Raw genomic sequence first — 115,343 nt, 5'->3', positions numbered from 1 at the left:
TATGGCGCACAAAGTAGACGAATACTGCGAAGTCAGGAAAGTGAATGACTGCGCTGAAATCTATTTCCGTCTAATCGATACTCTGTGACATATCCCTGTCGCGCTGGAGAAAGATAAATTATGAAAATAACTGTGCAGAATTCCTATATGGAAAAAATCGATGCGATCTCTCGACGGCAATTTCGTCTGGTCGCACTTCTGATGGCGGCCTTTCTAGGTTATTACTTTCTGATGTTGCTTGGTGCTGCCTACTTCTCTACCGTCTTTTCCATCCGTATTTGGGGGAACATCAACATCGGCATGCTATTTACTGTGTCCCAGTATTTCATGGCTGGGGTAATCGCATGGATCTACGTGACAAGCATGCAAGCCATTGATGCAGAGCTTAATAACATCAACTCATAAGAGGGTGCCATGAAAATTCCTTCACATTCCACAGAAAAGGTTCTACGGGTGCGCAGCTCTTTATCCTTAGTAGCAGTCTGTATGGCGGCCCTGCACAGCGATGGTGCTTATGCGGCCGGACTGGTCGCTACTCAATACAAGAATCTTACGCTAATTGTGTTTGCCAGCATCATTGCGCTGACATTGATGGTGACATATTTTGCCGCACGGCGTGGGCAAACAATCCGCGATTTTTACACGGGTGGTGGTATATCGGGATTTAAGAATGGTTTCGCAATTGCAGGCGATTATCTTTCCGCTGCAGCGTTCCTTGGCGCATCGGGCCTGATTGCCTTATATGGATACGACGGTATGCTGTACCTGGCCGGCTTTTTCGTTGCCTTTGTGCCGGTAATGCTACTCATCGCTGAGCCTTGCCGAAATCTGGGGCGTTACACACTTGGCGATATCTTGGCTTATCGTAATTCTTTTCGTTCTTCCAAGCTTGTCGCCGCGGTGTCAGGTATCTTCGTTTCAATTTTCTATATGGTTCCGCAAATTGTCGGCGGAGCTGTTCTGATCAAGGCACTCGTCGGCATTGAGTATGAGATTTCGGTCGCAACAGTTGGCACATTAATGTTGATCTATGTATTCTTTGGGGGCATGCGGGCGACCACCTCGGTTCAGATTATCAAGGCAATCTTGCTCCTAAGCGCATGTTTCATCCTGGTCCTACTGAGTTGGGCGCCGTTCGGATTTTCAGCTTATAAGATGCTTGGAGCGCTCTCGATTAATCCCCAGTTCCTTGCCTATATGAGTTCGTTGGTTGGCGGTGGTAGTGGTGTTGACGTCGTGCAGCGGTTCTTTGAACCGGGCCTTTATCTAACTAACCCGCTTGAACTGATGTCCTTAGGCTTTGCGCTGATCCTGGGGACCGCCGCCATGCCTCATATCCTGATGCGGTTTTTTACCGTCCCAGATGCAAAAACAGCGCGTTCTTCAGTGCTTTGGGGTATGTTGCTCATCGGCGCCTGCCATCTGATGATTTTTGCCATAGGTTTTGCTGCTGCGCATTTTGTTGGCGGCCAGAAAATCTCTCTCTTAGATAAAGGTGGCAACTTGGCTGCGCCAATCCTGGCGCAATATTTGGGCGGTGGGGCGGATTCTTTTGCCGGTAACCTCATGTTGGCTTTTGTCGCCGCCATCTCGTTTGCAACCATTGTTGCGGTCGTGGCTGGTCTGACGTTGGCTGCCGCCTCATCGCTGGCGCACGACATCTATGTGGGTGCCATTAGAAACGGAAATGTTAGTCCCAAGGGGCAGATGATTGCTGCCAAAATAGCCTCCGTAGCGATGGGCATCATTGCAACGTCGCTCGGTCTGATGGCCAAGGGGCAAAATGTGGCGCAGTTGGTTGGGTTGGCATTCGCCGTTGCTGCATCGGCTAATTTCCCCGCATTGTTACTGACATTATATTGGCGCCGATGTAATACCGTGGGAGTTGTGTGTGGCGTGATTGGAGGAACGGCTACTGCGATTATTCTGGTCTTGGTGTCTCCGAACATGCAATACCCCCTTACGCAAATCGAGTCAGCTCAAGCGAAAGTTGCTAAGCTGGTCGCGGCATCTCATCAGAAAAACTATCCCGATCTGACAGCACAAATTGCGTCCGCTCAGGCGGAGGTGGTAAGACTGCGCGAGGGAAGTCAGAAGAGCTTCGTGGGGTTGGAACGTCCACTCATTCCGTTGAAGAATCCGGGCATCATTTCGATCCCCGTCGGATTTGTGTTGGTGGTACTGGGTTCGCTATTGTCAGGAAGGCGTTCAGACGAAGAGATCTGGAACAAGATGCGAATCAGGCGTCTAACGGGAATCGGACGCGAGGCTGCTAGCGAACATTGATAGATACGTTGTTCGGGACGAAGGCCCGTGCCGCTTGAACTGGAGCTGAATTAAGCGATGGAAGCGACTGAATAGTGGCCTCCATCGTTGCTTTCCTCTTCATTCAAGCAGACAAGGTTGTGCTTGGTCTGGAGAACGTAGTTTTGAGCATGGCGAGAAACGCCTTCATCTGTTCATCTGACATTCGAGCCGTGGTAATTCTCAAACCGGCAGGAGCGGATACACAGAAGTCCGCGCCAGGTCGTACTAGCCAGCCGTGTGCCAGTAGTTGCTGCGCAAATGAAGCTTCATTTTGTATCGGTAGCCACAAATTAAACCCAGCGGTACCTGTCACATGAACACCGTAGGATTTCAATGCTTGTGAGACTAGTTGATAGCGACGAGTATAGATTTTCCCATTCTCATCAATGCGTCGTATGATCTTTGGATTGGTAAGCAGGGCATGTACCAAACGCTGCAAGAAATTACTTACCCAGCCCATACTCAAGCTTTGCGAAATCTCTAGCTTTTGAAGAGTCGTTGCGTCACCCGCTGTTACCGCCACCCGATAGTCTGGGCCCAGGAATTTAGAGAAAGTCCGTACTACTACCCACTTCGTAGCGACCTTGCTGTGCCAGTTATGGTACGAAGAGAAATTGAGCAAACTAGAATGATCGTCATCGATAAACAGAACGTTGTCCGTTTTATCGGCAATGGCTTTAAGCTGGCGCGCCCGTGCCTTTGTGGTATTGACCCCTGTGGGATTTTGTCCCCGGTTACTAAAGATGACCGCGCGGCATCCGTTGTCGATCGCGCTACTCAGACTTTCGGGAAGAATGCCTTCTTCGTCCATCGCCAAACCAACTGGGCGCATACCCATCGCTCTGACCAAAGATAAGGTGGTCATATAGCCAGGGTCTTCCACCGCGACTTTGTCGCCGACTCTGAGATTGCTTCTCAAAATGCGTTCAATGGCATCCAGAGCGCCGGCGGAGACGAAGATGGCGTCGGTATGGATACCATCGGCAGAGAAATTAGCTTTGCCCCAGTCTAGTAGCCCTTGAAAATTTCTCTCTTCACCATATAGCCGGGGGGTTAATGGGAGGGATGCAAGTATCTTGCGTATCTCCTTTTCCTCTGGCAGCAAGGATGGGTCTGGGTTTCCATCGTGCAGGCGGACGATGTCCGCAGACAGGTCCGCATGTGCGGGCGCAATCTCGCCCTGTCGGGGGCCGGCGACAATTGAGCCGCGTCGTCCATCTGCCACCACCAAGCCACATTCCTGCAGCAGACGGTAGGCCACTGCCGCAGTGTTCTTGTTGATGCCCAGCTCCTCTGCCAGGATACGTAACGGTGGCAATTGCTCGCCCGGTTTCAATTTGCCTTGCAAAATGGACTCTTCAAACGCTTCAAAGATATTTGCTGCCTTTTTCTCTTTGATCTGTAATTGTCTGAGGTTATACATGGTTTTGTCCTATCCGCTTGGGCACTAGGCATTATAGTGCGACTCGACTATTCCTTCAGGACAAAGAAAATTCCTGCTCGCGCCAGCGCTGACGAGAAACAGGCTTGACAGTTCCGCACGATCCCCTATTATGTTTGTACTGGGTCAAAAATAATAATGACCTGGTTCAAACATATATTCGAGCTATCTTTCTTGGCTCGATAACACAAGGATAAACAATGAACTCACCCATCTCCAATGACATCCACTTGAAAATTGGTGGACTGATCTTTCCCAATATGGACCAATGCGACTTTACCGGTCCATTTGAAGCACTCTCGCGCATTCCGAATTCGACCTTTTATACAATCTGGAAAGATAAAGATCCAGTGGCGGATATGCGAGGCCTGCGCATCGTTCCAGACACGACAATAGAAGAAGTCCCGCAATTGGATGTCTTGCTGGTGCCAGGAGGATATGGGCAAGAAGCGTTGATGAGCGACGACATAGTGCTGTCTTTCCTACGTAGGCAGGCTAATGGCGCGCGGTACGTTTACTCGGTTTGTACTGGTGCCTTGCTGTGCGGAGCTGCGGGCTTGCTGGAGGGGAAGCGTGCCACTTGTCATTGGACGGCGCTAGAAGTATTGCCATTCTTCGGGGCAACGCCAAGTACGGAACGTGTCGTAATTGATGGCAATATGATTACGGCCGGTGGTGTCACTTCCGGTATTGACGGCTCGCTGATTGTTGCTTCCCTTCTCCGAGGAGATACTGTTGCGCAAGAACTTCAGCTTTACATGTCCTACGATCCGCAGCCACCTTTCAACGCTGGATCTCCAGCAACCGCCCCTGCCCATGTTCTTCAAGCCGTGACCGCTCGAGCCAAAGAAATGCTTGATAGACGTCTGGCGACAGCCGAGCGATATTGGGCGAGGACTACCTCTATTACGAGTGCGTGATAGCTGTCTAGCAGTTGCGCTTGTAATAGTCCGACATTTGCCTCTGAGGCAGGAGCGAGAAGGTTGCCAAGAATTTAGGCAATTACCTTCCGGCGTCAATAGATAGGGGTGATCCTTTAGTAAGTGGGATCATCCCGTCTTTGAGCGGTCGGAAGACCCACTAAAAATCCTCTCAGTAGATCATCCTAAAAGGAACTCTAAATTAGCGAATTCATGGAGGAAGAGTTCAAGCGTCGGACACCAGTCGCAGCTACACCGCTTTGGTGCGTAGTTACGGGCTGACGGAGGAGTTCGTCACACTACATTGCCCGTAGCAGAATGGCATGGTTGAACGTGTCATCCGAACCCTGAAGGAGCAGTGTGCACACCGGTATCGCTTCGGAAAATTGCAATACGCCAGTTTCATCATTGGCGGCTGGATCGACTTCAATAACCACCGCCCGCCGTAGCAGGCGTTGGGTATGAAGGCACCAGCTGAGGCGTTTTCCTTAGCCGCGTAAAGTGAGCAGATTTCGCTGGGTCACTTCACATGGTCAATAGCAATGCGATTGTCTGATTCATCACGTTCGAACTGCATCACTATTTGCGCAGGCGCGGTGACGCTTTCACGCATTCACTAAAACTACGGAGACCCCTCTATGGGCCAACTGTCCTTCAATAAGAAACTTTGGCTACCACTTATTCTCAGCCTCATCGCGCTTCTAGCAATATCCATCTTCAGTTCGGTTATGGTCCGCAGTATCCGTCTGGAAGAACGTCACGCGGGTCTATTCAATATCGGCCAGGCTGCCTTATCCCTAGTCAAGAGCTACGGCGCGCTGGCCGACAGCGGTGCTCTAACCAAGGACGAAGCACAAAAGCGTGCCAAGGAGGCCATCAAGAATCTACGCTACGGTAGTGACGGCTATTTCTTTATTGCCACCTCCAATCAAGTCATCGTGATGCAGCCGGTCAAGCCTGAGCTGGAAGGCAAGAATCTGACCGACTTCAAGGATCCTGCCGGCAACTATCTGTTCGTGGAAATTACCAAGGCCGCCCGCCAGCCAGAAGGCGGTTTCGTGAATTACATGTGGCCCAAGGTTGGTAAGGCTGATCCGGTGTCCAAGGCAGTGTTTGCGATCGCCTACAGGCCTTGGGATTGGAGCTTGGGAACTGGTGCCTACATGGACGATATCAACGACGCATTTATGCATACCTTGCGGCAAATGGTGATCCTCTTTACAGTGGTGGCAGTGGCGCTGGTAGTTCTGGTGGTGGCGTTAAACCGGGCCATATCGCGCACCATTGGCGGCGATCCGGCCAAGGCTGCTGAGGTAGCCAACCGGATCGCCCAGGGTGATCTCACCCCCAACATCGAAACGATGCCTGGCGACCACAGCAGCCTGCTCTACGCGGTGCGCAGCATGCGCAACTCACTGCTGGCCACCATCACCAACATCAAGACCTCGGCCGACACCATCGCCACCGCCTCGCAGGAAATCGCCAGTGGCAACCTGGACTTGTCGAGCCGCACCGAACTGCAGGCCGGTTCCATCGAGGAAACCGCCTCGGCGATGGAAGAGCTTACCGCCACCGTCAGGCAGAACGCCGACAATGCTCGTCAGGCCAAGCAGTTGGCTGAGTCGGCCTCGGAGGTCGCCGTCCAGGGCGGAAGCGTGGTGGGCCAGGTGGTGCAGACCATGAAAGGCATCACCGATAGCTCGCGAAAGATTGCCGACATCATCGGCGTGATCGATGGCATCGCCTTCCAGACCAACATCTTGGCCTTGAATGCGGCAGTGGAGGCGGCCCGTGCCGGAGAACAGGGACGCGGCTTTGCCGTGGTCGCCTCCGAGGTGCGCTCGCTAGCGCAGCGCTCGGCCTCGGCCGCCAAGGAGATCAAGACGCTCATCAACGCCTCCGTGTCGAAGGTCGATACCGGCAGTAAGCTGGTAGAACAGGCCGGCGCCACCATGACCGAGGTGGTCGCCAGCGTCAGGCGCGTCACCGGCATCGTCGGCGAAATCAGTTCGGCCAGCCAGGAGCAGAGCGCCGGCATTGTCGCAATTGGTCACGCCATCGCGCAAATGGACGAAGGTACGCAGCAGAACGCTGCACTGGTCGAGCAGGCCGCTGCTGCGGCCCAATCCTTACAGGATCAAGCGTCTAATCTAGCCGGACTGGTTAGCCACTTCCATGTTGATAGCAGCCAGGCCGTCGTGTTACCGATCCCTACTGTTGCGCACCTTGTGCTAACGCCGGTATCCCGTCCAACTGGTGCGACTCACTTGGATCGCAATCGCCATCCTGCTTGAGCAGGTCAATGCGACTTGCTGTGCTGCATTAGCAACCTTTCAATGCAGGATCTCCAGAAAGCGCACCGGCTCATGTTCTTCAAGTCGTTACTGCTCGGGAAAAGGAGATGCTTGATAGACATCTGGCGACCGCCGAGCGATACCGGGCAAGGACTACCTCTGTTGTTAGCGCATGAAAACTGCCTTGGCATTTGAGTGCGAAATAGATAGGAGAAATTTCTGTCTTAGTCAGGAGCGAGAAGGTTGAGTAAAGTTTAGGATTCATCTTCCGGGTAAAAGATGGGCGATCCCTTAAGATAAGGATCGCCCATCTTTGGGCGGCCTTTTTAGAGTGTTCTCTCAGTATTGTTGCTCAGATTTTTTGTCATTAAGTGCCGAAACCTTTTCTAAAACGAATCAGCGCAAATTCTGCACCTATGTTTATTCGAAGGTTATAACTCGCGCATGGAGGATAGATATTTGGCCACAACAACAACGCCTGCCTGGCTAGGCGTTACAACCACCATCAACGCTAAGTCCGGTACCAGTAATGTGTTTTGCCGCCGGGCTGGCGATAAATGCAACTGCTTCGGCTACGTCCTTGTCTGTACCGTAATGGCCGAGCGCGATGTGAGATCTCATCGCTTCAGCGCCAGGGCCATCTGCTGGGTTCATGTCTGTGTCCGTTGGGCCAGGGTGCACTAAGTTGACCGTAATGCCGCGAGGGCCAAGCTCGCGCGCTAGGCCTCTTGTGAATGACAGTAACGCGGATTTAGACATCGAATATACCGTCACCGCTTCGAATGCTACTCGTTCAGCCAGGCATGAGCCGATAGAGATGATGCGACCGCCTTCTTTTAGATAAGGAATTGCCGCTTGGGAAGCTAGTACCACCGAGCGGATGTTGACGTCAATAATTTGGTCGATATGTTCAAGACTCATCGATTCAAGCGGTGCGATGAAGGCAACACCGGCATTATTGATCAAGATGTCCAGCCCGCCTAATTTCGCATTCGCTTCGCCTACTGAGCGCTTTACGTCCATGGCACTCATGCTATCGGCCTGGATTGGAAAAGCCCGGCGCCCCAACGCCTCAATTTTTCTTGCAAGGCTGGTTGCGGCGTCTACCGACTTGACATAGGTGAAAGCAACGTCTGCCCCTCTTTCGGCTAGATCAAATGCGATCGCCGCACCGATCCCTCGGGCAGCTCCAGTCACAAGAACACGTTTACCCGTAAATTCATTCATGTCATACCTTCCATCAATTGATTGATAACGCGGCCTCCATTGAGAAGCCGATTTCCCCGATAAGGCATGCCACCCCACCAGTTGATGGAGACGACTATATGAGGAAGTACAATATTCAGTGAGTGGCGAAAGAGACTAATTTTGATTAAATAATGCCATTCAAACGGTAATATGTAGGCCCTCAAGACGTTGGAAGAAGATATGCAAAAGATTGCGATACTGGCCCTTCAAAGTGTGGTCCCATTCGATCTTGGTGTCGCTTGCGATGTGTTTTCACGAGTCAAGTTAGCCAACGGAGAGAGCGCGTATAAAGTGCTCGTTTGTGCATCAGAAACGCGTATTCAGGCCGGAGCTTTCGAGATACATGCTCCACATAGTTTTGATGAGGTAGTCACGGCCGATATTGTGGTTGTGCCGGGCATAGAAGATATTCACTGTCCCATACCTGATTCAGTAATCAACGTACTTAAAGTGGCCAGCAACGCGGGTGCGCTTATAGCATCAATTTGCACCGGTACTTTTGTGTTGGCAGCCGCAGGTTTACTGGATGGAAGAGCAGCTACGACACATTGGGCCGTCGCCGAAGAGCTGGCGCGTCGTTACCCTAATGTCTCTGTTGATCCGAGTGTTTTATTCGTTGACGATGGTGACGTGGTTACATCTGCCGGCGCGTCCGCGGGCCTTGATATGTGCCTACATCTTGTCCAGCGTCTGCATGGGCAAGAAATCGCTTCCCATTCAGCTCGTCTTGCCGTTGCACCACTTCACCGGGACGGCGGTCAGGCTCAATTTATTGAGCATCAGATGCCCTCCGCTGAGTGTAGTCTGGGGAAGCTATTCGAATGGATGCTTGAAAATCTGGATAGACCACTCAATGTCTCTATCCTAGCTGCACGAGCTCGTATGAGTACACGAACCTTTGCGCGGCGATTTCGTGAGCAAACTGGGACAACACCTATACAGTGGTTGCTTAGGTTCCGTATCCGTCGTGCTCAGCAGCTTTTGGAAACGAGCGCGGCATCTATTGAATACATTTCAGCGGCTTCCGGCTTCGAATCGCCAGTCACATTCAGAACTCGCTTCCAAAGTCTTATTGGCCTGACTCCGACGGCCTATCGGCGTCGATTTGGGTCAGCAGAGGTGTGTAATATCTAGTATTTTCTTCGCCGGAGAGCGATTGAGTGTCACATGAAATAATCGCTCTTTTATCAATTGATTTTTTAATTGAATTTCATGGAGAGGAGGGGCCTCTGGTCCATTGGAAAGCCATTTCAGATGTTTGCGGTAGTTGTGTCAATTCTGCTTTCGTGACTCTTCTTGTCTTTTTCAAGAAACCCCCGAGAACGGGAGACCTATGCAATCTTTTCGCTCCGAGGGTATGTAATTTTTGATAATTAACCGTCGGCGTGGATCGTAATAGGTAGTAGCAGAAATATTAGCAATGTCGCGACCGCCATAAGGCGAAAAGTGGCTTTTCGAAAATTGCGGATCATGTCACACCGTGTTCGAAAACTATGGAACCCGGCTCGAAATAGACAGTTCCGCCTTACGTGCCTCTGCTTTAAAGGCCGTCGTTAGACCCCATTAGCCCAATGCCGATACGGAATTTGGACTAGTTTTCAGTGCCATTCGTCTGACGTTCTGTGGTGGATAGCCGTATATGCGAATAAATGCACGACGCATACGTTCTGGATCGATAAAACCTACATGCCGCGCAATAGCTTCTATCGGCTCGGCGCTCTTCTCGACCCTCGCTTTGGCCGCTTCCACCCTCAGGCGTTCTACTGCCTTAGCAGGTGTCTGCCCTGTTTCTGCTAGAAATGATCGTCCAAATTGACGAGGGCTGAGGCAGGCAATCGATGCCAGAAGCTCCGTTGTCAAGCTCTCATTCAGATGCTCACGAATATACGAAAGAACGTGGCGAATCCTGTCTGATTCTGGCTCCATATCGGCTATCGCCGAGAACTGCGACTGGTTGCCGGGGCGCCGGTGGTAGACGACCATCATTCTGGAAACATATTGGGCGAGGTCATTTCCCCAGTCATCCTGGATCATCGCTAACGCTAAATCGATGCCAGCTGTGATGCCAGCGGACGTCCACATCCGGTCGTCTTTTACAAAGATACGATCGCCTTCGACTCTGATCTTTGGAAAGTGGCGTTGTAGTCGCATCGCATATTTCCAATGCGTTGTCGCGGTTCGTCCATCTAATAGTCCAGTCTGTGCAAGCATAAATGCCCCGGTGCAGACACTTGCAACGCGGCTAGTTTCTCTGCCTAACATCTCAAGTAGCTGTTCCGGTATGCAAGGCAGATCAAATGGGTCTATTGAAATCTCGCCGCCCGTAATAAAGACCGTGTGATAGGGCATGGAGCGTATGGATTGAGTGACGACCGTGAGTCCTGACGAGCTCGTGACGGTGCCTCCATCCGTAGATATGACATGGCACCGATAGGCTTCTCCAATGCCACTTTTGGCCGCGATCTCAAAAGCCGACAAAGGTCCGCTCAAATCTTGAATCTGAAATCCTGGGAAGACAAAAAATGCGATATCACGCGGAGTGAGTCGCCCGATAGCAGTCTTCAGTGTCGTGGCCATATCCATTACGGCTAGGATTCCGGCTCGCGCCAGAATAAATCAACAAAAGCGTCATAGTCCATCAAAACCGAATGGCTAGAAGGACGAATATCCCTCAAAAAACGACATTATAAGATTTGAGCCTTCAAGAAGGGCGCGGCTAGTTGATTTTCTGGAAGAGCTTTGTCGCATAGCACAATTCGTGGCTAGAAATGAGGGAAGTAAGTCCTTTGTGCATCCTCAACAGTTGGAGAAAATCTAACTGCTAGTTCAGCAGTGAACAGCTCCAGCTCTTTCACTGGTCATTGCGACACCTACTTCGGACTGCGGTAAGGCCATGCGTCTCTTCGACGCCAGCCCTAATCGCTCGCCATCTTTTCAATTCAAAAAACCACTATTTAACACTCCATCATGGCTAAGCTTTACCTCTCAAAAAACAGGATTGCCGCCGCGGTCCTGGCTGTTTCCATCGTTGCTGCCGGAACACTACTGGGTACTGACCGCAGCAATGCCACCACACCGTCATCGTCTCAAACACTACCGGAAGTCGACGTTGCAGTGGCTGAAAATAGCACGATAGTTGATTGGCAAAACTATTCCGGCAGGCTCGCGGCCGTAGACAAGGTCGAAGTCAGACCGATGGTCTCTGGACCGATTGTTAACGTGAACATTCGTGACGGCGCGCTTGTGAAGAAGGGGGACATACTCTTTGTCATTGATCCGCGCCCCTATCGTGCGGAATTTGCCCGCGCTACAGGCTATCTGGCTGCGGCGCAAGCGCGCGCCGACTACACACGTCGCGAGTGGGAGCGAGCTAAGCGCCTCATTGTTGAAAATGCGATTGCCAAGCGGGATTATGAAGAGAAGCAGAATGCGGAGAATGAAGCAAACGCGAACCTATTTGTTGCTCAAGCTGGTTTACAACTCGCGAAGATCAACCTGGAATACACAAACGTCAAAGCACCAGTGGCGGGCCGGATTTCTCGGGCGGAAATTACCGTTGGCAATATCGTGACAGCAGGAGCCAATTCGGCTCCGCTGACAAGTATCGTTTCCCAAGCACCAATCTACGGCGAATTTGATGTCGATGAACAAACATTTCTTCAGTATATCGGCCAGGTTAAGACCAACCAAAAATTACCGGTAGAGCTGGGACTTGCAAATGAAAAAGGATATTCACGACAAGGCGTTATCCACTCCGTAGACAATCAGCTCAACACATCCTCTGGAACAATTCGTGTTCGCGCACAATTTGATAACAAGGATGGTGCGCTTACTCCAGGTCTATATGCTCGGTTCAGGGTGGCAGGTAGTACCCCCCACTCGGCACTTTTGATCGATGAAAAGTCGATCAACACTGATCAAGACAAGAAGTTTGTGCTGGTACTCGACAGGAATGATCAGGTCCAGTACCGCGAGGTCACTCTGGGTAATCTGCATGGAGAGCAGCGTGTCATCGAAGGAGGTTTATCGGCTGGTGAGCGCGTGATTGTAAGCGGCATGCAACGCGTTAAACCTGGTGACAAGGCTCGCGGAAAAATAGAGCAAAAAAAAATCGATCAGAAGGTGACGAATAGAGCCGATAGTGCGTGAGGGTCGGCGTACCCTGAACCTGTACAGAGAAGCATGAATGCGCATGTCACTTTTCTAGAAAAATCCCATGAACGTATCAAAATTTTTTATTGACCGGCCTATTTTTGCCGGTGTTCTTTCGGTCCTGATACTCCTTGCAGGTCTAATTTCTCTATTCAAACTCCCCATTTCTGAATACCCAGATGTTGTACCGCCGTCTGTCATTGTACATGCGCAATACCCGGGAGCTAATCCAAAAGTGATCGCCGAAGCAGTCGCGGCGCCGCTTGAGGAAAGAATCAACGGCGTCGAGAACATGCTCTACATGCAGTCTCAGGCGAACAGTGAAGGTGATCTGACGCTCACAGTCACTTTTCAGTTGGGCATGGATCCTGATCTAGCCACCCAGCTCGTTCAAAATCGCGTGAATCAGGCCTTGCCAAGGTTACCTGAGGATGTGCAGCGGTTAGGAGTAACGACTATCAAGAGTTCGCCCACGGTCACTCTGTTCATGCACCTCTATTCGGCGAACGATCGATATGACATCGTCTATTTGAGGAACTACGCTCTAATCAATATTAGAGATAAGCTTGCGCGGATCAAGGGCGTGGGGGACGTACAGCTTTGGGGCAGCGGCGATTACGCGATGCGGGTCTGGTTGGATCCTCAGAAAGTGGCGCAGCGAAACTTAACTGCGGCGGAAATTATTGCAGCGATTCGTGAACAGAATGTACAGGTGGCCGCGGGCGCCGTTGGAGCGTCGCCATCCGCACCAGGTGTCGCCCTTGAGCTATCCATCAATGCACGTGGCCGCCTCGAAACCGAAAAGGATTTTGGTGAAATTATCGTCAAGACGGAGGCGAGTGGAGCTGTCGTACGCTTGGCCGATGTGGCCAGAATTGAGCTCGCCGCTGCCGAATACGGGAGGCGGTCCACGCTCGATAATAAGCCCGCCATCGCGCTATCTATCAATGAAGCGCCTGGCGCGAATTCCCTCCAAATTTCGGAGGACGTCCGAACTGCAATGAAGGAGCTGAGCAAGGATTTCCCCCAGGGTGTCGAATTCCAGATTGCCTATGATCCGACGCGATTTGTTCGATCTAGCATTCGTGCCGTAATTCATACCTTGCTAGAGGCCATTGCACTGGTCGTTATCGTTGTCATAGTCTTCTTGCAAACTTGGCGGACGTCGATCATTCCGCTCATTGCCGTTCCCGTATCGATCGTCGGTACGCTTTCACTGTTGCATGTGTTCGGCTTTTCCATCAATGCGCTTTCACTATTCGGCTTGGTATTGGCAATTGGTATCGTTGTCGACGATGCAATTGTTGTGGTGGAAAACGTAGAGCGAAATATAGAAAAGGGGATGAGCCCGCGGGAGGCGACATATCGAGCGATGCAGGAAGTCAGCGGTCCCATCATTGCTATTGCCCTGACCTTGGTGGCGGTTTTTGTGCCGCTCGCTTTTATGACGGGGCTCACAGGGCAATTCTATAAACAATTTGCGATGACCATTGCAATCTCTACGGTCATTTCGGCAATCAACTCTCTCACGCTGTCGCCAGCCTTATCGGCATTGCTATTGCAAGGACATGGAGCTAAAGATGATTGGTTGACACGGATAATGAATCGATACTTCGGTTCGTTCTTCCGGGCATTTAACAAGCTTTTCCATCGTGCGTCGGAACGCTATGCGGGCGGGGTCGCAGGTGTCGTCAAGCATAAAGGCAGGATGCTAATTTTATATGCGGTGCTTCTGGGAATGACTGTACTGATTGGGAAAATTGTGCCAGGAGGTTTTGTTCCGGCGCAAGACAAGGAATACATCATTACTTTCGCAAAGCTTCCGGAAGGTGCCTCGTTGGATAGAACGGCCGAGATTATTCATCAGATGAGCGAGATTGTTTTGAAAGAACCTGGAGCGGCTCATGCCGTGGCTTTCCCGGGTCTCTCAGTCAATGGCTTTACAAACAATTCCAGTAGCGGCATCGTTTTTGTACCGTTGAAGCCATTTGAAGATAGAAACGACAAATCTCTTACCGCAACTGCAATCGCAGCCTCTCTAAATAAGAAATTTAGTTCAATCAAAGGTGCATTTATTGCAGTGTTTCCGCCACCTCCGGTTTTGGGAATTGGGACTCTCGGAGGCTTCAAGATGCAATTGGAAGATCAGGGTGCAGTGGGATATGAGGCTCTAAATAAAGCCAAAGAGGCCTTCATAAAAAAAGCAGCGTCGACGCCGGAATTGGGTCCCGTGTTTTCGAACTATCAGATCAATGTTCCTCAGTTGGATGTTGATATCGATCGCGTCAAGGTCAAGCAATTAGGGCTCTCGGTGACCGATGTATTTAATACAATGCAGGTCTATCTGGGATCACTTTACGTCAATGACTTCAACCGGTTTGGACGGGTATATCAAGTACGGGTGCAGGCCGATGCACCCTATCGACAAGACGCTGATAGCATTCTGCAGCTTAAAACACGCAACAAAAATGGAGAAATGGTGCCTCTCTCATCTGTGGTGAGAGTCTCGCCGACCTATGGACCAACGAGCGTAGTTCGTTATAACGGCTACACCGCAGCAGACATCAATGGTGGCCCGGCACCGGGCGTTTCCTCCGACGAGGCGCAAGCTGCAGCGGAGCGTGTCGCAAAAGAAGTATTGCCAAAGGGTGTGAAATTCGAATGGACGGATTTGACATATCAGAAAATCCTGGCGGGAAATTCTGGCCTATGGATTTTCCCCATTAGTGTCCTACTTGTGTTTCTTGCGCTGGCGGCTCTGTACGAAAGCCTGACATTACCGTTGGCTGTGATCCTAATTGTTCCGATGAGTGTTCTCTCTGCGCTGGCGGGCGTATGGCTGACGGGCGGAGATAACAATATTTTCACGCAGATTGGATTGATGGTGCTGGTGGGCCTTGCGTCAAAAAATGCCATTTTAATCGTCGAATTTGCGCGTGAGCTTGAGCACGATGGGCGAACCCCGATTGAAGCAGCAATTGAGGCGAGTCGACTGCGCTTGCGTCCTATCTTGATGACGTCATTCGCCTTCATTATGGGAGTTGTTCCCTTGGTTCTCTCTACCGGAGCGGGTTCTGAGATGCGACAGGCAATGGGTATCGCTGTATTTTTTGGCATGCTCGGCGTGACACTTTTTGGTCTGATGCTTACTCCAGTGTTCTATGTGTTGTTGCGTACATTGGCCGGTGGGAAAATTCATGTGGCCAATAAGGATGCCCCGCCGGCTCACGAGGCCCCCGTCTTTGAAATCGGCACGAAGGAGATGTGATGAATTACGAAACCAACACGTCCACCCGGGAACTGCACCGCGTCAATCGCATGATCGCCGCGCTCTCTCTACTTTCTGCGCTAACGGCTTGTTCTACCGCGCCTGTATATACCAGACCTCAGCTACCTGCTCATGCCCATTTCAAGGAGCAGTCGCCGCTGGATAAAGATGTTTCAGCTAATTGGAAGATAGCGGAGCCCGGCGAGAATCTTCATCGCGGACAATGGTGGAAAATTTTTGCAGATCCAGGATTGGATGCACTGGAAAAGGAGGCAATCGGAGCCAATCAGAGCTTGAAAGCCGCTGCTGCGCGAATCCAGCAATCTAGAGCATTAACGCAAGGCGCGCGTGCAGAGAGATTTCCGTCATTGGAAGGTGGCGTTGGACCGACCAGGCAGCGTGTCTCACCTGCATCGCAATCTTTACCAAGCGACAGCGAGATCCAACCTCAGACTCTATGGCGGGCCCAAGTTACTGCGTCATATGAACTTGACTTGTTTGGACGCGTCTCTTCTAGAATTGATGCGGCCGAGGCTGACCAGGAGCAAAACGATGCCCTTTTCAGATCTATCCAGCTGGCTTTACAGGCGGACGTTGCACAACAGTATTTCCGCCTCCGCGAACTGGATAGACAAGCCGATCTTTATCGCCAGACATCCGTATTGCGGGAAGATACCTTACGCCTTATCGAGCATAGGTTTAACGAAGGAGAAACTGATGAATTTGACGTTGCCAGGGCGCGTAATGAGGCTGCCTCGGCACGTGCTAGTGCAGTCGGAGTGGCCCGCGCGCGCGCGATAGCAGAACACGCTCTAGCAACGCTGTTGGGAAAAATCCCTGCCGATTTTTCGCTTCCGGAGACTCCTTTAGAGTCGGTTTCTGTTCAGATTCCGGCCGGAATTTCGTCAACGTTACTGGAGCGGCGTCCTGATGTAGCCGCTGCTGAACGCGCAATAGCGGCGGCGAATGCGCGCATTGGAGTTGCGAAGTCAGCCTATTTCCCGAAAATCGATATAACGGGAGCATTTGGTTATGAGTCAGCTAAGTTAAAGGATCTATTTAACTGGTCGAGTCGGACTTTCCTGCTTGGACCGTTGGTCGGAACAGCGTTGACTGTTCCAATTTTCGATGGCGGACAACGAAACGCCAATTTGAAGGGAGCGCAGGCGAGGTTGGATGAAGCTGCAGCTAACTATCAGCAGCAAGTTCTAGTTGCATTCCGTGAGGTAGAGGATAACCTCGCTACGCTGCGTTTACTCCGGTCTCAGACTGCGGAACAGCAGGTGGCATTAGAGGCATCGGCGAAAGCTGAAAAGCTTGCGCGCTTACGATATCGCGAAGGGCAGAGCAATCTGATTGATCTCATCGATGTCCAGCGCCAGGTGTTGCAATCACAGCTACTTGTTAGTGACCTCGTAGGCGCGCGCGCGATTGCGACCGTGAATTTGATCAGGGCCCTAGGCGGTGGATGGGAGAGAAACGACAATGATGACCTAACTTCTGCTGCGGTCACCGAAAGGAAAAATCAATAATCATAAGAGCGACTTTCCCGCTTTAACGGGGCGGGAAAGTCGTCGATCTAGAGGGCCGTAATGGAGAGAGGGAGAGAGCGATATCAGTGGGCAGGGCAGCTCTAGGGAGGAGGCGTATGAATTGGACACATATTACTGGCTGTTTAATCCAATTATCTGCGTATGGGACTTCCGGTCTTACTTATTCAGTCCGGTTAGGATCATAGCCATATTCAACACCACGACTACAGCGATCGACGATAAAAATATCTTTCGTGCCCATTGTACGTCATTGGTTGTGTGAAATCCTTGGAAACACAAGTTCAACCAATATAATCCGATAGCTAAAGATGGAACTAAATAGATTGCGCTTGCATAGCCGAGTAGCGTGAGAATGGGAATGGTAGCGGTGAAAGCGGCGACGTATCCAGCCATTTGCCGTTTGGCAGCGGGCCAACCCTTGACAGCCGGATAAACTGGAATTGACGCTGCTCGATAATCTGCAGCGCGAAATATTGCAATGGCGTAGGAATGCGGCATCTGCCACAAAGCAAACATTAGTAGAAGTGTGACGGCAGCAGCGTCAAACTGACCGCTGGATGAACAATAGCCTACGACAGGAGGCATCGCACCGGACAGGCTGCCAACCAATGTTCCATGAATGGACTTTCGTTTCAGAAGGGATGTGTAGAAACCGACGTACGCTAGATATCCAAGAAGGATCAGTGCTACTGGGAGATATTGCTCTGTGGCTGCGTAGAGCATCGAAATTCCAGAGATTCCTAAGATTAGAACAATCGCCTTGGCCACGGTAACCGGTATTTCAGACCTCACGAGTGGACGATCCCGAGTGCGAGCCATCAATGCATCAATATCTCGATCGAAGATGTTGTTCGCTGCGCATGCCGATGAGATCGTAAGTGCTACGCTCATCGAAACTAGCATGCCTTTGGTCCATTGAATACTTCCCACAGACCCTAGAAAATATCCCCCTGTCACTGAGAAAAGATTTCCGGCAACGATGCCGGGTTTGAGTAACTTCAAATACGGTCGATACATGACGGCGGCTTGGAATTCAGCATTGCAGGACGACGATTCTCCGGAATGGGCCAAATGAGCGGCCATAGGTCGGCGGCGTGGCGATGTTCAGGATGGCTTGATGACGGCTAAGATTGTTATACCGACGATGGAGATGAGTATCATTGGGAGCAGCGGCGACGATGTCGATACTTTGCCGTTTGCGATGCGACGCAGTCGCCCAGATTGGATGCCATGGGCAGCAGATAAGGCCACAACGAGAAAAAGCTTCGCGTGCAGCCATGGGGCGTTGAACCAGTGCCCCGTCAACGCCAGTCCAAGTCCAAACGTCCAGACAAAAATCATTGCGGGAGTGGTCACCGCATGGTCCCAACGTCTTAGCGCAGCTGCAACGCCAACCGCCCCACTACTATTTCGGCGTATCGACCAGAGAAACGCTGATACGGCCATGACGCCACCGCAGAAGAGTATCGCAGACAGAACGTGTACTGCCTTGGTCCATGGATAAAGTGAGGATAGGTTCATAGGTTTGCAGTGGAACGAAGTTGCTTAATTTTGCGAGAGATAATGGACGCATTCAAAAAACCTCCGGCCGGCAGGATAGCCAATACCATCATCTTGACCGTCTCTCCAGCACGCCAGTCGGACCCTGATGCTGTTTGTATAACCGTCCAAAGATAGATGCAAAACGCAATTCCATGAATGGGTCCCATGACTTTCACTCCTAGTGACCAGCCTCCCCAGTGTTTCAGTGGTACAGCGATTATCAATAAAAAAAGCAGCGTGAACGCCTCAATTCGAGAAATCAGCTCAAGTCGATGCAACTGCCTCAGGTCGTCTGATGCCGACTGAGTTATGTGGACGGTGTCTGACATCGATTTTCTCCAGATGGATCGCGAATATAACTTCAGATTGAAGGGCATTGTGAGGACGAAATCGGACTTAAATAGCTCATTTTTTGCCATTTATCTTTATAAAGGTCCGTTTTCTGGCTCACATGAACAGAATTTTCGAGAACTTTTTTGGGCGGAAGGGGCGAGCCTAAATGGTGATATCGAAAATCTGTACGTGTTTGCAAGCTGGAACGAGATAAATCCCTCGTAAGTATCGAAAATGAATTTTCCTCGGAAGAGGCGAAGACGATTTTCTAATTGCCTCAGTCTGCCCTGAAGATTTACCTCTTCGCTTAAAGGCCCTTTGATACCAAAGGGTGCAGAGAGACAATATAGGGAGGGGCCGCTAGCAGGGGGGAAATTTCATCCAATATGGTTGAGAACGGTTCGGCATTTACGTGCTTATCGCGAGAAGCAATGTCGTCGAAAGTCTGGATCAACCATATTACGTTCGCATCGTCTACTGAGCGTAGCAGCGCGTAGATTCGCGTTCCACTGTCTAGGCTAGCAGCCTTGACCAGTGGTTCAAGCTTTTTGATAAGCGCTTCTGCTTGGCCAGGTTTTGCCTTTAATTGCTCTATCGCCGCGAAGCCTGCGATACCTCTATCACCACCATAGGACCAGACCTTTTCACCTGGCGTCCTCAGACGGCCCAAGAGTACAGCGGGTTGCGGGGTTGGACCGTCTGCAGCGTGTAGTTCTGGGACGTCAGAAAATAGCCCAAGCACTCGCCCTTCCCACAAATCGAGATATTCGGCACGACGTTCGGAACTCACGTGAGCGACCGACCAGGCGTAGAATGGAGGCATCACGTCGAAGCCGGCGTAAGCGAGGACGCCATTTTGAATCGACTCCAAGCGCTCGGAGTGTCGGCTCGGCACTGCGCCCTGAGCGGGCTCAGGGGCTCCAAGCGTGGTACCGATTAAAGCGCGCTTTCCCGAGAGGCCACCACGCCCGTAGGCACCGATATCCCGGTGGTCATTGCTATACACACGGTCGTAGGCGAACACCCGATCGAACCATCCTTTGAGAATTGCCGGAGCATTAAACCAGTAAAGCGGGAACAAGAATACGACAGCATCGGCCCAAGCCAGTTTGTCGAGTTCCTCTAGAATATCGGGGGCGTAGCTCCCATCAAGTGACGCGATTCGCTGCCGAGATTGGTAGTCTGTGCCTGAGCCAGGGCCTCCATTGGGTCGCGCAGAGAGAAAGTCAGCGTCATCGGCGATTGCTTTGAATTTCGCAGCGTGCAGGTCGGACACCTTGATGTTATATCCTTGCCGAGAGAGCGCTTTAAGAGAACGGTCCAGCATTGCCTTGGCAAAGGAGTTGGAGTCGTGATGTGCGTAGACGATAAGGATGTTCTTTGACATAAAACTAATATTGCTGTGATTAATGAAGGTGAGATCTTCCCAGCATGTGCTCTAGCACGAGCAGATGGGGACCTCAAACAAATTGGCCGCCTTGCTCGTCGAAAGGGTGGGCCTGTATCTGACGGGACGGAGACGTTGGTCGGTAAGTTCCGAATTCGAGATCTGAAGGCTTAGAGTTGCGAAGCCCCTCCGTCAACGACCAGTTCGGTTCCGACGACGTAAGATGATTCGTCACTTGCCAAGTAGAGCGCAGCGTAAGCGATATCTTTAGCCTTTCCCATATAGCCAACTGGGATGGTTTTTGAAAATTCACTTTTGAATTTTCGGATATCGGCATCCGACATCCCCCATTTGTCGAGGAGAGGTGTTTCTATGCCTCCAGGCGCAATCGCATTAAATCGAATTTTTCGGTCAAGGAATTCGTAGGACCAACTTCTGGCGAGTGATCGTACGGCAGCTTTTGCCGCTGCGGTTAGCGAAATGCCATGATTTCCGGTCTGGTCGACGAACGATGTATTGAGAATGAAGGAGGCCCCTTCTCGCAGGTCAGGTAGTACGGCCTTCAGCGTAAACACCAAGCCTTTGACGTTAACATCCATAATCTGGCCATAGAGTTCTTCATCGATGTCGTTGAGCGGGGATGGGAACGCCCATCCAGCGTTAGCAAAGACGACGTCCAGTCCGCCGAATTCTTCTCTAATTTTTGCGGCGATTATTCGCATGTCCTTGAGCGACCTCACGTCACCCTTCAGGACGAGTGCATTTTCCCCAAGCTCGGCTTGGACACTTTCAAATACGGTCTCGTTACGTCCCGTCACCGCGACTTTTGCTCCCTCTTCAATGAATAGCTTGGCAGTAGCAAGGCCGATGCCGCTGGTGCCGCCTGTGATCAGAGCCGATTTCTTTTGAAGCCGCATCTTCAATATCCTCTTTCAGCGTAGCTGTCAGTTAAACGAGAGATTTTGCGTGCAATCCCAGTTTCTCTAGCTACATTGTTAGGACATTATGTGCTCGGAGAGAACGGCGGGAAGGACATATAACCCTCAAAAAACGTCACGCACCATTCGGCTACGTGTAAGCGCTTTTTTATGTCTTAGATACGTGGGACTCCACATCTCTAGTCCGTATTCCAGCTGAAGTGGCTTGGAGCGAAAAATGGATGGCATTAAAACTATGTGTGAATAGCCAAAATGATCGAGTTAATTCACCGCGCTGATATGCCTTCCAAGAATTAGGATGGGTGCTCAAGGCGTATTTGGTGAGCGGAAGCGACGTCGGTATTCCGTCGGCGTGAGACCAACGACTTTTCTAAATCGGGATCGGAAAGTCACCGCGGAACCGAATCCGGACAGCAATGCTGTCTGATCAATTGATGTCTCACTCTCCTCGAGTATTTCACGAGCTCTATCAACCCTGGCATTGAGAAGCCATTGCAGTGGGGTAGTCCCGATCTGCTCTTGAAATCGCCTTGCGAACGTACGGGGACTCAGCTTCGCCTGTTCCGCAAGGCTATCGATGGTGTGCATTTCTCGCAAATTCTCTTTTATCCATTCCAGCAAGGGCAACAAGCTAGTTCGAGAACTGGGAAGTTCCTGACGGATGAATTGCGCTTGGCCCCCGTCTCGACACATTGGTGCAACAGTGAGGCGTGCGGTATTTGCCGCAACGGATTGTCCGAAGTCGCATCGGACAAGATGGAGGCACATATCGAGCCCTGCTGATGCTCCAGCGGAGGTCACAACGCTACCATCGTCGACGAAAAGAACATTTGGTTGAACGTCAATGGTGGGATAACACCTAGCCAATTCGCTTGCAAAGCGCCAATGGGTAGTGGCGCGCCGCCCATCCAGAAGTCCACTGGCTGCCAAGATGAATGCGCCGGTACAAATGGAGGCTATTCGTATTCCCCGACTATGTGCACGTCGGAGAGCGGAGCTCACCGCATCAGGGATCGCACGGAAGGGATCTTCACTTCCAGGGACGATGATGGTGTCTGCCTGTTGAAGGCGCTCAAGCCCATACCGTAACTGCATATCAAAGCCTGGAGAGCGGATTTTTCGCGTGGGTCCGCAGACCTTCACCTCATAGGCCCGGCTTCCGTCGCTTTGTTGGGTCATGACAAAAACTTGGTAAGCAATCCCGAGGTCCAAAGGCACCACGTCGTTCAAAGTCAATATTGCAATCTTTCGCATAGAAATGTGCTCCGTTGATGCAATGGAACCGATATCGGTTCGTGGCGGAATTGAATCGATATTTGTCATTACTGCCACTCACTTGCAATGTGATTGAGGGGCTATGCTTTCGTCAACTTCAACAAAAGGAGAAAGCAATGTCTGAGCATCTGGATAAAGGTAATGGAGATCGGAAGTTGGAAATTGGCATGGTTATCTTTCCAGGGTTCACTTTACAAGACCTTGCGGGTCCACAAACTGCTTTTGGTCTTCACGCGAATACGCACATCATCTGGAAGAACATGGATGCAGTCCCTACGGACATGGGGGTGACTATGAATCCGACAATTGCGATGAGGGACGTGCCTGAAAATCTCGATGTGTTGTTTATCGCAGGAGGAGGGGGAACGCCGGAGATTATGAAAGATCAGGAGTTTCTTGACTTCGTCGCTCATGCTGGCAAGACGGCCACCTACATTACGGCCGTATGCACGGGATCTGTGCTTCTCGCGATGGCTGGTCTTCTAGATGGTTACCGGGCAGCTACTTATTGGCCCTTTTACGAACCCCTTATTGCGCTAGGCGTGGAGCCAAGCTACGAGCGTGTATGCGTTGATAGAAATCGTATTACAGGCGGTGGGGTGACGGCAGGTATTGATTTTGCACTACAACTTATTGCCGAAATAAAGGGGAAGGAGGCGGCCGAGTTTACCCAGCTCGTGCTCGAATACGATCCACAGCCAACCCTGACTTCAGGTCACCCTCGTAGCGCTCGGCCGGAAATCGTCGCTCAAATCCAAGGTCTTTGGGGACGGACGGATGAGGCAGTTCGTGTTGCAAAAGCGCATATGGCGACCAGAGTGAATTCTTCGCGAGTGACTTCTGTCTAGGTCTCAAATAGTCGTCTTCCCGTTACTCACGGTCACGTTCCCTGGAATGCTGGCCAGCACGACGGGCTACCTGTCTCAGGGAGGTATGGGAGGACGCTTCGATCCAATGAACCTCGGCATGGCAGTTTGGAACGCGCAGGAGGACTGCGAATCACGCCCTTAATGAAGCGGCCACGCCCGCCGATCTCTGACTGGACTCTCGACGATCTCCGCCGAAAATCTCCGCCGCAGTCCTAGGACAGGTCGGCGATCGTCGCCCCGGTATGCCGACAAGCATGCTCACGATCACGATGTTTTGAAGCGGCTTTGGATGACCAGGCTGGAGGAAGCGTTGGCGCAACTTATGCAGGACAGAATTCTGACGCAGCGGGCTTCAGAAAAACTGGTCGCGTGAGGGGAGGTGGGCCTCTCCAAGATATTCCGGAAATGGCTCATTCAGACGACCGCGCAGCCTGGTATCAAGCATGGCGGCTAGTTAGGTTGGTCACAATATCGATATGCTCAATGATGGGAATTTTGCCGTCCTTGCTGGCCTGTTAGGCGGTGCCGTGGCATGATTCCGCGCCAGATCAGATTTGCTTTGAATTACGGCTGCGCAAGGCCCTGATGTCCGCGACGACACTGCCTGCCTTGCTCAGATATTGACTTTGAGTGTCAGGTAAAACGATCTCGGCTGTGTCGGAATGACGACCGGAAAGCCGAAATACTGATAGGACTCGTAGCTTCGCCGGCCCGTCAGGTTGTACCCGGAAAGCTGAAGAGTGTACTGACCAAAGTCATAGGCGGCCTGGGCATCCACTGTCGCCATGCCTGGCACGGAGACGGTATTGGGCAAGGTCAGCTGACGCCGACCGAGTGCCGTGATACCGGCTCCGAATGACAATCCCTCGGCGGCGCCATCCAGTACGCGATAGCGGAAGGCTAGGCGTCCGCTATGCCTTGGTACGCGGGCCAGTGTGTCCCCAACCGGGATCGTGTTGTCTTGCGTGACCACCGCTTGGGTATAGGCGTAGTTCGCCAGCAAGGACAACGCTCGCACCGGTTCCCAGGTCATGTCGGCCTCGAATCCGCGTGCGCGTTGCTGCCCCGTCTGAATCGACACGAGGGGATTTCCGGGATCGGCTGTAGCGACGTTGTCGCGCGTTTGTTCGAACACGGCCAGCGTACCCGACAGCTTGCGCGCTTTATCGTCAAGCTTGATACCAAGCTCGATGTTCCTGGATGTTTCGGGCTTGGGTATCGTTGAGCCAATGAAACCGAATGGTGCGCGGAAGGCAGTCGCATAACCCGCATACAGTGCCAGTCCTTGTAGCAGGTCGTAATTGACGCCTACCCGCGGCGAAACATGGTGGTAAGTTTTGTCGGTCCCCTGTTCTGCCTCCTGAAACTCAAGCTGGGTCAGCCGCAGTGCACCAGTGAAGTGCCAGCGACCATAGTGAGCCTGGTCCTGCACGTAAGTTGCGAGCGTGCGGTAGCGATCCGTCTGCGTCGAGTTGATGGGGGTCTTGTCGCCAAAGGCAAGGTTGTATTGAGGGTTGGAAAGATCAATCGAGCCGACGCTCGTCCCATCAAAGCCCATCCCCGAATAGAACTTCGTCAGGTCGTATGCAACCCCAGCGACCCATTCGTGACGGCCGCCCAGCATGTTCATTGGCGCGATCAAATGCGCGTCGAGAGCGGTTTCGCGCGTTCTGGTGCTCATGGTGAGCGGGAAGATCGGATAGGTGGTGGGCGTAGAAGCATCGGGCGCTGCCAGTGCCGGATAGACGAAGCTTCCGTATTCGCCAACGTTACTGGTGTAGAACTGTGCGGAGGCCTCCAGGCGAACACCGTCATCAAACTTGTGGCGCAACTCGATCTTTCCGAGACGATTGTTGATATCAGTCATGGGCTGGCCATTGGGCGCACCTGGAAAGGCATTGCGATAAAGCTGTCCCGCCAGCGCCTGTTGAGCCGGCAGGCCTGAGTACTCAAGCTGCTGGGTACGGTTGTACTGGCCAGAAAAAAGAATCTCGGTCTGCGCGTCGGGCTTGAACAGGATGCTGGGCTGGAAAAATACGCGTTTCCCGTGGACCTTGTCGATCCAGCTTGTATTGTCCTGGTATTCCCCTGCGAGACGTATTGCCAGCTTGTCGCTCAGTGTTACGTTGTAGTCACCATAGGGGTTGGTGGTTGAGTAGCTGCCCGCTCGAATACCAAGAAAGCCGCCATTTCTGCCAATCTCAGGACGCGTCGAATCTATGTTGATGAGTCCGCCCAGGGGAGAGCCCAGGCCACCGCCATACAGGGTCGAACTTGGTCCTTTCAACACCTCGATTCGTTCGACGCCGACCAGCCCTGCTGGATTGAATGCTTGTTGGTTTCCGCCGAAGATGGACAGACCATCCAGATAGGTCTCCGCAGGAAATCCTCGAATGATGGGAGCGATGAACAATACTTCCTCCGGCTTGGTCGGCACCACCCCGGAAACGTTGACGAGTGCATCAGAGAGGCTGTGGACGTCCTGGTCGTCAAGGAGGGATCGTTTCAATACGGAGACAGACTGCGGTGTCTGAAGCAATGGTGTATCCGTACGTGTCGCCGAGCTGGACCGTGAAGCAGCGTAGCCCGGACTCTCCTCTGTAACGACAACCTCAGGAAGCACCGAAGACACGGGCTGCTTGTCCGAAATGCTTTCGGAAGCGACCGCATTGGTGATGGGAGTCGAGGTGGCGTTGCTGGATTGCGCCATGACGACTGTTGCAAATGGATAGACCAATGCGATGGCGGCTGCGAGGGAAGTCTTTTTCATCGTTTAAAGTAGATTTCGGGCTATCGGACCAACTGATCTGCTATTTGTAGTGTCAGAGCCTGGGTGCTGGTTATCATGCAGATCGAATCGATAAACTTGGAATCACAATAAGGCAACCACCAGGACAAGTAAGAAGTCTTGTGCAGGCACAGCGCCGTAGCGGCGTTTTATTTTTTGACGGCGCAATATTCGGATATAGCATGGGGAGCTCTAATAGCGACTCAGTAACATCTCCGGCTAAGCCACATGCTGGGCTGGCGCATGCTATTCTGCGGCCAAGGCCGGACGGTCAAGTGCAGTTCATTGGTTTGGCACTCCACCGTCCGGGCGCCAGTTAGGAATAAGGCGTGCGAGCGCGTTACAACCAAAGGTGACGGGGATTGCCACCGCCAGTCCCGACGCGGTCATGATCAGAGCCTCCCCAACGGATATCTTCAGCAGAATCACATGCCGAAATGCAATGGACATACTCACCGGAAGGACGGCGAATTCGTGCGTGACAAAGTCACCCTAAGACCACAATCTAGGAAGGCCTAAAGGATCGATTTCTTCCATGAAGATTTAAGTCTTCATGCGGCGAGCTATGCGCACCAAGCTTAGAGGCGATAAGGCCCCAATTATGCGCGCGGGACTGCGCATAGTGCGTGCGACAAATTGTCACATTCTCTATACGTTTCATCTTGGGTTACTGATGCCACTTGTTAGAGCGTCATTTTTATCTGGAATGGCGAATATGGCGTAATTTGAGGGAAAAACGTCGTTTCCAATTTCGAAGACCCTACGTACTATCGGCGACGAAATGATTCAATGGTGGGCTTTGCGTCATCGGAAATAGAGTCAGATCCAAACTTTGCGCTGAGTATGCGAGAGTCTATTAAAGGAAGAGAAAATGTCTAAGAAAGTGCTTGAAATTTCGCCGGATCACCCGATGTTTGCTGCGCACCATGCTGGATACGAAAGCTACGGATACTCTCCTGCAGTTCGGGCAGGCAATTTTCTCTTTATTGCTGGTGAGGTCGGCTTTCGTCCCGATGGTTCCATTCCTGAGGATGTCGCCGAGCAAGCCGAAGTGGCGCTGCAGCGGACAAAGGAAATTTTGCGCTTAGAAGGATTGACGATGGCGGATCTTGTGGAAGTGGTTAGCTACCACGTCAATCTAAAAGACAATATTGATGCGTTTTTACCCGTCAAGGCCAAATACACCGATCGTCCTTACCCGGCATGGTCGATTATCGGCGTTGAGTCGTTGGCGCTTCCGGAACTCAAGATCGAAATTCGAAGTGTCGCCGTTTTTCCGGATGAGAAATAGCTACGTAGCGGATTCTTGGATCGCCTTGGCTGGACAGATCTGGATTGTCTGATCCGTTATGGTCGACGGGGCAGATAGGGCTTCGGCGTTTTTGGCAAATGACGGGGTGTGGTCAGTCGTCCGAATTTTTCGGAATAGTTGACTCGATTTCTTTGAATTGCCGATCAACAGGGTTGGCGCTTGAAAGTTCGATGATAGAAACCTAGAGCCTGCTCTGCACTATTAGCCGTTCAGCTCGTTTAACGTGCGATTATATTTAATCGACTTTAAAGAACGTGCATTCAGGATCTCACCTGAGCGTTAGAGCGGGTTCACGCCCGCTGGATTCACTAAGCCAAAAGGACGTCGTTTCCCAATGAATAAAAAAAGTAGAGCTAAAGCTGACGCCCAATTTAATGCAGAAATAAAGCGGATTTTAGAAAAATTAAAGAAACGCGGCCGTGCCAAAGAAGCTCGGTCTCCCAGTCTTCCGGAAAAATTTCATGTTTCCAACTACGAAGAAATAAAAAACTGGGATTTTCTAGATTGGTTTCATGCGCTTGCCTTCAGGCGTTCTCTATTGATGGAATGGAAGGAGCGATGTGAGAATCAGCGTGAGGAAGACGATATTGAATCGTTCAGATTCTTGCGCGAGCGGACGACACAGCTACTGGAAGATCCGTTGAAATTTTATCGGGAACCTTCCCCATTTATCGATAACGCAATGAGGGAGATTTCTCTTCTTGATCTTACTGATTTGATCAACCATAAGACTTCTATTTATGCGACCCCAGGTGTTGACTCCGCAGAAGACTATGTCAATGATCAGATCGAGAAGATGGAGGGGATCTATCACCTGCCAGATCTGAAGGATGATGATGTCAGAAAGGTATTCAAGGCAAAGCTAGTCCAGCGGGGAAATGGCTGTCTGGGCGATGAAATCTCCGATGTGCTTGCGAGTCTGCCTGCAAGTGATTTTGTTGATTCCTTTCACAGTTGGCCGAAGTACACGATCGCTATTAATTTGGAAGCCCCGGATTCGCTGATTCTAACTCAGGTTAAAGAATGGTTAAGGAAAACGCGCAACCGTACTGAAACACCATTTTTCGTCAATCCAATACAACGGAAAGAACTCGATAAGTGGGTTAAATACCTTGTTCTGCCCTATATCGACTTGCGTCTTTTTTCTTGGGCGCATGGATTTGAATTGAGCATGCCGGAGATGCACCGCTATTTGGTGGGGGCGTCGCACAAATGGCCAACCGAAGAGGCCCTTCGTAAGAATACCAAGATCACGATGGAAGAAATACTGGCCCCGCGGTATATCCGATCTCTGCTGTATTCAACTTCGCCCTCTTCTGTTGAAGACCAAGATGACAACGCGGCTGGTAAGAAATCGACGGATTAATTAGCGATTTATAACGAAATTTTAATATTCCGGGAAAAGGTTATTTGATAGTGAATGATTAAATATTTTAGTGCGAGTGACGATGTATTAAAAATGTAGGAATAAGGAAGTGAATTGTAAACTCACGTTGATTTTGCATTAGCTCCGAAAATCTCGGTCCCTCTCCTTTCGCCCTCATATTGATTTTAACTTTTAGTCATTGGTAAATTTTGCATGACTAACGTATGTAATTAGCTCGACTTATCGGTCTATTAAAATGTCTTCAACTTCTCCCATCGATGTGAAATTTGATCCGGAGGCTATGCGTCTCCTTATGGAAATTCCTCGCTCAATTGTTGAGGGGGCCGTGCCTTTGCCAGAAGTGCACGGTATCAATCATCTGATGCTAGTTAAACACGCAGATCATATTGCGAAGGCGCTCAAGGCGGTTCTTTTGGGTCTTACGCCTATTAATGATCCAGATGCACTCGATCAAATCCGTGACGAGGTGAACGATTTTGAGAAATGGGCAGAGTCAAAAATTGATTTGCTCGATGCAGAAAAAACTAATGGATGTTAATTTTGAACGAAGAGCAACGCCAATATTTTTCGGAATATTTATTTACGTTTAAGTCTCGTGCTGGTAGCGGACAACGACCGTCTTGATTTCGGATGCAGCAGGATAAAATGCCGTCGCTGCGACAATATGCCACATTTCTGCACGTGTTCTATCTTTCATAATTCTGATCTTCTTCAAGATGAAATTGTTCAGGGCGCAGATGACTCATATTGTCTTCAATAAACTTAGATTACTTCTTCCGCTCCTTGCGGCTTGCCTCTTCTTTGTGGCATGCAGCCCCAGAGGACAATTGAGCCCATCATCAATCGATTTGAAAGGTGAGAAGGTGGCTAATGACTTTCAGTTGCGTGATCCGGACGGGAAGACTCGTACCATGGCGGATTTCAGAGGTAAGGTTGTGATGCTCTTCTTTGGCTACACACAGTGCCCTGACGTATGTCCTACCGCTTTGGCCCGCGCTGTTGCTGTCAAGAACAAGCTGGCGGGTGATGCGACGGAATTGCAGGTGATTTTCGTCACCGTTGATCCTGAGCGAGATACGCCGGAGATAATGAAGAGCTACACGACGGCCTTTGATCCCAGTTTCATAGGTTTGTCTGGTGACATGGAGATGACGCGCAAGACTGCCGATGCCTTCCGCGTCTTTTATCAGAAAGTACCGACAAAGAGCAGTTACACGATGGATCATACGGCCGTCACCTACCTGCTGGATCCAAAGGGTGAAATGCGTGTGGCTATTAAGCCGGATGCGTCAGCGGACGAGATAGCGCATGACGTTCATTTCCTGCTTAATGACGCTACTTAAGGAAAAATTTATGAAAGACCTTTTCGTAATGTTTCTTCTCTTGATGGCTTCTGCGTCAGTCCGCGCGGAAGTCACCATTGATAATCCATGGGTACGTGCCACCGTCCCCCAGCAGAAATTTACGGGCGCCTTTATGCAAATCACCTCTTCCACACCGGCGCGTCTTGTGGCTGCTCAATCGCCAGTAGCCGAACATTTGGAAATCCATGAGATGAAAATGGAATCCGGCGTCATGAAAATGCGAGAGGTTCCCGGCCTGTCAATCCTTCCTGGGAAGGTGGTTCAGCTGAGTCCTGGTGGCTACCATGTGATGTTTATGGGGCTTAAACATCAGGTCAAGGATGGTGATATGGTTCCCATCAAGCTGATCTTCGAGCGACCAGACCGACAAAATGAGGTGGTAGAGATAAAGGCCATCGCTAGGCCGTTAAATGCTGGTTCCGAAAAGTCTGAATAGGCAGCGGAAAAATCGGCGCTATTTCGGAAGATGAAAGGCAACAAGATAGCTAATGAATGATGCTTTCTGAATTGGGTCTCTACGAGGTGATAGCTCTTCGCGAAGCCAATGTGAAACACATCCTCATGTTTAAAAGGCTCTTCGATCGAAGAGCCTTTTTCTGGGTCTGCACCGGCTAGCATTTTTAATGCAACCACATTTACCCCTGCGAGATCGCATTTCACTCGTGAAAATTGAGAACTCTCTGGTATTTTCTTTAACTTCGAGGCGAAATGGTATATACGAAGGTTGAATTTTAAAGATTAGGTAGATAAGAGCGATCGAGGACATTGATGGCCAGTTTCTCCGAGCTGAGAATGTCAACGTTGCCGAACTTGTTGACCAGCATGGCCGAAATACGCACTTAGGCGACTAACAGTTGGTTTTCTTCTTCCAAAAGTCCAGATAAAAATTCCGCCCATTTGGTCAATGCTGCCAGGCGTTCATCATAATAGGTGTATTGATCATAAATACCCTCGACCCCACTCAGTTTATGGTTTAGACACATCTCCGAGATATCACGAGGTACACCAAGCTTGCGCATGTGGCTCTTCATCGTGCTTCTGAGGTCGTGAGGAGTGAACCTCCGGATGGCCGGTTTGTGGGTTTCGATCCAAAAGTCAATTGCTTCTCGCAGCGCATCCTTGGACAAATGGGCATCGCCACCATGTTTTTTTATACGAGAATCCGAACGAGCGGGAAGCACGTAGCCGGAATTTCCCCCGAGTTCAAACATCGTCTTAAACCAATCTACTACGACATCGGCCAAAGGAATGTCCATTGCCGGCCCCGTCTTGCTCTCTGGAATGTGCCAGCGTTTTTCTTCCAAGTAGACATCCTCGCGCTTCGCCATAAATAATTCAGCAGACCGAACCCCAGTAGCTGCCAGAATCCGTATCGCCACGCGGTTGTCGGGTTTCATTTTGGCATTCAGCAATACTTTCAATTCGTCGTTGGTGAGCATCAAGCGCGCCTTTACCTTGGGCCGTTTCCCGATAATTGCTTCAAGCTGAATACCGTTGCATGGGCTGACGATGAGAATGCGCTTGCCTGCCGCATGTTTGAACAATGCGCGCAGCACACACCAAAGATTAAAGAGCTCAACCCAGCCAGTTTTTACGCGTTCGATTTGAGCCACGATGTCAGTAGGCTCGACGGTCGCGACCGACATGGCGCCCATGCCGTTTTCAACTCTTTTCAGATTTCGCTCGTAGCTTCGCTGAGTACTATCCGCGAGAGTTGGGATGACAAGGCGCCGATAATCGGCAATCAGCTCACGCATAGTCCAGTCTTTGACAACTCTGACCTTGCGCACTTCGTCTGCTGGATTGAGCCCTTCTATCAAAGATAGACGCTTTTTCGAGGCCAGTGAACGTGCCGCTGAGAGGGTTAGATCAGGATAACGGCCTAGCGTGACTTCTTGCCGGCGACCCCGATGCCGAAAGCGTAGTATCCAGCTGGCAATGCCGCTGCCAGATAAAGTGAATGTAAGCCCCTCCCCATCGGACTTTGCGACTGATTTTCCATCCCTTAACCACTTTCGCAACTGCAAGTCGCTAAGCCTATTTGTGGAGTCCGCGTTTGCCACTTTTCGCCTCACTAAGGTTAAGAATGGGTAGCTCAGTGGGTAGCCGCAAACTCGGCGAAATGCCAGAGCAGGGCTGTTCGTAGCACCCACCTAGCTACCCAAGTGGGGTATATTGGCATAAACGTAGATAAAGTGTCAAAAACGAAAACCCAGTATGGATAAGGTTTTGTAGCTGATTGTATATCCAAGAATAGCCTTGGATATACATACATCAGAATAATGGATCGATATCCGGAATGTGTTCACTCACACTGAATATTCGAAGTGGTCGAAAGGAATAAGGACGAAATGAGCTTGAGCACTCAGTCGGGAGGGCTTCCCGAAGTCGAAAGGGCGTGGATGGTAATCCAACAGCACTCCCATCTACGCTCTATTCGAAGTAACGCTGAAAGATTAGTAAAAAGCTGGCAAAAGCATTGAGTGACCGGCCTGAAACAACTGGTCCAGACTTAAAGTTAGTCTAAGCGGCAAGCCGCAGTGGTGCAGGGGTTGTTGCCGGCAGTGTAGCCTGCAGTGCCGGCGGCCGGTATTTCAGTGAGCTATGCGGCCGAACGGTATTGTACTGATGACGCCATCGCTCGATGATGACCTGAGCTTCTCGAAGGGTGTAAAAGATTTCTCCGTTGAGCAGTTCGTCGCGGAATTTGCCGTTGAAGGACTCGCAGTATCCATTCTCCCAAGGGCTTCCTGGCTCGATATACAGCGTCTTTGACCCGACCGATGCAAGCCAGCGCCGAAGGTTCTTGGCGACCATTTCCGGCCCATTGTCAGAGCGTAGATAGGCCGGCACACCGTAGGTCACCATGGCTTCAGCCAGGATATCGATGACGTCATTACTGCGAATTTGCCTGGCCACGTGCAGCGCGAGGCAGCGGCGGGTGAACTCATCGATGAGCACCAGGATTTTCAGAACACGTCCATCATGCGTTCTCTCCATGACGAAGTCCCAGCTCCAGACGTGATTGGCATATTCCGGCCGCATTCGGATGCAGCTACCGTCGGCCAGCCACAGCCTTCCTCTCTTTGGTTGTTTCACTGGCACCTTCAAGCCTTCTAGTTTCCAGATACGCTCCACCCGAGAGCGACTCAGCTCCCAGCCTTGAGCTTCTAACATGGCGTGGATGCGTCGATAGCCGTAACGCCCATACTGGCTAGCTAGTTCGATGATGGCCCCAGTCAGCGGCGCCTCATCGGCGCGGGGCTGGGCAGCATAGCGAACCGAGGAACGGGAGAGATGGAGCGCCCGGCAGATACGCCGTTCAGCGTGACCCAAGCTCATTCTGACATGGGCCACGGCCTGGCGGCGACGTGCCGGGCTCAGAAGTTTCCCCGGCTGACCTCGCGCAGTATCTGGTTATCGATGACAGCGTCCGAAAGCGCTCGGCGCAGCCGTGCATTCTCTTGCTCCAGTTCTTTCAATCGCTTGGCCTGGTCAATCTTCAGGCCACCATACTCCTTACGCCAACGGAAGTAGGTTTGCTCCGTTACGCCAAGTTGGCGGCTGATTTCAGCCACCGTTTTTCCTTGAGCAGACATGACTTCTGCCTCGCGCAACTTGTGAATGATGTCTTCGGATGTGAATCGCTTCTTGGGCATGGTCTGACTCTCCTTTTCAATAGCATATGAAATTTCAAGTCGGACCAGTTTTTTCAGGTCAGGTCACAGTTGCCAAACTATAATTAGGACTTTTAACACGTGGCGCCTAGTTTGCAGTAGCTTTGGAAGACGAGATAGAGCGTATTAGTCATGTAATAGAGATTCTTATTTTAAATAATTAAAGTGATGGCAATGATAGCCAGATGTTCTTAAATAAATCCCCGCTCTTCTTTTATGAAGATTGGGGATTTTTTAATGGTACTGGTGATTGAGGAGGGGGCCGTAGGAGGGTGCTCTATCGTAATATGAAGAAGTTTCTGATATTCGTCGGCCGAGTTTCCAATTTTCATCAAAATGAGGCCAACCCTTGAATTGGCCCACCGCTGCGAAAACCGTTTGGACGAATGGGTTTTAGATTATTAGGCTGGAGATGAGTTGAACTCGTTAAGATGAATAAGCATGAACGATGAATTTTGTGCCTTGATCTTGAGAGATTAGATATGACAGTTTTTTCTGCGGGTCCTGACTTGAGCTCTGCCCCAGAAGGGGATCCTCGGCGTCAGGCAATTGCCTCTCTAAGAGGTTACGCCTATCAGTTGCGAGTTAGTGCATTGGCTTGGATTGGCTTAAAAGCTGGAGAAGAGCTACATCTTGAAGTTGCTGAGGATTATGCGATTGCAACAGAAGACGCGCTAAAAGGTGTGCAGGTTAAAGATACGGCGAATTCTGGGACATTGACGATTAATAACTCTGATGTCACCGATGCGCTAGATGCGTATGTCGATTTGGTCGAGCGCAATACCAACCGCCGGGTGAGCTTCCATTTTCTAACGACCGCAAGTCTGGGGAAAGAGCGTGATCTCGCCGATCGGGTGAACGGACAAGGAGTGTTGGAATATTGGCGCCAGGCGGCTGCCGGAGCAGACGTCGCTCCACTCAGGAGGGCGCTATTGAGCGCATCGTCATCAGACAAGGTGCGTCAATTTATTCGAACTCGCACTGACGAACAGCTTAGAGGTGAGCTATTAAGGCAAATTCATTGGGATTGTCAGCAGGAGGACCTGGCAGGAATTACCGAACAGCTCGATGCCTCAATAATTGAATTTGCTTCAGAGCGATTTGGATTGTCGCCGACCGATTGTAAGGGCCTGACGGATAGGATGCTATGTGAAGTTCTGGATGCCATCGTTAAGCCACAGTCCAGGCGACGTTTACGCACTGCAGATCTGTTAAAGCTTTGTGAATCGCATACTCAGACTTCGGTGCCGAATGCGCTGTTAGTTCGTTTTCTGTCTGGGCAACTACCTGCGACGGCCAACAGTAATGTCTTGCAGCCAACATCTCTTCTCGAGCCTGTTGAAAATCTGCCATTCCCATCCCTCATCGTGCCGAGGCAGTCGCTCATCACATCTGCACTGGGCTTATTGCGCCAGCATCAATTTTTAGTCCTTGCAGGCGGGAGCGGCCTCGGTAAAACAATCGCTGCCCGCATGGTCGCCTCTCGATACGAAGGGCGTTGGCTTATTTTTGATCTGCGGGATATGCCTGCCGTCGAGATATGTCGGCGCATTGATACGGTGATAGGGCAGATTGTGTCTCGTGGCTTTGAAGGGATTATCGTTGATGATCTGAATGAGCTGGAGACACCTACTGTCACGCTGAAAATGGCTCGACTCCTGCTCGCTATCAAAAGGCAGGATGGTGCATGTATTGTTACATGCTATAGGCAGCCCTCTAAGGCAGTTGCAGATCGTCTTGGTATCGACGTTTTGCCATCGGTCCCAGTAGAAAATCTTAGTTTTGAAGAAGTAGCAGAATTAGTGCTTAAAGCAGGAGGCTCAGAGCGAGCTGCGTTTTTAGCGTATCTCTATGGTGGAAATGGGCATCCCCAACTGGTGCGCGCATTCATGGCCTATGCCAAGAGCATTGGATGGGCGGAGCTGGAGAGTAGCCAAGCCGTCACAAATATCGAAAACATCCAAGCGGATCTGAAATCTGATCAGCGTCAATTGCGCAGATCGCTGATTGATCGATTCGATGAGAATACTCGGACGCTCTTATATCGACTCAGCCTGCTGATCGGTCGATTTGATCGAGCATTGGCTCTGCAAATAGGTGGGATAGATCCAGCCATCCGCCTTGCTGGAGAAAGTTTGGATCAGCTCGTAGGACCATGGATTGACGACGTGGGAGCGGAGCGCCTGCGAATATCACCACTTGTGGAACGTGCGGGCGAAGAGGTATTGGATAGCCAGGAACAGCAAGCTATTCATTGCCGCGCTGCCGAGGTACTGGCCGGCAATGAAGCGATCCAAGCTGAGAAAGCAAATGCTATTTATTTACATGCAAAAAGAGGCCATGCAGACTGGGTGTTGTTAAAAATTGCCCTTGCAATCATAGCTGAAGGAATGAGGAAACCAAGTGCAATTGCTGATTGGATCCCCAGTCTTGTCGGCGAACCGACTGACGTTCTGATCTATCCACGTAATCCTCACACTTCACGTTATTTAAGATTTGCGCAACTTTTGCTGCTCGCTGAGCGTAAATCAGAAGAATTTCAGATATCTACATGGAGGGTGCTGTGCGAGGAAATTAAAAAAGCGCCAAACGATGATGAGCGAGCGGTGTTTGAGTATCTGGTTCTTAGTAAAGTACTCATTTCAAATAATCTTGCAAGTGTATTGCCCAATCCCATCGGACTCCTTGAGCGACACCACGAGCTGACAAGCTCTAATATCCAGTTCCAATCTGTCATGGCGGGTGCAGAGGAGCACCAGAGAGAGGAGAGTGGAGCACCTGTTAATGTATCCAGTCTCTTCTTTGTGACCCAAGCAATGGGCGTTCAAACGGTAGAAAAGCAGTACGCTCTATTCGTCGAACTTGGAAAGCTTAGTAAGGAAGCGCGCGAAAAATACTTTTTAGAGCCGAATGACACGCTTGACGCTTGCCATTCGATTGTCAACGCGGCTTGGCTTGCTGAGTTAAAGGCCGGCACGCTCGATTGGCAACGCGCTGCTGACACATTCCTTGGGCTCGCAACGCTTGTAGAGGAATGGGAGAAGAAAGAATTTGCTCTGTATTTCCACGTAGCGCGAAGTGTCATGCTTGATGAGTATGGAAATCAAACAAACCAAGCTTTAAAAGCGCTCGAGCTAGCTGACTCGGTATGCGGCGCCAACGCTATTACGACACGAGCGCGCGCAAGAATTTATTTTAGAGGTAAAAAATTTGCTGAATCTCTCTCCGCATTCGAACAGTTGTCATCAGACTTGTCGATGTATGGCCCTCTAGAACAGTTCTTTATTGGTAGAGAAACAGCGATCAGTGCATCGAAGATTGATGACTGGGCCAAATGCGGCGCGTGGTTTCAAATGGCGATCGACGCGTCGGAGAAGGTTGCCAGTGAAGATCTGGAACCGATGTTCTTGGGGGTAAGGGCAGACCATGCGCTTGCCATGTACAAGGCTGGAAATTTTGACGCAGCGATTGCGGAAATCGACAGTGTTTTATCTGATATGCCGCAGACGGAAGACGAATCGTCGCTGAGTGCCGTCTATTGTCGCCGAGTAATACCCCATGGGTTACTTTGGATGTATTCGCACGTAAAAAGCGGACATGCTGTGCTGGTCAATGATCAGCCGCCCGTTTTTGAGGCCGGGATGTGTAGTAATCCCGAGCCGCCTGCTGCAATACGGGAGCATCCTCGCCCAAGCAAAATCACTTCCTGGCATCTTTGGGCCGCGATCAAGTCTTACCACTCGAGCGCCATCGAAGCGCGGGCAGAATTGGACAAGCGAATTGGCGGACAGATTTATCCAAGTCTCGAGTTTGTAACCAGGCACCGTTTCTTGGAAGACACTATTCGTAAGGTGGATGCTGTTGAGTTTGCGCAGCTCATTAAATCCTGGTTGGATGTCAATGCACTGGTTCATGCCAACCAGGAGGAAATGAAAGCTGATTCTCCGATCTCTCCCAAGGAGGGAGAAATTCCTTCACTACAAGGCATTCAGTTGGAGGACGAATGGATTGAAGGTAATGCGATAGATGCTATCCAAGCCTTTGCAGTGAACGCAGCGATGAGCGGGCGCAGTGAAGCATTGAAGACATTACACGTTGCACTTGAAAATATTGTGCTGCCTAAAGGCGCGCGTAAAGTGCTTGAACTGATGATTTCGATTGATCCCGACGCGACCGGGGATACGTTGCAACGCTATGTTGCAGAGGAGATTCAGTCAGTACTTAGAGGTAAGGGTCAAACGCCAGAGCAGTTGTTTGCGTCGACATTACGATTTGTGCAGGTAGGAGCACGATCAAGCTTTAAGCCCGCAGTCGAAAGTCACTTAATTAGATGGGCAAAGCATCATTGGAGAGAAATGCTGCAGCGTCGGTTCGCTTTTAAAAATCCCGATGTCTACCTTCCGGCAATTGGTGCTACGCTGAGTTTACCCGGCCTGAATGGTATTGCTGCTATTCTTCTTGCCGCAGAACCAGCTTTAAAAGTCAATCTCTCTGAGAGCTTCAGGATTTGGTTAAAAAGCCTTCGTTAACGTAATAAGCACAGCGAATCAGGGAAGCGCCGATAGCCATATCGGCGTTTTATGACTGCCAGTTCGCAAAGACGCTGATTCAGCTCCTCGTCATCTGGACGACGAGATTCATAGTGGTACAAGGAGCGGGAAATTCCTATTAGCCCGCAGGCACGGGTTACGCCTAGACCGTGAACATGCATGATGTGCGTCACGGCGCTTCGCCTATCCTGCGGGCTTACCACTTTTGGCCGAGCACATCCTTCAGTGCAGCGTTGTCCAGCAGGCTTTCTGCCAGCAGTTTCTTGAGCTTGGCATTCTGGGCCTCCAGCGCCTTGAGCCGTTGGGCCTCGGATACCGTCATCCCGCCGAACTTGGATTTCCAGTTGTAGTACGTCGCGTCGCTGATGCCGTGCTTCCGGCATACCTCGGCCACTTTTGCGATCCCACTTGCAGATAACATGAACCTAGGTCCGTCTCTATCGGACTTTGCGAGTGCTTTCCCATCTCGCACCCAGTTCCGCAACTGAAGGCCACTAAGCTTGCTCGTGGAATCCGTTATCGACACTTTTTCCCTCCCCTCCGTTAGGAGTAGGTCGCCGGATGAGTTGCCAGGAAATTGACGCAATATCAGAGTAGTGTTCGTTCTAGCTACCCACCTAGCTACCCAAATGGGTAGCTAGGGCGATATATTGGTATAAACAAGGATAAAGTATCAAAAATGAAAAACCCGCTACAGTAGCGGGTTTTTGGGGGATTTTATGTTCGAGGATAGCCTTGGATATACTCACATCAGAATAATGTCGTACTGTTCCTGCTGATAATCGCTCTGGACCTGCAGTGACACCGGCTTGCCGATGAAGTCCCCCAGCATGGCCAGGTGCTGCGACTCTTCTTCCAGGAACATGTCCACCACCACCTGCGAGGCCAGGATGCGGAATTCACGGGGGTTGAACTGCTTGGCTTCGCGCATGACCTCGCGCAGGATCTCGTAGCACACCGTACGCGGCGTCTTGACCTGGCCCCGTCCCTTGCAGGCCGGGCAGGTCTCGCACAGGATGTGGGCCAGCGATTCGCGGGTGCGCTTGCGCGTCATCTCTACCAGGCCCAGCGTGGAGAAGCCCGACACCGAGATCTTGGTGCGGTCGCGTTGCAGCGCCTTGCCCAGTTCGGCCAGCACCGCCTGGCGGTGCTCCGTGCTCTCCATGTCGATGAAGTCCAGGATGATGATGCCGCCCAGGTTGCGCAGCCGCAGCTGGCGGGCAATGGCATGTGCCGCTTCCAGGTTGGTCTTGAAGATGGTGTCGTCGAAGTTGCGACCATTGACGAAGCTGCCGGTGTTGACGTCGATGGTGGTCATCGCCTCGGTCTGGTCGACGATCAGGTAACCGCCCGACTTCAGGTCCACCCGACGTCCCAGGGCGCGTTCGATTTCCTCTTCCACGCCATACAGGTCGAACAAAGGGCGCTCGCCGCGATAGTGCATCAGCTTGGGCAGCACCGAGGGGGTATAGATGGCGCCGAACTCCTGCAGCATGTGGAAGTTCTCGCGTGAATCGACCTGGATGGTGGCGGTCTGGTCGGACACGAAGTCACGCAGCACGCGCTGGGCCAGCGACAGGTCCTGATGCAGCAGCGTGGGCGCCGGTTTGGTCTTGGCCTGCTTGATGATGGTGGCCCAGGTGGTGCGCAGGTATTCGACGTCCATCTGCAGGTCGGCGTCGGAGGCATCCTCGGCCATGGTGCGGATGATGAAGCCGCCTTTTTCCTCGGCCGGCAGCAGGGCTTGCACCTTGCTGCGCAAGAGCTCGCGCTCGGCTTCGTTCTCGATGCGCTGGGAAATGCCGATGTGCTTGTCCTGCGGCAGGTAGACCAGCATGCGCCCGGCAATGGAGATCTGCGTGGACAGGCGCGCACCCTTGGTGCCGATCGGGTCCTTGATCACCTGTACCGTGATGGTCTGGCCATCGTGCAGCAGTTTCTCGATGGGAATGGCAGGCGCGTTCTGGCCGTCGTGCGGACGGGCTTCCCAGATGTCGGCCACGTGCAGGAAGGCGGCGCGCTCCAGGCCGATGTCGATGAAGGCTGACTGCATGCCCGGCAGCACCCGGACCACCTTGCCCAGGTAGATGTTGCCGGCCAGGCCGCGCGAGAGGGTGCGCTCGATGTGCAACTCCTGCACGGCCCCTTGCAGGATCAGCGCAACCCGCGTCTCCTGCGGCGTGATGTTGATGAGGATGTCTTCGCTCATAGGATTCGAACGCCCGCTTGTTGTAGTAGTTGAGCCGTCTCGAATAGCGGCAGTCCCATGATACCGGAATGACTGCCCACGATATTGCTGATGAACACCGATGCCAGGCCCTGGATGCCATAAGCGCCGGCCTTGTCGTAGGGTTCGACGGTATTGCAGTAGGCGGCGATGGCCTCGGCGGTGAGCGGCGCGAAACTGACATCGGACTGCTGCACGATCTGCCAGACCTCGGTTTCCACGCCCAGCGTCACGCCCACGGCCACACTGGTCAGGACCTGGTGCGTACGGCCGGAGAGCAGGGTGATCATGCGCACCGCCTCGTCATGGTCGGCCGGCTTGCCCAGGATCAGGTCGTCCACCACCACGGTGGTATCGGCCGACAGCAGCGGCCGGTGCGGCAACTGGCGCAGGATCATGGTCTGCTGGGCGCTGTCGAGCTTGGCGCGGGTGACGCGGGCGACGTAGTCCAGCGGGGCTTCCCCGGGCAATACGCTTTCGTCGACTTCCTTGTCCGAGAGCATCAGTTCGAAATCGATGCCGATCTGGCGCAGCAGTTCGCGGCGGCGCGGGCTTTTCGAGGCGAGGTAGATTTTGTGGTCCGCTTGTTTCATTGAGCCATGCATGTCAAGGGCCGCTGCCCGGGAGGCGAGGCCGGCGGTGGACGGGTTCAGGCGCGGTGATACGGGTGGTTCTGCGTAATCGACCACGCGCGGTACAGTTGCTCGGCCAGCATCACGCGCACCATGCCATGCGGCAAGGTCATGCTGGAGATGCGGATGAGCGTGTCGGCGCCGGCCTTGAAGCCGGGATCGAGTCCATCGGCACCGCCGATGACGAAGGCCACGTCGCGGCCATCCTGCTGCCACTGGACCAGTTGCTGCGACAACTGTACCGAGGTCCAGTCGCGTCCGCGCTCGTCCAGCGCAATCACGCGCGCGCCCTTGGGCAGCGCGGCTTCGATCTTTTCGCGTTCCTGTGCCATCACGGTCTCGGCCGTGCGGCTGCCGGAGCGTTCGACGGGTTTGATTTCCTTCAGGATGATCCGGCATTCCGGTGGCATGCGCTTGGCATACTCCTGGAAGCCGGTCTCGATCCACGCCGGCATCTTGTGGCCGACGGCAGCAATCACCAGTTGCATCAAGCCTTGCTGGTGCGCTTGGCGGCCGGCTTCTTGGCGGTCTCGCTCTTGGCGGGCGCCACGCGCACGGTCTTGCCGGTCGGGGTCTTGGGGGCAGCGGTTCTGCTGCGGGTGGTCGCAGCCTTGGGCGCGGCGGTCTTGCTGCCGGCAGCGGTGCGGGTGGTGGTGGTCTTGGCGGCGGTGGTCTTGGTGCCGGTAGTGCGCGTGGTCCTGGTGGCAGCAGTCTTGGCACCGGTAGCGCCCGTGGTACGGGTGGTACGGGTCGTGCCGGCTGCAGCGCGGGTGCCGGTGGTGGTGCTGGTCGAGGTGGCGCGCGGCTTGCGGGCCGGCTTCTTCGGTGCATCCTCGTCGTCGTCCAGGGCCTGGCTGGCTTCGACCGCTTCGGCCTGGGCACGCGTACGGCGGATCTTGGGGGCCGGCTCCTCGTCGGCGGCAGCGCGCTTGGCGGAGGCCGAGGTACCGGTGCGCTTGGCCGCGCCCAGCTTCACTTCCTTGTCGCCCCAGATTTCTTCCAGGCGGTAGTAGGTGCGGATGGCCGGCTGCATGATGTGCACGATCATGTCACCCAGGTCGACCAGCACCCATTCGCCGGTGTCTTCGCCTTCGATGCTCACGACGTTGCCGCCCTTGGCCTTGACCTTGTCGCGCACCGAGGCGGCCAGCGCCTTGGTCTGGCGGTTCGAGGTACCGGAGGCGATCGCCACGCGGTCGAACAGGCTGGTCAGGTGGGTGGTGTCATAGATGCGGATTTCTTGCGCCTTGACGTCTTCCAGAGCGTCCACTACCAGGGTTTGCAGTTTTTTGATATCCATTGTTGAGTTCGGTACAGATGTTGTTGTTCGATATAGTCTAGCACCCTGCCCGGGATCAGCGAATCGGGTCGGATGCCGCGTTGCAGCTGGGCACGGATTTCAGTCGACGAGATATCGACCGCCAGCCCGAGGGCCAGGTAGCCGTATCCGTGCGTGGTGCTGCGGATCTCTTGCGGCGCAGCGTTGCGCCGCTTGAATTCTTCCCTCACGGCCGGCGGCACGTGGGCGTCGGCCAGCTCGAAGCCGGGCCGGGAGGCGGCACACAGGTGCGCCAGTTCAAACAGTTCCTGCCAGTGCTGCCAGGTATCCAGGTGCTGCAGCTGGTCGGCGCCCATCAGGAACACGATGGACACCTCCGGCCCCAGTTCGGCACGCAGGGCGCGCAGGGTATCGATGGTATAGGTCGCGCTGGCGCGGCGGATTTCCTGCTCATCGATGACCACCGGCACCCGCTGGCGGTCGAAAGCCAGGCGCACCATCTCCACCCGGTCGGCCGGCGCGGCTTGCAGACCGTGCTTTTGCCAGGGGTTGCCGGTGGGAATGACGCGCAATTCGTCCGGATGCAGCAGATCCACGAAGTGCTCGGCCAGCTTGACATGCCCATTGTGGACAGGATCGAAGCTGCCGCCAAGCACGGCAATGCAGCGCTGCGCCGCGGGCGGCGCCATTACAGCCATTCCTTGTGAACCAGGAAGTCCGAATACAGTGCGGCCTCAGGGCTGCCGGCTTCCGGGTGCCAGTCATAGCGCCATTTCACCAGCGGTGGCATGGACATCAGGATGGATTCGGTGCGGCCTCCCGACTGCAGCCCGAACAGGGTGCCACGGTCGAAGACCAGGTTGAATTCCACGTAGCGTCCGCGACGATAGGCCTGGAAGTCACGCTCGCGTTCGCCATAGGGCGTCTCGCGGCGGGCCGCCACGATGGGCAGGTAGGCCTCCAGGAAGGCGTCCCCCACGCTGCGCTGCATGGCAAAGGCCTGCTCGAAGGGCAGGGCGTTGAAATCGTCGAAGAAGATGCCGCCCACGCCGCGCGGCTCCTTGCGGTGCTTCAGGTAGAAATACTCATCGCACCAGGTCTTGAAGCGCGGGTACAGATCATCGCCGTATGGCTGCAGCGCATCGCGACAGGTGCGGTGGAAATGGCGGGCGTCTTCCTCGACCCCGTAGTAGGGCGTCAGGTCCATGCCGCCACCGAACCACCAGACCGCTTCTTCTCCCTCCGCATGGGTGGTGAAGAAGCGCACGTTCATGTGCACCGTCGGGATATAGGGATTGCGCGGATGCAGCACCAGCGACACCCCCATGGCTTCCCAGGCACGGCCGGCCAGCTGCGGGCGGTTGGCGGCTGCCGATGGCGGCAGGTTCTTGCCCATCACGTGCGAAAAGCCCACGCCGCCGCGCTCCAGCAGGTTTCCTTCTTCCAGCAGGCGCGAAGTGCCGCCGCCGCCTTCCGGACGTTCCCACGAATCCGACAGGAAGGCCTTACCATCGGCGGCTTCCAGGGCCGCGACGATGCGCTGTTGCAGGTCTTGCAGGTAGGCCTTGACGGCGGCGGTGTGGGTGGAGGCGTTGGAATGGGTGGTCACGGCGGGTCGCTCTGGTGCACGGTTACTGGGCGGAAATGCGTTCCACCCCGCGATTGTCCCTTGCCCGCCCCTCCGTGGGGCGGCAAAAGCCGGTCCGGCGGGCGCCACGGACCGGCGGTGTGGGGCGTTAGCCTCAGGTTTGCGGTGGTTGCGCCAGCGGCACGGCCACCTGGTAGGTAGCCGGTGCCGGCCAGCCTTCCTTCAGGCAGACCTCGGCGATGGCATTCTGCACATCGGTATAGACCTGGCCGAAATTGGGTGTCGGGGCATGTACGCGCAGGGCGATCAGGGTGCCGGTGGCGTTGAATTCCTGGATCACGATGCCCGGTGCCGGCGTCTGCAGCACATTGGGAATGGCCTTGATGCGCTCGGTCAGTTTGGCGATGGCCACCTGGGGATCGACGCTGTAGGCAATCTGGCAACGCAGGTCGGTGCGGCGCGTGGCATTGACGTTGTAGTTGATGATGTTTTCCGAGAACAGCTTGTTGTTGCCGATGATCACGCGCAGGTTGTTGTCGGTGGTGATGATGGTGGTCACCAGGCCGATGTCGGAAACCGTTCCGGTCTGCCCGGCGGCGGTGATGTAGTCGCCCACCTTGAAGGGACGCAGCACCACCAGGAAGATGCCGGCCGCGAAGTTCGACAGCAGGCCCGACCAGGCCACGCCCAGCGCCACGCCGACCGCGCCGATCATGGCGGCAAAGGAGGTGGTGGGAATGCCGCAGACTTCCAGGATGCCCATCACCAGCAGGATGCGCAGGATCACGTGCATGGCCGAGCTGGCGTAGTTGATCAGGGTGGTCTCGAACTGGCGCGCGGTCAGCACCCGGCGCACCACCTTGGACAGGGTGTTGATGAACATGCCGCCGATGATCCAGATGGCGATGGCGGCGATTACCTTCAGGCCGAATGGTACCAGGTAGAGGTTGATGAGGGTGTCGAAGTTGAGCAGGTGTTCAGGCATCGGGGCTTCCTTTTCTTCGGTGGTGGCGTGTCGTGCTTAGTCTGCCGGCATGGGCTTTTGTTGCAGTCGGCGGGTGGCGTGCATGAAGCATAAAGCGACTGTCCCCCGCAACACACCGGGCGTTGCGGGGGACAGTGGGTCGTACGGTGTTCGGCTTAGCGCTTCAGGGCGCGCCAGCCGATGTCGCGGCGCATCTGCGAGCCGGCGAAGTGGATCAGGTCGGCGGCGTCGTAGGCGTGCTTCTGCGCGACTTTCACGCTGTCACCCAGGCCCACCACGCACAGCACGCGGCCGCCCGAGGTGGTCAGCTTGTCGCCGGTCAGGGTGGTGCCGGCGTGGAAGGTCACGCAATCGACGGTTTCGGCCGGGATGTCGGTGATCAGGTCGCCACGGCGCGGTTCTTCCGGATAACCGTGGGCGGCCATCACCACGCCCAGCGCGGTGCGGCGATCCCATTCCAGCTCGACCTTGTCCAGCGTGCCGGTCACAGCGTGTTCGAACACCGTCAGCAGATCGGTCTTCAGGCGTGCCATGATGGGCTGGGTTTCAGGGTCGCCCATGCGGCAGTTGAATTCCAGCGTCTTGGGGTTGCCTTCGGCGTCGATCATCAGGCCGGCATACAGGAAGCCGGAGAAGGGGATGCCATCCTTGGCCATGCCCTGCACGGTCGGCACGATGATTTCGCGCATCACGCGGGCATGCAGCGCCGGAGTCACGATGGGCGCGGGGGAGTAGGCACCCATGCCGCCGGTATTGGGACCCTGGTCGTTGTCCTGCAGGCGCTTGTGGTCCTGGCTGGTGGCCAGCGGCAGGATGTTCTTGCCGTCCACCATGACGATGAAGGAAGCCTCTTCGCCGGCCAGGAATTCCTCGATCACCACGCGTGCACCGGCATCGCCCAGCTTGTTGTCGGAGAGCATCATGTCCACCGCCGAATGCGCCTCTTCCAGCGTCATGGCGACCACCACGCCCTTGCCGGCGGCCAGGCCGTCAGCCTTGATGACGATGGGGGCGCCCTTGGCGGCGATGTAGTCATGCGCGGCCGCCACGTCCGAGAAGGTCTGGTACTCGGCAGTGGGAATGGCATGGCGCTGCATGAAGGCCTTGGCGAAGTCCTTGGAGCTTTCCAGTTGCGCCGCTTCCTTGGTGGGGCCGAAGATCTTCAGGCCACGGGCGCGGAAGACGTTGACGATGCCGGCCGCCAGCGGGCCTTCCGGGCCGACCACGGTCAGCGCCACGTGTTCCTGCTCGACGAAGTCGGCCAGGGCCACCGGATCGGTGATGGCGATGTTCTGCAGGCGCTCGTCGAGTGCGGTGCCACCGTTGCCGGGAGCGACGTAGACCGTCTGGATGCGCGGCGACTTGGCGATGGCCCAGGCCAGCGCATGTTCACGGCCACCGGAGCCAACAACTAGGATTTTCATGGGATAGGGAGGTAAAAGTGGCGAATGGGCAAAATGGGCAAAAGCGGAGAATTATTCTTCGATCACGGCGTTGGTATAGAGCTCCTGGGTGTCGTCCAGGTTCTCCAGCGCATCCAGCAGTTTCTGCATCCTGACGCCGTCTTCGCCTGCGAACACGGTTTCGGTGGCAGGCTTCATGGTGATCTCGGCGACTTCGGCCTTGAAGCCGGCAGCTTCCATGGCGGCCTTGACGGCGGCGAAGTCGTTGGGCGCGGTCAGCACTTCGATGCCGCCTTCCTCGTCGGTGACCACATCTTCGGCGCCGGCTTCCAGGGCCGCTTCCATGATGGCGTTCTCGTCAGTGCCGGGGGCGTACATCAGCTGGCCGCAGTGCTTGAAGAGGAAGGCCACCGAGCCTTCGGTCCCCATGTTGCCGCCGAACTTGGAGAAGGCGTGGCGTACTTCGGCCACGGTGCGCACGCGGTTGTCGGTCATGCAATCGACGATGATGGCCGCGCCGTTGATGCCGTAGCCCTCATAGCGCACTTCCTCGTAGTTCACGCCGTCCAGGGCGCCGGTGCCGCGCTGGATGGCACGGGTCACGTTGTCCTTGGGCATGTTGGCGTCGGAGGCGCGGTCCACCGCCAGGCGCAGGCGCGGGTTGGCGTCCGGGTCGCCGCCACCCATGCGGGCAGCCACGGTGATTTCCTTGATCAGGCGGGTCCAGATACGACCACGCCTTTCGTCCTGACGGCCTTTACGGTGCTGAATATTGGCCCATTTGCTGTGTCCAGCCATGTTGAATCTTCCTGCAAGATGGTGAGGGCAGAACCGTCCCTGTGCGGTAATCCGTGATGATCGGCAGGCGCTGCGGCAGGGCCGGCAGGCGCGGACGACGGATCGGCGCGGACGGGGACAAGGTTCGGACAGGACCGATAATGCTTTCCTGCCGCCATGTTCTGACTATAATCGGGCGGGCATTTTACCATACCGCCACCCTGTGATTTTTGCCTTCGAAGCCGAGTTGACATGATTAATCCCCTTCCCATTGCCACCCATTCCGGCGGGCAACTGTGCCTGTTGCCGCAACTGGCCAATCGCCACGGCTGCATCACCGGCGCCACCGGCACCGGCAAGACGGTGACCCTGCAGGTGCTGGCCCAGGCGCTGTCCGATATCGGCGTGCCGGTGTTCATGGCCGACGTCAAGGGTGACCTGTCCGGCCTGGGCAAGGCCGGCAGTGCTTCGCCCAAGACCACCGCGCGCCTGGCCCAGCTGGGCCTGCCCGAGCCGGCCTGGGCCGCGGCCCCGGTCGCCTTCTGGGATGTCTACGGCGAAAAGGGCCATCCGGTACGCGCCACCATCTCCGACATGGGGCCGCTGATGCTGGCCCGCATGCTCAACCTGAACGATACCCAGCAGGGCGTGCTGCAACTGGTGTTCAAGATCGCCGACGACCATGGCCTGCTGCTGCTCGACACCAAGGACCTGCGCGCCATGCTGCAGCATGTGGGCGAGAACGCCGCTCAGTTCAAGACCGAATACGGCAACATCTCGGCCGCCAGCGTGGGTGCCATCCAGCGCGGCCTGATCGCCATCGACGAGCAGGGCGGCGACCAGTTCTTCGGTGAACCGATGCTCAATATCGAGGACTGGATGCAGACCGACGCCCAGGGGCGCGGCATCATCAACATCCTGGCTGCAGACCGGCTCATGAACGCGCCGCGCCTGTATTCCACCTTCCTGCTGTGGATGCTCTCGGAGCTGTTCGAACACCTGCCCGAAGTGGGTGACCTGGACAAGCCCAAGATGGCCTTCTTCTTCGACGAAGCCCACCTGCTCTTCGACGAAGCCCCCAAGCCACTGCTGCAGAAGATCGAACAGGTGGTGCGCCTGATCCGCTCCAAGGGCGTGGGCGTCTATTTCGTCACCCAGAACCCGCTGGACATTCCCGACACCGTGCTGGGCCAGCTCGGCAACCGCGTACAGCACGCCCTGCGCGCCTATACCCCGCGCGACCAGAAGGCCGTCACGGCGGCGGCCGAGACCTTCCGTCCCAATCCCATGCTCAATACCGCCAAGGCCATCACCGAGCTGGGCGTGGGCGAGGCGCTGGTGTCCTTCCTCGATGAAAAGGGCCGGCCCAACGTGGTCGAGCGCGGCTATGTGCTGACCCCGGCCTCGCAGATCGGCCCGGTCACCGATGACGAGCGCCGGGCGCTGATCGCGTCGTCGCTGGTGGCCGGCGTCTATGAACAGGTGATCGACCGCGAATCGGCCTATGAGCGCCTCAAGGGCCGCGCCGTGCAGCAACCGCAAGCCGCCCCGCAAGCTTCGCCCCAAACAGCCCCTGCTCCAGCCGCGCCGGTGGATGACAACGCCTGGGGGGCGTCAGCCGGCCGCAGCGCGCCATCGCCGACGACGTCGTCGCGTCCCGCCGGGGGAGCCCGCATGTCGCCCCGCCAGCCACAGCCGCAGCCACAGCAGCAACCGGCCCCGCAACAGAACGACGGCGGCGGCCTGGGCGATCTGTTGAAGGATGCCGCCGGCGGCATCTTCGGTAATGGCGGTGGCGGCAATCGCCGCAGCGATTCGCCCCTGCAGGCGATGGTCAAGTCGGCCGCCCGCAGCATCGGTTCGCAGGTCGGTCGCGAACTCATTCGCGGCGTACTGGGTTCGCTGATGAAGAAGCGCTGATGCGCTCGCGCCCGACCGTCCCCGGCGGAGGGCGGGCGCAGGCATTACAATCGCGGCCATGACAGCCGCCACCTCCCACTCCACGCCGCGCCAGGTTTTCCTGGGCGGCCTCCTGCTCGCCATCGTCGGCGCCATCTTCTTTTCCGCCAAGGCCATCGTGGCCAAGCTGATGTACCGCTACCAGGTCGATGCGGTCATGGTGATCACGCTGCGCATGCTCTTTTCCTTCCCCATGTTCGCCGTCGTGGCGATCTGGAAGGCCCGCACCCAGCCGCCGCTGGCGCGGGCCGACTACCTGCGCATCGTGGTGCTGGGGCTGATGGGCTATTACCTGTCGAGCTTCCTCGACTTCCTCGGCCTGCAATATATCTCGGCCGGGCTGGAACGGCTGATCCTGTTCCTCACGCCGTCCTTCGTGATGCTGATCGCCTTTTTCTTCTTCAAGCGCAAGGTCGGCTGGATCGAATGGGCGGCCTTGCTGGTGTCCTACTTCGGTACCGTGCTGGTGTTGCAGCACGACCTGCACACCGGTGGCAGCGACGTCCTCCTCGGCAGCGCCCTGGTACTGGGCTCGGCCTTCAGCTATTCGATCTACCTGATTTCCTCCGGCGAACTGGTGCGCCGGGTTGGCGCGATGCGGCTGGTGGCCTATGCCATGTGCGTCTCCAGCGTGGCCTGCGTGATCCAGTTCTTCGTGCTGCGGGCACCGGCCGAGCTGTTCACGCAGGTAGCCCCGGTGTACCAGCTTTCACTTTTCAATGCGGTGTTCTGCACTGTATTGCCGGTATTCCTGACCATGGTGGCGGTGGCCCGCATCGGCGCGCCCACGGCGGCGCAGGCCGGCCTGGTCGGGCCGGTGTCCACGCTCTTCATGGGCGCGGCGCTGCTGGACGAACCCATCACCGGCATCCAGCTGGTCGGCACCGCGCTGGTGCTGGCCGGCATGTGGCTGCTGTCGCGCAAGAAGCGCTAAGGCGTTCTATACTGCCCCACCGGAACTGAATTTCCAGACAGTCCGCTCACCGCAAATCAAGGAGACCCAGATGGCAAAAGCAATCCGCATGAGCAAGACCGGCGGCCCCGAGGTGATGGAATACGTGGACGTCGAAGTCGGCCAGCCCGGGCCGGGCGAGGTCCGCATCCGTCACGCCGCCGTCGGCCTGAACTTCATCGATTGCTATTTCCGCTCCGGTCTCTATCCGCAACCGCTGCCTGCCGGTCTGGGCCAGGAGGGCGCCGGCACCATCGAAGAACTGGGCGCCGGCGTGACCGGCTTCCAGGTTGGTGACCGGGTGGCCTATGCCGGGCGCCCCAACGGTGCCTATGCCGAAGAGCGCGTGATGCCGGCCGATATCCTGGTCAAGCTGCCCGACGCGATCAGCTTCGACACGGCTGCGGCCATGATGCTGCAGGGCATGACCGTGCAATACCTGCTGCGCCAGACCTATGCGCTGCAACCGGGCGACACCATCCTGTTCCATGCCGCCGCCGGTGGCATCGGCCTGATCGCCTGCCAGTGGGCCCGTGCGCTGGGCGTGAACCTGATCGGTACCGTCAGCAGCGAGGAGAAGGCGGCCCTGGCCAGGCAGCACGGCGCGGCCCACGTGATCAACTACAAGACCGAGAACTTCGTCGAACGCGTCAAGGACATCACTGGCGGGCGTGGCGTGCAGGTGGTGTATGACTCCATCGGCAAGGACACTTTCATCGGCTCCCTGGATTGCCTGCGACCACGCGGCATGATGGTCAGTTTCGGCAATGCCTCCGGTCCGGTGGCGCCGTTCGGGGTATCCGAACTCGCCTCGCGTGGCTCGCTGTTCCTGACCCGGCCTTCGCTGGGCAACTACACCTCCACCCGCGCCGAACTGGACGCCACCGCCGGCGACCTGTTCGACATGGTCCAGAGCAACAAGATCAGCATCGAGATCAACCAGCGCTACGCCTTGAAGGACGTGGCCCAGGCGCATGCCGACCTGGAGGGGCGCAAGACCACCGGCTCCACCATCCTGATCCCCTGATCCGCCATCTCACCGACCAGGAGCCGCCATGGACCAGCCTCGCAACGATCCCGGCAGCCGTAATCCCATGGATCATCCGCCCGAGCAGGAAAGCGGCGCCGACGGCTCGCCCAAGTTCGGGCGGCTGTTGGCGGTGCTGATCTGCGCGGTACTGCTGATCGTCGTCATCACCTTCGCGAGCGAAGCCTACTTTTCATAGCGAACTCGAAATTCTTCGGTGTGAATCTCGCAAGATATCCATAAATCACATCAACAATGCGCCGATAGCGCATTTCTTCCCGTCTTGATCGTCAAATGCAGCCTCTGCGCCTGCGCGAATATTCGCGTCGGCGCCGTCAGGGGCGAACATTTTGACGGGAGTGGGAGATGGGATGGAAATGGCACCGGGGCCGCTATAGCGGCGCACCCGGTTATCCGTGGCGGATCTGGGGCCTGGTCCTGTTGCTGTGCGCAGGTGCGGTGGCAGCTGCGCCGGGCAATATGGGCAGCAGCGGCAGCGCAATCACCCGGACCAGCGCACACGGGGTCCCCGGGGTCAGCCAGACCGAGATCATCCTCGGCCAGTCGGCGCCGTTTTCCGGTCCGGCCGGCGAGCTTGGACGGGATTTCCAGGAGGGGGCGCAAAGCTACTTTGCCCGGGTCAATGCGCGTGGCGGCGTCTACGGCCGTCGCGTCAGGCTGCTGAGCCTGGACGATCGCTACGAACCCGAGCGGGCACTGGCCAATACCCAGCAACTGATCTGGCGCGACAAGGTGTTCGCCCTGTTCGGCTACTCCGGCACGCCCACGGTACTGGCGGCATTGCCGGTCATCCGCGAGGCCGGCATTCCCCTGTTTGCACCGCTGTCGGGCTCGTCTGCGCTGCGCCAGCCCTTCAATCGCCTGCTCTTCCACATCCGTGCCAGCTACGTCCAGGAGACCGAATTCCTGCTGCGCCAGCTGAAGAGCACCGGTCGCCGCCGTGTGGCGGTGTTCTACCAGAACGACGAACTCGGCAAGGGCCTGCTGGATATCCTGCGCCAGCGTGTGCCGCTCTACGGCCTCACGCTGGTGGGCAGCGCCGGTATCGAACGCAACAGTGATGCTGTGGCTGCGGCGGCTGCCGAGCTGGCCCGGGCGCGGCCCGACGTGGTGATCCAGGTGGTGTCCTACCAGCCAGCGGCGGCCATGATCAACCGCATGCGCGCTGGTGGTTACCTGGGCGGGTTCTCGCACTATTCCTTCGTCGGTAGCACCTCCCTGTCGGCGCGCCTGAAAAACGCCGGCGTCGGCGCCGAGGTCACCCAGGTCGTGCCCTTTCCCAACAAGGCCCGCCTGCGCATCGTCTACGAATACCAGCGCGCCATGGCCCATACCCCCGGGGTCGACTGCAACTTTACCGGTCTGGAAGGCTACATCGCCGCCCGCGCCCTGGTGGAAGGCCTGCGCCGCGCCGGCCGCGATCTCACCCGCGAAGGCCTGATCCGGGCCCTGGAGAGCATCACCCCGGCCAACTACGAGGGCGGCGGCTTCAGCCTGCATTTCACGCCGACCGACCACAGCGGTTCGGATTTCGTCGACCTGACCGCCATCGGCGCGGGCGGACGCTTCATCAACTAGCCGCCCCGGCCCACAGGGCCTGGGCGGGTTTGCGCTACACTGCAGCCTTCGGCCGATCCGGCCTTCCTCCATCCGCCTCAAGGATTTGCCGTGACTGCTAGCCGCTATGCCACGCTTGCCGCTGCTCCGTATTCGGGCGTGGCGCTGATCGCCGCCTGCTCGGCCGGCTTCCTGTGGGGGACCGGCGCGCTGGTGGTCAATATCCTGATCGCCCGCTACGGCTTTGCCCCGGGCGATATCTCCTTCTGGCGCTTCGCCGTCGGCGCGATCTTCCTGTGCCTGATCTTCGGCACCCGCATCCACCTGCCCACCTTGCGTACGCTGCTCGTGCCGGTGGTGCTGGCCGGCGCCACCATGGCTGGTTACGTGCTTTGCTGGTTCCTCGGCATCGAACGCATCGGCGCGGCGATTCCGACCTTGATCGCGCTCTGCCTGCCGCCGGTCTTTTCCACCCTGATCGCGCTGGCGCGCGGGCAGGAGCGGCTGGACCTGTCACTGGCGGTGATCCTGACCGCCGCCCTGGGCGGCACCGTGCTGATCGTCGCCCGTCATGGCGGGATGGGGGAGGCCGGTCAGGCTGACCTCATCATCGGCCTGCTGTGCTCGGTGGCCTCGGCGTTGCTCTATACCGGCTTCACGCTGGTCAGCGGGCGCCTCTCATCAGCCCTGGGCGCAGGGCAGGCGGCCACCTGCCTGACCGTGGTGGCCGCGCTGGTGATGGGCCTGACGACCCTCGCGCGCCCCCTGCAATGGCCGTCCGGCATTCCGCCGCAGGCCTGGTTCCTCTATCTGGGCGTGGTCACGGCGGCGCTTGCCCTGCTGGTCTTCAGCTGGGGCGCGGCGCGCCTCACACCCACTGCCTTGACGGTGGCCACCCTGATCGAACCGCTGACCGCGGTCGTGCTCTCCGCGCTGCTGCTGGGTGAACGACTGGGCGCCAGCCAGTGGGCCGGCGGCGTGCTGCTGTTGTTGAGCATCTGGGGACTGGGGCGGAGGCTGTCGCGTCCCACCCCATCAGAGCAAACCTAGTCGACCGGCTGCCCGTCCTTGTCCACCTTGATGCGGATGCGGCGCGTCACGCCACTCGGGCCGGGGAAGTCCTCAAAGGCCGAGCGCACCATGTAGGGCATGGCCGCCGCCAGTCCGGCGCGATTGCCTTCGCTGTCTACCACCACGTCGAACAGTTTCTTGCCGTCGGCCACATTGCTGATGCCGATCTGCAGCCGCCTCAGGAAGACCGGGTAGCTGGTGGTCTGCATGGGGCCGCCATACCAGAACGGATCATAGAATGGACCGTAGGGGCCATAGAAACCGAACGGCCGTGGCCCGAAGCGTCCCCAGCCCGGTGCCGGGCCGTAGAAGAAGGGATCGTAGGCCGGCCGGCTGACCACCACCTGCTCGGTATTGATGCCGTAGCTGAAGCTGACGTTGAGCTGGGCCTGTTTCGGCTGGGCCGCTTCGGTAAAGCCCAGGAACTGCAGTTCCTGGCGGATCAGGCCGGCGTAGTTCTGGTATTCCAGGTCGTTTTCCTGCGCCGGGGTGGGGGCGAAGGCATAGGCCTTGTCGTTGTCGGCCGGGGACCAGGCGTGGAAGGAGGTGACATTGCTCTCGATCACCGAGGCGCAACCGGACAGCAGCAGACCCGCCGCCGCGATGAAGGGGTAAAGCCAGCGTTTCATGAAGATGCTCCAGTGGAAAAGGCCAGGCGCCGGGCGGATGGCTGGGCTCTCTGCGGACGCCAGGTCAATGACCAGGGCCGCCAGGAAGCAGTAGGACAAGGGGCCGGGACTTTCTATCCCGGGCGCACCGTCCGGCCGCTTCCTGCGCAGTGCTGCCCCATCCTGGGGCGTGCGCCACGGTCGCTATTGTAGTGCCGCCGTGCTGCCGTGGCGAACCATGGCGGTCGGCGGTGGTCTTTCACCGGACGCGTCCCCGATTCCCGGCTGGTTTTTCAGCCCGTTTTCAGGCCGATAGCATCCGCGTGATGCGGGATGATTGGTAAAATCGGGTTTTTGCTGCACCTGATTTAGATTGCGACTGTCGTCGCCTTCATCTCACCTCATCTCCATTATCCCCATTTCCACTCTGGACAGGCCTCCATGCGCACCGATACGCCTCAGACGATCTACCGTAAAGATTACGCCGCTCCCAACTATCTGGCCGACACCGTCGAGATGGGCTTCGACCTCGATCCCGCCGACACCCGCGTGGCCACCCGTATCACGATGACCCGCAACCCGGCCGCCAAGGGCCGCGACCTCGTGCTCTTCGGCGAGGAACTGGAACTGGTGGCCCTGCGCCTGAACGGCAAGACGCTCTCGCAAGACAAGGGTGATTTCCGCATTGCCGCCGGCGTGCTGACCATCCCCGCCGCGCCGGCCAGCGTGGAACTGGAAATCGAGACCCTGATCCACCCGGACCGCAACACCTCGCTCATGGGCCTGTATGTGTCCAATGGCAATTTCTTCACCCAGTGCGAAGCCGAGGGCTTCCGCAAGATCACCTATTTCCCCGACCGTCCGGATGTGATGGCCCGGTTCACCGTCATGCTGCGCGCCGACAAGGCCCGCTACCCGGTGCTGCTGTCCAACGGCAACCTGATCGAAGAGGGCGCGCTGCCCGATGGCCGTCACTACGCCAAGTGGGAAGACCCGTTCAAGAAGCCGTCCTATCTCTTCGCCCTGGTGGCCGGCCAGCTGGTCTGCCAGGAAGAAACCGTCCGCCTGCATTCCGGCCGTGACGCGCTGCTGCAGGTGTGGGTGGAAGAGGGCAACCTGGACAAGACCCAGCACGCCATGGATTCGCTCAAGAACAGCATCGACTGGGACGTCGAACGCTTCGGCCTGGACCTGGACCTGGAGCGCTTCATGATCGTCGCGGTGGGCGACTTCAACATGGGCGCCATGGAAAACAAGGGCTTGAACATCTTCAACACCAAGTTCGTGCTGGCCAACCCGCGCATCGCCACCGATGTGGATTTCGCCAACATCGAAGCCGTGGTCGGCCACGAATACTTCCACAACTGGACCGGCAACCGCGTCACCTGCCGAGACTGGTTCCAGCTCTCGCTGAAGGAAGGCCTGACCGTCTTCCGCGACCAGGAATTCTCGGCCGACATGATCGGCAGCGACAGCGGCCGCGCCGTCAAGCGCATCGACGACGTGCGCGTCCTGCGCCAGGCGCAGTTCCCGGAAGACGCCGGCCCCATGGCGCATCCGGTGCGCCCCGACTCCTACGTGGAAATCAACAATTTCTACACCGTCACCGTCTATGAAAAGGGCGCCGAAGTGGTGCGCATGTACCAGACCCTGCTGGGCCGCGAGGGCTTCCGCAAGGGCATGGACCTGTACTTCGAACGGCATGACGGCCAGGCCGTGACCTGCGACGATTTCCGCGCCGCCATGGCTGACGCCAATGGTCGCGACCTCTCCCAGTTCGAGCGCTGGTACAGCCAGGCCGGTACGCCGCTGCTGCAAGCCGCCGCCGACTACGATGCCAAGCGCAAGACCCTGACGCTGACCCTGGAGCAAAGCTGCCCGGCCACGCCCGGCCAGAAGAAGAAACAGCCCTTCCACATCCCCGTGGCCGTCGGCCTGCTGGACGCCCAGGGCCGCGACCTGGCACTGACCCTGGAGGGGGAAAAGAAAACCGGTGCCACCACCCGCGTACTGGAACTGACCAAGGCCAAGCAAAGCTTCCGCTTCATCAATGTCGACCAGAAGCCGGTGCCTTCGCTGCTGCGCGGCTTCTCCGCACCGGTGGTGCTGCAGTTCGACTATAGCGATGCCGAGCTGGCCTTCCTGATGGCCCACGACAGCGACGCCTTCAACCGCTGGGAAGCCGGCCAGCGCCTGGCCACCCGGCGCCTGCTGAACCTCACCGTGGCCGTGCAGGCGGCACGCCAGTCCGGTCATGTGGTGGCGGTCGACACCGTGCTCAACAACCTGCAACATGATGGCGCCCTGGCCGATGCCCTGCGCGCCACCCTGCAGGACGAATCGCTGGACCCGGCCTTCCGCGAACTGGTACTGACCCTGCCGTCGGAGACCATGATCGCCGAGCAGATGGAAGTCATCGACCCGCACGCCATCCACGTGGCGCGCCAGTTCCTGCGCCGCTCGCTGGCGCGCGAACTGCGCGACGAGCTGCTGGCCGTCTACCGCAGCCACCAGACACCCGGTGCCTACAGCCCGGATGCCGCTTCTGCCGGACGTCGCGCCCTCAAGAACGTGGCCCTGTCCTACCTGGCCGAACTGGATGACGAAGAGGCCATGGCCCTGGCCCGCCAACAGGACGAGGATGCCAACAACATGACCGACCGCCTGGCCGCGCTGTCGGCCATCCTCAACAGCGCCGCGCCCGGCAAGAGCGAGGCACTGCAGCGCTTCTATACCGAGTTCGAGCAGGAAGCCCTGGTCATCGACAAGTGGTTCACGCTGCAGGCCACGGCCCGCAATGCCGACGTCAACACCGTGCGCACCCTGACCGAACACCCGGCCTTCACCCTGAAGAACCCCAATCGCGCCCGCAGCCTGATCTTCAGCTTCTGCAACGGCAATCCGTCCGCCTTCCATGCACTGGATGGCAACGGCTACGCCTTCTGGGCCGAGCAGGTCATCGCCCTCAATGGCAGCAATCCGCAGGTCGCAGCGCGCCTGGCGCGCAGCCTGGACCGCTGGCGCAAGTACACCCCGGCGCTGCAGGAAAAGATGCGTCTGGCCCTGCAGCAGGTGGCAGGCACGCCGAAGCTGTCGCGCGACGTGGCCGAAGTGATCACCAAGGCGCTGGCCGATTGATCACCGGAAAAGATGATTCGACGATCTTTTATTTCCCTCATTCATAAATCATAAAACCACCCACAAGGAAGACCATCATGAAACGCATCAGCCTCACGCAACACCTGATCGAGCAGCAGCGCCTGCACAACAAGATTCCGTCCGAACTGCGCCTGTTGATCGAAGTCGTCGGTCGCGCCTGCAAGTCGATCTCGCATGCCGTCGGCAAGGGTGCGCTGGGCGAAGTGCTGGGCAGCGCCGGCAGCGAAAACGTGCAGGGCGAAGTGCAGAAGAAGCTGGATGTGATTTCCAATGAAATCCTGCTGGAAGCCAATGAGTGGGGCGGTCACCTGGCGGCCATGGCCTCCGAGGAAATGGAGACCATCCACCGCATCCCCAACCGCTACCCCAAGGGCGAATACCTGTTGATGTTCGATCCGCTGGACGGCTCCTCCAACATCGACGTCAACGTCTCCATCGGCACCATCTTCTCCGTGCTGAAGGCACCCGACGGCATGACCGAGCCGAGCGAGCAGGACTTCATGCAACCCGGCACCAGACAGGTCGCTGCCGGCTACGCCGTATATGGCCCGCAGACCGTGCTGGTACTGACCACCGGCGACGGCGTGCACTGCTTCACGCTGGACCGCGAAATGGGCGCCTGGGTACTGACCCAGAAGGACATCCGCATCCCCGAGGACACCAAGGAATTTGCCATCAACGCCTCCAACGAGCGTCACTGGTTCCCGCCGGTCAAGCGCTACGTGGATGAAATGCTGGCCGGCACCACCGGTCCGCGCGGCAAGGATTTCAACATGCGCTGGATCGCCTCCATGGTGGCCGACGTGCATCGCATCCTCAATCGCGGCGGCATCTTCATGTACCCGGCCGACGCCCGCGAACCCGGCAAGCCGGGCAAGCTGCGTCTGATGTACGAAGCCAATCCGATGGCCTTCATCGTCGAACAGGCCGGCGGTGCCGCCACCGATGGTCAACAGCGCATCATGGATATCCAGCCGGAAAAGCTGCACCAGCGCGTAGCGGTGTTCCTGGGTTCCAAGAACGAAGTCGACCGCGTCACCTCCTACCACCAGCAGTAAGTACTGATGCTGGCCCCCGGCCAGCCTCAGTCAGCTGATACGGGGGCTGGCGCAGGCATACCCGCCTGCGCCATGCGTACCTGATTGCGGCCACGGCGCTTGGCTTCGTAGAGCGCGGCATCGGCCCGCCCCAGCAGTTCTTCCACCGAGCGCGAAGCGCCCTCCAGCAGATCCAGCGCGCACACACCGGCGCTGACCGTCACCACGCCTACCGGATTGCCACGATGCCCCAGGTCCAGCGCCTGGATGCCGGCGCGTATCTTCTCGGCCACCACCACGGCGCCCTCGGCATCGGTCTCGGGCAGGAGCATCACCATTTCCTCGCCACCATAGCGCGCCGCCAGATCCCCCGGGCGGCGCTGGCGCTCCTTCAGGACCAGGGCGATGCGACGCAGGCATTCATCGCCGGCCTGGTGGCCATACAGGTCGTTGTACTGCTTGAAGAAGTCGACATCGATCATCACCAGCGACAGGGCCGCGCCGCTGCGCGTGGCACGCCGGAATTCGGCATCCAGCACCATGTCCAGATGGCGCCGGTTGGCCAGGGTGGTCAGGCCATCCTGGTGCGCCAGCAACTCCAGCTGCTTGTTGGCCTGGCGCAGTTCGCCCATGGCCTGCAGGGCACGGTCCTCGGCGGCCAGGCGTAGCTCGATCTGGCCGATCAGGCGCCAGCCGAACATGGCAATGATCAACAGCAGCAGCGACACGGCCGCCCCATAGACAATGGTTTGCTGGCGCCAGTCGGCCAAGGCTTCGTCGCGCGCGATGGTGACTGTCACCACCAGCGGGAATGCCTGCACCGATTGGTAGGACAGGTAGCGATAGGTGTCGTCCAGCGGCGAGAGGATTTCCGCGTGACCACTGGCCGGGCCGCTGAGCAACTGACGGATGCTGGTATCTGCCGTGATGTCGCGGCCAATGTAGTCGGCCTCGAAGGGCTGGCGCGTGAGTACCGTGCCCGGACGCAGCACCAGCAGGATGGAACTGCTCTTGCCGATATCCACCGTCTGGTACAGCGCGTTGAAGTGGTCCACCCGCAGGGTCGCCAGCAATACGCCGGCAAAGCTGCCGTCGGGGTGGTTCAGCCGGCGCGACATGGGAATGATCCAGTTGCCGGTACTGCGGCTGACCAGGGTCGCACTGATGTGGGGTTCGCTGTCCTCGTGGTCGCGATGGTAGATGAAGTAGGCGCGGTCGGCATTGTTGGCATCGGCCGGCCGTGGTGTGGATGAACTGGCCATGCGGTTGCCGGCGGCATCGTAGATGTACAGCCCGTCCAGCTGCGGCATTTCCTTGGACAGCTGGCGCAGCAGGGGGGACATGCCACGGGTGTGGGCGGGGTCCACGCCGGTTTCGTAGATGCGGTCGCTGATGTTGATCAGGGAGCCATGGGTCGCCTGGAACACGTCATAGGCATGACGCGCCAGCGCCTTGGCGATATTGCCGGAATAGATGCGGGTGTTTTCCACCTGGGCCAGACGGGCGCTCAAGCTTTGCCAGGTATGGCCGGCGGCGATGGCAATGCAGATCAGGATCACGAAAAGTCGCGCCCGGCGCGCCACCGAATGGCGCGCAACCCGTCCCGCCTTTGCCAATATGGGCCGCATGTAAAGTCTCTCCCCTCCCGGCGGCACTTTCCCCGCGCAGGGGAGGCCGTTTTGACCAGTATAAGGAGAAGGCGGGCGGCACCGCGTCACGATCAGTCCACGAAAACGCCCTCAATTCAACGGCTGGGACGGCAGCGCCGGCCGCCGCATCAGCCGCACGCTGTGCAAGGCCGTCAGCAGTACCGACAGCCAGATTGGGCCATAGGTCCCAAGCTGTGAGAGGTGCAGCGATTCACCCAGCACCGCCATGGCCACCAGCACCAGCAGCACCGGTTCCACATAGCCCAGGATGCCGAACAGCCCCATCGGCAGCAGTTTTCCGGCGCGCAGGTAGCTGGTCAGGGCGATCATGCTGATCACGCCCAGTCCCGGGATCAGCAGCCACATGGACGGGGTCCGCACGGTGGCCGCCAGCGAGGCGCTCATGAGCACGGCGACCAGGGAAGGCAGCGCCAGCACCATCAGCTCCACCGCAAAGATCAGCAGGGAGTCCAGCCTGATGCGCCGACGCAGGATGAAGTAGGGCGGATAGCCGAGCGCCACGGCCAGCGTCGGCCAGGAAAAGGCGCGTGTCATCCACAGTTCGTGTGCAACGCCGATGCATGCGCACAGCACCGCCAGGCGCTGCAGCAGGTTCATTTTCTCGCCGTAGTAGAAGCGTCCCACCAATACCATCGACAGCGGCAGCAGGAAGTAGCCGAGCGAGACCTCCAGCGCCCGCCCGTTCACCGACGCCCACAGGAACAGCCATTGCTGCAGGGCCAGCAAGGCCGCCATCGCCAGTGTCACCAGGCAGGTGCCGGGACGCCCCAGCAACTGCGCCACCGCCGCCTGCAGCCGCGGCAGCTCGCCGCGCCAGGCCAGCAGGCCGATCACGGTCAAGAGGGTGCCGAGGATGCGCCAGGCAAAGATGTCGGTGCCGTCCAGCGGGGCCAGCAGGCGGGTATAACCGGAGAGGAAGGCGAACAGCGCGGACGCCAGCACGGACAAGCCGATGCCACGGCCGATTTCTTGAGGATTCATTGCAAGACCAGAGGACGGCCCGCGCCAGGGAAAGGTGCCGGCAAAAGCGCGATTCTACGGCATGCCGTGGCGCTGCGCGGGTCTCACAATGAAAAGCCCCGGCCGAGGCCGGGGCGATGGTGCGGTGGTCGCCGGTATAGCCTTGGCTAACCGAAGACGTTCAGGCTTTGCTCAGTCAGCAATCAGGCGCCCGGCGAGGTGCCCATGGGGCCGTCCTTCAGTTCGCGGGCATAGTTGTTGGGACGACCATTGGGGACCTCATACCCCTTGGGATCCACATATTGGCCGTTCTGGCCGCTTTCCTGCATGCCAGCCGGCGAGCCGGTTGGTTGACCCTGGTAGTTGTAGTACTGCGGCGACGAAGAGGACGAGGACGATGGCGACGCATCGTATTGCTGCTGCTGCGTACCCTGCATGCCGCTGCCACCCTGGTCATAGGATTGGGCGTAAGCGCCAGTGGCGAAAGTGGCGGCGGCCAGCACGGCGGCGGTGAGGAAAGTCTTGGTCATGGCTGTTCTCCTTTATCCTTGATTGATCATTGCTTGCTGCCCGTGGGCAAGTGTTGCAGTGTTGCGCCAGGTGATGCCAGGTTGCACGGGCAGGCAGTCCGGAAGAATCGTTTTCCCCGAGGCCGTTGGCGTTTGTGGAAAACTTGGCTTCATCATAGGAAGCCGTGGCCGCGCCAACAGTCGGAAAGCCCAGCATGTTGTTGTCAGACGTTTCTCGCGTGTCCGACAGTCGTGGCGGGTCAGGATGCGCATGTCGGTCAAGGGAAAAAGCCGGCAGGAAAGCACGACTCCTGAAGCTCATCAAGCGCAATCCTTGCAGGGTAGCGGAGCCTGGCCCCCTGGTGCCGCGCGTGCAATGAACAGAGGAGGCCGGAATGAATGTCAGCGCACAGGCTGACAGGACCGGGACGATTCGTTACAAAACGTATCCATGCCCGGATCTGGTGCGCCCTGATGGGTCTGCAAGCTCCCTCAGGCGACAAAGACGGCTGTCGCAAAATCATCGCCGTACTGACTTCCTTGATCAAATTCATGCCGACGCCTGCTGCAATCGGGTTATGCTGACCTGATCACACCAGCTAATGACGCCACTACGGGGGACGTCATGATGATGCAAGGAAGGGGGACAGCATGCATAGATTCCTGCCAGCGATGTTGCTGGCGACCATGGCCTTCACGATCCTGCCGCTGTCGGTGCAGGCCGCCGAATGCACGAAGGTCGTCATCTCTGCCGATTCGGATTACGCACCTTTGCATTGGTACGACGGCAAGCGCCTGACCGGCGCCAGCATCGAGATCGCCACCCGCGCACTCAGTGCGCTGAACATTCCCTATGAGGTCCGCTATGTCGGGCCTTTTCACCGAGTCCTCAAGGCGGCCGAAAGCGGTGAAGTCGCCTTGGTCTCTTCCCTCAAGAACACGCCCGAACGCCAGCAATACCTTGCCTATGCCTCGGTGCCGCTGTTCCGCAACCCGATCGCCGTGTTCGTGGCACGCAACAATCGCTTCCCCTTCAGCGGCTGGAAGGACCTGATCGGCAAGCGCGGGGCCATTACGCTAGGCAACCAGTTCGGTGGCGGCTTCGACGAATTCATGCGCGACAACCTCATCATCGAGACCGCGCAGAAGGTCTACATGAATTTCAGCAAGCTCGATTCGGGCCGTATCGACTATCTCATCACCGGTTACTACAGCGGCATGATCTACCTGAACCAGACCGGCCAGTCCGAGAACTTCATGCCGCTGCGCCCCTTCGTCAGCGAGACCGACAATTACATCGCCATGAGCAAGGCCAGCCCCTGCGTGAAATACCTGCCACGCATCAACGCGCAACTGGAGGCAATGCAAAAGCGCGGCGAATTGCGCGCCGTCCTGCAGAGCTTCGAGACTGACTTGCGCATCGATCCGGCCAATCAGGACGAGCCACCACGGCCGCGATAGACCAGCACCCGGTGCCGGCGCGGGAAATCCCGGTTTGAAGCCGGAAAGCGGCTTTGTTCCGCCCAAGGCCACCGTTGCTGCCGGGTTACATTGTCATCAGCGCGGACGCTGCCGTCCCCGGCAGGGGGGCGCGACGCCCACATCCACATCAATACTCACACGCGAACCTCGCCACAGAACGAGGCCGTGCGGGCTTGCCATTTGTTCATGAATCCAAGAATCCAAGAGACGGAGAGGCCCTTGAAGCTGCGTACCAAAATCATCTGGCTGTGTGCCACCACCCTGATCGGCATCCTGGTGATCGCCGCGGTCTCGCTGACCACGCTCAGGCGCACCATGATGGAAGAACGCGAGGCGCAGCTGTCCTTGCTGGTGACCCTGGCCAAGGCTGCGGCCGAAAAGGCGCAGGCCCAGGAACAGGCCGGCAAGCTGACCCGCGAGCAGGCCCAGGCCCAGGCCAAGATGGTCATCGGCAGTTTTGCCAAGGAGCAGAACTACTACTTCGTACGTGGCTACAGCGACGACTTCAACTACGTGCACCCCAATCCCAAGCGGGTGGGCATCCAGGACAAGACCGCCAAGGAAGATGGCGACCGCTACCGCGCCGCCCTGCAGGGTAAGGAAATCGGCCTGCTCATCGCCGAAGGCACGCGTCCCAATACCACCGAGAAGGTGCAGAAGCTGTATGCGGTGACCCGCTTCGCGCCGTGGGACTGGACCATCGGCTTCGGCGCCTACATCGATGACATCAACCAGGCCTTCTATCGCAATGCCCTGGTCCTGCTGTTGCTGGGGGCGGTACTGATGGGGGCCATTGCCACCATGGCCGCCTTCATCCTGCGTTCCATCCTGCGCCAACTGGGCGGCGAGCCTGCTCGGGCGGTGGAGATCGTGGAACAGATCGCACAGGGCGACCTGTCCACCGCCGTGGCGCTGAAGGCCAACGACCGCCACAGCCTGCTGCATTCCATTGAAACCATGCGGCGCAGCCTCTCGGGTATCGTCCAGGGCGTGCGTCAGGGGACGGACACCATCACCACCGCTTCCGGCGAAATCGCCGCCGGCAATCTGGACCTGTCGTCGCGTACCGAGCAGCAAGCCAGCGCGCTGGAGGAGACCGCCTCCTCAATGGAAGAACTCACTTCCATCGTGCGCCAGAATGCAGACAATGCCAGCCAGGCCAACCAGCTGGCCATCACCGCCTCCGGTGTGGCGGCCGATGGCGGCAAGGTGATCGAGCAGGTGGTGGGCACCATGGCCGACATCAACAGCGCCTCCACCAAGATTGCCGACATCATCGGCGTGATCGACGGCATTGCCTTCCAGACCAACATCCTGGCCCTGAACGCCGCGGTGGAAGCGGCACGGGCCGGCGAGCAGGGGCGCGGGTTTGCCGTGGTGGCATCGGAAGTGCGCAACCTCGCCCAGCGCAGCGCCCAGGCCGCCAAGGAAATCAAGGGCCTGATCGAGGATTCGGTCGGCAAGGTGGACAACGGTTCGCATCTGGTCGAGCAGGCCGGCCGCACCATGCAGGAAATCGTCACCAGCGTGCGCCACGTGGCCGACGTGGTGGCCGAGATCAGTGCCGCCAGCCGCGAGCAGAGTGCCGGCATCGAGGAAGTCAACCGCGCCATCACGCAGATGGACCAGGTGACCCAACAGAATGCCGCGCTGGTGGAGGAGGCCGCAGCTGCGGCGGCCTCCATGCAGGACCAGGCGGCCCAGCTGGCGCAACTGGTGACGGTGTTCCGTCTGCCGGGTTGAGTCGGTGGGTTCCCGTCCTTTCGCCGCTGGCAGCTCCGGCGCACCGGCCTATCGCCAGCTTTCACCCGAGCAGGTGCAGCAGGTGCTGGACTATATCGATGCCAACCTGCAGCGCAATATCACCGTGTCCACCCTGGCGGCGATGTGCCATCTTTCATCCAGTTGCTTCAGCCGGGTCTTCAAGGCCAGCACCGGCTACACACTTTGCCAGTGGATGATGCGCCAGCGATTGCTGCGCGCGCAGGTGTTGCTGGCGGAGCCGGGTCGCACGGTGGTGGATGTGGCCATCGCCGTGGGTTTTCATGACCAGAGCCATTTCCTGCGCCAGTTCAAGCGCATCACGGGAACGACGGTGCAGGAGTGGCGCCAGCGGCCGGTGACATGACGTCGCCTGTTTCCCGGATCGCCAGATTGACAAATCGACGGAATCGATGCGCGGGCATTGATTGATCTGTAGCAGAGATTAATCTTGTGGGGCGCGTAGCCAGCAAAAAGGCCCGCAGTTCATTGCGGGCCTTTGTGTTGTTGAGCTGGAATGGCTGTGATCGGCAATATCAACGATAGAAGGGTTCGACCCGCCCCTTGAGCTTGGACATCATCGGATTGCCCTTGCGATCCAGTGCGCGGCCGGCGGGAATCTTGACCCAGCCTTCGCTGATGCAATATTCGCTGACGTTGTTCAATTCCTTGTCGTTGAGCTTGATGCCGATGTCGTGCTCGAAGATGGCGGCATCGTAATGCGGGCTGCGGGGATCGACGCTGAGGCGGTCGGGGAGGGCGGGGCGTTGTGCGGTATCGTTCATGGACGCGATTATCGGATATAAAAACGGGCAAGACAATTATTTCATATCCGCAAGCAGGCCTGTATTGCCGTCGTGCCAAGCCTTGTTCTTGCACCTTCCAGTCCCAGGTCTTCCTTCCCACTGACGGAGCTCGCTGCGCAGGCGTGACGTCGTCCTACTATCCGCAGGGCATTTTCCGACAGCAAGGCTGGCCGCTCGCCGATAGCGCGGCCGCCGCTGGCATCGCATCCTTGAGACCTCTGATCTTGCGCGAGGATGTATGCGATCTACCGTCGAGGAAATGCAGGCCGCCGAATCGGCCGCCCGGGCCTACCGTCCACACGCCGATGAGCTTGTGCCCAGTCTGCTGCATGGCAAGCTGCTGGCGCCCGCTCCCGATGCAGACGCGCTGGCGTCAGCCCGTCAATATCTGGAGCAGCAATTGCGGGCCGCCGAAGCGCTGCCCTGTGATCTCCCGGAAGATGCCCACGCGCTGGCCGGGTGGATGGAGCGGCGTGCAGCTGATGTCGGCCAGGCTTATGCCGCCTATCTTCAGGAGCGTCAGGCCGGGGCGCCGCGTCGCTTTTTCAGCGGCAAGGCACATGCGCTCAATTTTCTGCGCCGCGTGGCCCCGACCAAGCTGGTCGATGGTGCCTGGCTCTACAGCGCCCTGGAACGCTGGCGCGACCCGCTGTTCCGCCCGTTGATCCTGACCTATCTCGAAGAGCTGGGTGATGGCGACCCTGCCATGAACCACGTTAGCCTGTACCGCAGCCTGCTGGCCGCCCATGGCGGCGAACCGGCGCTGCCCCTGTCCGAACCTCATTACGTGCAGGGCGCGCTCCAGCTGGCGCTGGCCTACCACGGCGGGCAATACGAAGCGGAGATGTTCGGCTTCAACCTGGGCTATGAACAGTTGCCCCTGCATCTGCTCATTACCGCCTACGAGCTCAACGAACTGGGGATTGATCCCTACTATTTCACCCTGCACGTCACCATCGACAATGCTGCCAGCGGACATGCACGCAAGGCCGCGGACGCCGTGGCCCAGGCGGCAACACAGGCAGCCGATCCGCAACAGTTCATGCAGGGCGTGCGGCGGGGCTACCTGCTCAACGACCTGGGCCTGAGCACGATGGATGTGATCAATTCCTTCGACCTTGAGCAGGAGGTGGTGAGCGTGATGCAGGACAAGGCGCAGTTCGGCCGGATGATGCATTCCGATTACTGCCGCATCGGTGGCAAGACCGTCAACCAATGGCTGGAACAGCCAGACGGGATGGCACGTTTCCTGGAGGAATTGACCAAGGCCAGATGGATAATCCGGGCGGCGCCGGCAGAGGAAAGCCGCTTCTGGCGACTCATCGATGCCCCGGGCGGGCAGATGTTCGGTGTCTTCGACGACTACGAAAAGCAAACCATCCGTGAATGGATAGAAAAAGGCTGGAGTGACGCCAAGCGCCAGCCCAGTTATCGCGCGCTGGCACGCGGGCGCCAGGTGGAGTCGATGGCGCCGCAGGGCGGGCCACGCGCCGTCATTGACTCAACCCGGCAGCTCGATGCGCTGGTGGAGCAGATGTCGCCTGGCCGCCATCACTTCGTGCCAGGTCTGGAAGCGACACGGCGCTTCAGTGCCCTCTACCGGACGGCATGTGTGGCATGACGGTGTGGCAGGAAAGCGTGGATGGCAGGCGCAATTCCCGTCGGGCGGGAGGGTCGTCCTCAAGGAAACGGACGGGCATCGCCCCGGCTCGGCTATGGCTCGGCTATAATTGCCGGCCTTGATCCGCTCAAGTCAGGTTGTCAGCGTTCCCACGCGGCAACGGCCACAGCGGACCATGCCTGATCGCCGCGCCGCAAGTCGCGGCCTACCCCACATATGTCATTGGATCGGCCCCGCGCCGGTCGTAGGAGAAATCATGAACATCCGTTCCAGAAAACGCCTGGTCTATCGTCGCCACCGCATCGGCATGCTCATTGCCGCCATTGAAGCCCTGATGGCGCTGGAAGAAGCCACGCTGGAAGCCAAGAAGGCAGCATAAGCGGTTCAAATGCGCCCGGAAAAGACCGGTCCGAGAGGCCGGTTTTTTCTTGCCTGGCCGGATATCCCAGCCTGATGTCAATTGAAACAATCGCGTGAACTCCTGACATCGATGTGTAACTGCGTCGCCTCAAGATACACCCATGCCGAAACGCAAACGCAAGCCCGGATGCGTATCGGCAGCAAAGCCCCACATTGACGACCCGTCACTACATTGACATTGAATTGGAGAACATCATGCGCATCTTCAGCACCCTCTTCACCGGCCTGATCCTGACCCTGGTTGCCACCGCTGCCCGCGCCGACAGCATCTTCACCGGTGCCATGGACTACGAGTCGCCGCTGCCCATGATCCTGCACGTCGGCGGACGCCTGATCGGCCGGCTCTTCAGCTGAGGCAATGGGTGGCGCCATGGCCGGCCGCGTGCCGGCCCACGCCCCCGGACCTGGTCTGCTATGGCACAATCAGCCGCCTTCAGCGTGAGAAACCACCCCGCATGTGCGTCAACTACAAGCCCACTCCCAAATCCGAGATCACCACCCTGACCGGGGCCGATACCAGCGCTACCCCGGACTGGCCCGACGAGACCTGGCAGGACTATGCCGCGCCGGTGGTGCGTGCCGGCCTGGAAGGGGAGCCCGAACTCATCGTCGGCACCTACGGCATGATGCCCCGGCGCAAGTTGCAACCCGGTCTGCAGATATCGACCATGAATGCCCGTGCCGAAACCATCGGCGAGAAGCGCAGCTATGCCGGCCCCTGGCGCCAGGGCCATACCTGCCTGTTGCCGATGCAATGCTTCTATGAACCGAACTATGAATCCGGCCGCGCCCAGCGCTGGGCCATCGGCATGGCCGACGACCAACCGTTCTGCGTGGCCGGCCTCTGGCGCGCCTGGGAAGAGGCCGAGGGCGGCTATGCTTTTTCGTTTACGCAGATCACCATCAACGCTGACCAGCATCCGTTGATGAAGCGTTTTCACAAGCCTGGAGAGGAAAAGCGCAACCTGGTCATCATCCCGCGCGCGCTCTACCGGCAATGGCTCAATGCCGGCACGCCCGAGCGCGCAGCGGCGATGCTGCTGAACTATCCGGCCACGCAGATGAAGGCGTGGCCCGCGCCCAAGGCGCAGGCCGGCGGGCAGCAGAGCGGCTTCCTGTTCTGAGGGATCCGCACTGCTGCCCAGGGAGTTACCAGCGATAACGCCAGCCCGCCACCACGGCGTGCTGGGTCTGCAGGTCGTTCAGGCCCAGGTTGTAGTCCAGGAACAGGCTCGACGCCTGGCCCAGCTTGCCGGACAGGCCGGCTCCCAGCACCAGGCCGTCGCGCTTCTGTTGCAGGCCGGCGACCTGGAAGTTGACGCCCGGCGCGCCCTGGAAGGAGGCATTGAGGCTACCGCCGGCATCCAGCCATTGATGGCTCCAGAATGCGCGCAGCTCGCTCTGCAGCTTGCCATCTTCGCGCAGGGGCAGGTGCCAGCGGGCACCTACCATCGACACCGCCGAGCGTGAAGTCTGTGCACTGGCATTGAGGCCGAGCGCACCGGCACCGGTTTCGGAGAAGGCGTCCTGGCGCAGCAGCGTGCCTTGCAGCGAGACCAGCGGCTCGAACACGTAGCTGCCGCGATCGATGCGATAGCTGGCCTCGGCATGCAGGCCGAGTTCATCGCCGTTGTAGTCACCGGCCGCGCGCGAGACATCATTGCCGATCACGATGCTGCGCTGGGTAGCGTACTGGTTGCGGCCATAACCGACGATGCCCTTGAAGCGCCAGTCACCGCTCTGGTACTGCGCGTACACGGCGACCTGATGGCCTTCCACCTTGGCGCTGTCGCCGGCGGTGTTGTAGGCCAGGCGGGTATTGTCGTAGTGATAGGCCAGGCCCATGCTCCAGCGATCATCCAGCACCCGTTCCACCCCCATCAGCAGGCCATTGCTGTTGCTGGTGTAGCCGGCGGCATTGCCGTCGGAGCGGGTATTGCCATGGCCGCCCGCAACCTGCGCCCAGGCGCCGCCATCCTCGCGCACACGCAGGGGCCACAGACCGCTGCTGCCATTGCTGCTGTCGGTCATGGTGGCGGCGCTGTACTGGTAGTCATAGCGATCCGTCTCGGCCGAGGCCAGTTGCAGCTGACTCATCGCAAAACCGCTGCCGCCGGAGAAGGCGGACCCGCCGCCGATGTTGCGGTTACCCAGGGTCTGCAGCGATTGGCCCATCAGGCCCAGCGTGGACAGGCCCTGATAGGCGCGCCCCCCCAGGCTCTCGAAGGCGCTGCGCGCCTGCACTGCCGACAGGCCGTCGATCAGCGCCAGCTTGGCGCGCATGGCGCTGGACAGGCTTGCCAACTGGCCGGCCTGGGTCAGGGCATTGGCCACGCTGGCCTGGTTGCCGGTGGTGGTGACCGAGGCATAGCTGTTACCGTTGCGCGCCATCGTCAATTGCACCGCATTGCCGGTGTAGCTGACTGTGGGTGAGACAAAGGCGAAGTCGCTGCGCACGGTATTGAAGCTGCCGCTCACGGTGCCGCTGGTCGACAGGATGGTATAGGGCGTGCTCAGCGCATAGGCGCCGCTGCCGGCGGCGATGGACAGGCTGCCGGCCAGGGCGGCATTGCCGTTGACCTGGATCAGGCCGCCGCTGCCGTCGGCGCTGGTGCTGACCTGGGTGGTGGCGCCGTCCTGCAGGTTCAGATTGCCCTGGACCGTCAGCGTCGAAGTGCCGGCCGTGGCCAGCGTGCCACCGGCGGCCACCGTGGTGCTGCCCACCGTGCCGGTCCCGGAGAGGGTGCCGCCACTGTTGACGCGCACTGTGCCGCCCAGCACGCCATTGACGCTGAGCTTGCCGCCATTGACATTGGTGCTGCCGGCGAAGCTGGTCGAGTTGCCGCTGAAGACCGTTTCGCCGGCCAGCTGGTTGATCGTGCCGTTGCCCGAGATGGCCGCTGCCAGCGTGTAGTTGCTGCTGCCGCTGGCATTGTGGTTCAGGTTCAGCGTACCGTTGCCGGCGCCGAAAGCCAGCGATGTGGTGTCGAGCTGGCCGGGCGCGGCTGCCGTGCTGCCAGGGGCGGCACCGACGTTGAGGGTACCTGTGGAACCACTGCTGGTGGCGATGCGGATCACCGAGGCGGTAGCGCGCGCACCGTCGCTGATGGTCAGGGTGCCATTGCCACCGGCCCCGACATGCAAGGAATTGGTGGTGATCCAGGCCGAGTTGGCACCGGTCAGCGTCACGCTGCCGTTGCTGTTGGCATTGTTGGCGATATAGCTGCGGTTGCCGGTGACCTGGCCGCCATCGGAGATGGTCAGCGTACCGTTGCCCAGACGACCGACGTTGACGTCCGAGCTGCTGCTCCAGGTGGAGCCGGCCCCGGTCACCGTCATGGTGCCGGAGGCGCCATTGAGGTCGCCCAGCAAGCCCTGCACATCGTTGATACGGCCACCGGCCGAGATGACTACGCTGCCCGTGGCGCCATTGTTGTGGCCGACAAAGAAGTCTCCCGAGTGGTTCCAGACCGAGCCGCTGCCAGTGACCAGGGCGCTGCTGTTGGACCCCGCTTCGGTTCCCACATAGCCATCGGTGCTGGTGACGTTGCCGCCTCCCGAGATGGTCAGGTTGCCATTGCCGACGTTGCCCACGTAGAGCACGCCGGTGTTGATCCACTTGCTGCCGCTGCCGGACACGGTGACATTGCCGCTGCTGCCGGCCAGGTGGCCGACCAGGGCGCCGGTATCGGTGACTACGCCGCCATTGCTGATACTGAGGTTGCCGCTGGCGCCGTCGCCGTAGCCGATCGACAGGCGATCGCTGGCGGTGAAGTTGGCATTGTTGACCGTGAGCGTACCGCGCGCGCCAGTGATGTCACCCAGATGCACGACCGCGGCGGTGGCATTGGCACCACCGCTGACGGTGAGCCATCCGGTACCGCCAGTGGAACCGGAGCCGGCGTCACCGCCCACGGTGAGGTTGCCCGCCGCCAGCGAAGAACCGGCGCCGCTGACATTGACGCTGCTGTTGGAGGTGTCCTGGCGCCCGATCACCGTATTGGCGCTGCTGACATTGGCACCGTCGCTGATGGTGAGGTTGCCATTGTTGACCGTGCCCACGAAGAGCGAACCGGTATTGGTCCAGCGACTGCCGGCGCCACTGATATTGACGGTGGACAGTGTGCTGCCGGCGGTACCGATCACGCCGGTGACGGAATCCACCGTGGAACCACCGGTAATGGAAAGGCTGGCGCTGCCGCCACTGCCGACTGTGAGCCGGTCGCCGATCAGCCATTGCGCCCCGTTGATCAGGCTGGCGCTGCCATTGCTGCCGCCGCCGCTACCCAGCACCACCGAGCCGCTCATGTTGACGACACCACCATTGACCTGCATCGTGCCGACCGCCCCGGTGTTGCCGATGACCAGGCCGTTGCCGATCAGGCTGCTGTCGGTATTGATCGTGAGGTTGCCTACGCCACCGCTGGCACCACCGACATAGGTGGTACCGCTGATGTTGGCGACCGCACCGGCGTCAAGCGTCAACGACCCGACGCCATTGAGGCCGACGGTCGCATCGCTGCTGCTGTTGAGCCTGGCGCTGCCATTGGTGCCGCTGCCGGTGACGGTAATGGTGCCGTTGGAACCGTTGCTGTTGCCGATCAGGACCGACGAGGTGTTCAGCGTCGCCTGGTTGATCTGCAGGTTGCCCACCGTACTGCCGCCGACGGTCAGTGCCTGAATGGTGGTGTTGCTGGAAAGCACCGGATCGACACCGGGATAGGCGTTGATGACCGCAGCATCCGTGGACGTGGGTGCTGCCCCCGTCCACTGCCAGTTGCTGTCGTTGGTCCAGTTGTTGTCGACGTTGCCGGTCCACGACGCCACCTGGGCGTGCGCGGCGCTGCCGATCAGCAGCAGTGTTGCCAGTGCGCTGACTGGCAACGGTCTTGCATGAGCGAAGCTGCGCTTCGATTGCATGATTCCCCCCCTGGGTAGAGGCTGCCTGTTGCCGACATCTCTTAGCGGATGAGCTGGCGTTGCAGCCTATGCTTGTTGTTGATTGATCTTTACGGAAACCCGCAAGGATTTTACAAGCATCAAAACGAATTTTTGGCAGGAGAGATGATTTTTTGTGATCTTGCGCATAGGGGAGGCGTGATCATTCCCGTTGACCGGTACTTCGGTTTCACTGGGTGGGATTGCGGCGTGGCCGTACGCAGCCCTGGAACAGGCTTGGGCAGGGCAGGGAGCGGGCTTCAGGAGGCGGCGCTGCCGTCCCCATCAACATCACGGGCGACGGCAGTGCCAGCCAGGTCATCGAGTCAGGCAGCCTGGTAGGTCGGATAGTCGGTATAGCCTTCGGCACCGCCACCGTAGAAGGTGTTGCGGTCGGCCTCCGCCCAGGGGGCGTCCAGACGCAGACGTTCCACCAGGTCGGGATTGGCGATGAAGGGGCGGCCGAAGGCCACCATGTCGGCATGCCCCGAGGCGACCGCATCCATCGCCATCTGGCGCTGGTAGCTGTTGTTGGCGATGTAAAGGCCACCGAAGGCGGCGTGCAGCTTCTTGAAATCGAATTCCGATGCCGCGTTGCTGCCCCGGGTCTGGCCTTCGACGCAGTGCAGATAGGCCAGGCCCAGCTTGCCCAGTTGCTCGGCGTAGTACAGGTAGGTACGCTCGGGATCGCTGTCCAGCGGGATGTCACCGGCCGAGCGGGTCAGCGGCGACAGGCGCACGCCCACGCGATCGGCACCCCAGATATCGGCGACGGCGGTGACCACTTCCACCGGGAAACGCACGCGGTTTTCCAGCGAGCCACCGTACTGGTCGGTGCGGTGATTGGTGCTGTCGCGCACGAACTGCTCCAGCAGATAGCCATTGGCCGAATGCACTTCCACCCCATCGAAGCCGGCTTCCTTGGCCAGCCGCGCAGCGCGGCGATAGTCTTCCAGCAGGCGCGGGATTTCCGCGGTCTCCAGGGCTCGTGGCATGGAGGGCCTTGCCTGCGTCTGCGACTCCAGGAATACCAGCTCGCCCGCCTGGATCGCCGAGGGGGCGACCGGCGCTGCGCCGTTTTCCTGCAATGAGCTATGCGAGACCCGGCCTACGTGCCAAAGCTGGTTGACGATCTTGCCACCTGCCGCGTGGACCGCATCGGTGATCTTGCGCCAGGCCGCGACGTGTTCCTCGGTGTAGAGACCTGGGGTGAAGGCATAGCCGCGGCCTTCGCGCGAAATATTGGTGGCTTCGCTGATGATGAGACCGGCCGAGGCGCGCTGGCGATAGTATTCGATGGCCAGTTCGCTGTGCACGCCCTGCATGTCAGCGCGCGAGCGCGTCAGCGGAGCCATGGCAATGCGGTTGGCGACGTCGATGGCGCCGATGCGGGTGGGGGAAAACAGATCAGATCCGGTGTGCGACATGATGTTGACTCCTTCTGGTGAGGTGGTGATGGTCGTCATCATCGGCAATGGGGAGAAATTCGGCCAATTTATTATTGATAAAACAGATTTATCGTAGACAATATATCTAGAACTCATTTCATAAATAGTCGTGAGATGCGTTCTGGGTAGAACCCGGAGGGAGCGGCCCGTTTGGGCGAATTGCTGCGTTACGAATTTGGGTCAAGACGCCCAGTCTTGACCCAAATTCGCGCCTTGCACTTCATCCCAAACGGGACTCGCTCGCACTCGCGCCTATTTATGAAATGAGTTCTATATGAAATACGACCTCAACCTGTTGCCGGTCTTCGTCGCCCTGATGGAGGAGCGCAGCGTCACCCGGGCCGCCTCGCGACTGGGCATGACGCAGGCAGCCTTGTCCAATGCGCTGGCCCGGCTGCGCCTGACCCTGCAGGATCCCCTGTTCATCCGCGAGCGCTACGGCATGCGCCCCACGCCCAAGGCCGAATTGCTTGCCCCCGCGCTGGTGACGGCATTGGCGTCGATGGATGCGGTGGTATTGGGCCAGCAGGCCTTCGAACCGGCGCGCGCCGATCACCTGATCACCATCGCGCCCAACAGCTATGTCGAGTTCGTGCTGGTGCCGCAGTTGGTGGCCCGCTTGAGCGTGGTGGCGCCAGGTGTGCGCCTGCGCACCTTGCCTTTTGGTACCGACCTGGCCGAGACCGGCGTGAGTTCAGGCGATACCGCCATGGTGCTGGGACGCATCAATGACGCCCCGGATAACCTGGTGGTGCAGCACATCGGCGAGGATGGCCTGGCCTGCGTCGTACGGGCCGACCATCCGGTCATCGGCACGCGCATCGGCAAGAGACAATATGAGCGCATGAAGCACGTCAATGTGCTGCCGCCCGGCCGTCTGCGCACTGGCCTGTTCCAGGCGCTGGAGCGCAGGGGCCTGCGACGCGAGGTGGCCGTCTCGGTCACGCATTTCGCCTCCATCCCCGAGATCGTGGCCGCGACCGATTACTGTGCGACCCTGCCCATGCTGATCTGCAAGCGGCTCGTCCACGATACCCGGTTGAAGGTACTGTCGGCGCCAGTCGATCTCGGTACTTTTCCGCTGCACATGGCCTGGCACGTCCGTTATCGCGACGATCCGGCGCATATCTGGTTGCGCAAGCTGGTGGCAGAGGTGGCGCAGGCCCTGGGTTAAGTGCCGGTAATCGGTGGGAGCGATGGCGGGGCGTTTTCAGGGTGTAGACGAGGGGCGGGTGTGGGTGCGCGTAGCATTTCCGACTAACTCGGTGATGTCCTGCCGATTGCCGATAGGGCGATCGCTTGTATCATTGCGGCTCCTGCCTTCGCCGATGAAGGTTTTTCCGAACCCCCAACTGGTCACATCATGCCTCTTGATACGCTCCTGCTGTTTGTACCGGCCTGCTTTGCATTGAACATGGCTTTCGGGCCGAACAATCTGCTGTCCATCACCATCGGCGCGCATTACGGCTTGCGGCTGGCAATTCTGGCCTCTGTCGGGCGCCTGGTCGCCTTTGCGATCATGATCGCCGTGGCCGCGCTGGGTATGGGAGCATTGCTCATGGCGTCGCAACTGGCCTTCACGGTCTGCAAGCTGCTGGGCGCCGCCTATCTGGTCTGGCTGGGTTTCAAGGTCTTCTTTTCCAGGGCGACGCTGTCCGTTGACGGCCTTGCGGGAGAGCAGGCGCGCGGCGATATCCGCACCTTCATTCGCAGGGAATTCCTGGTCGCCATCGGCAACCCCAAGGCGATCCTGGTCTTCACCGCCTTTTTTCCGCAGTTCGTGGTTCCCGGCAATTACTGGGTCAGTTTCCTCATCCTCGGCGGGATCTTCCTGAGCCTGGAAGTGGTCGCGATCGCGGCCTACGCCTATGCGGGCAGCCGGCTTTCCGGCGTGATCCAGAATGCCCAGGGGCTGCGCTGGATGAACCGCATCAGCGGCGGCACCATGATTCTGTTCGGCGCCATCCTGGCGCTGGCCAAGCGGCCTGCTGCGTAAGACGCGCCTCTGTCGCGCAGGTCTGTTGATGTCACAGTCTGTGCAAGACACGTTTCCCGGATGTTCGAGGTCCATCGCTTTTCCCAGGCGTGATGCCATGCATCTCGCCTATCCTTTCGTATAACTAGACACTCCCTCCTGCACTGTCCACACTGCGCCCTGTGGCAGAGCTGCAATGGGGTCTCACGCCGTCCTTCGGCGCAGTGCGACCTGTGCCCTCGCAGCCCCGCTTCGTCCATCGATCCTTCTGGCCGGTAATGGCATCGTCCCGATCAGTCGGACGGCCATCCATGCATGCCTACCGTGTGCCGGAATCGGTCGGCTTCAATGACCCCTTGAGGAAAACAACAATGTCCACTTCCCTTCGCCAGATCCGCCCATGCTCGCTCACCCCACTGCTGCGTCCTCTCGCTGCTGCCGCCATGATATTCGCCATGGCCCAGGCAGCGCATGCCGAGGCGCCGATGCTGAAGAATCAGCCGGGTTTCTATCGCACCATGATCGGTGACATCGAAGTCACTGCACTGTCGGATGGCACCAACCATCTGCCAGCCGGCAAGATGCTCAAGGGGATCAGCAAGGAAGATCTGGACAAGCGCCTGCAGGCAGCTTTTGTCACTGATCCGGTGGAGACATCGGTCAATGCCTTCCTGGTCAACACGGGCAAGAAACTGATCCTGATCGACACCGGAGCCGGTGGCGTGCTCGATGCCGACAGTGGCCACCTGCTCACCAGCCTGAAAGCGGCAGGGTATCGCCCGGACCAGGTGGATGAGGTCTACCTGACCCACCTTCATCCCGACCACGAAGCCGGTCTCACGCACAAGGGCAAGCGCGTCTTCCCAAAGGCCGTCGTGCGGGCCGACAAGAAGGATGCCGACTACTGGCTCAACCCGGCCAACAAGGCCAAGGCCAGCGCCATCAATCAGGAGTTCTTCGAGGTCGCGGAGAAGTCCCTCAAGCCCTATATCGCGGCCGGCAAGTTCCGCCCCTTCGAGGGTGATGGCGAGCTGCAGCCGGGCGTGTCCAGCGTGGCCAACTACGGTCATACCCCTGGTCACAATGCCTACCTGGTCAGCAGCAAAGGCCAGCGCCTGTTGATCGTGGGCGACATGATCCATGTGGCGGCGGTACAGTTCCCGCAGCCGGATGTCACCATCGGTTTCGATACCGACGAACATGAAGCCATGGGCGATCGCCGCAAGGCGTTCGACGCGGTGGCAGATGCCCGGGAACTGATCGCGGCTGCTCACCTGTCCTTCCCCGGCATTGGACACATCGTCAAGGATGGCAGCGGGTATCGCTGGGTGCCGATCAACTACGCGCTGGCGCGCTGAGCGTATTGATCGTTGCGATGATGTGACCATCGACCAGAAGCGGCTGCCATCGGCGAGCCGCTTTTTGCTGTTGGCAACGTCTGCCAATAATTTCTACTTGCATCAATAAATCGCAGTCGGTATTATTCGGAATCATTCGGTTCCAAATATTCCATGAGCTTATCCCATCTCCCATCAGGACCAGGACGTCCGCGCGAATTCGAGATCGATGCCGCCGTCGAATCGGCGATGCAGGTCTTCTGGACGCGTGGTTACAACGGCACGTCGCTGGTCGACCTGATCGATGGCACTGGGCTGTCACGGGGCAGCCTGTACAAGGCTTTCGGCGATAAGCATGGCTTGTTTCTTTCCGCACTCGACCGCTATATTTCCCAGTCGCTGGTTCGTCTGCTCAGCACGCTGGAGCAGCCAGGATCGGCCAAAGCCGCGATACGGGAAACCCTGATGCGCCTGGCGGAAATGTCTTGCCGCAAAGAAGGGCGTCGCGGCTGCATGCTGGTCGCAACGGCGATGGAAATGGTGTCACACGACGATGATGTCGCCGAGCGAGTCAAGACCATGGTCGACCGTATCCGTCATGCGTATGCCAAAGCCATTGCGCGTGGGCAGGCCAGCGGGGAAATTCCCGCGCATCACGATCCACAAACCTTGGCAACCGTGATCGTCAGCCTGACTCACGGCATGCGCACGCTTGGAAAGGTAGGAGCAGTAGACAAGCAAATGACCGCTGTCGTCGAAACGGCGATGCGGCTGCTCGACTGAATTTTTTTTTCTCAATTTGGAACCTAACGGTTCATAATTAAATGAATACTCTCACTACCTCTTCGCACGCAGAGCATGTGCCCCATCCGCGTCGATGGCTGGCATTTGCCGTCTTGCTGGTGGGGGCCTTCCTGCCGCCGCTGGATTTCTTCATTGTCAATGTCGCACTGCCGTCGATCCGTACCGGCCTGGGTGCCGATCCTGCCGAGATGCAACTGGTGATATCCGGTTACGCCGCCGTGTATGCGGTGTTCCTGATCACCGGGGGACGGCTGGGAGACTTGTACGGGCGCAAGAGGGTGTTTCTCGCAGGTCTGGCGGGCTTCGGCCTGTCGTCGCTGCTCTGTGGTGTTGCGCCTACGCCCGCCATGCTGATCGCCGGCCGGCTGCTGCAAGGCTTGAGTGCGGCGATCATGGCGCCGCAGGGGCTGGCATCGATTCAGGCGCTGTTTCCCGAGCGGGAGAGGGCGCGGGCGCTGAGCATGTACGGTGCGACCATCGGACTGGCAGCGATTGCCGCCCAGGCGCTCGGTGGACTGCTGATTGCGGCCAATGTCGGCGATCTGCAATGGCGGATCATCTTCCTGATCAACCTGCCGCTCGTGGCGCTCGTGTTCCTCGGCGGAATTCCCCTGTTGCCGGACACGCGCAGTCCACATCCGGCGCGGCTGGACCGGATGGGCGTGCTGCTCTGTGCACTCTCGCTGGGCCTGCTGGTGGTACCACTGGTGAAAGGGCCTGAGGCCGGCTGGCCGTGGTGGACCTGTCTCATGCTGCTCGCCTCACCGGGGTTTGCCGCTGCGTTCTGGCGCTACGAGCGGTGGCTCACGGAGCGCGGTGGAACGCCGTTGGTCGCGCCTCAGTTGGCCGATGCACCTGGCCTGGTGCTGGGGATGATCGGAGTGTTGTTCTTCTATGTGGTCTCGGCCTTCTTTCTCACCTTCTCGATCTATCTACAGGGGGCGATTGGCATGAGCGCATTTGCGACCGGCTTGATGTTTGTGCCGTGCGGACTGGGCTTCCTGATCGGGCCCTTGACGACACCCGCCGCCGCGCGCCGGTTAGGACGCTGGACCCCGGTATTGGGGATGGCGCTGGAAGTCGTCGGCTGCCTGATTCTCAGTGCAGTGGTGGCTTCCACACCCGCTGCGCGGGCACCGGCACTGGCAGGCGTCGTGATCGCGCTCTCGCTGATCGGGTTCGGGCAAGGGATCGCCGTGCCCACGCTGGTGCGATCGGTCATCGATCTTGCGCCGGCCGGTGGTTCCGGCATGTTGGCCGGGATCGTGAATTCCGCTTTGCAAATCAGTGCGGCCCTGGGCGTGGCTGTCATCGGCAGCGTGTTCTTCAGTCTGGCGGGTTCCCGCCATACGCCATCGTCCCTGGCGCATGCCTTCAGCTGGGCGATGGTATGTGTCGCCGCCAGCCTGACGATCGCGGCGCTGTTGGTTGCCCGTGCATCGCGTTACCGTCGGTAGATGGTCACGGAAAAAATCTCCCACCACGCTCCACGAAGGCCAGAGCCAGACCGCAGCGCGGTCCCGCGCATCTTTGTAGCGATGCAATGTAAATGCTGTCCCACTTGATCACGATAGGAATCTCGATGTCTTCTCAATTTTTGAATCACGTCTCTGTTGTCACCGGCGGTTCGACCGGAATTGGTTTGGCGATCGCACAAGGCCTGCTTGCGCAGGGCGCCAAGCGGGTGTACGTGACAGGTCGCTCACGCAAGAGTCTTGACGAGGCCCTTAGTGTCCTGGCGGACTCAGCGGTGGCGGTGGTGTCCGACGTCTCCAGGCTTGCGGACCTGGAATATCTGAAAGCCGAAATCGAAAAGCGCGGTGACCGCCTCGATTCGATTTTCGCCAACGCCGGCATCTGCGAGAAACACCCCTTCGGGGCGACCGCCGAGGCGGATTACGACCGTACCTTCGATATCAACGTCAAGGGCGTGTTCTACACCGTGCAGACACTGCTCCCGCTGCTGTCGGATGGCGCTTCCGTGGTGCTGACATCCTCAATCTGTTCGAGCAACGGCATGGCTGAACTGAGCGTCTATAACGCCTCCAAGGCGGCAGTGCGGTCCTTCGCGCGCACCTGGACCAACGATCTGCGGGCACGCAAGATCCGCGTCAATGCGCTGAGTCCGGGATTTACGCGCACGCCGCTGATGGACAACAGCCTCAAGCTCGACCACGCGCAGATCGATAGCCTGAAAGAGTACGTTTCCCAGATCACCCCATTGGGTTACATGGCTGATCCGGCCGAGATTGCGAGTGCCGGGTTGTTCCTTGCGTCTCCAGATGCTCGTTACATTACCGGGATTGAACTGACGGTGGATGGAGGTCTTTCTCAGATCTGAGCATTCCAGCGTATGGCAGGGATCGGTAGATCTCTGCCGGTTGAAGTGTGGTGATCTCTCTTGTCGAATGGGATGGCTGCCGAGGAGATTCTTATTTTGAATTGATTCCATAAGAGATCGCTCGCGGTTTCAACTACTCAGCAATTCGGGAGAGAGACCTAAAGCTTTATTGGAGATGCATTTAAGAAAAATTCTTTAGAAGTTGTCACAGACGACATCGTCCAGCCGTCTTGGGAGTAGCGGGATTTCGACATTGAACCCGCTCAACCCAACTTCAAGGAAGAATTTATGAAACGTCCGAATTGGTTTCAAGTTTCCGGCGAGGGCGCCAAGGCGCTAGGCGCACTTCATCATTACGTAACGACCGGCACCGACTTGCCTGGTGAGTTGATACATCTGGTCTTCTTGAGGGTGTCACAGATCAATGGATGCGCGCATTGCATCGACATCCATACGCGCGACCTCATCAAAAGCGGGATGTCGGTCGATAAGGTGGTCCTGGTACCGGTGTGGGAGGAAGTGAGCTATCTGTTCTCCGACCAGGAAAGGGCTGCGCTCGCCTGGACCGAGGAAGTAACGCGTATCAGCGAAACGCATGCTTCGGATGGAGCATATGCGGCGGCACTTTCTGTCTTTGGTGAAAAAAATCTGGTCGAACTCACCATCGTGGTCGCCGCGATGAATGCCATTAATCGGATGGGAATCAGTTTTCGCATGAAGCCGCTGGCGAAGACTTAGTATTTGAGGGCGAAGGGCAGGCTTTTCATACCAGCATCGCCAAATAGAAAAAGGGTTTCGGGCGAATGCCTGGAACCCTTTATGCGCTGGTGCTGATGGGCCGAATCGAACCGTCGACCTGCTGATTACGAATCTGCGGGGAATATCATAAAAATCAATAGGTTAGATCATTTTTTGCTCCGCAATTCAGAAAATTAGCGGCCTGCAAGGCCAATTTGGATCTGGGTGGTTTTTGAATTGCTGAGCAGAATTTCCTTGGGTGTATGCGAATGTTTGCACCTCAACTCGCTGTCAGCAACGGCGCTCTCCGGCGCTCCTGCGTAAGCTCATGGATTCGTGGAACGCGCGCCAAAAACTTGTCCTGAGGGGCCTACTATCAGCAGGCGATGATTTTCCTTGACAACACGGAATGATCGGTCCAACATTGTTGGACCGATCATTCCAAGATCGATGAAAGTTGCCATCATGCCGTCCACTCCTGCTCTTAATTCCCTTTCCCGTATTGCCATCGCTGGCGCATCCGGCCGAGTTGGTACAGCCCTGGTTGCAGGTCTTGCTACCGAGGCGGTCAACGTAATTGCGTTGACCCGGATGCCGAAATCAAACCGTTTTCCGTCGCATATTGCTCAGGCTCTGGTCGACTTCGATAAGTCAGCCTCTCTGCAAGAAGCTCTAGAGGGTGTCGACCGGTTCTTCTTGGCGCAGGGCACCTCTCCGCGCCAGGTCGAAAATGAGATAGCGCTAATCGATGCTGCCATCGCCGCTGGTGTTAAGCATATCGTTAAATTGTCGGCAGCCAGTCTGCCAGCGAAACTACATCCTTTCGATTGGCACGCGCGGGTCGAGGCCTACCTAGTGTCGCGCGACATCGGCTACACCATACTTCGACCTACCACCTTCTTCGACACGCTAGTACGGGCTGGCAAGGCGGTCCAGGAGAACACTTGGGGTGGCTCTGCAGGTCAGGGCATCGTTAATTTAATCGATACGCGCGACGTCGCAGATGCCGCGAAAGCGGTGTTGCTTGAACCGGAAAGCACATACTGGCAACGCGCTTTCCATCTAACGGGGCCGCGCGCATGGTCGATGGACGAGGTCGCCAGGGAACTCACGCGGCTGCTCGGCAAGTCGGTAGCTTATACACAGCGCACTCCCACTGAGGAGCGTCAGCGTCTGCTGAACTCCGGCGTCAGCGAATTCGTGGTGGACCTGCTGGTTGGACTCGACCGTACTGTGCGCGAATCATCGCTACAGGAAGAAACTAACACGGTCCAACTGCTGACCGGTCACGCTCCAAGGCAATTGCCCGAGTGGTTGTCTGAGAACATCTCGCTGTTTGGTGGCGCCACGGTATCTTAGGTCGCTCGCGCGCTACGCCCGACCGGCCAGGATGCCATCGCGAGATCGATCATGCCGGATAGTGCTGCAGGTACTGCACCGACCTGTGGCAATGTCATGACCGCATGTAGTATGCCGAGGTAATACCAAGCTAGAGCATGACGGTCGGACGAAGCTGGCAGCTCGCCGTTGGATAGCGCCTTGCTGATAATCTGCTCTAATACAGCGTGCTGGCGCGCGACACCCGCTTCAACAGCAATTTGCGAGTCTTCCGGCAGAATCGCTATTTCGGTGCAACTACGCGCTAACAGACAGCCGTCCGGTCGTCTTGTTGCCGATGGTTTGGGTAAAAAGTCACGCAATACTGCTTCCATGCGCGCGCGCTCGCTCGCACGCTCTATGGCAAGCATGCGACGCAATACGCGTTCCGTGTATAAGGCAAGGACCTCGCGGAATAAATTGCCCTTATCTTGGAAGCGTTGATAGATGCTGGACCGCGATAACCCTGTTTCCGCAAGCAGATCGTTGATTGACGTTGCGGCATAACCACGTTGCCAAAATACTCTCATCGCCGCTTCAAGCACAGCACTTTCGTCATACTGGGGCTTACCGCTCATGTGATAGCACTCGTCTTAATGGAACATTCGTTCCATGATACTTGAAGCACTTAAAAATTGGAGCATGTACTAATTTGAGGTGTTGTATTTTGCAAAACGGAATGGCCAATCCTGAGGTGCTTATCACATCACTTGGTGCTCTTGTAATGACCCAGCGAAACCTGCTCACCTCAAGCAGCTAAGGCAAACGCCTCAGCCGGTGTCTTCATGCCCAGCGCCTGATGCGGCCGGCGGTGGTTATAGAAGCCGATCCAGTCACCAATGATGCGACTGGCGTGCTGCAATGTTTCGAAGCGATGTCGATGAGCGCATTGCTCCTTTAGGGTTCTGATGACGCGTTCGACCATGCCATTCTGCTGTGGGCAATGCAGCGTGATGAACTCTTGCTGAAGCCCGTAACTGCGGACCAACGCGGTGTAACTACGGCTGGTGAACACCAGGCCGTTATCGGAGCGCAGCAAGAACGGCGCCGTCACGCGACCCAGCGAGCCATAACGCGCGATCAGCGCTTGCTCCAACGCCGACTCAGCCGTCTTCGACTTGCCTGAACGCGACAGATGCCAGCCCAGTAATTCCCGCGTGTGGCAATCAATCACCAAGGCCAGCACCGCCCAGTCATCACGTCCTGTCCAGATCCGACACAGATCGGTTGCCCAGCGCTGGTCTGGTCCTGTGGCTACCGACGGCAAGGCTTTCACCCTGGGACGGAAACCATTGGGGCGCTTCTTGACCTGCCAGCCTTTGAGCTGGAAGATCCGCTGCACCGTGTTCTTATTGAACCCGAGCAGGCCAGCCACCGTGCGATAGCCGAAGGACGGCTCTTCCAGGATCATCTTGCGAATGGGTTCGGCAAAGCGCTCCTGCACCTTGGGCTCCGCCTTCACCGGCTTGTAGAAAGCACTGCGCCTGGCAATCCCAAACCACGCGCATATCTTGCTGACAGCCACATCGAAACCGTCTTGTTTGAGTCCCTGGCGGATGGTCTCGATTACTTGTCTTCCTCGCCCAGCAGGGACGCCAATTTTTTTCTGGCGCGCAGCTCCAGCATGGCTTCTCCGTAGGCTTCCTGGAGCTCCTTGAGTTGCCGCTCGTACTGTTCTCTCACATCCAGCGGCTTGGCACGCAGGGCGTTCTCCATCCCTTTGCGGCCTTCATCGACCCATTCTTCGATCTCGGATGGCGGGATATCAAACGACCGGCTAGCCTCGGCGACCGTCGTCTTTCCCTGGATGATTTCCATCACCAGCGCCGCTTTGCGCTTGGCCGTCCAACGCTTGAATTCTTCTTCCATGACCTTGCTCATTTTGATTTCCTTTTAGGATTATCTACTGAGCAGGTTTTCAGTGGGTCATTACATATACACAGTAACTTTTGTGAGGCACTGTTTCCGTTTTCATCGTATTAGTTCTCGTCTATCCCGCGCCCATCCCACCAGACAGCACCGAGTAGCCCATCCCGGCCCTTCAGTTCGCCGCCGCGCCACTGGCCTGCATATCACGCGCATCTTCAGGGCACTGCTCCAACCGTACCGAGGAAGAGTCCGCGCATGCGCAGATCTCCCTCGCGGGTAGGTGCCTTACTGTTGGTGAGCATGTCTTCGGTACCATTGTTGATCAGGAAGGTCACCTGCTGATCAAGATTTACTCCCTCGTTTTCGAGCCTCTAGCTGATGCCTTGCAGCGCCGCGACGCATCCACGCCGTCTGTCATGCCGCTTTTGGCGCATATACAAACAAGGTGCGGAAATTGCCTGGCCTTTTGCTGTTGCTGACCGCTGCGTTCACAGCGCTTCGATATGCCTCATCCGGCCCTCAGTAGTCTTGGGGCACAAAGTGGTGACTCGCAGAGGAATACGGTCTTCTGTGCCACATGCTGGGCCTGGGGACCGTGGCTCCCACTTTTCTGCAGCATTGTCCAATGGAGCAAGCGTAGCTTGGACAGTGGTTCGCCTTCGCCGAATCCCAGGTGCGGCGATGGCTGGCCTGCGGGGATGCAGCGCGACTGCAACGCTGGTCTGTCTTTTTCTCCTGACGCTTGATTGTCCTGACGTCGCCACGGCAAAGCTACTTGCCTCCTGTTGACGGCCGGAGGCGTGCAGCACGCTTGGGCCTCAGCAGTCGGGCCACCCGAGAGGGCGCATCATGGTTTCAATTTTCTGTGCGGACAAGCCGCCAAGCTTGGGGCGAACCAACCCTGAGGAAATAGGTTCGCCAGGAAATCTTCTATGACTACTGCGCAGTGCTGGATCAGTCCTCTCTTTCGCCGGATTAATCCGTCTCTTCGACTGCAGCGCAGTGGCCGCGAAACGGAGGCACTCTGACCTTGATCGTCAGGGTCTGGCGAGCGGGCATAGGATCCCCAGTGCGCTTTTAATAAATACAAAAACGATATTAATATATAAATATATACAAAAATATTTAATTTAAATTATAATCGATTAAAAAATACAGAACCTAATCGATCACGGACAGCCTTGCCTGGAGGGTTGCCCTAGGAGACTCTTGAAATGAAATGCAAGTACGTCCTGATGGCATCGGCCATCGCTTCGCTCGCCTGCGCGTCCGCAGTCCAGGCGCAATCTTCAGTAACTATCTATGGCGTGCTGGACGCATCCATCCAGACCGCTCATACCGGCACAGGCACCACGACCCGCCTGGATTCAAGCGCAGTGGCACCGTCGCGCATCGGCTTTCAGGGAGCGGAAGATCTGGGAGGAGGGCTGGCGGCGATATTCCGCCTGGAAAACGGCTTCAACCTGGATACCGGGAGCATCGCAGGCAATGGCGCGCTGTTCAATCGCGAGTCCTGGGTCGGATTGCGCGGCAGTCTGGGGCAGATACAGGCTGGCGTGAACTACAGCGCCTTGTTCACGACCTACGTGAATTATTCCCTGGGTGAGCTCAATACCCTGGGCTGGGGCAATGCCACCAACAACTTCGTGTATGTGCCGAGCGCACGCTTGTCCAACTCCGTGCGCTATGTCAGTCCCAGCATGGCTGGCGTGACCGTGCGCGCGGTCATGGCCTTCGGTACCGAAGGCGCGGCCCCGCGCACCATGGGCGATACCGTGTCACTGGGCAGCAACTACAAGAACGGCGCCTTTTCGGCTGACCTGGATTATCTGCAGCAGAAGTATGCCACCACCACCGCCACGACCTCCCCGGTGTACCTGGGCAAGTACTACCTGGCGGCGGCGTCCTATGACTTTGGTTTCATCAAACCGGCCGTGCTGTACCAGATTCACCGGGGCAGTCCCGATCCGGCCAGCGCAGTGTCGAGCACCTTTGCGAATCCGGACAACAACTTCTATGAGATCAACGCCACCATTCCGCGGATGGCAGGCGGCACCTTGTTGCTAAGTTTCGGCCAGTACCGGCGCCAGTCCAGCAGCAGCGGCAATGCATCTTCCTACGGGGTTCGGTATGACTACCGCTTGTCCAGACGCACGGGCTTGTATCTCGGCGTCTCGGAAATCCGCAATAACAGCAATGCAGCCTTCACGGTCAGCAATGCCGGCGGGCCTGGTGTGGCTACCACCGCTGGTTCGAACGTGTCCTCGTTCGTCGTCGGCATGGTGTCGACCTTCTGAAGCAATCGGTCTTGAGGAGTTGGGCGGCCTGGTGCAGGCCGCCTTTTCTATGGCTGATTTAAGCCTGTTCCTTCGTGAAGAGCGCCTTGTCTTCGAGGATGATGTTGGCGGTGGCGTTGTAATGGCGGGTCAGCAGGCGCACCACGGTGTCGGCCTCGCCAGCAAGGGCGGCCTCTACGATGTCCTTGTGTTCGGAATGCTCATGGCGCTTGGGGAAGACTTTGCGCACCGACAGCTGGCGATAGCGATAGAGCTGGTCCGCCAATTGCTCGCAGAACGCAATCAGCCAGCGCGAACCACAGCCGCCGATGAGCGCGCGGTGGAAGGCGCGGTGCAGCTTTTCCCATTCGCGGTTTTCTTCATAGTGATCCTCGGCCAGCGAGCGCGGGGTCTTGCTCAGACGGTGGAACGACAGCACCAGCTCCTCTTCCCACGCCACCGAAGCGGCCGCGATCGATTCGCGGACCGCGATCTCTTCCAGCCAGCAACGGGTCTTGGTGATTTCGGCCAGATCTTCCGCGCTGATGCTCTTGACCACGAAGCCGCGCTGGTCGCGCCTTTCCACCAAGCCGTCCGAGGTAAGCCGGTTGAGGGCTTCGCGCACTGGCGTGGGGCCGGCCTGATAAGTGTCGGAGAGGAACTCGATCTGCAGCTTGCGGCCCGGTTCCAGCTTGCCTGCCAGCAGGTCACTGCGCATGCGGTCGTACAGGTTGGTGGCCAGAGTGGCCAGGGCGGGCGAGGCCAGTGGCGTGACCGACGCACTCGCGGCGGGCGGACTTTTTTCTTCGGTGGATAGGGCGTTTCTGATTTTTGGCATGGTCGCGAGGGACTGCAGGTGAGTTCTCGCGAGTATAGCGCATTCATCTCAAAAATCAGGCTTATCTATCAAAAGCCATCGTCTCTGAAAGAATATATATATTTTCTTGTATTTGTTTTTTTTGTATATATAATCACCTCCTACCAACAACGCAAAAGAGAAGAGACATGTCCCAACTGACCCTGGCCCAGGCCAAGCAGATCATTGCGGCCGCCCTGGCCGATGCCCGTGAACGCAATACCAAGCCCATGGGCGTAGTGGTGCTCGACGCCGGCGGCCACCTGAAGGCGGCCGAGCGCGAAGACGGCGCCACCATGTTCCGCATCGACATTGCCCAGGGCAAGGCTTGGGCTGCCGTGGCGATGGGGGTGAACAGCCGCAACCTGGTCAAGCGCGCGGCCGACAATCCCTCTTTCTTCGCGGCGCTGTCCACCACCGGTCAAGGCAAGTTCATTCCCCAGGTCGGTGCCGTGCTCATCGTCGATGAGGCCGGTGCCGTCATCGGTGCGGTTGGCGCCAGCGGCGACACTGGCGATCAGGACGAGGCGATCTGCATCGAAGGCGTCAAAGCCACCGGCCTGAAGATCGCTGCCTGAGCGCATCATGACCGAGCACAATACGCTACGGCCGGTGGTCCGATGCGCCTGCGGCGTGGATATCCACGCCCACGTGGTGCCGCACGCTTTTCCGCGCTATCTCGGCAGTGTCGCACCGGCCCAGTGGCCCGCCATGGCGCCGGCCCACGCCTGCCATCAGCACGTGATGATCTCTGGAAAAATCTACCGCACCGTCTCGGATCGCTGCTGGGATGTGCCCAAGCGGCTGGTCGACTTGGACGAATGTGGACTCCAGGTACAGGCCATTTCGCCCATGCCCGAGTTGCTGTCCTACTGGATGGAGGCGGCGCCGGCACAGCAGCTGCTGCGCTACATCAATGAAGAGATGGGGCAGATGGTGAATCACTCCGGCGGCCGCTTGGTCGCTCTTGGGGCAGTGCCCTTGCAGGACGTGGACCTGGCCATTGCCGAATTGCGCTACCTGGTCGAGGAACTCGGATTTGCCGGTGTCGAGCTGGGCAGCAATATCAATGGCAGGCCCATTGGCGATCCGGTACTGGCGCCTTTCTTCGAAGCGGCCCATGCGCTGGATGCTGCCATCTTCGTGCACGCGGTCAAGCCGGTGGGCATGGACCGCCTGGTCGGGCCGGCCCAATTGCAGCAGGTCCTGGCTTATCCCAGCGATGTCGGCCTGGCGGCGGCTTCGGTGATCACCTCGGGTTTGCTGGCACGCTATCCCGGCCTGAAGCTGGCTTTTAGCCATGGCGGTGGCACCCTGGCCAGCCTGTTGCCCCGGCTGAGCCAGGCGCACCAGGTCTTCCCGGCACTGGCCGAGAGCATGGCCGCGCCGCGCGAAGTGGCGCGCCAGCTGTATTACGACACCCTGGTCTTCGATGCGCCGACCTTGCGCCACCTGGCCGATACCTTTGGCGTGGAGGGCATGATGATCGGCACCGACTATCCCTTTGCCTTCCGCGACAAGTCACCCGTGGACAGCGTGCAGCAAGCCTTCGCTGATCCCGATGTGCGGGAAAAAATATTACACCTGAATGCCATGCGTTTCCTTGGCATCCAGCGCCACTGAATCCTCAGAACCTGAGCAAGGAGCTTTCATGTCCTCATCCCCTCTGTCCGCATTGCGCAGTATCGCCATCGGCGTGACCCAGCTGGAAGCAGCGGAAAAGTTCTACACCGATATCTGGCACCTGCAGGTCGCCGCGCGCACGCCCGATGCGGTCTATCTGCGCGGCACCGGCGCGGCGCACCATATCCTGGCCCTGCATCGCAGTACCATCCCCGACGTGCGCAGCGTTACCTTCCGCGTGGCCGCTGCCGAGGATCTGGCGCGCGTCGCCGAGGCGATACCACGTGAGGGTGGCAAGCTGCTGCAGCCCGTGGGGCCGGTCGACGAGCCGGGAGGCGGCGTCGGCATCCTGATCCAGGACCCGCAGGGGCGGGTGCTGCGCCTGGTTCATGGGGATGTCCTGCACGCCGATACCGCAGAGCGCGCCGACTCACCCATTCGCATTACCCATACCGTCTTCAACAGCAAGGACGTCGCCTTGGCGCAGGCATTCTATGAGCGCGCGCTTGGCTTCAAGCTTTCCGACCGCACCCGCGCCATGGCCTTCATGCGCTGCAGCAGCGATCATCACAGCGTCGCGCTGGCTGATGCCGCCGAAAACACCCTCAATCACATTGCCTTTGTGATGCCCGATCTCGATGCGGTCATGCGCGGTGCCGGCCGCATGCGCGACGCCGGCTATCCCATCGAGTGGGGCGTAGGACGCCATGGGCCGGGCAACAATGCCTTCGCGTACTTCATCGGTCCCTCCGACTTCGTCATCGAATATACCGCCGAGATCCTGCAGGTGGATGACAGCTACAAGGTCGGCGGACCGGACGACTGGACCTGGCCGCCCGGACGCGTGGACCAGTGGGGCGTGTCGCCGCCGCCCTCCGACAAGATCAAGTTCGCACAGAAACAGATCCGCTTTGCCGACGTATCGGCCAACTGACAGGTAGTCCATTCTTCAACAGGAGCATCCAGTGAAATTCGTCACCTTCCACACTGTACAAGGGCCCCGACTGGGCGTCGTCCATGGCAGCCAGGTCATCGACATCCATGCCAGCAATCCGGCCGTACCCTCCGATATCCGCGCGGCCCTGCGTGCAGGCGTTGACCTGGTGGCTGTGGCGCAAGCTTTGATTGACCAGGAAGCCGGCCATCGCCTGCCGCTGGCCGACATCCGCTATGCCCCCGTGGTGCCTGAACCCGGCAAGACCATCTGCCTGGGCTTGAACTATTACGATCACGCCGCCGAGAGTGGACGCGAGAAGCCGGTCTATCCCTGGTTCTTCCTGCGTGCCACCAGCTCGCTGCTGGCGCACCAGGAAAAGGCCTGGGCGCCCAAGGTCTCCGAACGTTTCGACTATGAAGCCGAAGTGGCCGTGGTGATCGGCAAGACCACCGGCCGCCACGTGCGCCAGGAAGATGCGCTGTCTTACGTCTTCGGTTACGCCGCATTCAACGACATGTCGGTACGCGACTACCAGAAGAAGACGCCGCAATGGACCATCGGCAAGAACTTCGACAAGACTGGCGCCTTCGGCCCCTTCCTGGTCTCTGCCGACGAACTGCCGCCCGGCGCCGAAGGATTGTCCATCCAGTGCCGCCTGAATGGCAAAGTGATGCAGGACGCCAATACCCGCGACATGATCTGGAACGTGGCCGAGACCATCGCGCTGCTGACCGAATGCGTGACCCTGGAACCGGGCGACGTCATCATCATGGGCACGCCAGCCGGCGTGGGCCAGTCGCGTACGCCCCCGGTATGGATGAAGCAGGGCGACAAGGTGGAAATCGAGATCGAGAACATCGGTCTGCTGGTCAACACTATCGGCGCTGAAGGTGAAGTGGCATGAAGTCGCACTATGACGTCATCGTGGTCGGCTTCGGACCGTCCGGTGCGGTCGCGGCGGCATTGCTGGGCCAGGCCAGGTTCAATGTGCTGGTCATCGACAAGCTGCACCATGTCTATGAGAAACCGCGTGCCATTGCGCTGGATCACGAAATCATGCGCGTATTCCAGCAGCTTGGCGTAGCCGAGGCGGTGGCCGAACATACCGAGCCCTTCACGCCATCTGAGTACTACGGCGTCGATGGTGACCTGATCAAGCGCCTGGCCGTGGTCGAGCCGCCGTTCCCGCTAGGCTACGCACCGTCCATGGTGTTCACCCAGCCGTCGGTGGAGCGCATCCTGCGCGAGCGCGTGGCCGCCATTGATCAGATCGACGTGGCCACCGGTGTGGAATTCATCAGCCTTTCGCAGAATGACGCCAGCGTGACGATCGAAGTGCGCGACGAACTGGGCGCTGCCCACACCGTCAGCGCCCGATACCTGATCGGCTGCGACGGTGCCTCCAGCAATGTGCGGGCGGCCGCCGGGATTGAACTGGAAGACCTGGACTTCGACGAACCCTGGCTGGTGGTGGACGTGCTGGTCAATGAACGTGGCCTGGCCAAGCTGCCCAAGACCAGCGTGCAATTCTGCGAGCCGCAGCGCCCCAGCAGCTATGTGATCGGCCCCGGCAATCACCGCCGTTGGGAAATCTCGCTGCTGGAAGGCGAGGACCCGAAATACATGGCCACGGAAGAAGGCGCCTGGAGCGTGCTCAAGCGCTGGATCACGCCCGAAGATGCCACGCTCTGGCGCCAGGCCAGCTATCGCTTCCACGCGCTGGTGGCCAAGCAATGGCACAGCGGCCGCGTCTTCATCGCCGGCGATGCTGCCCACCAGCAGCCGCCGTTCCTGGGCCAGGGCATGTGCCAGGGCATTCGCGATGTCACCAATCTGGTCTGGAAGCTGAAGCTGGTCATGGCCAACGCTGCCGATGCCGGCTTGCTGGATTCGTATGGCCAGGAACGCGGAGCACATGTGCGTGCGCTGACCGGCCGCATCAAGGAGATCGGAAAATTGATCTGCGAACGCGATGTGGACGCCGCCAGGGCACGCGATGCACGCCTGATCGCCGCCGACGGCGGGACCATCAAGACGGTACCGCGCCAGAACATCATTCCTCCCCTAGAAACCGGATTGCTGTCGCCGCAGCCGCATATAGCCATCGGTAGCCTGTTCCCGCAGCCGACGCTGGTGGTCAATGGCGAAGAGGTATTGATGGATGCCGTGTGTGGCAGTGGCTGGCGCATCGTCCTGAATGCTGGGCAGATCCAGATCGATACCGAACTGCTGGAACAGGCACGTGCACTGGGCGCCCAACTGGTCCCGATCGGCGCACAGGGCCAGGCGTATCGTGAACGCGATGGCGTGATGGCAAATTGGTTTGCCCGACATGGCGTGCAGGCCGCGCTGGTGCGTCCCGACAATTATGTCTATGGCGTCGCCAGCGACATCGCCGGTGCCCAGGCGCTGGTTGAGGGTGTGCGGCAACGTTTGGCGGGAGTATTGGCCGAAGCCTGAATCCCGTCGCAAGAACCTCAACCCCCCAGAAGAGGGCAGCAAGCCCCCGGGGGAGGAAAACCAGTCATGGATATGACCCGCTGCACCTGGATTTCCCCAATCATGGAGACAACAAATGAGTACTAGCATCAATCCACTTGAAGAGGTGGGGAGTGCGCCCATCGGCAAGTTCCACTGGACCTTCGGCATCCTGATCGGTTTCGTCATGCTGTTCGATGGCTATGACCTCTTCAACGCCGCCTATGTCATCCCCCTGGTCGCCAAGACCTGGAAACCCGATCCCACCACCATCGGCATCATGCTCTCCAGCGGTATCGTGGGCCTGTCGCTGGGCTCGGTGCTGCAAGGTCTGCTGGCCGACCGCTTCGGCCGGCGTAAGGTGCTGCTGTGGGCGCTGTTCCTGCTGACGGCCTGCAACCTCTGCCTGGCCGCGCTGGTGAATTCGCCGCTGAGCTTCGCCGTCAGCCGCATGGTGCTGGGGACCGCGCTGGGCATGATCACGCCCCTGGTCATTACCTATATCAACGAGTGGGCACCTAAGAAGAAATCCAATACCTTTACAATCTGGACGTTCCAGGTGGGCTTCTCCATCGGCGGCATCCTGGCCGGCGTGATCGGCATCACCATGGGACAGCAACTGGGATGGCAATCGATCTACGTGGTTGGCAGTGCATCCCTGCTGGTAGCCATCTATGCCTACTACCGGCTGCCCGAATCCATCCAGTACCTGGCGGTACGTGAAGATCATGAAAACATCCGCAAGCTGCTGATATCGCTGCGCCCCGAACGCACCGAGCTCTATCGCAATGCCAGCTTCACCCGCATTCGCTCGGAAGAAAAGCGCGGTTCGATCAAGACCTTGCTGGCGCCGGCCTATCGACGCGCTACCTTGATCAACTGGGTGGCGGGTTTCCTCAGCCTGTTCTGTATCCATGGACTGACCGGCTGGCTCCCTTCCATGGTTATCCAGCGTGGCGAGGCGATTTCCTCCGCGTTCGGCTACGGTTCGCTGATCATGTTGGCGTCGCTGTTCGGTGGCGTGTCAAGTGGCTGGTTCGCTGACCGGGTGGGCAGCCGCGTCAGGGCGATGGTGGTTTGGTACGTCGCCGCGGCCATTGCCATGGTGGCGCTGGCGATGTTCTCCGAACGATACATGATGATCGTGTTCGTGGCGGCGGCTGGCTTCTTCGTCTTCGGCGCGCAGGCGGTACTGAACAACTTCCAGGTCATGTCCTACCCGACTGAAGTACGTGGAACGGGCATGGGCATTGCCGTCGGTATCAACCGTGTCGGCGGGATCATGGGGCCTTTTCTCATCGGCCTCTTGCACACGATCAGTCCGGATCCCTCTGTAACGTTTTCCGGCCTGGCAGTGGCGCTGATGCTGGCTGCACTGTTTGTCTCTCTCTCCAAGCGGACTGATCCGCAGACGCTAATCGCGGGCAAAACCAATTCGGCACCGGCCAAATAAGCGCCGTTGCCTGCTGAAGTGCTCCGAAAGAAGGGCTGTGCAGTTTTGACCAGGGCAGTACCTGAGGCGATTTCTCCTGGAGGGATCGCCTCTTTTTTTGAGATGAAATTTGGCTGCTGCATCGAAAACAGGTGTGTTCCTAGCTTCATTCATGAGTTGGTACAGCCGCCGATCAATCTCTCAAATTCAAATGTTGCCTCCAATAATGGTAATTGCCGGGTCAGATTTCTCATTCGACTTTTGGATAATGAACGAGTGCAGGGGAGATAGATGATGAGAAATATAACAATTGGCGGTCGTCTAGCGGCAGGGTTCGCCGGTATCTTGTTGCTGATGGCTGTCATCACCGGTATGGGAGTCTGGCGGCTACAGGTGGCGGGTGAGCTCAACGACGCTATTGTCAACGACGCCTTGAGGAAGGAACGCCTGGTGAATGTCGCGTATAAATCCGTCGAAATCGGTGTAGGACACACGATCGCTGCCGCAAAGAATCCTGATCGGCTGCAACAAAATTACTACAAGGAATTGCTGGTCGCCATCATCAAAAGGAATAACGAGTTGTTCAAGCAGATTAACGACCTGATTACCGACGAAGCGGGTCAAGCGGCCCTCAAAGACATCGCTGAGAAACGAAAGATTCTGCTCGCTGCCAATACTGCCGTATTCAAGGAAAAGGATGCCGGCAATGAAGCGGCTGCTACAAAAATTGTCGATGAACAGTTACTGTCTGCGTCCAAGACTTTCCTCGCAGCGATGGGAAACCTCGCCAGCATGCAGAACGAGCGCATAGAAAAGATGACCAGTGAGGCGCGCGCGCTTTTCCAGACGACCAGAATGGTTATGCTTTCCCTGGGTATTGCCGCGATCATTGTGGGGATGACCTTGGCCACCCTGATTACTCGTTCGATTACCCGTCCTCTAAAGCAAGCAGTGTCCCTGGCCAACCAGGTCGCAGTGGGTCATCTGGACTGTCACGTCGATATTCATGGCAACGATGAAGCCGGGCAGTTGATGCAGGCACTCAAGGGAATGAATACGAATTTGAGCAATATTGTCAAAAAAGTGCGCAACAGTACCCATACAATTGCCGCTGCCTCTACCGAAATAGCCCAGGGCAATCTTGACTTATCTGACCGTACTGAGCAGCAGGCTAGTTCGCTGGAAGAAACCGCGTCGGCGATGGAAGAGCTCACCGCGACAGTGAAACAGAACGCCAACAATGCGGTACAAGCTGATCAGATGGTAGGTAAAGCCGCGAAGGTCGCGCAAGAAAGCGGCGAGCTGGTTGCCGAGGTGGTTACGACGATGCGACTGATCAACGATTCCTCACGAAAGATCGTCGATATCATCACGGTCATCGACGGCATCGCTTTCCAGACCAATATCCTGGCCCTCAACGCGGCGGTGGAGGCGGCCCGTGCTGGTGAGCAAGGACGGGGCTTTGCGGTGGTGGCTTCGGAGGTGCGCTCCCTGGCGCAGCGTTCGGCCGGTGCAGCAAAGGAAATCAAAGCCTTGATCGAAGACTCGGTGTCCAAGGTCGAAGTCGGTAGCAAGCTGGTTGAACGGGCGGGCGTCACGATGGACGAGGTGGTTTCCAGCGTGCGAAACGTAACGACGATCGTGTCGGAGATTACATCCGCATCCGTAGAGCAGAGCGACGGTATTGAACAAGTTAATCAGGCTATTGCGCTCATGGATGAATCGACGCAGCAAAACGCTGCACTGGTAGAGCAAGCCGCCGCTGCCACCAAGGCCATGCAAGTAGAAGCGAGGATCCTAGCCGAGGCTGTCAGTGTGTTTCGTGTCGGCTAGGATAATGAATCAGTCAAACCTCTGTTTCACTGGTATCTTCAAGCGGTCATGGCGCGAAGCAGGCGCAGCACTCTGCGTCGTCGCCTATTCGCCCGTCATGTGGACCGTTCCCTGACAAGCTAGATCAAGCTTGACGGTTTTTGGATCTGGGCGCCGCGCTGCATGTCAGTCGCGGGCGATCAGACTCTATTTCCGTCAACGGTGACACCAATTGCGAAGTGCTAAACGACCGCACGGCAAGCTGATGATATTGGCTCGTACCTTGCCGCTTCCAGGCGATCTCTTCGTCGCGCAACATGCGTATGACGGAAGCTGGCGTGCCCATCACCAAGCTGCGCGGCGGGATCACCAATCCCGCCTTCACAAATGCGCAGGCCGCGACGATGCTGGATTCCCCGATAACGGCGTCGTCCATCACAACCGCGTTCATTCCCACCAGCGCGTCGCGCCCAACGTAGCATCCATGTAGTACGGCACCGTGGCCGATATGGCCGTCCACCTCTATGACGGTCTCGCCGTCATAGAAACCATGCAGCACGCAGGTGTCCTGCACGTTGACGCCATCGTGCAGAATGATGCGACCGAAATCGCCGCGCAACGCGGCCAGCGGGCCAACGTAGCAACGCGGGCCGACCACTACGTCACCGATCAGCACTGCGGAGGGATGGACGTAGGCGCTGGGGTGCACCACGGGGGTGATACCGTCGATGCTGTAGACCTTGAGTTCTTCTTTGTGCATGGCAGTTCCCAAAGGGTGTTTAGATCAGGCGCGAATGCAGGCCGTCGCATCCTGCGGCGTGGTAGTGGTGGGGCGATGTTGGTGCGTCTGCAGCACCGGTGCGCCATTCCTAATGCAGGTCATCTCAGCCAGGATCGACACCGCGATCTCGGGCGGTGTACGTGCGCCGATGTACATGCCCACCGGACCGTGCAGTCGGGCAATTTCGGCCTCGGTGATGTCGAACAGTGCCAGCCGCGCCCGGCGCTTGGCGTTGTTACCGCGCGAGCCAATGGCGCCGATGTAGAAGGCCGGCGATTTCAGTGCCTCCAGCAGGGCCATGTCGTCCAGTTTGGGGTCGTGGGTGAGGGTGAGCACGGCACTGTGAGCGTCGAGTTCGAGCCGGATTAGCAAGTCGTCGGGCATCTCGCGCGACAGCTGTACGCCGGCGATGTCCCATTCTTTCAGGTATTCCTCGCGCGGGTCACAGACTACGATTTCATAATCCAGCATGCCGGCCATCTGCGCCACGCAGCTCGACAGCTGGCCGGCGCCGATGAGGATGAGCCGGTAACGCGGCCCGTGGGCGGTGACCAGCGTGTGTTCGTCATGCTGCAGCAGGGTATCGGGCATGCCGCGTTCGAGCTGCACCTCGCCGTTGGCCAGCGTCAGGCGGCGGGTGACCAGGCCTTGCTTCTCGACGTAGGCGATCAGCTGGCGCAGCCTGGATTTGTCCGTCACGCGTTCGATCACCAATTGCAGCGTGCCGCCGCAGGGCAGTCCAAAGCGATGCGCCTCGTCGGCGGACAGACCATAGGTCAGTGTGCGGGTCGGCAGCTCGCCGGCCTCGCGCTGGTAATGCCCGGTCTGCACCTGGTGGATCAGATCGTCCTCGATGCAGCCGCCCGAGATCGAGCCGCGAACGTGGCCGTCGCCGCGCATCACCATCATCGAGCCCACCGGGCGCGGTGCCGAACCCCAGGTCCGTACCACCGTCGCCAGTAGCGTGTACGCGCCGCTTTCCGACCAGGCGATCGCCGTCTTCAATACGTCCAGATCAATGCTGTTCATGTCTCTCTTCCAATGCGTCGCAGGGACAAGGTGTCGCGGCCGAGCGGCTTACCAGGTTTGCTGAAGGAGCGGTCTATTTTTTGCAAAACAGTCTATTTATGAAATTTCACTTCAACAAGATCGAAAAGCCGGGAAAGCCGCCATGAACTTCCCTATATTGCCGAAATTTCGATGATTACATCGTAGTTGCAAAGTCTATTTTGCGTGTGTATAGTCTACTTATGCAAGTTAAAAATGAAGCAGAATTGATGGAAGAGACAATCTCTCCCGATTTTTGGAGGAAAGACAGTGCGGACCTTTGAATTCCAATCCCCGCGTTCCAGCCTGGTCGGTTCGGGTGTGTCGGCGCGCTTGGGCGAGCTGTTCAAGAAGCTGGATTGCCGTGCGGTACTGATCGTCACTGATGCTGGCGTGGAAAGGGCCGGTCTGCTGAAGGCGGCGCAACGCGGCCTGGAAGATGCCGGCGTGGCCTGGCAGGTGTTCAGCCGGGTCGAGGCCGACCCGGCGGAGGCAATCATCCTGGAGGCGGTGCTCCATGCCCGGCAGGCGCGGGTGGATGGAGTGCTCGGCCTTGGCGGCGGCAGTTCGATGGATGTGGCCAAGCTGGTTGCGCTGCTGGCGCTCGGCCAGGAGCAACTGTCCGATATCTATGGCGTGGGCAACATCAAGGGAAAGCGGCTGCCGCTGATCCTGGCGCCGACCACCGCCGGCACCGGCTCGGAAGTCACCCCGATCTCGATTGTCACCACTGGCGAAGGAGAGAAGAAGGGCGTGGTGTCGCCGGTGCTGATCCCCGACTGGGCGGTGCTCGACGCCGAGCTTACCATCGGTCTGCCACCGCACGTGACGGCGGCCACCGGTATTGACGCCATGGTGCACGCCATCGAGGCGTTCACCAGCAAGCGTCTGAAGAACCCGGTCTCGGACAGCCTGGCCAAGGAAGGGCTGTCATTGCTGGCGGCCAACATCCACGAGGCCTGCCGCAACGGCGGCAACATCGACGCGCGCCAGAACATGTTGCTGGGCGCAATGCTGGCCGGGATGGCATTCTCCAATGCACCGGTGGCGGCGGTGCATGCGTTGGCCTATCCGGTGGGGGCGCGCTTTCATGTGCCGCACGGATTGTCCAATTCGCTGGTGCTACCAGCGGTGATGCGCTTCAACAATCAGGCCGCGCAAGATCAATATGCCACGCTGGCCGAGATCGTCACGCCGGGCCTGACCGGGTCGTCGGCGGAGAAAGCCGGGTCTTTGGTGCGCCGGCTGGAGGCGCTGCCGCGCGAACTCGGCTTGCAGACACGTCTGCGTGACGTTGGCATTGCCGAAGGCGACCTGCGCCAGCTATCTGAAGACGCGATGAAGCAGACTCGTCTGCTGGTCAACAACCCACGCGAGGTCACCTATGAAGACGCGCTGGCCATCTACGCGGAGGTGCTGTGAGTACTCCTCGCCCCAAGCCCGATACACGCAGCCAATATGCGGTGTTTCATACGCTGCAGACGCGCTGGATGGATAACGATGTCTATGGCCACGTCAACAATGTCGTCTATTACTCCTACTTCGACACCGCCGTAAACCAGTACCTGATCGCCGAGGGTGCGCTCGACCTGGTGCATTCGGATGTGGTCGGTTTGGTGGTGGAGACGCAGTGCAGGTACTTCAGTTCGGTAGCCTTTCCGGACCTGGTGCACGTGGGCGTGCGAGTGGCTCACATCGGCAACAGCAGTGTGCGCTACGAGCTGGCCATCTTCAAGAACGACGAGCAGAGCGCCTCAGCGCAGGGTCATTTCGTGCACGTCTACGTAGACCGCGCCAGCAACCGGCCCGCGCCGTTGCCGGCGGTGTTTCGCAGCGCGGTGGAGAAGCTGTGCGTGAACGCCGGCTGAGGCAGCCTGGAATTGTCTGACCTTATAACAACAGCGACCAGCAGCGATTGGCTGTGATCGACAACAAGCAGGGACGTGATATGGAGATGCAAGACGAAATTCATCTGGATGCCACGCGCGAAGCCGTGTGGAAGGCGCTCAATGATCCCGAGGTGCTCAAGGCCTGCATCCCCGGCTGCGAAACACTGGATATGGTTTCTCATACCGAGTTCGAGGCGCTGGTGGTGGTCAAGGTCGGCCCGATCCGCGCCAAGTTCGCCGGCAGTGTGACGCTGTCCGAGATCAACGCGCCGGTCAGCTATCGCCTCACTGGCGAAGGCAAGGGCGGCGTGGCCGGGTTTGCCAAGGCCGACATCACGGTCAGCCTGGAAGAGGAGCGGCCGTCGTTGACCCGACTGAAGTACGGTGTCACCGCCAACATCGGCGGCAAGATCGCCCAGCTTGGCTCGCGCATGATTGAGGCCACCTCACGCAAGATGGCGGACCAGTTCTTCGAGCGCTTCAATGGCCTCTTCACCGATGGCGGGTCCAGCGACCAGTCTGCGCAACAAGCGTATAGCCCGCTTCCAAGCGCCACCCTGGACCCGGTCGCGGCCGCGCTGCCAAAGGCGGCGATCACGGCTGCTTCTGCTCCCGCGCCGATATCGGCAGCGGCTCCTGCCTTGCAACCGGCAACATCCGCAGCCACCCACGTCCCCACCTCGACTGGCGACGGCGATGTATCGAGCGCAACCGTGGCGCTGGTCTCAAGCCAATACATCACGGTCAACCTGATCGATGTCAGCGCCGAGGACGATATCGTCGCGGTTGCCAAGTCCGCGCCGGCCAGTCCGGCTCGCCAGACGGGATTCCTGGCCCGGATATTCGGCGGTGGCACGGGCGAGGCGCCGGCTAAGGTCGCCACGCCTGCTGCCAAGAAGGGGGGCGCCAAGGCCCGACATAAGGCTGCGCTGGTGACGCTGAATCGTCCTGAGCAACGCAATGCGGTGTCGCTGGCGATGTGGCGCAACCTCGAAAACATCTTCACCGAGCTCGGACGCGATCCCAACGTACGCGCCATCATTCTCACCGGCGCGGGTGGCAACTTCAGCGCTGGCGCCGATATCTCCGAGTTCGGCCGGGTGCGGGCCACGGTGGAGCAGGGAACCGAATACGAGGTCGCGGTGGATCGCTGCTGCGACGCCATCGCCGCCAGCCCCAAACCGACCATCGCCGTCATCGACGGCTACTGCATGGGCGGCGCCTGCAATATCGCAATGTCGTGTGATTTTCGCTTTGCCCGCAGCGACGCCAAGTTCGGGATCCCGGCCGCGCGCCTGTCCATCGTCTACGGTGTGCGCGGCACCCAGCGCCTGCTGGCGCTGGTGGGAGTGTCCAACGCCAAGCGCATCTTCTACACGGCACAGACCTACGGCGCCGAGGAAGGGCAAGCGATGGGCTTCTTTGACCGCGTGGCGGCCGACCCGCTGCGCTCTGCCAAGGCCTTCGCCGGTGTCATGGCCGACAACGCGCCGCTGACTATCAGCGGCAGCAAGGTGTTGCTCAACGGCCTGGCGATGGGCCCGGGCGGCCTGGCCGAACGCGATGCCAACCAGGTCATCGAGCGCGCCGTGGCCAGCGAGGACTACCGCAATGCTACCGAGGCCTTCAAGCAGAAGCGTCGGCCGGTGTTTGCAGGACGTTGAGGTTGGAACACGAATCGTGAAACCGCCCAAATTCGATTACATCCAGCCCGCGACGATCGAGGAAGCGATTGAGGCGCTGGCGGCCGCCGACGGCGGCGGCAAGGTCATCGCCGGCGGCCAGAGCCTGATGCCGATGATGAACTTCCGGCTGTTGAGCCCGACCATCCTGGTCGACATCAACCGCATCGAGGCACTCTCGAAGTTCGAGGAGCGCGAGGATGGTCTGGTGGTCGGCGCCTTGACGCGTCACCGCGTGATGGAAACCTCGGAGGTGGTAAAGCGCCGCTTTCCGGTGATCAATGCCGCCATGGCGCACGTGGCCCACCTGGCCATCCGCAATCGCGGCACCATCGGCGGCAGCATTACTCACGCAGACGGCGCCGCCGAGCTGCCGATGATGATGATGCTGCTCGAGACCCGCATCACCATGGCTTCGCCACGCGGCATCCGGACGGTCGATGCCGAGCAATTCTTCGTCGGCGCGCTGACCTCGGCGGTGGAAGATGATGAACTGGTCACCGAGATCTTTATCCCCGACCTTGCCGAGGGCCACGGCTGGGCGTTCGAGGAGGTGGCGCGGCGCTCGGGCGACTTCGCTCTGGCGGCAGTGGCAATCATCATGGTGGTGGAGGACGGCAAGGTGGCCGAGGCGCGCGTGGGTGTGATGGGCGTGGGTGAGACGCCGATGCGCCTGTTCGACGTCGAGACCGTACTGTGGGGCGAAGCCTTGAGCGACGACCTGGTCGATGCCGCGGTCGCCGCCGCGCGCGAGGCGGTCAGCCCGATGACCGACCTGCACGCCTCTGGCGAATATCGACGCCATCTGCTGGGCGTGCTGGTCAAGCGTGCGCTGCACGCCGCGTGGAAGCGCGCCAACGGAGAGCAAGTGCGGCAGCTGCTGCCGGGAGAGAGCGTCCATGAACACTAAAGTCAATATCAATGTCCGCGTCAATGGCGTGAACTATGAGCGCGACGTCGAGCCGCGCACCCTGTTGTCGGATTTCCTGCGCCATACGTTGAATCTGACCGGCACCCACGTCGGCTGCGAACAAGGTGTGTGCGGTGCTTGCACCATCATGGTCAACGGCGACAGCGTGCGCGCCTGCCTGATGCTGGCGGCGCAGACCGACGGCTTTGACATCCAGACCGTCGAAGGCCTGGGTCGGGTCGACCAGCTCAATCCGCTGCAGGAGGCTTTCCAAACGTGCCACGGCCTGCAGTGCGGCTTCTGCACGCCGGGCATGTTGATGACCTGCACCGACATGCTCAACAAATACCCGCTCGAAAGCGACCATGAGATTCGCGAAGGGCTCTCGGGCAACCTGTGCCGCTGCACCGGCTACGTCCACATCGTCGATGCCGTGAAGATGGCCAAGCGCAGCCACGCCGCACTGTTGGCCAAGGGTGGCAGCGGTAGCGAGGACAGCGGCACAGTATCGGAAACCCAGGCTGAAGAACACACCAAGGAGACCAGCTAATGAAGATGCATGTCCTGTCGGGCGGCCGACTGAGAATGAAGAAGGGTGTCTACCTGCCGGACGCCGAACGTCACGAAACCATCGAGCTTCCGGTGTCCTGCTTTCTGCTGCGTCATCCACAGGGCAACGTCCTGTTTGATACCGGTTGCCACCCCTCCACCGCCACCGACGCCGAAGGACGCTGGGGCGCGATGGCCAAGGCCATGGCGCCGATCTCGGGTGTCGATGACAACGTGGTGAGCCAGCTCGGCACGGTCGGTATGACGCCGGACGACATTGATCTGGTGGTGAACTCCCATTTCCATTCCGATCACTGTGGCTGTAATGAATTCTTCAAGAAGGCAACGGTGATCTGCCACGCCCGCGAATTAGAAGCGGCACGCCAGGAGGACGCGGCAAAGATGGGCTTTCTGGAAGTGGACTGGAAGCAGTCGATGCCCATCGAAGCCATTGAAGCAGAGAAAGACTTGTTTAACGATGGCCGTATCGTTCTGATCCCTGTTCCGGGTCATACACCTGGCATGACCGCAGCATTAATCGGGCTGGACAAGGATGGGGATTTTTTGCTGGCTTCTGATGCTGTCGCGTTGAAGGCCAACCTGGATGGCGGAATCAATCCTAGGAATACCTGGAATCCAGAACTTTCCTCGCGTTCGATGGATGAGATCCGTCGTATCCAGCGCGCAGGCGCGACCGTGATCTATGGACATGATGATGAACAGTGGAAAGCCCTGAAGAAGGGCAATGAATTCTACGAATGATCGGACCGATTGTGATGGCCGGCCGTGCAACGCGATGAGGTGACACCATGAAAGACGATGTCAACACCGGAAAGAAGGAAAAGCTGGTCGGATCCACCGTCAAGCGTACCGAGGATCCACGCCTGCTGTGCGGTTTCGGCAGCTATACCGACGACAAGCATCCGGCCGGCGCGCTGCACGTGGCGTTTCGCCGCAGCGACCAGTCGCATGCGCGCATCGTATCCATTGATGTGAGCGCGGCGCTGGAGATGCCGGGCGTGGTGGCGATCTTCACCGCCAACGACCTGGAGCATGAGGTCAAGCCGATCTACGCCACCTCGCGTATGCCCAACTACCATCCGACCGCGATCTATCCGCTGGCCCGAGGCAAGGTGCGTTTCGTCGGCGAGCCGGTGGTGGCGGTAGTAGCCGAGGATCGTTACCTGGCTGAGGACGCAGTGGAGCTGCTCGAGATCGAATACGAGTTGCTGCCGTTTGTGGTCGATCCAGTCGCGGCAGCGGAGCCCGACGCACCGCTGCTGCACGACGAGGCCGGCACAAACGTGCTGGTCGAGCGCGAGTTCCGCCGTGGCGACATCGAGCAGGTGATGGCCGAGGCGCCGGTGAAGGTAGAGGGCACCTTTCGCTTCCATCGTCGCACTGCGCTGGCCATGGAAACCCGTACCTACCTGGCCGAGTATGACCAGGGGCGGCGCTACATGACGCTGTATTCCTCCACCGGCAGCCCGGGCATCGTTCGCGACGCGCTGGTGTCGATTCTCGACATCCCGGGAAACCGCATGCGCGTGGTGGCGCCCGATGTGGGAGGGAGCTTCGGTGGCAAGGGCTCGCTCTATCCGGAAGAAATCCTGGTGTGCGCGCTGTCGCGCAAGCTGGGCCGACCGATCAAATGGACCGGCGATCGCATCGAGGACCTGTCGGCCACCAGCCATGCCTTCGACGAGCGCGTGCAGGCCGAGCTGGCGCTGGACGAGAGTGGTCAGATCCTCGGGCTGCGCGCCAAGGTGATCGGCGATGTGGGAGCCTATTCGATCTACCCGTGGACCGCTGGTCTCGAGCCGGTGCAGGTGATCAGCTTTATGCCGGGGCCGTATCGCGTGCCGGTCTATCACGGGCACGTGCGAGCCGTCGCGACATCCAAGTCGCCCACCGGCCCTTATCGCGGCGTGGGGCGCCCGACCTCGACCTTCGTGATGGAGCGGCTGATCGACAAGGCCGCCCACAAGATGGGCATTGACGCCAAGGAAATGCGCCTGCGCAACCTGGTCAGGCCGGAGGAGTTTCCCTACAAGACGGCGCCGGGCATCGTGTGGGATCGCTCTGGCTTCATCGAGTCGCTGGAAGAGGCCTGCAATGCGATCGACTACGATGCGTTACGCGAGAAGCAGGTCGAAGCCCGCAACCAAGGCCGCTGGATGGGCATTGGTATCTCCTGTTATGCCGAACTCTCGGGCATCGGCTCGCGCATTTCGGCCTCGCCCGGCATGCCGATCAATACCGGCACCGAGATCGCGACTATCAAGATCGACCCCAGCGGTGCCATCGCCGCCTACTTCGGCATCTCATCGCACGGACAAGGGCTGGAGACCACACTGGCGCAGGTGGTGGCCGACGAACTGGGCTGTCGTTTCGAGGACATCACCGTGTTCCATGGCGACACCGCCGTGGTCTCGCACAGCACCGGCACCTACGCCAGCCGCAGCGCGGTGCTGGCCGGCGGAGCTGGCACGCTGGCGGCCAAGGCGATGAAGGAAAAGCTGTTCCGGATTGCCGCTTTCATGCTTGGTAGCCACATTGAGCACCTGAGCATCGAGGACGGCGTGATCACCGCTGTCGATTCGGGCAAGACGGTCTCCATCCGCGGCATCGCCAATGCCGTGTATTCGCAGATGGGTAAGATTCCCAAGGAGGTGATCGAGGTACTGGAAGAGACACGCTCCTACGACCCGGTATGGGGCACCACCAGTTCGGCCACACATGTGGCGATCTTGGAGATCGACCCCGAGACCTACATGATCCACCTGAAAAATTACGTGGTCGCAGAAGACGGCGGCAAGGCCATCAATCCCCTGATCGTCTCAGGCCAGGCCCATGGCGCGGCGGCACAGGGCATCGGCGCGGCTCTGTATGAAGAGATTGTTTACGACGAGCGCGGGCAGATTCTGACCGCCAGCCTGGTGGACTACATCATTCCCACTGCGCCGGAGGTGCCGCCGATCCAGAGCGTACACGTCCATACGGTGATGCCGGCCACACTGGGCGGTTTCCGTGGTGTGGGTGAAGGCGGCACCATCGGCGCACCAGCCGCCATCGCCAATGCAGTGTCGGATGCGTTGCTGCCGTTGGGCATCGAGATCCACGAGTTGCCGGTCACACATGAACGGATATTCCAGTTGCTGAAGGAGAGGGAGAGGGCGCAGAGCAAAGAAAACCTGAACCAAGATGAAGAGGAGCGCGAGGGCGGAAACGAGAGTGGTGGCGACAGCCTCAAGACAACGGGCGAGCACTCCGCCGAGCCGGTCGCATAGAAATCAAGAATCAAGAACACCTGAATGAAAGAGGAGAAGCAGATGAATCTGGGATTACAAGGAAAAGTCGCCCTGGTAACGGGATCGGGACGCGATGTGGGACGTCAGATCGCTTTGGCGCTGGCCGCCGAGGGCGCTGCCGTGGCGGTTAACTACAACAGCTCGGCCGCCGAGGCAGAAGCGGTGGTCGGCGAGATTGAGAAACTGGGCGGCAAGGCAAAAGCCTATCGTGCCAACGTCGGCCGCTATGAAGAAGTCAAAGCAATGGTTGATGGCGTGGTAGGAGATTTTGGTCGTCTCGACATCCTGGTCAACAATGCCGGCGTGGTGATCACCGAGCGCTTTGTCAATACCACTCCTGAGCAGTGGGCCAAGCAGATCGATGTCGACCTGTACGGTACCATCCACACCAGCCACGCCGCTGCACCGCACATGATCAAGCAGAATGGCGGGCGCATTATTACCTTGGTGGGCGATTCCTCGCGCATCGGTGAAAATGGTCTGGCTATTGCCGCTGCCGCGCGTGCCGGCGGCATTGCGTTGATGAAGTCGCTGGCCAAGGAACTGGGTCGCGCCAACGTGACCGCCAATTCGATCTCGCTTGGCTTAATCGAGACAGCTCACTCGGATGCCGAGTTCCTCGCAGCCAACCGCGACAAGATCATCAAGAACTATCCGCTGCGTCGGATCGGCAAGCCCGAGGACGTGGCGCCGGTTGTGACATTCCTTGCCTCCGATGCAGCAGCCTGGGTCACCGGCCAGGTATTGAGCGTCAACGGCGGCTTCTGCATGGTGTAACAAGAAAAGTGATTGACCGCAGTAGCGCCGTCGGAAGGAAAAAGAACAACGGCGCTGCTGCGAATCTTTAGGAGGAGAACATGATTCACTGCGAATTGATTGCGCCGGTGGGGGACCTGCTACGCCGGCACACGGGAGCATTCCCCGACAAGGTGGCCTACGAAGACCGCCATCGTGCGGTATCCTACGCTGCGTTGAACGACGTGACGGCCAAGCTGGCGGGGCACCTGCAGGACCATGGCCTGCAACCTGGAGACGCCGTCGCCATCCTGCTGCCCAACTCGGTGGACTGGGTCGAGAGCTGCCTGGCCATTGTGCGCGCTGGAGGCGTGGCGGTGCCGATCAGTTTCGATGCCACCGAGCACGAAGTGGCCTATCGCATTGAGGATGCCGATTGCAAGGCGATCTTTGTGGCCGCCGCCAAGCTGGACATGACACGTCAGCTGCAACAGAAATACCCTGCGCTCAAGACCGTGGTGGTGGCGGGCGAGCCCGAGCAGGCGGCGTCCGCGCTAGCCCTGCACCAACTGCGCGCGGCCATGCCGCAATCCGACCCGCGTGACGACGCCGATATCGATCGCGCTTCTTTTATCATCTACACCTCCGGTACCACCGGACGCGCCAAGGGCGTATTGCTGAGCCAGCGCGGTATGCTGTGGGTGTCGGCGGCCTGCTGGGCGCCAATTGCCGGTCTCAGTGTCGACGACCGCGTGCTTTCACCGCTTCCGCTGTTTCACTCGTACGCGCTGAATCTCTCGGTGCTGGGTATCTTGTCTGTGGGTGCCAGCGAATATATTCTCGACAAGTTCTCCACCTCCGAGACGATTCGGTTGTTGAACAGCGGAGAGTTTACGGTGTTCCCTGCGGTGCCGACCATCTTCCACTACCTACTGGAAGCTGCGCGCGCTGACCCGGGATGCCGCTTCCCCGGTCTGCGTCTGTGCCTGTCTGCCGGTGCCATCATGCCGGCCCCGATCAACAGGGAATTCGAGGAGCGTTTCGGCGTCATGTTGCTGGACGGCTACGGCATCACCGAGACCTCCACCATGGTCACGCTGAACTGGCGCAGCGGCACTCGCGTAATGGGCTCCTGCGGGTTGCCGCTGCCTGGCCTGAACGCGCGCATCGTCGATCCCTTGACCGGCAACGACGTCGTCGCTGGGGAAGAGGGTGAACTGATTGTGCGCGGCCCCAACGTCATGCTGGGATACCACAACAAGCCGGAAGAAACCGCCAAGGCCCTGAAGGATGGCTGGTACCTCACCGGCGATCTGGCGCGCAGCGACAGGAGTGGCTACCTGACCATCACCGGTCGTTTGAAGGAACTGATTATCCGTGGGGGCCAGAACATCGCCCCCGCTGAAGTGGAAGAGGCAGTATGCGCCTTCGCCGCAGTGCTCGATTGTGCTGTAGTCGGGGCACCGCATGAACACCTGGGCGAAGTGCCGGTGGTGTTCGTGGTGCCGCGTCCCGAGGTGTCGCTGGTAGAGGCTGAGCTGCTGGCCCACTGCAAAGAGCGGCTGTCGACCTACAAGCTGCCGCACGCAGTGCATGTGGTGGCCGAGATCCCGCGTACCGGCTCGGGCAAGATCATCCGCTATCAGCTGCGCGACAGGCTCAAGAACTGAACGATCCCGAATCCCGAACAGAAAGAAAATGCCATGGCGACAAGTCAATTTCCCTATCAACTGCAGGACGCCGGCCTATTGCGCGCGCAGGCGCTAGTGGGCGGTGAGTGGCAGGACGCCGACAATGGTGCCACGTTGGCAGTCAACAACCCTTCCGACGGCGCCATCATCGCTCACGTACCGAAAATGGGTCGCGCCGAGACGCGACGTGCCATCCTCGCTGCCGAGGCCGCGCTGCCTGCCTGGCGCCAGCGCACTGCTAAGGAGCGTGCGACGATCCTGCGCAATTGGTTCTGCCTGCTGCTGGAGCACCAGGAAGACCTGGCTGCGATCATGACCCTGGAACAGGGCAAACCGCTGGCCGAGGCACGTGGTGAGATCGCTTATGCTGCCTCCTACATCGAATGGTTCGCAGAGGAAACCAAGCGCGTCTACGGAGACACTATCCCGGCGCCGTCGGGCGACCGCCGCATTGTGGTCATCAAGCAGCCGGTGGGCGTATGCGCGGCCATCACGCCGTGGAATTTTCCGGCGGCGATGATCACCCGCAAGGCCGCCCCGGCGCTGGCTGCAGGCTGCACCATGGTGATCAAGCCGGCCAGCCAGACGCCGCTGTCGGCGCTGGCGCTATGCGTACTGGCTGAGCGTGCCGGTGTACCGCCTGGTGTTTTGTCGTGCGTCACCGGCGCGGCCAGCGAGATCGGCGGCGAGCTGACCTCCAGTCCGATCGTGCGCAAGCTCAGCTTCACCGGCTCCACCGAGATCGGCAAGCAGTTGCTGGCACAGTGTGCCGACACCGTGAAGAAGACGTCGATGGAACTGGGCGGCAACGCGCCCTTCATCGTCTTCGACGACGCCGACCTCGACCTGGCTGTTAAAGGCGCGCTGATTGCCAAGTACCGCAATGCCGGCCAGACCTGCGTGTGCGCCAACCGTATCCTGGTGCAGGACGCGGTCTACGATCTTTTCGTCGAGAAATTCGCCACCGCCGTGAACCAGCTGGCGGTCGGCGACGGCATGCAGGGGGGCGTTACCATCGGCCCGCTGATTGACGAAAAGGCGGTGCAGAAGGCCGAGGAGCACGTTGCCGACGCGTTGGCCAAGGGCGCCCGCGTGGCCACCGGTGGTGCACGTCATGCGCTGGGTGGCAGCTTCTTCCAGCCCACCATCCTGGCCGATGCCTCGCCCGACATGGCGATCTTCCGCGAGGAGACCTTCAGTCCGGTGGCACCGATCTTCCGCTTCGCTACAGAGGAAGAGGCGGTGCGGCTGGCCAATGACACCGAGTTCGGGCTGGCATCCTATTTCTATGGGCGCGACATCGGCCGCATCTGGCGCGTGGCCGAAGCGCTGGAGTACGGTATGGTGGGCATCAACGAAGGTTTGATTTCGACCGAGGTGGCGCCGTTCGGAGGCATCAAGGAGAGTGGCACCGGCAGGGAGGGTTCCAAGTATGGCATGTCCGATTACCTGGAAACCAAGTATCTCTGCATGGGCGGGATCTGATGCGATGAACCCGTAACGCGCGAATCGGCAGATGGCAGCCGCTCCGCGCGTTACGGCGTGTTTGTCGCTCACACGGATCGTAATTCCCTGCTGTACATAACGATATGCTTTAAAATAGCCGATTAGTCTCAAAATGCAAGTGAGTTGCCCCCATGGGAGGCATGATCTTGCGGTACCCTGAACCGACTTCATCGCCGTTATGACAGAAGCACAATCGCCCGCCGCCGCTACCGACGAACCCGAGCGCGAACTTCATTTTCCCTCTTTTGAGAGCTTTGGCTCGGTCGCCAAGACCGTCGAAATCCTCTCCGATGCGTGGAGCTTCCTGGTGCTGCGTGAATGCTTCTTCGGCGCGCGCCGCTTCGAGCAATACCAGCGCCTGCTGCGTCTGCCGCGCAACACCCTGATCAAGCGTCTCAACAAGCTGATCGACCTGGGGCTGCTGCGACGTCAGAGCTATTCGCCTTCGTCCACCCGCTTCGAATACCGCTTTACCGACAAGGGGCGCGATCTCTACGCCACCATGATCGCCCTGCTGAAGTACGGCGACACCTGGCTGGCTGGCGACGAGTTGCCGCCGCTGCAACTGATCCACAAGCGCTGCGGCAAGGCTTGTACGCCGGCGGTGGTGTGTTCGGAGTGCAACGAGCCGATCGACCCGCATGAGATCCAGTATCGCAAGGGGCCGGGCAACCTGCTGCACGCCCATGCGTACTCCGACGAAGAGCGCAAGCGCTCGCGCCGGCCGTCCGATCCGCAGATCCTGGAACGGGTGCGCCCGTGCTCGGTGGCGCGCACGCTGCAGATCATCGGTGACCGATGGAGCTTCCTCCTGATCCGGGAGATGTTCTTCGGGGTACGTCGCTTCGACGAGTTCCAGGCCAACATCGGCATCGCCAGTAATATCCTGACCGACCGCCTGCAACGTCTGACTGAATACGGAGTGGTCGAGAAACGCCTGTATCAGGTGCGCCCTGAGCGCTTCGAGTACCGTTTCACTTCTAAGGGGCGCGATCTCTATGGTTCGATGCTGGTGATGCGGCGCTGGGGCGATAAGTGGCTGTTCAACGGCAAAGCGCCGTTGATCCTACGTCATCGTCGTTGCCAGAACGACTTCTTTGCCAAGGTGGTGTGCAGTGAATGCGGTGGCGAGCTCAATCCGCACGAGATGGCCTATGAGCTGCGTTATGAGCTTGATTTGGAGCAGAACAATGAGGCTGCCTGAGCAGCCTCATTTTAGCGTCTCTCTTTTCCCCTCTCCCTCAATAGACCTCCCCGGCCGCATCGTGCACCGCCGACGCCGGCCGCAACGGCATCGTTTCGACGCCTTGTACCTGGGCCGCGTCGATCAGCGCCACATCAGCCAGCCGGAAGATGCTCACCGCCTGCGCCAGCTGGGCCGCCTGGTCCTTCAGCGCTTCGGAACCCGCCGACGCCTGCTCCACCAGAGCGGCGTTCTGCTGTGTGGCCTGGTCCATGTGCGCGATGGCCTTGTTCACCTGTTCGATGCCGGCACCCTGTTCGGCGCTGGCCAGCGCGATGTCGGCCACGATCAGCTTGACCTTGTGTACGCTGTCCTGCAGTTCCTGCATGGTGGCGCCGGCGCTGCCCACCAACTGGGCGCCGGACGCCGCCGTTGTCACCGAGGCGTCGATCAACTGCTTGATTTCCTTGGCCGCCGCCGCTGAGCGCTGCGCCAGTGCCCGCACTTCCGAAGCCACCACCGCGAAGCCGCGCCCCTGCTCGCCGGCGCGGGCGGCCTCTACCGCAGCGTTGAGCGCCAGGATATTGGTCTGGAAGGCAATCGCATCGATCACGGCGATGATATCGACGACCCTCTTCGAGGAGGCGTTGATTGAGCTCATCGTGCTCACGACATCAGCTACCACCGCGCCGGTGCGCTGCGAGATGTCGGCCGCTACACTGGCCAGCGCACTGGCCTGGCGTGCGTTCTCGGCGTTCTTCAGCACGGTGCCGGTGAGTTCTTCCATCGATGAGGCGGTCTCTTCCAGGGAGGCCGCCTGTTCCTCGGTGCGCTCCGACAGGCTGCGGTTGCCGGCTGCGATTTCAGAGGCGGCGGTGGCCACCGAGGTGGCCGAGCTGCGCACCTGCCCGACGATGGAGTTGAGGCTGCGGTTCATCTTGCCCAGTGCCGCCAGCAGTCGCCCGGTCTCGTCGTCCTTGTGGCTGACGATGTCGGCACTGACGTCGCCGGCGGCTACCGCGTCGGCAATGGCCAGTGCCTCCTTGAGCGGCGCCTTCACTGAGGTGGTGATGCGCCAGGCGATCAGGCAGCACAACACCAGTGTCACCAGTCCCAGCAACACCAGCACCTTTTGCGTAAGCAAGTAGCGCGCCTTCGCCTGCTCGGCCACTTGAGCGGACACCTTCGTCTCATGGGCCACGATGTCGTCGAGCGCGGCAATGGTCTTGCGCAGCGCCGGGCTGGCGGTCGACATCAGGTACCCGATGGCCTCCGCGTTGCGGTGCTGCAGGCGCATTTCGATCATCTTGTTGTTGAGCGGCACGGCGATCGCCAGTTCGGCATTGAGCCTGTCGAGCAGTCGCTTGCCGTCGGGGTCGTCGGTGAGACTGGTCAGCGTCGCTTTGGCCGCGCCGTAGCGGTTGCGCGCGGCCGCCAGCTTGTCGCGCTCGGCGGCCATGACGGTATCGTCGCTTAGCATGGCGATGTTGCTGGCAAAGGCGGCGACGTCACGGATGGCATTGGTAGCTACATTGGCGGCGTTGACCTTGGTGTTGTGGTACTCGACGATGCGCGTGGAACTGTCCTGAATTTGCGCCAGCGAGGTCAGCGCCCAGATCAGGATCGCCGCCAGCAGCACGATGAAGGCGCCGAAGGCCAGTGCCAGGCGCGTGCCGATATTGAAGGTGGGGAGTTTCATGTGCGTCCGTTCAATTGAGCTGATGCAGGATCACGAGCGGCGGCGCTTGTCGATGAAGTGGCCGATTTCGCCGACGATACCGCGCCGGAACGACAGCACGCAGACGATGAAGATGAGGCCAGTGACAATGGTGACCGACTCGCCCAGTGCGCGGAACCAGTCGATCCCGGTCAGAGAGGCCAGCGTCTCGCCCAGGTCACCGAGCTTGTTTTCCAGTGCGATGATGACGGCCGCACCGATGATGGGGCCGGTGCGCGTACCCAAGCCGCCGACCAGCGTCATCAGTACCACCAGTCCGGACATAGTCCAGTGCACGTCGGTGAGCGTCTCGAAGCCCAGTACCACCGACTTGGTGGCCCCGGCCAAGCCGGCCAGCGCCCCTGAGAGCACGAATGCTGCCAGCTTGTAGCGATTGACGTCGTAGCCTAGCGAGATGGCGCGCGGCTCATTTTCCTTGATCGCCTTGAGGATCTGGCCGAACGGCGAATGCACAGTACGCAGGATCAGGGCAAAGGCCGCCGCGCAGATGACCAGCACCACGTAGTACATGGTGAGGTCCTGTGTGAGATCGATCAGGCCCAGTAGCTTTCCGCGCGGAACGCCTTGCAGACCGTCCTCTCCACCGGTGAAGGGCGCCTGTAGGAAGACGAAAAACAGCATCTGTGCCAGCGCCAGTGTGATCATTGTGAAATAGATGCCTTGACGACGAATGGCCAAGCTGCCAATCACGAAAGCCACCGCCCCGGCCGAGACGGTGCCGATCAGCAGTCCCGCCTCGAACGGGACGCCCCACACCTTCAGTGCATGCCCGGTGACGTAGCCGGCAGTGCCGAAGAAGGCAGCGTGGCCGAACGACAGCAGACCGGTGTAGCCGCATAGCAAGTTGAAAGCGCAGGCGAACAGAGCGAAGCACAGCAACTTCATCAGGAACACCGGATACACTACGAACGGCGCGGCAAGCGACAATGCTGCGAGCACCCAGACAATTGAATTCTTATTCATTGCATTCCTCATTTCTCTTTGCCGAACAGGCCCGCCGGACGCAGCAGCAATACGATGGCCATAACGATGAAGACCACCGTGGCCGACAGTTCGGGGTAGAACACCCGCGCCAGGCCCTCGATGATGCCGATGGCCAGTCCGGTGATGATCGATCCCAGGATCGATCCCATGCCGCCGATTACTACCACTGCGAACACAACGATGATCAGGTTCGATCCCATCAGCGGTGAGACCTGGATCACCGGTGCGGCAAGCACCCCGGCTAACGCCGCTAACGCCACGCCAAAGCCGTAGGTGCAGGTGACGATCAGCGGCACGTTGATGCCGAATGCTTCCACCAGCTTGGGGTTCTCGGTTCCGGCGCGCAAGTAGGCGCCGAGCTTGGTCTTCTCGATCAGGTACCAGGTGACCAGGCACACCGAGATTGAGGCCACCACCACCCAGCCGCGATACTTGGGCAGCATCATGAAGCCGAGGTCGAAGGCGCCGGAAAGGCTCTCTGGCACGGCGTAGGGCTGGCCCGAGACGCCGTAGACGGAACGGAAGATACCTTCCAGCATCAGCGTGATGCCGAAGGTCAGCAGCAGGCCGTAGATGTGATCCAGCTTGTAAAGCCAGCGCAGCATGGTCTTTTCAATGACTATGCCAAACAGGCCGATGAGGATGGGCGCCAGGATGAGCATGATCCAGTAGTTGAGGCCGAGATAGGCCATGCCCATCCACGCCAGGAAGGCGCCCATCATGTACAGCGCGCCATGCGCGAAGTTGATCACGTTTAGCAAGCCGAAGATGATGGCCAGACCTAGCGACAGGATGGCGTAAAAGGAGCCGTTAACCAGGCCCAGCAGTAGTTGGCTCAGCATTGCCGGCAGCGGGATTCCGAAGATGTCTATCATGAGTTTGCCTTGTTTGTCTTGTCGGCGTTCAGACGCCCAGCAGTTCGTTCAAGGTCTGCATCTTCGCTTCCAGCTGCGAAGACTCGAAGGACTCGACGATCTGGC

The 115,343-nt window shown here is 58.4% G+C and carries 97 protein-coding genes and 1 pseudogene (1 of these 98 running past the window's edge); 59 read left to right on the top strand and 39 right to left on the bottom strand.

What is annotated here, in order from left to right:
• The 3 genes in view from BTM36_RS19270 to BTM36_RS19260 are tightly spaced (at most 59 nt apart) and all read left to right on the top strand, a layout consistent with a single transcriptional unit that may run on beyond the window.
• Positions 1–88 carry the final stretch of a M20 family metallopeptidase gene (locus BTM36_RS19270; protein ID WP_077237552.1) on the top strand. Its footprint begins 1,076 nt before the window's first position, so 88 of the gene's 1,164 nt are visible here — the last part of the coding sequence; its start codon lies off the left edge, out of view; it ends in the stop codon at positions 86–88.
• A gap of 59 nt (positions 89–147) precedes the next feature.
• Entirely contained in the window at positions 148–405 is a 258-nt protein-coding gene (locus BTM36_RS19265; protein WP_168189802.1) for a DUF485 domain-containing protein, read from the top strand.
• A 9-nt stretch (positions 406–414) separates the two neighbouring features.
• Positions 415–2,286 carry a cation acetate symporter gene (locus BTM36_RS19260; RefSeq protein WP_077237550.1) on the top strand — a complete coding sequence of 624 codons (1,872 nt, stop codon included), beginning with the start codon at positions 415–417 and terminating at the stop codon, positions 2,284–2,286.
• Between the two features lie 103 nt (positions 2,287–2,389).
• On the opposite strand, the gene BTM36_RS19255 is transcribed toward BTM36_RS19260, so the two are convergent.
• Complete coding sequence (locus BTM36_RS19255; protein ID WP_077237549.1) at positions 2,390–3,730, bottom strand: aminotransferase class I/II-fold pyridoxal phosphate-dependent enzyme; 1,341 nt, start codon at positions 3,728–3,730, stop codon at positions 2,390–2,392.
• 218 nt (positions 3,731–3,948) lie between these two features.
• Between BTM36_RS19255 and BTM36_RS19250 the strand changes: the two genes are divergently transcribed.
• The 3 genes from BTM36_RS19250 (at position 3,949) to BTM36_RS19240 (ending at position 6,962) form a co-directional block, all read left to right on the top strand.
• Positions 3,949–4,668, top strand: a complete 720-nt coding sequence (locus BTM36_RS19250; RefSeq protein WP_077237548.1) for a DJ-1/PfpI family protein — start codon at positions 3,949–3,951, stop codon at positions 4,666–4,668.
• Between the two features lie 323 nt (positions 4,669–4,991).
• Entirely contained in the window at positions 4,992–5,117 is a 126-nt protein-coding gene (locus BTM36_RS29370; RefSeq protein WP_305778105.1) for a hypothetical protein, read from the top strand.
• 189 nt (positions 5,118–5,306) lie between these two features.
• Entirely contained in the window at positions 5,307–6,962 is a 1,656-nt protein-coding gene (locus BTM36_RS19240) for a methyl-accepting chemotaxis protein (protein WP_077237547.1), read from the top strand.
• Positions 6,963–7,448: 486 nt separating this feature from the next.
• Here BTM36_RS19240 and BTM36_RS19235 read toward each other — a convergent pair whose 3' ends face one another.
• On the bottom strand, positions 7,449–8,189 hold the full coding sequence (locus BTM36_RS19235; protein WP_077237546.1) for an SDR family NAD(P)-dependent oxidoreductase: 741 nt from the start codon (positions 8,187–8,189) through the stop codon (positions 7,449–7,451).
• A 201-nt stretch (positions 8,190–8,390) separates the two neighbouring features.
• On the opposite strand from BTM36_RS19235, the gene BTM36_RS19230 reads away from it, so the two are divergent.
• The gene (locus BTM36_RS19230; protein ID WP_077237545.1) at positions 8,391–9,344 is read left to right on the top strand and encodes a GlxA family transcriptional regulator; all 954 of its coding nucleotides are present in this window, start codon (positions 8,391–8,393) and stop codon (positions 9,342–9,344) included.
• A 429-nt stretch (positions 9,345–9,773) separates the two neighbouring features.
• Here the strand turns inward: BTM36_RS19230 and BTM36_RS19225 are convergent, their stop codons facing one another.
• Positions 9,774–10,793, bottom strand: coding sequence for a GlxA family transcriptional regulator (locus tag BTM36_RS19225; protein ID WP_254427042.1), 1,020 nt, complete (start codon positions 10,791–10,793; stop codon positions 9,774–9,776).
• 384 nt (positions 10,794–11,177) lie between these two features.
• Here BTM36_RS19225 and BTM36_RS19220 point away from each other — a divergent pair, with 384 nt between their 5' ends.
• The 3 genes from BTM36_RS19220 (at position 11,178) to BTM36_RS19210 (ending at position 17,162) form a co-directional block, all read left to right on the top strand.
• Positions 11,178–12,359, top strand: coding sequence for an efflux RND transporter periplasmic adaptor subunit (locus BTM36_RS19220; protein ID WP_077237544.1), 1,182 nt, complete (start codon positions 11,178–11,180; stop codon positions 12,357–12,359).
• A gap of 67 nt (positions 12,360–12,426) precedes the next feature.
• Positions 12,427–15,630 (top strand): efflux RND transporter permease subunit, encoded by a 3,204-nt coding sequence (locus BTM36_RS19215; protein ID WP_077237543.1) that lies wholly within the window; start codon positions 12,427–12,429, stop codon positions 15,628–15,630.
• Positions 15,630–17,162 (top strand): efflux transporter outer membrane subunit, encoded by a 1,533-nt coding sequence (locus BTM36_RS19210; RefSeq protein WP_139347198.1) that lies wholly within the window; start codon positions 15,630–15,632, stop codon positions 17,160–17,162. Before BTM36_RS19215 ends, BTM36_RS19210 begins: the two co-directional genes overlap by 1 nt.
• Positions 17,163–17,339: 177 nt before the next feature.
• Here BTM36_RS19210 and cyoE read toward each other — a convergent pair whose 3' ends face one another.
• From cyoE to BTM36_RS19180, 6 genes are all read right to left on the bottom strand, one after another.
• Positions 17,340–18,200 carry a heme o synthase gene (gene cyoE, locus BTM36_RS19205; protein ID WP_077237542.1) on the bottom strand — a complete coding sequence of 287 codons (861 nt, stop codon included), beginning with the start codon at positions 18,198–18,200 and terminating at the stop codon, positions 17,340–17,342.
• 87 nt (positions 18,201–18,287) lie between these two features.
• The gene (locus BTM36_RS19200) at positions 18,288–18,704 is read right to left on the bottom strand and encodes a CopD family protein (RefSeq protein WP_077237541.1); all 417 of its coding nucleotides are present in this window, start codon (positions 18,702–18,704) and stop codon (positions 18,288–18,290) included.
• Positions 18,701–19,054 (bottom strand): DUF3817 domain-containing protein, encoded by a 354-nt coding sequence (locus BTM36_RS19195; protein WP_139347197.1) that lies wholly within the window; start codon positions 19,052–19,054, stop codon positions 18,701–18,703. Before BTM36_RS19195 ends, BTM36_RS19200 begins: the two co-directional genes overlap by 4 nt.
• Before the next feature lie 311 nt (positions 19,055–19,365).
• Positions 19,366–20,445 (bottom strand): NAD(P)H-dependent oxidoreductase, encoded by a 1,080-nt coding sequence (locus tag BTM36_RS19190; RefSeq protein WP_077237540.1) that lies wholly within the window; start codon positions 20,443–20,445, stop codon positions 19,366–19,368.
• 170 nt (positions 20,446–20,615) lie between these two features.
• Positions 20,616–21,362: an SDR family oxidoreductase gene (locus tag BTM36_RS19185; RefSeq protein WP_077237539.1), complete on the bottom strand. Its 747-nt coding sequence runs from the start codon at positions 21,360–21,362 to the stop codon at positions 20,616–20,618.
• Positions 21,363–21,689: 327 nt separating this feature from the next.
• Positions 21,690–22,706 carry a GlxA family transcriptional regulator gene (locus tag BTM36_RS19180; RefSeq protein WP_306460540.1) on the bottom strand — a complete coding sequence of 339 codons (1,017 nt, stop codon included), beginning with the start codon at positions 22,704–22,706 and terminating at the stop codon, positions 21,690–21,692.
• A gap of 68 nt (positions 22,707–22,774) precedes the next feature.
• Here BTM36_RS19180 and BTM36_RS19175 point away from each other — a divergent pair, with 68 nt between their 5' ends.
• Positions 22,775–23,506, top strand: a complete 732-nt coding sequence (locus BTM36_RS19175; RefSeq protein WP_077237537.1) for a DJ-1/PfpI family protein — start codon at positions 22,775–22,777, stop codon at positions 23,504–23,506.
• Between the two features lie 634 nt (positions 23,507–24,140).
• Here BTM36_RS19175 and BTM36_RS19170 read toward each other — a convergent pair.
• Positions 24,141–26,297 carry a TonB-dependent siderophore receptor gene (locus BTM36_RS19170; RefSeq protein WP_077237536.1) on the bottom strand — a complete coding sequence of 719 codons (2,157 nt, stop codon included), beginning with the start codon at positions 26,295–26,297 and terminating at the stop codon, positions 24,141–24,143.
• 300 nt (positions 26,298–26,597) lie between these two features.
• Complete coding sequence (locus BTM36_RS19165) at positions 26,598–26,705, bottom strand: hypothetical protein (RefSeq protein ID WP_254427046.1); 108 nt, start codon at positions 26,703–26,705, stop codon at positions 26,598–26,600.
• A gap of 481 nt (positions 26,706–27,186) precedes the next feature.
• Here BTM36_RS19165 and BTM36_RS19160 point away from each other — a divergent pair, with 481 nt between their 5' ends.
• The 5 genes from BTM36_RS19160 (at position 27,187) to BTM36_RS19145 (ending at position 30,814) form a co-directional block, all read left to right on the top strand.
• Positions 27,187–27,606, top strand: coding sequence for a RidA family protein (locus BTM36_RS19160; RefSeq protein ID WP_077237534.1), 420 nt, complete (start codon positions 27,187–27,189; stop codon positions 27,604–27,606).
• 355 nt (positions 27,607–27,961) lie between these two features.
• Entirely contained in the window at positions 27,962–28,993 is a 1,032-nt protein-coding gene (locus tag BTM36_RS19155) for a DUF6387 family protein (RefSeq protein WP_139347196.1), read from the top strand.
• 256 nt (positions 28,994–29,249) lie between these two features.
• On the top strand, positions 29,250–29,552 hold the full coding sequence (locus BTM36_RS27910) for a hypothetical protein (protein WP_139347195.1): 303 nt from the start codon (positions 29,250–29,252) through the stop codon (positions 29,550–29,552).
• A 199-nt stretch (positions 29,553–29,751) separates the two neighbouring features.
• Positions 29,752–30,357, top strand: coding sequence for an SCO family protein (locus BTM36_RS19150; RefSeq protein WP_077237532.1), 606 nt, complete (start codon positions 29,752–29,754; stop codon positions 30,355–30,357).
• Entirely contained in the window at positions 30,323–30,814 is a 492-nt protein-coding gene (locus BTM36_RS19145; protein WP_254427040.1) for a copper chaperone PCu(A)C, read from the top strand. Before BTM36_RS19150 ends, BTM36_RS19145 begins: the two co-directional genes overlap by 35 nt.
• Positions 30,815–31,217: 403 nt before the next feature.
• Here BTM36_RS19145 and BTM36_RS19140 read toward each other — a convergent pair whose 3' ends face one another.
• Both BTM36_RS19140 and BTM36_RS19135 read right to left on the bottom strand, forming a co-directional pair.
• A complete protein-coding gene (locus tag BTM36_RS19140; RefSeq protein ID WP_254427039.1) occupies positions 31,218–32,405 on the bottom strand; it encodes a site-specific integrase in 1,188 nt (395 codons plus the stop codon).
• A gap of 496 nt (positions 32,406–32,901) precedes the next feature.
• Positions 32,902–34,037 (bottom strand): IS3 family transposase gene (locus BTM36_RS19135; RefSeq protein ID WP_139347193.1). Its coding sequence is split into 2 segments (ribosomal slippage): positions 32,902–33,773 and positions 33,773–34,037, totalling 1,137 coding nucleotides; the frame shifts between segments, so codons are not numbered across the junction.
• Between the two features lie 500 nt (positions 34,038–34,537).
• Here BTM36_RS19135 and BTM36_RS27905 point away from each other — a divergent pair.
• Positions 34,538–38,584 (top strand): hypothetical protein, encoded by a 4,047-nt coding sequence (locus tag BTM36_RS27905; RefSeq protein ID WP_139347192.1) that lies wholly within the window; start codon positions 34,538–34,540, stop codon positions 38,582–38,584.
• A gap of 26 nt (positions 38,585–38,610) precedes the next feature.
• Here the strand turns inward: BTM36_RS27905 and BTM36_RS29095 are convergent.
• The 10 genes and pseudogenes from BTM36_RS29095 to BTM36_RS19075 form a co-directional block, all read right to left on the bottom strand.
• A pseudogene (locus BTM36_RS29095) lies at positions 38,611–39,005 on the bottom strand (transposase); the annotation flags it as partial.
• 345 nt (positions 39,006–39,350) lie between these two features.
• Positions 39,351–40,814 carry a ribonuclease G gene (gene rng, locus BTM36_RS19115; RefSeq protein WP_077237526.1) on the bottom strand — a complete coding sequence of 488 codons (1,464 nt, stop codon included), beginning with the start codon at positions 40,812–40,814 and terminating at the stop codon, positions 39,351–39,353.
• Positions 40,811–41,425, bottom strand: a complete 615-nt coding sequence (locus BTM36_RS19110) for a nucleoside triphosphate pyrophosphatase (protein WP_077237525.1) — start codon at positions 41,423–41,425, stop codon at positions 40,811–40,813. Before BTM36_RS19110 ends, rng begins: the two co-directional genes overlap by 4 nt.
• A 56-nt stretch (positions 41,426–41,481) precedes the next feature.
• Positions 41,482–41,952, bottom strand: coding sequence for a 23S rRNA (pseudouridine(1915)-N(3))-methyltransferase RlmH (gene rlmH, locus BTM36_RS19105; RefSeq protein ID WP_006464668.1), 471 nt, complete (start codon positions 41,950–41,952; stop codon positions 41,482–41,484).
• Complete coding sequence (rsfS, locus tag BTM36_RS19100; RefSeq protein ID WP_006464669.1) at positions 41,952–42,764, bottom strand: ribosome silencing factor; 813 nt, start codon at positions 42,762–42,764, stop codon at positions 41,952–41,954. The genes rlmH and rsfS overlap by 1 nt, the downstream gene beginning before the upstream one ends.
• Positions 42,734–43,432 (bottom strand): nicotinate-nucleotide adenylyltransferase, encoded by a 699-nt coding sequence (locus BTM36_RS19095; RefSeq protein ID WP_077237524.1) that lies wholly within the window; start codon positions 43,430–43,432, stop codon positions 42,734–42,736. Before BTM36_RS19095 ends, rsfS begins: the two co-directional genes overlap by 31 nt.
• Positions 43,432–44,352, bottom strand: coding sequence for an oxygen-dependent coproporphyrinogen oxidase (hemF, locus tag BTM36_RS19090; RefSeq protein ID WP_077237523.1), 921 nt, complete (start codon positions 44,350–44,352; stop codon positions 43,432–43,434). Before hemF ends, BTM36_RS19095 begins: the two co-directional genes overlap by 1 nt.
• 133 nt (positions 44,353–44,485) lie before the next feature.
• The gene (locus tag BTM36_RS19085) at positions 44,486–45,316 is read right to left on the bottom strand and encodes a mechanosensitive ion channel family protein (protein ID WP_077237522.1); all 831 of its coding nucleotides are present in this window, start codon (positions 45,314–45,316) and stop codon (positions 44,486–44,488) included.
• 155 nt (positions 45,317–45,471) lie between these two features.
• Complete coding sequence (purD, locus tag BTM36_RS19080; RefSeq protein ID WP_077237521.1) at positions 45,472–46,740, bottom strand: phosphoribosylamine--glycine ligase; 1,269 nt, start codon at positions 46,738–46,740, stop codon at positions 45,472–45,474.
• A gap of 51 nt (positions 46,741–46,791) precedes the next feature.
• Entirely contained in the window at positions 46,792–47,517 is a 726-nt protein-coding gene (locus BTM36_RS19075; RefSeq protein ID WP_006464674.1) for a YebC/PmpR family DNA-binding transcriptional regulator, read from the bottom strand.
• A gap of 231 nt (positions 47,518–47,748) precedes the next feature.
• On the opposite strand from BTM36_RS19075, the gene BTM36_RS19070 reads away from it, so the two are divergent.
• The 6 genes from BTM36_RS19070 (at position 47,749) to BTM36_RS19050 (ending at position 54,062) form a co-directional block, all read left to right on the top strand.
• Positions 47,749–49,416, top strand: a complete 1,668-nt coding sequence (locus BTM36_RS19070) for a helicase HerA-like C-terminal domain-containing protein (RefSeq protein WP_077237520.1) — start codon at positions 47,749–47,751, stop codon at positions 49,414–49,416.
• A gap of 58 nt (positions 49,417–49,474) precedes the next feature.
• Complete coding sequence (locus tag BTM36_RS19065; protein ID WP_006464676.1) at positions 49,475–50,389, top strand: DMT family transporter; 915 nt, start codon at positions 49,475–49,477, stop codon at positions 50,387–50,389.
• Positions 50,390–50,459: 70 nt separating this feature from the next.
• Positions 50,460–51,434, top strand: coding sequence for a quinone oxidoreductase (locus tag BTM36_RS19060; RefSeq protein ID WP_006464677.1), 975 nt, complete (start codon positions 50,460–50,462; stop codon positions 51,432–51,434).
• Positions 51,435–51,462: 28 nt separating this feature from the next.
• Entirely contained in the window at positions 51,463–51,633 is a 171-nt protein-coding gene (locus tag BTM36_RS28395; RefSeq protein WP_168189801.1) for a hypothetical protein, read from the top strand.
• A 167-nt stretch (positions 51,634–51,800) separates the two neighbouring features.
• Complete coding sequence (locus BTM36_RS19055; RefSeq protein WP_077237519.1) at positions 51,801–53,033, top strand: ABC transporter substrate-binding protein; 1,233 nt, start codon at positions 51,801–51,803, stop codon at positions 53,031–53,033.
• 90 nt (positions 53,034–53,123) lie between these two features.
• Positions 53,124–54,062, top strand: a complete 939-nt coding sequence (locus BTM36_RS19050; protein WP_006464680.1) for a DMT family transporter — start codon at positions 53,124–53,126, stop codon at positions 54,060–54,062.
• On the opposite strand, the gene BTM36_RS19045 is transcribed toward BTM36_RS19050, so the two are convergent.
• Entirely contained in the window at positions 54,059–54,712 is a 654-nt protein-coding gene (locus BTM36_RS19045) for a DUF4136 domain-containing protein (protein WP_006464681.1), read from the bottom strand. The genes BTM36_RS19050 and BTM36_RS19045 overlap by 4 nt on opposite strands.
• Positions 54,713–55,132: 420 nt before the next feature.
• On the opposite strand from BTM36_RS19045, the gene pepN reads away from it, so the two are divergent.
• Together pepN and BTM36_RS19035 are read left to right on the top strand one after the other, a co-directional pair.
• Positions 55,133–57,829 carry an aminopeptidase N gene (gene pepN / locus BTM36_RS19040; protein ID WP_077237518.1) on the top strand — a complete coding sequence of 899 codons (2,697 nt, stop codon included), beginning with the start codon at positions 55,133–55,135 and terminating at the stop codon, positions 57,827–57,829.
• Between the two features lie 77 nt (positions 57,830–57,906).
• The gene (locus BTM36_RS19035) at positions 57,907–58,908 is read left to right on the top strand and encodes a class 1 fructose-bisphosphatase (protein ID WP_077237517.1); all 1,002 of its coding nucleotides are present in this window, start codon (positions 57,907–57,909) and stop codon (positions 58,906–58,908) included.
• 26 nt (positions 58,909–58,934) lie between these two features.
• Here BTM36_RS19035 and BTM36_RS19030 read toward each other — a convergent pair whose 3' ends face one another.
• The 3 genes from BTM36_RS19030 to BTM36_RS19020 form a co-directional block, all read right to left on the bottom strand.
• Positions 58,935–60,515 carry a sensor domain-containing diguanylate cyclase gene (locus BTM36_RS19030; protein ID WP_077237516.1) on the bottom strand — a complete coding sequence of 527 codons (1,581 nt, stop codon included), beginning with the start codon at positions 60,513–60,515 and terminating at the stop codon, positions 58,935–58,937.
• 111 nt (positions 60,516–60,626) lie between these two features.
• Positions 60,627–61,538, bottom strand: coding sequence for an EamA family transporter RarD (gene rarD / locus BTM36_RS19025; protein WP_077237515.1), 912 nt, complete (start codon positions 61,536–61,538; stop codon positions 60,627–60,629).
• 182 nt (positions 61,539–61,720) lie between these two features.
• Positions 61,721–62,047: a hypothetical protein gene (locus tag BTM36_RS19020; RefSeq protein WP_077237514.1), complete on the bottom strand. Its 327-nt coding sequence runs from the start codon at positions 62,045–62,047 to the stop codon at positions 61,721–61,723.
• A 630-nt stretch (positions 62,048–62,677) separates the two neighbouring features.
• Between BTM36_RS19020 and BTM36_RS19015 the strand changes: the two genes are divergently transcribed.
• From BTM36_RS19015 to BTM36_RS19005, 3 genes are all read left to right on the top strand, one after another.
• Entirely contained in the window at positions 62,678–63,487 is an 810-nt protein-coding gene (locus tag BTM36_RS19015; protein WP_077237513.1) for an ABC transporter substrate-binding protein, read from the top strand.
• Positions 63,488–63,727: 240 nt separating this feature from the next.
• Entirely contained in the window at positions 63,728–65,251 is a 1,524-nt protein-coding gene (locus tag BTM36_RS19010; protein WP_006464688.1) for a methyl-accepting chemotaxis protein, read from the top strand.
• Positions 65,252–65,255: 4 nt separating this feature from the next.
• Positions 65,256–65,636: a helix-turn-helix domain-containing protein gene (locus tag BTM36_RS19005; protein WP_077237512.1), complete on the top strand. Its 381-nt coding sequence runs from the start codon at positions 65,256–65,258 to the stop codon at positions 65,634–65,636.
• Between the two features lie 169 nt (positions 65,637–65,805).
• Here BTM36_RS19005 and BTM36_RS19000 read toward each other — a convergent pair whose 3' ends face one another.
• Complete coding sequence (locus BTM36_RS19000; RefSeq protein ID WP_006464690.1) at positions 65,806–66,054, bottom strand: DUF3297 family protein; 249 nt, start codon at positions 66,052–66,054, stop codon at positions 65,806–65,808.
• 259 nt (positions 66,055–66,313) lie between these two features.
• On the opposite strand from BTM36_RS19000, the gene BTM36_RS18995 reads away from it, so the two are divergent.
• The 4 genes from BTM36_RS18995 (at position 66,314) to BTM36_RS18985 (ending at position 69,240) form a co-directional block, all read left to right on the top strand.
• Positions 66,314–67,696 (top strand): iron-containing redox enzyme family protein, encoded by a 1,383-nt coding sequence (locus BTM36_RS18995; protein ID WP_254427038.1) that lies wholly within the window; start codon positions 66,314–66,316, stop codon positions 67,694–67,696.
• A 256-nt stretch (positions 67,697–67,952) separates the two neighbouring features.
• On the top strand, positions 67,953–68,075 hold the full coding sequence (locus tag BTM36_RS29285) for a hypothetical protein (protein WP_255411918.1): 123 nt from the start codon (positions 67,953–67,955) through the stop codon (positions 68,073–68,075).
• Between the two features lie 236 nt (positions 68,076–68,311).
• Entirely contained in the window at positions 68,312–68,470 is a 159-nt protein-coding gene (locus tag BTM36_RS28390) for a hypothetical protein (RefSeq protein WP_166758255.1), read from the top strand.
• A 101-nt stretch (positions 68,471–68,571) separates the two neighbouring features.
• The gene (locus BTM36_RS18985; RefSeq protein ID WP_077237509.1) at positions 68,572–69,240 is read left to right on the top strand and encodes an SOS response-associated peptidase; all 669 of its coding nucleotides are present in this window, start codon (positions 68,572–68,574) and stop codon (positions 69,238–69,240) included.
• A gap of 25 nt (positions 69,241–69,265) precedes the next feature.
• On the opposite strand, the gene BTM36_RS18980 is transcribed toward BTM36_RS18985, so the two are convergent.
• Positions 69,266–73,036 carry an autotransporter domain-containing protein gene (locus BTM36_RS18980; RefSeq protein WP_077237508.1) on the bottom strand — a complete coding sequence of 1,257 codons (3,771 nt, stop codon included), beginning with the start codon at positions 73,034–73,036 and terminating at the stop codon, positions 69,266–69,268.
• 344 nt (positions 73,037–73,380) lie between these two features.
• Complete coding sequence (locus BTM36_RS18975; RefSeq protein WP_077237507.1) at positions 73,381–74,481, bottom strand: alkene reductase; 1,101 nt, start codon at positions 74,479–74,481, stop codon at positions 73,381–73,383.
• Positions 74,482–74,776: 295 nt separating this feature from the next.
• Between BTM36_RS18975 and BTM36_RS18970 the strand changes: the two genes are divergently transcribed.
• The 8 genes from BTM36_RS18970 (at position 74,777) to BTM36_RS18935 (ending at position 83,056) form a co-directional block, all read left to right on the top strand.
• A complete protein-coding gene (locus BTM36_RS18970) occupies positions 74,777–75,676 on the top strand; it encodes a LysR family transcriptional regulator (protein ID WP_077237506.1) in 900 nt (299 codons plus the stop codon).
• A 240-nt stretch (positions 75,677–75,916) separates the two neighbouring features.
• Positions 75,917–76,498, top strand: coding sequence for a LysE family translocator (locus BTM36_RS18965; RefSeq protein ID WP_241812078.1), 582 nt, complete (start codon positions 75,917–75,919; stop codon positions 76,496–76,498).
• A gap of 350 nt (positions 76,499–76,848) precedes the next feature.
• Positions 76,849–77,835 carry an MBL fold metallo-hydrolase gene (locus BTM36_RS18960; RefSeq protein ID WP_077237504.1) on the top strand — a complete coding sequence of 329 codons (987 nt, stop codon included), beginning with the start codon at positions 76,849–76,851 and terminating at the stop codon, positions 77,833–77,835.
• A 153-nt stretch (positions 77,836–77,988) separates the two neighbouring features.
• Positions 77,989–78,597 carry a TetR/AcrR family transcriptional regulator gene (locus BTM36_RS18955; RefSeq protein WP_168189800.1) on the top strand — a complete coding sequence of 203 codons (609 nt, stop codon included), beginning with the start codon at positions 77,989–77,991 and terminating at the stop codon, positions 78,595–78,597.
• 41 nt (positions 78,598–78,638) lie between these two features.
• A complete protein-coding gene (locus tag BTM36_RS18950) occupies positions 78,639–80,075 on the top strand; it encodes an MFS transporter (protein WP_168189799.1) in 1,437 nt (478 codons plus the stop codon).
• A 125-nt stretch (positions 80,076–80,200) separates the two neighbouring features.
• A complete protein-coding gene (locus tag BTM36_RS18945) occupies positions 80,201–80,959 on the top strand; it encodes an SDR family oxidoreductase (RefSeq protein ID WP_077237612.1) in 759 nt (252 codons plus the stop codon).
• Positions 80,960–81,247: 288 nt separating this feature from the next.
• Positions 81,248–81,697 (top strand): carboxymuconolactone decarboxylase family protein, encoded by a 450-nt coding sequence (locus BTM36_RS18940; RefSeq protein WP_077237502.1) that lies wholly within the window; start codon positions 81,248–81,250, stop codon positions 81,695–81,697.
• 450 nt (positions 81,698–82,147) lie between these two features.
• Entirely contained in the window at positions 82,148–83,056 is a 909-nt protein-coding gene (locus BTM36_RS18935) for an NmrA family NAD(P)-binding protein (RefSeq protein ID WP_254427037.1), read from the top strand.
• On the opposite strand, the gene BTM36_RS18930 is transcribed toward BTM36_RS18935, so the two are convergent.
• From BTM36_RS18930 to BTM36_RS18920, 3 genes are all read right to left on the bottom strand, one after another.
• Positions 83,053–83,652 carry a TetR/AcrR family transcriptional regulator gene (locus BTM36_RS18930; protein ID WP_077237500.1) on the bottom strand — a complete coding sequence of 200 codons (600 nt, stop codon included), beginning with the start codon at positions 83,650–83,652 and terminating at the stop codon, positions 83,053–83,055. The two genes, BTM36_RS18935 and BTM36_RS18930, sit on opposite strands and share 4 nt — an antisense overlap.
• Positions 83,653–83,822: 170 nt before the next feature.
• Positions 83,823–84,599 carry an IS3 family transposase gene (locus BTM36_RS18925; RefSeq protein ID WP_077237499.1) on the bottom strand — a complete coding sequence of 259 codons (777 nt, stop codon included), beginning with the start codon at positions 84,597–84,599 and terminating at the stop codon, positions 83,823–83,825.
• A 41-nt stretch (positions 84,600–84,640) separates the two neighbouring features.
• On the bottom strand, positions 84,641–84,955 hold the full coding sequence (locus BTM36_RS18920; RefSeq protein ID WP_017455550.1) for a transposase: 315 nt from the start codon (positions 84,953–84,955) through the stop codon (positions 84,641–84,643).
• A 1,202-nt stretch (positions 84,956–86,157) separates the two neighbouring features.
• Here BTM36_RS18920 and BTM36_RS18915 point away from each other — a divergent pair.
• Positions 86,158–87,240, top strand: coding sequence for a porin (locus BTM36_RS18915; RefSeq protein ID WP_077237498.1), 1,083 nt, complete (start codon positions 86,158–86,160; stop codon positions 87,238–87,240).
• Between the two features lie 58 nt (positions 87,241–87,298).
• On the opposite strand, the gene BTM36_RS18910 is transcribed toward BTM36_RS18915, so the two are convergent.
• Positions 87,299–88,057, bottom strand: coding sequence for a GntR family transcriptional regulator (locus tag BTM36_RS18910; RefSeq protein ID WP_077237497.1), 759 nt, complete (start codon positions 88,055–88,057; stop codon positions 87,299–87,301).
• Between the two features lie 167 nt (positions 88,058–88,224).
• On the opposite strand from BTM36_RS18910, the gene BTM36_RS18905 reads away from it, so the two are divergent.
• From BTM36_RS18905 to BTM36_RS29365, 7 genes are all read left to right on the top strand, one after another.
• Complete coding sequence (locus tag BTM36_RS18905) at positions 88,225–88,653, top strand: heme-binding protein (RefSeq protein ID WP_077237496.1); 429 nt, start codon at positions 88,225–88,227, stop codon at positions 88,651–88,653.
• Positions 88,654–88,660: 7 nt separating this feature from the next.
• Positions 88,661–89,698 (top strand): amidohydrolase family protein, encoded by a 1,038-nt coding sequence (locus tag BTM36_RS18900; protein WP_077237495.1) that lies wholly within the window; start codon positions 88,661–88,663, stop codon positions 89,696–89,698.
• Between the two features lie 28 nt (positions 89,699–89,726).
• Positions 89,727–90,632 carry a VOC family protein gene (locus tag BTM36_RS18895; protein ID WP_077237494.1) on the top strand — a complete coding sequence of 302 codons (906 nt, stop codon included), beginning with the start codon at positions 89,727–89,729 and terminating at the stop codon, positions 90,630–90,632.
• A 31-nt stretch (positions 90,633–90,663) separates the two neighbouring features.
• On the top strand, positions 90,664–91,539 hold the full coding sequence (locus tag BTM36_RS18890; RefSeq protein ID WP_077237493.1) for a fumarylacetoacetate hydrolase family protein: 876 nt from the start codon (positions 90,664–90,666) through the stop codon (positions 91,537–91,539).
• A complete protein-coding gene (locus tag BTM36_RS18885; RefSeq protein ID WP_077237492.1) occupies positions 91,536–93,095 on the top strand; it encodes a bifunctional 3-(3-hydroxy-phenyl)propionate/3-hydroxycinnamic acid hydroxylase in 1,560 nt (519 codons plus the stop codon). Before BTM36_RS18890 ends, BTM36_RS18885 begins: the two co-directional genes overlap by 4 nt.
• Before the next feature lie 115 nt (positions 93,096–93,210).
• Positions 93,211–94,566: an MFS transporter gene (locus tag BTM36_RS18880; protein ID WP_077237491.1), complete on the top strand. Its 1,356-nt coding sequence runs from the start codon at positions 93,211–93,213 to the stop codon at positions 94,564–94,566.
• Between the two features lie 270 nt (positions 94,567–94,836).
• On the top strand, positions 94,837–96,378 hold the full coding sequence (locus tag BTM36_RS29365; protein WP_305778104.1) for a methyl-accepting chemotaxis protein: 1,542 nt from the start codon (positions 94,837–94,839) through the stop codon (positions 96,376–96,378).
• A gap of 124 nt (positions 96,379–96,502) precedes the next feature.
• Here BTM36_RS29365 and BTM36_RS18870 read toward each other — a convergent pair whose 3' ends face one another.
• Together BTM36_RS18870 and BTM36_RS18865 are read right to left on the bottom strand one after the other, a co-directional pair.
• Complete coding sequence (locus tag BTM36_RS18870; protein WP_077237490.1) at positions 96,503–97,117, bottom strand: phenylacetic acid degradation protein PaaY; 615 nt, start codon at positions 97,115–97,117, stop codon at positions 96,503–96,505.
• Between the two features lie 24 nt (positions 97,118–97,141).
• The gene (locus tag BTM36_RS18865; protein WP_077237489.1) at positions 97,142–98,167 is read right to left on the bottom strand and encodes an XdhC family protein; all 1,026 of its coding nucleotides are present in this window, start codon (positions 98,165–98,167) and stop codon (positions 97,142–97,144) included.
• Positions 98,168–98,455: 288 nt separating this feature from the next.
• Here BTM36_RS18865 and BTM36_RS18860 point away from each other — a divergent pair, with 288 nt between their 5' ends.
• From BTM36_RS18860 to BTM36_RS18810, 11 genes are all read left to right on the top strand, one after another.
• A complete protein-coding gene (locus tag BTM36_RS18860; protein WP_077237488.1) occupies positions 98,456–99,607 on the top strand; it encodes an iron-containing alcohol dehydrogenase in 1,152 nt (383 codons plus the stop codon).
• Complete coding sequence (locus BTM36_RS18855) at positions 99,604–100,053, top strand: thioesterase family protein (protein ID WP_139347188.1); 450 nt, start codon at positions 99,604–99,606, stop codon at positions 100,051–100,053. The genes BTM36_RS18860 and BTM36_RS18855 overlap by 4 nt, the downstream gene beginning before the upstream one ends.
• 86 nt (positions 100,054–100,139) lie before the next feature.
• A complete protein-coding gene (locus BTM36_RS18850) occupies positions 100,140–101,738 on the top strand; it encodes an enoyl-CoA hydratase-related protein (RefSeq protein WP_217349595.1) in 1,599 nt (532 codons plus the stop codon).
• A 16-nt stretch (positions 101,739–101,754) separates the two neighbouring features.
• Positions 101,755–102,666 (top strand): xanthine dehydrogenase family protein subunit M, encoded by a 912-nt coding sequence (locus BTM36_RS18845; RefSeq protein WP_077237486.1) that lies wholly within the window; start codon positions 101,755–101,757, stop codon positions 102,664–102,666.
• Positions 102,656–103,216, top strand: a complete 561-nt coding sequence (locus BTM36_RS18840) for a (2Fe-2S)-binding protein (protein ID WP_077237485.1) — start codon at positions 102,656–102,658, stop codon at positions 103,214–103,216. Before BTM36_RS18845 ends, BTM36_RS18840 begins: the two co-directional genes overlap by 11 nt.
• Positions 103,216–103,977, top strand: a complete 762-nt coding sequence (locus BTM36_RS18835; RefSeq protein WP_077237484.1) for an N-acyl homoserine lactonase family protein — start codon at positions 103,216–103,218, stop codon at positions 103,975–103,977. The genes BTM36_RS18840 and BTM36_RS18835 overlap by 1 nt, the downstream gene beginning before the upstream one ends.
• Before the next feature lie 47 nt (positions 103,978–104,024).
• Entirely contained in the window at positions 104,025–106,505 is a 2,481-nt protein-coding gene (locus BTM36_RS18830; protein ID WP_077237483.1) for a xanthine dehydrogenase family protein molybdopterin-binding subunit, read from the top strand.
• A gap of 24 nt (positions 106,506–106,529) precedes the next feature.
• A complete protein-coding gene (locus tag BTM36_RS18825; RefSeq protein WP_254427036.1) occupies positions 106,530–107,303 on the top strand; it encodes an SDR family NAD(P)-dependent oxidoreductase in 774 nt (257 codons plus the stop codon).
• A gap of 80 nt (positions 107,304–107,383) precedes the next feature.
• Positions 107,384–108,931, top strand: coding sequence for a class I adenylate-forming enzyme family protein (locus tag BTM36_RS18820; protein ID WP_077237481.1), 1,548 nt, complete (start codon positions 107,384–107,386; stop codon positions 108,929–108,931).
• Between the two features lie 33 nt (positions 108,932–108,964).
• Positions 108,965–110,437, top strand: coding sequence for an NADP-dependent succinate-semialdehyde dehydrogenase (gene gabD / locus BTM36_RS18815; protein WP_077237480.1), 1,473 nt, complete (start codon positions 108,965–108,967; stop codon positions 110,435–110,437).
• A gap of 199 nt (positions 110,438–110,636) precedes the next feature.
• On the top strand, positions 110,637–111,662 hold the full coding sequence (locus tag BTM36_RS18810; protein WP_077237479.1) for a helix-turn-helix domain-containing protein: 1,026 nt from the start codon (positions 110,637–110,639) through the stop codon (positions 111,660–111,662).
• 37 nt (positions 111,663–111,699) lie between these two features.
• Here the strand turns inward: BTM36_RS18810 and BTM36_RS29360 are convergent, their stop codons facing one another.
• From BTM36_RS29360 to BTM36_RS18795, 3 genes are read right to left on the bottom strand one after another with little or no spacing between them, the layout of a single operon-like run.
• Entirely contained in the window at positions 111,700–113,340 is a 1,641-nt protein-coding gene (locus BTM36_RS29360; RefSeq protein ID WP_077237478.1) for a methyl-accepting chemotaxis protein, read from the bottom strand.
• Positions 113,341–113,370: 30 nt separating this feature from the next.
• Positions 113,371–114,342 carry a branched-chain amino acid ABC transporter permease gene (locus BTM36_RS18800; RefSeq protein WP_077237477.1) on the bottom strand — a complete coding sequence of 324 codons (972 nt, stop codon included), beginning with the start codon at positions 114,340–114,342 and terminating at the stop codon, positions 113,371–113,373.
• Between the two features lie 8 nt (positions 114,343–114,350).
• On the bottom strand, positions 114,351–115,235 hold the full coding sequence (locus BTM36_RS18795) for a branched-chain amino acid ABC transporter permease (RefSeq protein ID WP_077237609.1): 885 nt from the start codon (positions 115,233–115,235) through the stop codon (positions 114,351–114,353).
• Positions 115,236–115,343 lie beyond the last annotated feature (108 nt).

The organism is Herbaspirillum sp. VT-16-41 (assembly GCF_001994935.1).
GTDB classification, from domain to species: Bacteria; Pseudomonadota; Gammaproteobacteria; order Burkholderiales; family Burkholderiaceae_D; genus Herbaspirillum; species Herbaspirillum frisingense.
Note: the sequence above shows the minus strand (reverse complement) of the source record. Positions and strands in the feature narration are given on the sequence as shown.

What these genes read in the sequence shown, in the direction of transcription:
- gabD (WP_077237480.1), top strand. Translation starts at nt 108,965, where the DNA reads ATGGCGACAAGTCAATTTCCCTATCAACTGCAGGACGCCGGCCTATTG.
- BTM36_RS18810 (WP_077237479.1), top strand. Translation starts at nt 110,637, where the DNA reads ATGACAGAAGCACAATCGCCCGCCGCCGCTACCGACGAACCCGAGCGC.
- BTM36_RS19020 (WP_077237514.1), bottom strand. Translation starts at nt 62,047, where the DNA reads ATGACCAAGACTTTCCTCACCGCCGCCGTGCTGGCCGCCGCCACTTTC.
- BTM36_RS19030 (WP_077237516.1), bottom strand. Translation starts at nt 60,515, where the DNA reads ATGCGGCCCATATTGGCAAAGGCGGGACGGGTTGCGCGCCATTCGGTG.
- BTM36_RS19220 (WP_077237544.1), top strand. Translation starts at nt 11,178, where the DNA reads ATGGCTAAGCTTTACCTCTCAAAAAACAGGATTGCCGCCGCGGTCCTG.
- BTM36_RS19160 (WP_077237534.1), top strand. Translation starts at nt 27,187, where the DNA reads ATGTCTAAGAAAGTGCTTGAAATTTCGCCGGATCACCCGATGTTTGCT.
- BTM36_RS19195 (WP_139347197.1), bottom strand. Translation starts at nt 19,054, where the DNA reads ATGTCAGACACCGTCCACATAACTCAGTCGGCATCAGACGACCTGAGG.
- BTM36_RS19225 (WP_254427042.1), bottom strand. Translation starts at nt 10,793, where the DNA reads ATGGATATGGCCACGACACTGAAGACTGCTATCGGGCGACTCACTCCG.
- BTM36_RS18885 (WP_077237492.1), top strand. Translation starts at nt 91,536, where the DNA reads ATGAAGTCGCACTATGACGTCATCGTGGTCGGCTTCGGACCGTCCGGT.
- BTM36_RS18895 (WP_077237494.1), top strand. Translation starts at nt 89,727, where the DNA reads ATGTCCTCATCCCCTCTGTCCGCATTGCGCAGTATCGCCATCGGCGTG.
- BTM36_RS19250 (WP_077237548.1), top strand. Translation starts at nt 3,949, where the DNA reads ATGAACTCACCCATCTCCAATGACATCCACTTGAAAATTGGTGGACTG.
- BTM36_RS18955 (WP_168189800.1), top strand. Translation starts at nt 77,989, where the DNA reads ATGAGCTTATCCCATCTCCCATCAGGACCAGGACGTCCGCGCGAATTC.
- BTM36_RS27910 (WP_139347195.1), top strand. Translation starts at nt 29,250, where the DNA reads ATGTCTTCAACTTCTCCCATCGATGTGAAATTTGATCCGGAGGCTATG.
- BTM36_RS19215 (WP_077237543.1), top strand. Translation starts at nt 12,427, where the DNA reads ATGAACGTATCAAAATTTTTTATTGACCGGCCTATTTTTGCCGGTGTT.
- BTM36_RS18820 (WP_077237481.1), top strand. Translation starts at nt 107,384, where the DNA reads ATGATTCACTGCGAATTGATTGCGCCGGTGGGGGACCTGCTACGCCGG.
- BTM36_RS29285 (WP_255411918.1), top strand. Translation starts at nt 67,953, where the DNA reads ATGAACATCCGTTCCAGAAAACGCCTGGTCTATCGTCGCCACCGCATC.
- BTM36_RS19110 (WP_077237525.1), bottom strand. Translation starts at nt 41,425, where the DNA reads ATGAAACAAGCGGACCACAAAATCTACCTCGCCTCGAAAAGCCCGCGC.
- BTM36_RS18900 (WP_077237495.1), top strand. Translation starts at nt 88,661, where the DNA reads ATGACCGAGCACAATACGCTACGGCCGGTGGTCCGATGCGCCTGCGGC.
- BTM36_RS18940 (WP_077237502.1), top strand. Translation starts at nt 81,248, where the DNA reads ATGAAACGTCCGAATTGGTTTCAAGTTTCCGGCGAGGGCGCCAAGGCG.
- BTM36_RS18980 (WP_077237508.1), bottom strand. Translation starts at nt 73,036, where the DNA reads ATGCAATCGAAGCGCAGCTTCGCTCATGCAAGACCGTTGCCAGTCAGC.
- BTM36_RS18935 (WP_254427037.1), top strand. Translation starts at nt 82,148, where the DNA reads ATGAAAGTTGCCATCATGCCGTCCACTCCTGCTCTTAATTCCCTTTCC.
- BTM36_RS19265 (WP_168189802.1), top strand. Translation starts at nt 148, where the DNA reads ATGGAAAAAATCGATGCGATCTCTCGACGGCAATTTCGTCTGGTCGCA.
- BTM36_RS18920 (WP_017455550.1), bottom strand. Translation starts at nt 84,955, where the DNA reads ATGAGCAAGGTCATGGAAGAAGAATTCAAGCGTTGGACGGCCAAGCGC.
- BTM36_RS19070 (WP_077237520.1), top strand. Translation starts at nt 47,749, where the DNA reads ATGATTAATCCCCTTCCCATTGCCACCCATTCCGGCGGGCAACTGTGC.
- BTM36_RS19065 (WP_006464676.1), top strand. Translation starts at nt 49,475, where the DNA reads ATGACAGCCGCCACCTCCCACTCCACGCCGCGCCAGGTTTTCCTGGGC.
- BTM36_RS19095 (WP_077237524.1), bottom strand. Translation starts at nt 43,432, where the DNA reads ATGGCGCCGCCCGCGGCGCAGCGCTGCATTGCCGTGCTTGGCGGCAGC.
- BTM36_RS19015 (WP_077237513.1), top strand. Translation starts at nt 62,678, where the DNA reads ATGCATAGATTCCTGCCAGCGATGTTGCTGGCGACCATGGCCTTCACG.
- BTM36_RS19075 (WP_006464674.1), bottom strand. Translation starts at nt 47,517, where the DNA reads ATGGCTGGACACAGCAAATGGGCCAATATTCAGCACCGTAAAGGCCGT.
- BTM36_RS19085 (WP_077237522.1), bottom strand. Translation starts at nt 45,316, where the DNA reads ATGCCTGAACACCTGCTCAACTTCGACACCCTCATCAACCTCTACCTG.
- BTM36_RS19255 (WP_077237549.1), bottom strand. Translation starts at nt 3,730, where the DNA reads ATGTATAACCTCAGACAATTACAGATCAAAGAGAAAAAGGCAGCAAAT.
- BTM36_RS18800 (WP_077237477.1), bottom strand. Translation starts at nt 114,342, where the DNA reads ATGAATAAGAATTCAATTGTCTGGGTGCTCGCAGCATTGTCGCTTGCC.
- BTM36_RS18830 (WP_077237483.1), top strand. Translation starts at nt 104,025, where the DNA reads ATGAAAGACGATGTCAACACCGGAAAGAAGGAAAAGCTGGTCGGATCC.
- BTM36_RS18995 (WP_254427038.1), top strand. Translation starts at nt 66,314, where the DNA reads ATGCGATCTACCGTCGAGGAAATGCAGGCCGCCGAATCGGCCGCCCGG.
- BTM36_RS19190 (WP_077237540.1), bottom strand. Translation starts at nt 20,445, where the DNA reads ATGTCAAAGAACATCCTTATCGTCTACGCACATCACGACTCCAACTCC.
- BTM36_RS18840 (WP_077237485.1), top strand. Translation starts at nt 102,656, where the DNA reads ATGAACACTAAAGTCAATATCAATGTCCGCGTCAATGGCGTGAACTAT.
- BTM36_RS18945 (WP_077237612.1), top strand. Translation starts at nt 80,201, where the DNA reads ATGTCTTCTCAATTTTTGAATCACGTCTCTGTTGTCACCGGCGGTTCG.
- BTM36_RS19235 (WP_077237546.1), bottom strand. Translation starts at nt 8,189, where the DNA reads ATGAATGAATTTACGGGTAAACGTGTTCTTGTGACTGGAGCTGCCCGA.
- BTM36_RS18910 (WP_077237497.1), bottom strand. Translation starts at nt 88,057, where the DNA reads ATGCCAAAAATCAGAAACGCCCTATCCACCGAAGAAAAAAGTCCGCCC.
- BTM36_RS18950 (WP_168189799.1), top strand. Translation starts at nt 78,639, where the DNA reads ATGAATACTCTCACTACCTCTTCGCACGCAGAGCATGTGCCCCATCCG.
- BTM36_RS19185 (WP_077237539.1), bottom strand. Translation starts at nt 21,362, where the DNA reads ATGCGGCTTCAAAAGAAATCGGCTCTGATCACAGGCGGCACCAGCGGC.
- BTM36_RS19060 (WP_006464677.1), top strand. Translation starts at nt 50,460, where the DNA reads ATGGCAAAAGCAATCCGCATGAGCAAGACCGGCGGCCCCGAGGTGATG.
- BTM36_RS28390 (WP_166758255.1), top strand. Translation starts at nt 68,312, where the DNA reads ATGCGCATCTTCAGCACCCTCTTCACCGGCCTGATCCTGACCCTGGTT.
- BTM36_RS19165 (WP_254427046.1), bottom strand. Translation starts at nt 26,705, where the DNA reads ATGACCGCGTCGGGACTGGCGGTGGCAATCCCCGTCACCTTTGGTTGT.
- BTM36_RS19155 (WP_139347196.1), top strand. Translation starts at nt 27,962, where the DNA reads ATGAATAAAAAAAGTAGAGCTAAAGCTGACGCCCAATTTAATGCAGAA.
- BTM36_RS19210 (WP_139347198.1), top strand. Translation starts at nt 15,630, where the DNA reads ATGAATTACGAAACCAACACGTCCACCCGGGAACTGCACCGCGTCAAT.
- BTM36_RS18975 (WP_077237507.1), bottom strand. Translation starts at nt 74,481, where the DNA reads ATGTCGCACACCGGATCTGATCTGTTTTCCCCCACCCGCATCGGCGCC.
- rarD (WP_077237515.1), bottom strand. Translation starts at nt 61,538, where the DNA reads ATGAATCCTCAAGAAATCGGCCGTGGCATCGGCTTGTCCGTGCTGGCG.
- rng (WP_077237526.1), bottom strand. Translation starts at nt 40,814, where the DNA reads ATGAGCGAAGACATCCTCATCAACATCACGCCGCAGGAGACGCGGGTT.
- BTM36_RS18870 (WP_077237490.1), bottom strand. Translation starts at nt 97,117, where the DNA reads ATGCACAAAGAAGAACTCAAGGTCTACAGCATCGACGGTATCACCCCC.
- BTM36_RS18965 (WP_241812078.1), top strand. Translation starts at nt 75,917, where the DNA reads ATGGCTTTCGGGCCGAACAATCTGCTGTCCATCACCATCGGCGCGCAT.
- BTM36_RS19200 (WP_077237541.1), bottom strand. Translation starts at nt 18,704, where the DNA reads ATGAACCTATCCTCACTTTATCCATGGACCAAGGCAGTACACGTTCTG.
- BTM36_RS18960 (WP_077237504.1), top strand. Translation starts at nt 76,849, where the DNA reads ATGTCCACTTCCCTTCGCCAGATCCGCCCATGCTCGCTCACCCCACTG.
- BTM36_RS19260 (WP_077237550.1), top strand. Translation starts at nt 415, where the DNA reads ATGAAAATTCCTTCACATTCCACAGAAAAGGTTCTACGGGTGCGCAGC.
- BTM36_RS18905 (WP_077237496.1), top strand. Translation starts at nt 88,225, where the DNA reads ATGTCCCAACTGACCCTGGCCCAGGCCAAGCAGATCATTGCGGCCGCC.
- BTM36_RS19000 (WP_006464690.1), bottom strand. Translation starts at nt 66,054, where the DNA reads ATGAACGATACCGCACAACGCCCCGCCCTCCCCGACCGCCTCAGCGTC.
- BTM36_RS28395 (WP_168189801.1), top strand. Translation starts at nt 51,463, where the DNA reads ATGGACCAGCCTCGCAACGATCCCGGCAGCCGTAATCCCATGGATCAT.
- BTM36_RS19150 (WP_077237532.1), top strand. Translation starts at nt 29,752, where the DNA reads ATGACTCATATTGTCTTCAATAAACTTAGATTACTTCTTCCGCTCCTT.
- BTM36_RS29370 (WP_305778105.1), top strand. Translation starts at nt 4,992, where the DNA reads ATGGTTGAACGTGTCATCCGAACCCTGAAGGAGCAGTGTGCACACCGG.
- BTM36_RS18865 (WP_077237489.1), bottom strand. Translation starts at nt 98,167, where the DNA reads ATGAACAGCATTGATCTGGACGTATTGAAGACGGCGATCGCCTGGTCG.
- BTM36_RS19230 (WP_077237545.1), top strand. Translation starts at nt 8,391, where the DNA reads ATGCAAAAGATTGCGATACTGGCCCTTCAAAGTGTGGTCCCATTCGAT.
- BTM36_RS19145 (WP_254427040.1), top strand. Translation starts at nt 30,323, where the DNA reads ATGACGTTCATTTCCTGCTTAATGACGCTACTTAAGGAAAAATTTATG.
- rsfS (WP_006464669.1), bottom strand. Translation starts at nt 42,764, where the DNA reads ATGGATATCAAAAAACTGCAAACCCTGGTAGTGGACGCTCTGGAAGAC.
- BTM36_RS29360 (WP_077237478.1), bottom strand. Translation starts at nt 113,340, where the DNA reads ATGAAACTCCCCACCTTCAATATCGGCACGCGCCTGGCACTGGCCTTC.
- BTM36_RS19175 (WP_077237537.1), top strand. Translation starts at nt 22,775, where the DNA reads ATGTCTGAGCATCTGGATAAAGGTAATGGAGATCGGAAGTTGGAAATT.
- BTM36_RS18835 (WP_077237484.1), top strand. Translation starts at nt 103,216, where the DNA reads ATGAAGATGCATGTCCTGTCGGGCGGCCGACTGAGAATGAAGAAGGGT.
- purD (WP_077237521.1), bottom strand. Translation starts at nt 46,740, where the DNA reads ATGAAAATCCTAGTTGTTGGCTCCGGTGGCCGTGAACATGCGCTGGCC.
- BTM36_RS18825 (WP_254427036.1), top strand. Translation starts at nt 106,530, where the DNA reads ATGAAAGAGGAGAAGCAGATGAATCTGGGATTACAAGGAAAAGTCGCC.
- BTM36_RS18915 (WP_077237498.1), top strand. Translation starts at nt 86,158, where the DNA reads ATGAAATGCAAGTACGTCCTGATGGCATCGGCCATCGCTTCGCTCGCC.
- BTM36_RS19170 (WP_077237536.1), bottom strand. Translation starts at nt 26,297, where the DNA reads ATGAAAAAGACTTCCCTCGCAGCCGCCATCGCATTGGTCTATCCATTT.
- BTM36_RS18970 (WP_077237506.1), top strand. Translation starts at nt 74,777, where the DNA reads ATGAAATACGACCTCAACCTGTTGCCGGTCTTCGTCGCCCTGATGGAG.
- BTM36_RS18985 (WP_077237509.1), top strand. Translation starts at nt 68,572, where the DNA reads ATGTGCGTCAACTACAAGCCCACTCCCAAATCCGAGATCACCACCCTG.
- BTM36_RS19035 (WP_077237517.1), top strand. Translation starts at nt 57,907, where the DNA reads ATGAAACGCATCAGCCTCACGCAACACCTGATCGAGCAGCAGCGCCTG.
- BTM36_RS19180 (WP_306460540.1), bottom strand. Translation starts at nt 22,706, where the DNA reads ATGACAAATATCGATTCAATTCCGCCACGAACCGATATCGGTTCCATT.
- pepN (WP_077237518.1), top strand. Translation starts at nt 55,133, where the DNA reads ATGCGCACCGATACGCCTCAGACGATCTACCGTAAAGATTACGCCGCT.
- BTM36_RS19045 (WP_006464681.1), bottom strand. Translation starts at nt 54,712, where the DNA reads ATGAAACGCTGGCTTTACCCCTTCATCGCGGCGGCGGGTCTGCTGCTG.
- BTM36_RS18880 (WP_077237491.1), top strand. Translation starts at nt 93,211, where the DNA reads ATGAGTACTAGCATCAATCCACTTGAAGAGGTGGGGAGTGCGCCCATC.
- BTM36_RS18850 (WP_217349595.1), top strand. Translation starts at nt 100,140, where the DNA reads ATGCAAGACGAAATTCATCTGGATGCCACGCGCGAAGCCGTGTGGAAG.
- BTM36_RS19240 (WP_077237547.1), top strand. Translation starts at nt 5,307, where the DNA reads ATGGGCCAACTGTCCTTCAATAAGAAACTTTGGCTACCACTTATTCTC.
- BTM36_RS19055 (WP_077237519.1), top strand. Translation starts at nt 51,801, where the DNA reads ATGGGATGGAAATGGCACCGGGGCCGCTATAGCGGCGCACCCGGTTAT.
- BTM36_RS29365 (WP_305778104.1), top strand. Translation starts at nt 94,837, where the DNA reads ATGATGAGAAATATAACAATTGGCGGTCGTCTAGCGGCAGGGTTCGCC.
- BTM36_RS27905 (WP_139347192.1), top strand. Translation starts at nt 34,538, where the DNA reads ATGACAGTTTTTTCTGCGGGTCCTGACTTGAGCTCTGCCCCAGAAGGG.
- rlmH (WP_006464668.1), bottom strand. Translation starts at nt 41,952, where the DNA reads ATGCAACTGGTGATTGCTGCCGTCGGCCACAAGATGCCGGCGTGGATC.
- BTM36_RS18930 (WP_077237500.1), bottom strand. Translation starts at nt 83,652, where the DNA reads ATGAGCGGTAAGCCCCAGTATGACGAAAGTGCTGTGCTTGAAGCGGCG.
- cyoE (WP_077237542.1), bottom strand. Translation starts at nt 18,200, where the DNA reads ATGTATCGACCGTATTTGAAGTTACTCAAACCCGGCATCGTTGCCGGA.